At 70.8% G+C, this 113,003-nt stretch carries 105 protein-coding genes and 1 tRNA gene (1 of these 106 running past the window's edge); 64 read left to right on the forward strand and 42 right to left on the reverse strand.

The annotated features are described in order from the left end of the window. Positions 1-177: 177 nt before the first annotated feature. The 11 genes from AB6V29_RS04025 (at position 178) to AB6V29_RS04075 (ending at position 11,480) form a co-directional block, all read left to right on the forward strand. Positions 178-876 (forward strand): hypothetical protein, encoded by a 699-nt coding sequence (locus AB6V29_RS04025; protein WP_369357183.1) that lies wholly within the window; start codon positions 178-180, stop codon positions 874-876. After that, positions 873-1,670 carry a hypothetical protein gene (locus AB6V29_RS04030; RefSeq protein WP_258027990.1) on the forward strand — a complete coding sequence of 266 codons (798 nt, stop codon included), beginning with the start codon at positions 873-875 and terminating at the stop codon, positions 1,668-1,670. Before AB6V29_RS04025 ends, AB6V29_RS04030 begins: the two co-directional genes overlap by 4 nt. Then, positions 1,667-2,704: an HAD-IIA family hydrolase gene (locus tag AB6V29_RS04035; RefSeq protein ID WP_369357185.1), complete on the forward strand. Its 1,038-nt coding sequence runs from the start codon at positions 1,667-1,669 to the stop codon at positions 2,702-2,704. The genes AB6V29_RS04030 and AB6V29_RS04035 overlap by 4 nt, the downstream gene beginning before the upstream one ends. Before the next feature lie 18 nt (positions 2,705-2,722). After that, positions 2,723-2,884: a hypothetical protein gene (locus tag AB6V29_RS04040; protein WP_180993495.1), complete on the forward strand. Its 162-nt coding sequence runs from the start codon at positions 2,723-2,725 to the stop codon at positions 2,882-2,884. Continuing rightward, a complete protein-coding gene (locus AB6V29_RS04045; RefSeq protein WP_307313316.1) occupies positions 2,881-3,681 on the forward strand; it encodes a TlyA family RNA methyltransferase in 801 nt (266 codons plus the stop codon). Before AB6V29_RS04040 ends, AB6V29_RS04045 begins: the two co-directional genes overlap by 4 nt. Continuing rightward, the gene (locus AB6V29_RS04050; protein WP_103211006.1) at positions 3,678-4,598 is read left to right on the forward strand and encodes an NAD kinase; all 921 of its coding nucleotides are present in this window, start codon (positions 3,678-3,680) and stop codon (positions 4,596-4,598) included. Before AB6V29_RS04045 ends, AB6V29_RS04050 begins: the two co-directional genes overlap by 4 nt. After that, on the forward strand, positions 4,595-6,289 hold the full coding sequence (gene recN / locus AB6V29_RS04055) for a DNA repair protein RecN (RefSeq protein WP_210072792.1): 1,695 nt from the start codon (positions 4,595-4,597) through the stop codon (positions 6,287-6,289). The genes AB6V29_RS04050 and recN overlap by 4 nt, the downstream gene beginning before the upstream one ends. A gap of 257 nt (positions 6,290-6,546) precedes the next feature. Then, positions 6,547-8,244 carry a CTP synthase gene (locus AB6V29_RS04060; protein ID WP_210074117.1) on the forward strand — a complete coding sequence of 566 codons (1,698 nt, stop codon included), beginning with the start codon at positions 6,547-6,549 and terminating at the stop codon, positions 8,242-8,244. Between the two features lies 1 nt (position 8,245). Then, positions 8,246-8,824 carry an NUDIX domain-containing protein gene (locus AB6V29_RS04065; RefSeq protein ID WP_369357187.1) on the forward strand — a complete coding sequence of 193 codons (579 nt, stop codon included), beginning with the start codon at positions 8,246-8,248 and terminating at the stop codon, positions 8,822-8,824. A gap of 1 nt (position 8,825) precedes the next feature. Then, positions 8,826-9,755, forward strand: a complete 930-nt coding sequence (gene xerD / locus AB6V29_RS04070) for a site-specific tyrosine recombinase XerD (protein ID WP_369357189.1) — start codon at positions 8,826-8,828, stop codon at positions 9,753-9,755. Positions 9,756-9,839: 84 nt separating this feature from the next. Beyond that, positions 9,840-11,480 carry an ABC-F family ATP-binding cassette domain-containing protein gene (locus tag AB6V29_RS04075; protein WP_307313305.1) on the forward strand — a complete coding sequence of 547 codons (1,641 nt, stop codon included), beginning with the start codon at positions 9,840-9,842 and terminating at the stop codon, positions 11,478-11,480. 250 nt (positions 11,481-11,730) lie between these two features. On the opposite strand, the gene AB6V29_RS04080 is transcribed toward AB6V29_RS04075, so the two are convergent. The 7 genes from AB6V29_RS04080 to AB6V29_RS04110 all read right to left on the reverse strand — a co-directional run bounded on the left by AB6V29_RS04080 (position 11,731) and on the right by AB6V29_RS04110 (position 19,484). After that, positions 11,731-12,075 carry a LysR family transcriptional regulator gene (locus AB6V29_RS04080; RefSeq protein ID WP_210072800.1) on the reverse strand — a complete coding sequence of 115 codons (345 nt, stop codon included), beginning with the start codon at positions 12,073-12,075 and terminating at the stop codon, positions 11,731-11,733. Positions 12,076-12,193: 118 nt separating this feature from the next. Then, positions 12,194-13,747, reverse strand: coding sequence for a GMC family oxidoreductase (locus AB6V29_RS04085; protein ID WP_369357192.1), 1,554 nt, complete (start codon positions 13,745-13,747; stop codon positions 12,194-12,196). After that, positions 13,744-15,138 (reverse strand): alpha/beta fold hydrolase, encoded by a 1,395-nt coding sequence (locus AB6V29_RS04090; protein WP_369357194.1) that lies wholly within the window; start codon positions 15,136-15,138, stop codon positions 13,744-13,746. Before AB6V29_RS04090 ends, AB6V29_RS04085 begins: the two co-directional genes overlap by 4 nt. Before the next feature lie 251 nt (positions 15,139-15,389). Next, positions 15,390-16,292 carry an SDR family oxidoreductase gene (locus AB6V29_RS04095; RefSeq protein ID WP_307313293.1) on the reverse strand — a complete coding sequence of 301 codons (903 nt, stop codon included), beginning with the start codon at positions 16,290-16,292 and terminating at the stop codon, positions 15,390-15,392. Positions 16,293-16,360: 68 nt separating this feature from the next. After that, on the reverse strand, positions 16,361-17,356 hold the full coding sequence (locus AB6V29_RS04100; RefSeq protein ID WP_267788184.1) for a LacI family DNA-binding transcriptional regulator: 996 nt from the start codon (positions 17,354-17,356) through the stop codon (positions 16,361-16,363). 122 nt (positions 17,357-17,478) lie between these two features. Continuing rightward, positions 17,479-18,633: a Gfo/Idh/MocA family protein gene (locus AB6V29_RS04105; RefSeq protein ID WP_267788182.1), complete on the reverse strand. Its 1,155-nt coding sequence runs from the start codon at positions 18,631-18,633 to the stop codon at positions 17,479-17,481. Then, complete coding sequence (locus AB6V29_RS04110; RefSeq protein WP_369357197.1) at positions 18,630-19,484, reverse strand: class I fructose-bisphosphate aldolase; 855 nt, start codon at positions 19,482-19,484, stop codon at positions 18,630-18,632. The genes AB6V29_RS04105 and AB6V29_RS04110 overlap by 4 nt, the downstream gene beginning before the upstream one ends. 94 nt (positions 19,485-19,578) lie before the next feature. Between AB6V29_RS04110 and AB6V29_RS04115 the strand changes: the two genes are divergently transcribed. From AB6V29_RS04115 to AB6V29_RS04160, 10 genes are all read left to right on the forward strand, one after another. After that, positions 19,579-20,604 carry an aldose 1-epimerase family protein gene (locus AB6V29_RS04115; RefSeq protein ID WP_369357199.1) on the forward strand — a complete coding sequence of 342 codons (1,026 nt, stop codon included), beginning with the start codon at positions 19,579-19,581 and terminating at the stop codon, positions 20,602-20,604. A gap of 90 nt (positions 20,605-20,694) precedes the next feature. Then, positions 20,695-21,915, forward strand: a complete 1,221-nt coding sequence (locus AB6V29_RS04120) for a LacI family DNA-binding transcriptional regulator (RefSeq protein ID WP_369357201.1) — start codon at positions 20,695-20,697, stop codon at positions 21,913-21,915. Continuing rightward, positions 21,912-22,949 (forward strand): hypothetical protein, encoded by a 1,038-nt coding sequence (locus AB6V29_RS04125; protein WP_369357203.1) that lies wholly within the window; start codon positions 21,912-21,914, stop codon positions 22,947-22,949. The genes AB6V29_RS04120 and AB6V29_RS04125 overlap by 4 nt, the downstream gene beginning before the upstream one ends. Then, entirely contained in the window at positions 22,946-24,340 is a 1,395-nt protein-coding gene (locus AB6V29_RS04130) for an L-fuculokinase (protein WP_369357205.1), read from the forward strand. Before AB6V29_RS04125 ends, AB6V29_RS04130 begins: the two co-directional genes overlap by 4 nt. Before the next feature lie 2 nt (positions 24,341-24,342). Then, the gene (locus tag AB6V29_RS04135; protein ID WP_210072821.1) at positions 24,343-25,122 is read left to right on the forward strand and encodes an ATP-binding cassette domain-containing protein; all 780 of its coding nucleotides are present in this window, start codon (positions 24,343-24,345) and stop codon (positions 25,120-25,122) included. Then, the gene (locus AB6V29_RS04140) at positions 25,119-26,201 is read left to right on the forward strand and encodes an ABC transporter permease (protein WP_267788172.1); all 1,083 of its coding nucleotides are present in this window, start codon (positions 25,119-25,121) and stop codon (positions 26,199-26,201) included. Before AB6V29_RS04135 ends, AB6V29_RS04140 begins: the two co-directional genes overlap by 4 nt. A gap of 42 nt (positions 26,202-26,243) precedes the next feature. After that, positions 26,244-27,230, forward strand: a complete 987-nt coding sequence (locus tag AB6V29_RS04145; RefSeq protein ID WP_369357208.1) for an ABC transporter substrate-binding protein — start codon at positions 26,244-26,246, stop codon at positions 27,228-27,230. Between the two features lie 214 nt (positions 27,231-27,444). Continuing rightward, the gene (locus tag AB6V29_RS04150; RefSeq protein WP_369357210.1) at positions 27,445-28,317 is read left to right on the forward strand and encodes a class II fructose-bisphosphate aldolase; all 873 of its coding nucleotides are present in this window, start codon (positions 27,445-27,447) and stop codon (positions 28,315-28,317) included. Further along, the gene (locus AB6V29_RS04155; protein ID WP_267788166.1) at positions 28,314-29,312 is read left to right on the forward strand and encodes a 1-phosphofructokinase family hexose kinase; all 999 of its coding nucleotides are present in this window, start codon (positions 28,314-28,316) and stop codon (positions 29,310-29,312) included. The genes AB6V29_RS04150 and AB6V29_RS04155 overlap by 4 nt, the downstream gene beginning before the upstream one ends. Before the next feature lie 31 nt (positions 29,313-29,343). Then, on the forward strand, positions 29,344-32,154 hold the full coding sequence (locus AB6V29_RS04160) for an FAD-binding and (Fe-S)-binding domain-containing protein (RefSeq protein ID WP_369357212.1): 2,811 nt from the start codon (positions 29,344-29,346) through the stop codon (positions 32,152-32,154). 37 nt (positions 32,155-32,191) lie between these two features. Here AB6V29_RS04160 and AB6V29_RS04165 read toward each other — a convergent pair whose 3' ends face one another. The 3 genes from AB6V29_RS04165 to AB6V29_RS04175 all read right to left on the reverse strand — a co-directional run bounded on the left by AB6V29_RS04165 (position 32,192) and on the right by AB6V29_RS04175 (position 34,561). Beyond that, positions 32,192-33,292 (reverse strand): NAD(P)-dependent alcohol dehydrogenase, encoded by a 1,101-nt coding sequence (locus tag AB6V29_RS04165; protein ID WP_210072832.1) that lies wholly within the window; start codon positions 33,290-33,292, stop codon positions 32,192-32,194. Positions 33,293-33,446: 154 nt separating this feature from the next. Further along, positions 33,447-34,028 (reverse strand): hypothetical protein, encoded by a 582-nt coding sequence (locus AB6V29_RS04170; protein ID WP_210072834.1) that lies wholly within the window; start codon positions 34,026-34,028, stop codon positions 33,447-33,449. After that, positions 34,025-34,561, reverse strand: coding sequence for an RNA polymerase sigma factor (locus AB6V29_RS04175; RefSeq protein WP_267788163.1), 537 nt, complete (start codon positions 34,559-34,561; stop codon positions 34,025-34,027). Before AB6V29_RS04175 ends, AB6V29_RS04170 begins: the two co-directional genes overlap by 4 nt. Before the next feature lie 220 nt (positions 34,562-34,781). Here AB6V29_RS04175 and AB6V29_RS04180 point away from each other — a divergent pair, with 220 nt between their 5' ends. Further along, on the forward strand, positions 34,782-35,309 hold the full coding sequence (locus AB6V29_RS04180; protein WP_369357215.1) for a hypothetical protein: 528 nt from the start codon (positions 34,782-34,784) through the stop codon (positions 35,307-35,309). A 77-nt stretch (positions 35,310-35,386) separates the two neighbouring features. Here AB6V29_RS04180 and AB6V29_RS04185 read toward each other — a convergent pair whose 3' ends face one another. Beyond that, positions 35,387-36,601, reverse strand: a complete 1,215-nt coding sequence (locus AB6V29_RS04185) for an HAD-IA family hydrolase (RefSeq protein ID WP_369357216.1) — start codon at positions 36,599-36,601, stop codon at positions 35,387-35,389. 101 nt (positions 36,602-36,702) lie between these two features. Here AB6V29_RS04185 and AB6V29_RS04190 point away from each other — a divergent pair, with 101 nt between their 5' ends. From AB6V29_RS04190 to AB6V29_RS04220, 7 genes are all read left to right on the forward strand, one after another. Beyond that, positions 36,703-38,055: an FGGY family carbohydrate kinase gene (locus AB6V29_RS04190; protein WP_369357218.1), complete on the forward strand. Its 1,353-nt coding sequence runs from the start codon at positions 36,703-36,705 to the stop codon at positions 38,053-38,055. 49 nt (positions 38,056-38,104) lie between these two features. After that, on the forward strand, positions 38,105-38,992 hold the full coding sequence (locus tag AB6V29_RS04195; protein ID WP_210072843.1) for a hypothetical protein: 888 nt from the start codon (positions 38,105-38,107) through the stop codon (positions 38,990-38,992). A gap of 162 nt (positions 38,993-39,154) precedes the next feature. Beyond that, positions 39,155-40,126: a LacI family DNA-binding transcriptional regulator gene (locus AB6V29_RS04200; RefSeq protein ID WP_307317839.1), complete on the forward strand. Its 972-nt coding sequence runs from the start codon at positions 39,155-39,157 to the stop codon at positions 40,124-40,126. Positions 40,127-40,570: 444 nt separating this feature from the next. Beyond that, entirely contained in the window at positions 40,571-41,098 is a 528-nt protein-coding gene (locus tag AB6V29_RS04205; RefSeq protein ID WP_309668522.1) for a hypothetical protein, read from the forward strand. 22 nt (positions 41,099-41,120) lie between these two features. After that, positions 41,121-41,582 (forward strand): hypothetical protein, encoded by a 462-nt coding sequence (locus tag AB6V29_RS04210; protein ID WP_210072850.1) that lies wholly within the window; start codon positions 41,121-41,123, stop codon positions 41,580-41,582. Next, positions 41,576-42,502: a hypothetical protein gene (locus AB6V29_RS04215; protein ID WP_369357221.1), complete on the forward strand. Its 927-nt coding sequence runs from the start codon at positions 41,576-41,578 to the stop codon at positions 42,500-42,502. The genes AB6V29_RS04210 and AB6V29_RS04215 overlap by 7 nt, the downstream gene beginning before the upstream one ends. After that, on the forward strand, positions 42,499-43,635 hold the full coding sequence (locus AB6V29_RS04220; RefSeq protein WP_369357222.1) for an alpha/beta hydrolase family protein: 1,137 nt from the start codon (positions 42,499-42,501) through the stop codon (positions 43,633-43,635). The genes AB6V29_RS04215 and AB6V29_RS04220 overlap by 4 nt, the downstream gene beginning before the upstream one ends. Positions 43,636-43,666: 31 nt before the next feature. Here AB6V29_RS04220 and AB6V29_RS04225 read toward each other — a convergent pair whose 3' ends face one another. The 5 genes from AB6V29_RS04225 to AB6V29_RS04245 all read right to left on the reverse strand — a co-directional run bounded on the left by AB6V29_RS04225 (position 43,667) and on the right by AB6V29_RS04245 (position 48,848). Continuing rightward, entirely contained in the window at positions 43,667-45,127 is a 1,461-nt protein-coding gene (locus tag AB6V29_RS04225; protein ID WP_307313236.1) for a mannitol dehydrogenase family protein, read from the reverse strand. A 127-nt stretch (positions 45,128-45,254) separates the two neighbouring features. Next, positions 45,255-46,241, reverse strand: a complete 987-nt coding sequence (locus AB6V29_RS04230) for an ABC transporter substrate-binding protein (protein WP_267788154.1) — start codon at positions 46,239-46,241, stop codon at positions 45,255-45,257. Positions 46,242-46,303: 62 nt separating this feature from the next. Further along, positions 46,304-47,389, reverse strand: coding sequence for an ABC transporter permease (locus AB6V29_RS04235; protein ID WP_210072861.1), 1,086 nt, complete (start codon positions 47,387-47,389; stop codon positions 46,304-46,306). Then, positions 47,386-48,162 (reverse strand): ATP-binding cassette domain-containing protein, encoded by a 777-nt coding sequence (locus AB6V29_RS04240; RefSeq protein ID WP_103205786.1) that lies wholly within the window; start codon positions 48,160-48,162, stop codon positions 47,386-47,388. Before AB6V29_RS04240 ends, AB6V29_RS04235 begins: the two co-directional genes overlap by 4 nt. After that, positions 48,159-48,848 carry a nucleoside/nucleotide kinase family protein gene (locus AB6V29_RS04245; protein WP_369357225.1) on the reverse strand — a complete coding sequence of 230 codons (690 nt, stop codon included), beginning with the start codon at positions 48,846-48,848 and terminating at the stop codon, positions 48,159-48,161. The genes AB6V29_RS04240 and AB6V29_RS04245 overlap by 4 nt, the downstream gene beginning before the upstream one ends. Before the next feature lie 234 nt (positions 48,849-49,082). On the opposite strand from AB6V29_RS04245, the gene AB6V29_RS04250 reads away from it, so the two are divergent. Then, entirely contained in the window at positions 49,083-49,811 is a 729-nt protein-coding gene (locus tag AB6V29_RS04250; protein ID WP_307313228.1) for an SDR family oxidoreductase, read from the forward strand. Positions 49,812-50,409: 598 nt separating this feature from the next. Here AB6V29_RS04250 and AB6V29_RS04255 read toward each other — a convergent pair. Together AB6V29_RS04255 and AB6V29_RS04260 are read right to left on the reverse strand one after the other, a co-directional pair. Next, on the reverse strand, positions 50,410-51,657 hold the full coding sequence (locus AB6V29_RS04255; RefSeq protein ID WP_369357227.1) for a D-arabinono-1,4-lactone oxidase: 1,248 nt from the start codon (positions 51,655-51,657) through the stop codon (positions 50,410-50,412). Between the two features lie 63 nt (positions 51,658-51,720). Continuing rightward, positions 51,721-52,881 (reverse strand): ROK family protein, encoded by a 1,161-nt coding sequence (locus AB6V29_RS04260; protein ID WP_369357229.1) that lies wholly within the window; start codon positions 52,879-52,881, stop codon positions 51,721-51,723. Positions 52,882-53,134: 253 nt separating this feature from the next. Here AB6V29_RS04260 and AB6V29_RS04265 point away from each other — a divergent pair, with 253 nt between their 5' ends. The 9 genes from AB6V29_RS04265 to AB6V29_RS04305 all read left to right on the forward strand — a co-directional run bounded on the left by AB6V29_RS04265 (position 53,135) and on the right by AB6V29_RS04305 (position 64,287). After that, a complete protein-coding gene (locus AB6V29_RS04265; RefSeq protein WP_210072869.1) occupies positions 53,135-53,620 on the forward strand; it encodes a glutathione peroxidase in 486 nt (161 codons plus the stop codon). 28 nt (positions 53,621-53,648) lie between these two features. Beyond that, positions 53,649-54,545 carry an esterase/lipase family protein gene (locus tag AB6V29_RS04270; protein WP_369357232.1) on the forward strand — a complete coding sequence of 299 codons (897 nt, stop codon included), beginning with the start codon at positions 53,649-53,651 and terminating at the stop codon, positions 54,543-54,545. Between the two features lie 101 nt (positions 54,546-54,646). Next, a complete protein-coding gene (gene xylA, locus AB6V29_RS04275) occupies positions 54,647-55,834 on the forward strand; it encodes a xylose isomerase (protein ID WP_307313216.1) in 1,188 nt (395 codons plus the stop codon). Positions 55,835-56,104: 270 nt separating this feature from the next. Next, positions 56,105-57,496 carry a xylulokinase gene (xylB, locus tag AB6V29_RS04280; RefSeq protein ID WP_369357233.1) on the forward strand — a complete coding sequence of 464 codons (1,392 nt, stop codon included), beginning with the start codon at positions 56,105-56,107 and terminating at the stop codon, positions 57,494-57,496. 256 nt (positions 57,497-57,752) lie between these two features. After that, positions 57,753-58,763: a LacI family DNA-binding transcriptional regulator gene (locus AB6V29_RS04285; RefSeq protein WP_307458086.1), complete on the forward strand. Its 1,011-nt coding sequence runs from the start codon at positions 57,753-57,755 to the stop codon at positions 58,761-58,763. A 174-nt stretch (positions 58,764-58,937) separates the two neighbouring features. Then, complete coding sequence (locus AB6V29_RS04290; RefSeq protein WP_210072879.1) at positions 58,938-59,654, forward strand: L-ribulose-5-phosphate 4-epimerase; 717 nt, start codon at positions 58,938-58,940, stop codon at positions 59,652-59,654. Further along, a complete protein-coding gene (locus AB6V29_RS04295) occupies positions 59,651-61,222 on the forward strand; it encodes a xylulokinase (protein WP_369357236.1) in 1,572 nt (523 codons plus the stop codon). Before AB6V29_RS04290 ends, AB6V29_RS04295 begins: the two co-directional genes overlap by 4 nt. Positions 61,223-61,245: 23 nt before the next feature. After that, positions 61,246-62,757: an L-arabinose isomerase gene (araA, locus tag AB6V29_RS04300; protein WP_369357239.1), complete on the forward strand. Its 1,512-nt coding sequence runs from the start codon at positions 61,246-61,248 to the stop codon at positions 62,755-62,757. Positions 62,758-63,204: 447 nt separating this feature from the next. Continuing rightward, positions 63,205-64,287, forward strand: coding sequence for an SDR family oxidoreductase (locus AB6V29_RS04305; protein ID WP_267788132.1), 1,083 nt, complete (start codon positions 63,205-63,207; stop codon positions 64,285-64,287). A gap of 36 nt (positions 64,288-64,323) precedes the next feature. On the opposite strand, the gene AB6V29_RS04310 is transcribed toward AB6V29_RS04305, so the two are convergent. Further along, entirely contained in the window at positions 64,324-65,880 is a 1,557-nt protein-coding gene (locus tag AB6V29_RS04310) for a deoxyguanosinetriphosphate triphosphohydrolase family protein (RefSeq protein WP_369357241.1), read from the reverse strand. A 235-nt stretch (positions 65,881-66,115) separates the two neighbouring features. Next, positions 66,116-67,057: a LysR family transcriptional regulator gene (locus AB6V29_RS04315; protein WP_369357243.1), complete on the reverse strand. Its 942-nt coding sequence runs from the start codon at positions 67,055-67,057 to the stop codon at positions 66,116-66,118. Positions 67,058-67,203: 146 nt separating this feature from the next. On the opposite strand from AB6V29_RS04315, the gene AB6V29_RS04320 reads away from it, so the two are divergent. Both AB6V29_RS04320 and AB6V29_RS04325 read left to right on the forward strand, forming a co-directional pair. Next, entirely contained in the window at positions 67,204-68,436 is a 1,233-nt protein-coding gene (locus AB6V29_RS04320) for a cysteine desulfurase-like protein (protein WP_369357245.1), read from the forward strand. 152 nt (positions 68,437-68,588) lie between these two features. Beyond that, the gene (locus AB6V29_RS04325) at positions 68,589-69,371 is read left to right on the forward strand and encodes an alpha/beta fold hydrolase (RefSeq protein ID WP_369357247.1); all 783 of its coding nucleotides are present in this window, start codon (positions 68,589-68,591) and stop codon (positions 69,369-69,371) included. A 114-nt stretch (positions 69,372-69,485) separates the two neighbouring features. Here the strand turns inward: AB6V29_RS04325 and AB6V29_RS04330 are convergent, their stop codons facing one another. The 4 genes from AB6V29_RS04330 to AB6V29_RS04345 are packed head-to-tail and all read right to left on the reverse strand — an operon-like array spanning position 69,486 to position 75,067. Beyond that, on the reverse strand, positions 69,486-71,870 hold the full coding sequence (locus AB6V29_RS04330) for a glycoside hydrolase family 3 N-terminal domain-containing protein (RefSeq protein ID WP_369357249.1): 2,385 nt from the start codon (positions 71,868-71,870) through the stop codon (positions 69,486-69,488). Between the two features lie 7 nt (positions 71,871-71,877). Then, entirely contained in the window at positions 71,878-72,762 is an 885-nt protein-coding gene (locus AB6V29_RS04335; RefSeq protein ID WP_210072896.1) for a carbohydrate ABC transporter permease, read from the reverse strand. Beyond that, positions 72,759-73,772 carry a carbohydrate ABC transporter permease gene (locus AB6V29_RS04340; protein ID WP_307313187.1) on the reverse strand — a complete coding sequence of 338 codons (1,014 nt, stop codon included), beginning with the start codon at positions 73,770-73,772 and terminating at the stop codon, positions 72,759-72,761. The genes AB6V29_RS04335 and AB6V29_RS04340 overlap by 4 nt, the downstream gene beginning before the upstream one ends. Positions 73,773-73,783: 11 nt before the next feature. Then, complete coding sequence (locus AB6V29_RS04345) at positions 73,784-75,067, reverse strand: extracellular solute-binding protein (protein ID WP_307313183.1); 1,284 nt, start codon at positions 75,065-75,067, stop codon at positions 73,784-73,786. 175 nt (positions 75,068-75,242) lie between these two features. Between AB6V29_RS04345 and AB6V29_RS04350 the strand changes: the two genes are divergently transcribed. The 3 genes from AB6V29_RS04350 to mmuM all read left to right on the forward strand — a co-directional run bounded on the left by AB6V29_RS04350 (position 75,243) and on the right by mmuM (position 77,780). Further along, entirely contained in the window at positions 75,243-76,244 is a 1,002-nt protein-coding gene (locus AB6V29_RS04350) for a LacI family DNA-binding transcriptional regulator (protein WP_267788122.1), read from the forward strand. A 178-nt stretch (positions 76,245-76,422) separates the two neighbouring features. Beyond that, entirely contained in the window at positions 76,423-76,929 is a 507-nt protein-coding gene (locus tag AB6V29_RS04355) for a MarR family winged helix-turn-helix transcriptional regulator (protein WP_210072902.1), read from the forward strand. Beyond that, positions 76,926-77,780, forward strand: a complete 855-nt coding sequence (gene mmuM / locus AB6V29_RS04360; protein WP_369357253.1) for a homocysteine S-methyltransferase — start codon at positions 76,926-76,928, stop codon at positions 77,778-77,780. Before AB6V29_RS04355 ends, mmuM begins: the two co-directional genes overlap by 4 nt. Positions 77,781-77,907: 127 nt before the next feature. Here mmuM and AB6V29_RS04365 read toward each other — a convergent pair whose 3' ends face one another. Together AB6V29_RS04365 and AB6V29_RS04370 are read right to left on the reverse strand one after the other, a co-directional pair. After that, positions 77,908-78,816 (reverse strand): hypothetical protein, encoded by a 909-nt coding sequence (locus AB6V29_RS04365; protein WP_369357255.1) that lies wholly within the window; start codon positions 78,814-78,816, stop codon positions 77,908-77,910. 91 nt (positions 78,817-78,907) lie between these two features. Further along, positions 78,908-79,381, reverse strand: coding sequence for an Lrp/AsnC family transcriptional regulator (locus tag AB6V29_RS04370; protein ID WP_267788116.1), 474 nt, complete (start codon positions 79,379-79,381; stop codon positions 78,908-78,910). Between the two features lie 155 nt (positions 79,382-79,536). Here AB6V29_RS04370 and ald point away from each other — a divergent pair, with 155 nt between their 5' ends. Next, the gene (gene ald, locus AB6V29_RS04375) at positions 79,537-80,622 is read left to right on the forward strand and encodes an alanine dehydrogenase (RefSeq protein ID WP_369357257.1); all 1,086 of its coding nucleotides are present in this window, start codon (positions 79,537-79,539) and stop codon (positions 80,620-80,622) included. Between the two features lie 42 nt (positions 80,623-80,664). Here ald and AB6V29_RS04380 read toward each other — a convergent pair whose 3' ends face one another. Both AB6V29_RS04380 and AB6V29_RS04385 read right to left on the reverse strand, forming a co-directional pair. Further along, a complete protein-coding gene (locus tag AB6V29_RS04380) occupies positions 80,665-81,348 on the reverse strand; it encodes a response regulator (protein WP_210072912.1) in 684 nt (227 codons plus the stop codon). Beyond that, positions 81,345-82,949, reverse strand: coding sequence for an ATP-binding protein (locus tag AB6V29_RS04385; protein WP_369357814.1), 1,605 nt, complete (start codon positions 82,947-82,949; stop codon positions 81,345-81,347). The genes AB6V29_RS04380 and AB6V29_RS04385 overlap by 4 nt, the downstream gene beginning before the upstream one ends. A gap of 135 nt (positions 82,950-83,084) precedes the next feature. On the opposite strand from AB6V29_RS04385, the gene AB6V29_RS04390 reads away from it, so the two are divergent. Both AB6V29_RS04390 and AB6V29_RS04395 read left to right on the forward strand, forming a co-directional pair. Continuing rightward, positions 83,085-84,539 carry a cation:dicarboxylase symporter family transporter gene (locus AB6V29_RS04390; RefSeq protein ID WP_369357259.1) on the forward strand — a complete coding sequence of 485 codons (1,455 nt, stop codon included), beginning with the start codon at positions 83,085-83,087 and terminating at the stop codon, positions 84,537-84,539. Beyond that, positions 84,536-85,369 carry an aldolase/citrate lyase family protein gene (locus tag AB6V29_RS04395; RefSeq protein ID WP_267788110.1) on the forward strand — a complete coding sequence of 278 codons (834 nt, stop codon included), beginning with the start codon at positions 84,536-84,538 and terminating at the stop codon, positions 85,367-85,369. The genes AB6V29_RS04390 and AB6V29_RS04395 overlap by 4 nt, the downstream gene beginning before the upstream one ends. Before the next feature lie 138 nt (positions 85,370-85,507). On the opposite strand, the gene AB6V29_RS04400 is transcribed toward AB6V29_RS04395, so the two are convergent. The 4 genes from AB6V29_RS04400 to AB6V29_RS04415 are packed head-to-tail and all read right to left on the reverse strand — an operon-like array spanning position 85,508 to position 87,984. Next, complete coding sequence (locus AB6V29_RS04400) at positions 85,508-86,065, reverse strand: DUF1992 domain-containing protein (protein ID WP_369357262.1); 558 nt, start codon at positions 86,063-86,065, stop codon at positions 85,508-85,510. After that, the gene (locus tag AB6V29_RS04405; protein ID WP_369357263.1) at positions 86,062-86,994 is read right to left on the reverse strand and encodes an oxygenase MpaB family protein; all 933 of its coding nucleotides are present in this window, start codon (positions 86,992-86,994) and stop codon (positions 86,062-86,064) included. Before AB6V29_RS04405 ends, AB6V29_RS04400 begins: the two co-directional genes overlap by 4 nt. A 46-nt stretch (positions 86,995-87,040) precedes the next feature. Then, positions 87,041-87,571 (reverse strand): hypothetical protein, encoded by a 531-nt coding sequence (locus AB6V29_RS04410; RefSeq protein ID WP_267788104.1) that lies wholly within the window; start codon positions 87,569-87,571, stop codon positions 87,041-87,043. Positions 87,572-87,573: 2 nt separating this feature from the next. After that, entirely contained in the window at positions 87,574-87,984 is a 411-nt protein-coding gene (locus tag AB6V29_RS04415; RefSeq protein WP_103205818.1) for a DUF4383 domain-containing protein, read from the reverse strand. A 288-nt stretch (positions 87,985-88,272) separates the two neighbouring features. Between AB6V29_RS04415 and AB6V29_RS04420 the strand changes: the two genes are divergently transcribed. Next, positions 88,273-88,911 carry an asparagine synthase gene (locus AB6V29_RS04420; RefSeq protein WP_210072924.1) on the forward strand — a complete coding sequence of 213 codons (639 nt, stop codon included), beginning with the start codon at positions 88,273-88,275 and terminating at the stop codon, positions 88,909-88,911. 54 nt (positions 88,912-88,965) lie between these two features. After that, positions 88,966-89,175, forward strand: a complete 210-nt coding sequence (locus AB6V29_RS04425) for a hypothetical protein (RefSeq protein ID WP_307313154.1) — start codon at positions 88,966-88,968, stop codon at positions 89,173-89,175. Between the two features lie 98 nt (positions 89,176-89,273). On the opposite strand, the gene AB6V29_RS04430 is transcribed toward AB6V29_RS04425, so the two are convergent. Continuing rightward, positions 89,274-89,346: transfer RNA gene (locus tag AB6V29_RS04430), tRNA-Arg, on the reverse strand. 150 nt (positions 89,347-89,496) lie between these two features. Between AB6V29_RS04430 and AB6V29_RS04435 the strand changes: the two genes are divergently transcribed. Next, complete coding sequence (locus AB6V29_RS04435) at positions 89,497-90,993, forward strand: L-serine ammonia-lyase, iron-sulfur-dependent, subunit alpha (RefSeq protein WP_369357266.1); 1,497 nt, start codon at positions 89,497-89,499, stop codon at positions 90,991-90,993. Positions 90,994-91,008: 15 nt separating this feature from the next. Here AB6V29_RS04435 and AB6V29_RS04440 read toward each other — a convergent pair whose 3' ends face one another. Together AB6V29_RS04440 and AB6V29_RS04445 are read right to left on the reverse strand one after the other, a co-directional pair. Beyond that, the gene (locus AB6V29_RS04440; RefSeq protein WP_210073036.1) at positions 91,009-91,440 is read right to left on the reverse strand and encodes a MarR family winged helix-turn-helix transcriptional regulator; all 432 of its coding nucleotides are present in this window, start codon (positions 91,438-91,440) and stop codon (positions 91,009-91,011) included. Between the two features lie 233 nt (positions 91,441-91,673). Beyond that, positions 91,674-92,294: a histidine phosphatase family protein gene (locus tag AB6V29_RS04445; protein ID WP_267788099.1), complete on the reverse strand. Its 621-nt coding sequence runs from the start codon at positions 92,292-92,294 to the stop codon at positions 91,674-91,676. Between the two features lie 327 nt (positions 92,295-92,621). Between AB6V29_RS04445 and AB6V29_RS04450 the strand changes: the two genes are divergently transcribed. Next, positions 92,622-94,046 (forward strand): DUF222 domain-containing protein, encoded by a 1,425-nt coding sequence (locus tag AB6V29_RS04450; protein WP_369357268.1) that lies wholly within the window; start codon positions 92,622-92,624, stop codon positions 94,044-94,046. On the opposite strand, the gene AB6V29_RS04455 is transcribed toward AB6V29_RS04450, so the two are convergent. Further along, complete coding sequence (locus tag AB6V29_RS04455) at positions 93,956-94,519, reverse strand: GNAT family N-acetyltransferase (protein ID WP_369357270.1); 564 nt, start codon at positions 94,517-94,519, stop codon at positions 93,956-93,958. The two genes, AB6V29_RS04450 and AB6V29_RS04455, sit on opposite strands and share 91 nt — an antisense overlap. A 66-nt stretch (positions 94,520-94,585) precedes the next feature. Here AB6V29_RS04455 and AB6V29_RS04460 point away from each other — a divergent pair, with 66 nt between their 5' ends. Continuing rightward, on the forward strand, positions 94,586-95,395 hold the full coding sequence (locus AB6V29_RS04460; RefSeq protein WP_369357272.1) for a Cof-type HAD-IIB family hydrolase: 810 nt from the start codon (positions 94,586-94,588) through the stop codon (positions 95,393-95,395). Between the two features lie 142 nt (positions 95,396-95,537). Continuing rightward, complete coding sequence (locus tag AB6V29_RS04465; RefSeq protein ID WP_369357274.1) at positions 95,538-96,206, forward strand: excalibur calcium-binding domain-containing protein; 669 nt, start codon at positions 95,538-95,540, stop codon at positions 96,204-96,206. A gap of 21 nt (positions 96,207-96,227) precedes the next feature. Here the strand turns inward: AB6V29_RS04465 and AB6V29_RS04470 are convergent, their stop codons facing one another. Further along, positions 96,228-97,430, reverse strand: coding sequence for a PLP-dependent aspartate aminotransferase family protein (locus AB6V29_RS04470; RefSeq protein ID WP_369357276.1), 1,203 nt, complete (start codon positions 97,428-97,430; stop codon positions 96,228-96,230). Between the two features lie 129 nt (positions 97,431-97,559). Here AB6V29_RS04470 and AB6V29_RS04475 point away from each other — a divergent pair, with 129 nt between their 5' ends. Next, on the forward strand, positions 97,560-99,011 hold the full coding sequence (locus tag AB6V29_RS04475) for an amino acid permease (protein ID WP_369357277.1): 1,452 nt from the start codon (positions 97,560-97,562) through the stop codon (positions 99,009-99,011). Positions 99,012-99,129: 118 nt separating this feature from the next. Continuing rightward, entirely contained in the window at positions 99,130-100,557 is a 1,428-nt protein-coding gene (locus AB6V29_RS04480; protein WP_369357278.1) for a flavin monoamine oxidase family protein, read from the forward strand. On the opposite strand, the gene AB6V29_RS04485 is transcribed toward AB6V29_RS04480, so the two are convergent. Together AB6V29_RS04485 and AB6V29_RS04490 are read right to left on the reverse strand one after the other, a co-directional pair. After that, a complete protein-coding gene (locus AB6V29_RS04485) occupies positions 100,457-101,320 on the reverse strand; it encodes a sulfurtransferase (RefSeq protein ID WP_210073049.1) in 864 nt (287 codons plus the stop codon). The two genes, AB6V29_RS04480 and AB6V29_RS04485, sit on opposite strands and share 101 nt — an antisense overlap. A gap of 4 nt (positions 101,321-101,324) precedes the next feature. Continuing rightward, the gene (locus tag AB6V29_RS04490) at positions 101,325-101,813 is read right to left on the reverse strand and encodes a DUF4188 domain-containing protein (protein ID WP_369357279.1); all 489 of its coding nucleotides are present in this window, start codon (positions 101,811-101,813) and stop codon (positions 101,325-101,327) included. A gap of 95 nt (positions 101,814-101,908) precedes the next feature. Here AB6V29_RS04490 and AB6V29_RS04495 point away from each other — a divergent pair, with 95 nt between their 5' ends. Together AB6V29_RS04495 and AB6V29_RS04500 are read left to right on the forward strand one after the other, a co-directional pair. Next, complete coding sequence (locus tag AB6V29_RS04495) at positions 101,909-102,523, forward strand: MerR family transcriptional regulator (protein WP_369357280.1); 615 nt, start codon at positions 101,909-101,911, stop codon at positions 102,521-102,523. A gap of 46 nt (positions 102,524-102,569) precedes the next feature. Beyond that, on the forward strand, positions 102,570-103,538 hold the full coding sequence (locus AB6V29_RS04500; RefSeq protein WP_210073055.1) for a GNAT family N-acetyltransferase: 969 nt from the start codon (positions 102,570-102,572) through the stop codon (positions 103,536-103,538). Positions 103,539-103,663: 125 nt separating this feature from the next. Here the strand turns inward: AB6V29_RS04500 and AB6V29_RS04505 are convergent, their stop codons facing one another. The 3 genes from AB6V29_RS04505 to AB6V29_RS04515 all read right to left on the reverse strand — a co-directional run bounded on the left by AB6V29_RS04505 (position 103,664) and on the right by AB6V29_RS04515 (position 105,760). Then, positions 103,664-103,885: a hypothetical protein gene (locus tag AB6V29_RS04505; RefSeq protein WP_267788090.1), complete on the reverse strand. Its 222-nt coding sequence runs from the start codon at positions 103,883-103,885 to the stop codon at positions 103,664-103,666. A gap of 104 nt (positions 103,886-103,989) precedes the next feature. Next, positions 103,990-104,979 (reverse strand): DNA-3-methyladenine glycosylase, encoded by a 990-nt coding sequence (locus AB6V29_RS04510; protein WP_267788089.1) that lies wholly within the window; start codon positions 104,977-104,979, stop codon positions 103,990-103,992. A gap of 61 nt (positions 104,980-105,040) precedes the next feature. Continuing rightward, on the reverse strand, positions 105,041-105,760 hold the full coding sequence (locus tag AB6V29_RS04515) for a winged helix-turn-helix domain-containing protein (protein WP_267788087.1): 720 nt from the start codon (positions 105,758-105,760) through the stop codon (positions 105,041-105,043). 436 nt (positions 105,761-106,196) lie between these two features. Here AB6V29_RS04515 and AB6V29_RS04520 point away from each other — a divergent pair, with 436 nt between their 5' ends. From AB6V29_RS04520 to AB6V29_RS04550, 7 genes are all read left to right on the forward strand, one after another. Then, positions 106,197-106,496, forward strand: a complete 300-nt coding sequence (locus tag AB6V29_RS04520) for a GNAT family N-acetyltransferase (protein WP_116239305.1) — start codon at positions 106,197-106,199, stop codon at positions 106,494-106,496. 91 nt (positions 106,497-106,587) lie between these two features. After that, positions 106,588-106,797, forward strand: a complete 210-nt coding sequence (locus AB6V29_RS04525; protein WP_103205833.1) for a hypothetical protein — start codon at positions 106,588-106,590, stop codon at positions 106,795-106,797. Between the two features lies 1 nt (position 106,798). After that, on the forward strand, positions 106,799-107,116 hold the full coding sequence (locus AB6V29_RS04530) for a hypothetical protein (protein ID WP_210073061.1): 318 nt from the start codon (positions 106,799-106,801) through the stop codon (positions 107,114-107,116). 118 nt (positions 107,117-107,234) lie between these two features. Then, on the forward strand, positions 107,235-108,389 hold the full coding sequence (locus AB6V29_RS04535) for an exonuclease SbcCD subunit D (protein WP_267788082.1): 1,155 nt from the start codon (positions 107,235-107,237) through the stop codon (positions 108,387-108,389). Next, positions 108,386-111,478, forward strand: coding sequence for an AAA family ATPase (locus AB6V29_RS04540; RefSeq protein WP_369357283.1), 3,093 nt, complete (start codon positions 108,386-108,388; stop codon positions 111,476-111,478). Before AB6V29_RS04535 ends, AB6V29_RS04540 begins: the two co-directional genes overlap by 4 nt. 104 nt (positions 111,479-111,582) lie before the next feature. Further along, positions 111,583-111,765 carry a hypothetical protein gene (locus AB6V29_RS04545; RefSeq protein WP_210073067.1) on the forward strand — a complete coding sequence of 61 codons (183 nt, stop codon included), beginning with the start codon at positions 111,583-111,585 and terminating at the stop codon, positions 111,763-111,765. Positions 111,766-111,846: 81 nt separating this feature from the next. Next, positions 111,847-113,003, forward strand: partial view of an MFS transporter gene (locus AB6V29_RS04550; RefSeq protein WP_369357285.1) — the 5' portion only. It continues 346 nt past the right edge of the window; only the first 1,157 of its 1,503 coding nucleotides appear in the window; its start codon is at positions 111,847-111,849; its stop codon lies off the right edge, out of view.

Here is a 113,003-nt window from a genome sequence, read left to right on the forward strand (position 1 = left end):
TAGGACACCGCCGGACTTCTTTTCAGTCGAAATGGCCACCCAACGTTGGGTGGCCATTTCGCATTTACGGGCACTTTTTCCCGGGAAGGACAGTCATGTCTACGGACGACGCGAACGATCGCAGGAGCAACGAAGGGCGCTCGGGCGACCGCGCGTCCGGGCGTGGACAGTCCTCCCGTGGCAACGATTCTTCGTCGCGGAGCGACCGCCCGTTCCGTCGCGACGGCGAAGGTTCGGGTCGTGCACGTCGTGAGGGTGACTCGCGTCCGTTCCGCCGTGAACACGATGGTGGCGCGCGCCCTTCCGGTCGCGACGGTGGCGGCACGGGTCGCCCCGCGCGTGACGGTGATCGTCCGGTTCGTCGCGATGGAGATCGGCCTGTTCGTCGGGATGGGGGTCGTCCGTTCCGTGGTGACGGGGATCGTCCGGTTCGTCGGGAGGGTGACCGTCCGGTTCGTCGGGAGGGTGACCGTCCGGTTCGTCGGGACGGGGATCGTCCGTTCCGTCGGGAGGGTGACCGTCCGGTTCGTCGTGATGGCGACCGGCCCGTGCGTCGGGATGGGGATCGGCCGTTCCGACGCGATGGCGAGCGGCCCGTTCGTCGTGACGGTGACCGTCCGGTGTGTCGCGACGGCGATCGCCCCGTGCGTCGGGACGGGGATCGTCCCGTCCGTCGTGACGGGGATTCCCGCGGCTTCTCCGGCACGGACCGTCGTCCGACGGGCGACCGTCGTCCGGGTGCCGGGGCGCCCCGCAGGTTCGACCGCGAGGACTCGCGGGCCACGCGGCCGCCTCAGGACCGTCGCGAGCGCGGCCCCGAGATCCCCGAGGAGATCACCGCCTACGATCTGCCGGGCGCGGCGCGCAACGAGTTGAAGACCCTCAGTAAGGACAACGCCGACAACGTCGCCCGCCACCTCGCGATGGCGGCTCGCGTGATCGACGAGGACCCGGAGCTCGCCCACCAGCACGCGCTGGCGGCATCCCGAAGCGCGGGACGCGTTGGCGTGGTCCGGGAGACGGTCGCCATCACTGCTTATGCGGTGGGGGACTTCGCCCTGGCGCTTCGCGAGCTGCGCACGCACCGCCGCATCACGGGCTCCGACGACCAGCTCCCGCTCATCGTCGATAGCGAGCGCGGTGTCGGTCGCCCGGATCGTGCGCTCGAGGAGGGTCGCGCGGTCGACCGGTCGACGTTGTCGGTCCCGGTGCGCGTGCAGCTGGCGATCGCCATGTCCGGCGCGCGACTCGACCTCGGCCAGGCCGATCGCGCTTTGCAAGAGCTCGAGATCCCCGAGGCCGACCCTGACCGCGCGTTCGAATGGAGCCCCGCGCTCTTCTCCGCTCGCGCTGCGGTGCTCGAAGAGCTCGGACGCGCGGACGAGGCCGAAGAGTGGGAGCGTCGCGCGTCGATCGCGGCCGACGCGCTCGACGCGGCCGCCGGTGTCGCCGACCGCGAGGTGATCGTCGTCGAGGAGATCGAGCTCATCGATGACGAAGGCGGTGTGGATGTGGCATCCGGAGTCATTCCCCTCGAGGAGGACCGAGAGGACTCGGTCGAGTCCGGAGGCGACGAGCACGTCGTCGACGTCGACGGAGAGAGTGCCCCCGTCGATGTGAACGCCGACGGAGTCGACGACGTGTCGAGTGACGAGGAAGACGCGCGATGATCTTCGGGCGCAGCACCCCTCCCCCGACGCCCCTCGACGGCATCGACGTCGTGCTGGCCGACCTGGACGGTGTCGTGTACGCCGGGCCGGGTGCTCTCCCGCACGCGGTCGACAGCCTGAACCGCGCCCAGCAGGAGGGGCGCCGGCTCGGGTACATCACCAACAATGCTTCGCGTACCGATGCGTCGGTGGCGGAGCACCTCACCTCGCTCGGGTTGCGTGTCGCGCCGGATGACGTCACGACCAGCCCGCAGGCGGCGATGCGTCTCATGCGCGATCTGGTTCCCGCGGGTTCGACCCTGCTGGTCGTCGGCGGAGAGGGCCTCGTCGTCGAGGTCGAGAAGGCGGGATTCGTCGTGACGCGCAGTGCGGACGACGATCCGGCCGCCGTCGTCCAGGGGTTCGCGCCGGACGTCGGGTGGGTCCATCTGGCGGAGGCGGCCTACGCTCTGGCCACACCGGTCGAACAGGGGGGCATCCCCTGGGTGGCGACCAACTCGGACTGGACCATTCCGCAGGCTCGTGGCATCGCACCGGGCAATGGCACGCTCGTGTCCGCCGTGCACACGGCCGTCGGCCGACTGGCGACGATCGCAGGCAAGCCCGAGCGGCCCATCTTCGACGTCGCCGTCGCCCGTACGGGCGCGCAGACGCCGCTGTTCATCGGCGACCGTCTCGACACCGACATCCAGGGCGCGCGCACCGCGGAGATGCGGTGCTTGCTGGTGCTGACGGGGATCGATCGTCCCAAGCAGATCCTCGCGGCACCGCCCTCGCAGCGCCCGGACTACATCGTTGAAGACCTCCGGCAGTTGTTCGAGCCGTACCCCGCCACGGTCGTCAAGGGCGAACGTACCCGCGTGGGCGATGCGATCGTCGAGATCGACGGCGTCGATCTGCGGATCGTGAACGACGGAGGCCGCCAGATCGACCTCCTGCGCGCGGGGGCCGCAGCCATCTGGAACAGCGGACGGGCGATCTTCGGCTTCCGGGTTCCCGAACAGCTCTACGCGGACCCGTTCCGCGTGCGCTGACGTCGTAGCATGGCATCCATGTCCGACAGCTCCGCCCCGGATGCCGCCGGGCTCATCGATCGGCTGCGCCTCATCGAGGAGCAGCCCCTCGACACCCGCGCGGCCGCCTACGCCGCCGTGCACGAGGAACTGGCTCGACGCCTCGAGTCCGCACCCGCCGATCCGTCCTCGCCGTCGTGACCTCGCGCCTCGACGCCGAACTCGCCGCGCGGGGACTCGCGCGCTCGCGCTCGCACGCGGCGCAGCTGATCTCGGGCGGCCTCGTGACCGTGAACGGACGCCCGGTGGTCAAAGCGGCGGCCCAGATCGAGGCCGAGAGCGTCATCGAGGTCGCCGGCGCGGACCACTACGTCAGCCGCGGCGCTCACAAGCTGCTCGCGGCTCTCGACGCCTTCGGCCTGGAGGTGCGGGATCGCGTCGCCCTCGACATGGGGGCATCGACGGGCGGCTTCACGCAGGTCCTCCGCGAACGTGGGGCGCGACCGGTGATGGCCGTGGATGTCGGGCACGGACAGTTATCCACCGTCATCGAGGCGGACCCCGACGTGGTGTCGGTCGAGGGGTATAACGTGCGGTTCATGACCGCCGACTCTCTCGCCCACGCCACCGGCGTCGCCGAGCGTGCCACCGTGGTGACGGGGGATCTCTCTTTCATCTCGCTGGAGCACGTGCTGCCCGCCGTGGTCGCCACGGCAGCACCCGATGCCGACATCGTGCTGCTTGTGAAGCCGCAATTCGAAGTGGGGCGTACGTCGGTGAAGGGCGGGCTCGTGACGGACCCGGCGCTGCGGTCGGATGCCGTGCACGGCGTCCTCTGGGCGGCATGGGATGCGGGGCTGAAGACCGCGGGTCTGATCGCGTCCCCCGTCGTCGGCACGCATGGCAACCAGGAGTACGTCGCGTGGTTCTCGGCCACTCGGGGCAGCGACCCCTCAGAATGGGAGAGCACCGTGACCCGACTGACCGGAAGCCGATGACCCCCAGCGATCGCCGAATCCTCCTCGTCGTCCACGCGCGCCGTGACGACACCGTCCATGCCGCCGAGCGCATCCTGACCGCCGTGCGGTCTGCCGGTGCCACACCGGTGGTGTCCGCGGAGGACCGGCCCGAACTGGCGGAGCGGCTTTCGCTCGACGGCGTGCAGACCCTCGGCGTCGACGTGGGTATCGATGAGGTCGAGCTGGCGATCGTCCTGGGCGGCGACGGCACGATTCTGCGGGCGGCCGAGGTCGTCCGCGGCGGAACGGTCCCCATCCTCGGGATCAACATGGGCCACGTCGGCTTCCTCGCCGAGATCGAACGCGACGACATGGACGACGCCGTGCGCCGGGTGATCGACCGCGACTATGTCGTGGAAGAACGTCTCGCTCTCGCCGTGCGTGTCCTCGACGCCGACGACGAGGTCATCTTCGAGACCTGGGCCCTGAACGAGGCCACCGTCGAGAAGGCCAGCCGGGAGCGGATGCTCGAGGTCGTCATGGAGGTCGACGGACGACCGCTGTCGTCGTTCGGGTGCGACGGCATCGTCGTGGCGTCCCCGACCGGGTCGACCGCCTACAACTTCTCGGCCGGGGGGCCCGTCATCTGGCCGACGGTCGAGGCCATCGCCGTCGTCCCCCTCTCGGCACATGCTCTGTTCGCCCGCCCGCTGGTGGTCAGCCCCGACGCCATGGTGGCCGTCGAGGTGCTCGAGCGCACCAGCGGCAGCGGCATCCTGTGGTGCGACGGTCGTCGCTCGCACGAGCTGCCCCCGGGCGCCCGCGTGATGGTGCGCCGTTCGTCGCGCCCCGTCCGCCTCGCACGCCTTCACCCCGCGGCCTTCACCGACCGCCTCGTCCGCAAGTTCCGACTCCCGGTCACGGGGTGGCGTGGGATGCCGGGGGGTGCGGCGTGATCGAGGAGATGCGGCTGCGCGACCTCGGGGTCATCGCCGACGCGACGCTTCCGATCGGGCGGGGCTTCACCGCGATCACCGGTGAGACCGGCGCGGGAAAGACGATGGTGGTGACCGGCCTGGGACTGCTGCTCGGCCAGCGCGCGGATTCCGGCGCGGTGCGCAAGGGGGCGGCTCAGGCTGCCGTCGAAGGCGTGTGGCTCGTCCCCGAAGAAGGGGTGGTCGCCGCGCGCGTGCGCGAGGCCGGCGGTGACGTCGAGCCCGTCGGCGGCGGGTCCGCCGAGCTCTATCTCGGACGCACCGTCTCGAGCGAGGGGCGTGGCCGAGCCACCGTCGGCGGCCGTACGGCCCCCGCGGGGGTTCTCGCCGACCTGGCCGACGACCTCGTGGTCGTGCACGGGCAGTCCGACCAACTGCGTCTGAAGTCCTCGTCGGCCCAGCGCGACGCCCTCGACCGCTTCGGCGGTGAGCCCGTCGGCGCCGCTCGGACGGCGTACCGCGCCGCCTGGGACGTCTGGCGCAGGCTGGATGCCGAACTGACCACCCTCACCGCGGACCGCGATGAGCGGGCGCGCGAGGCGGAGCGACTGCGCGCGGCCATCGCCGAGATCGAGGCCGTGGCTCCCGTCGCCGGCGAGGAGGAGGAGCTGGCTCGCCGAGCCGAGCGCCTCGCCAACGCCGAGGACCTGCGCGTCGCCGCCGTGACGGCGCACGCCGCTCTGTCGAGCGAGGACGGCTCACCCGATGTCGTCACGCTTCTGGCGGAGGCCCGCCGAGCCCTCGAGCGGATCTCGGGTAGCGATGAGGCGCTCGCGGAGATCGGCGCGCTCGTCACCGATCTCGGGTACCGCGCGACCGATGCCTCCGTCGCCCTGTCGGGCTACCTCGCCGATCTCGATGAGTCCGGCCCGCACGAGCTGGCCGCGGTGGACGAGCGACGTGGCGTGATCGCGGGGCTCGTCCGCGCGCACGGTTCCGTGGACGCGGCGATCTCGTTGCTCGAGACGGGTTCGGCCCGCCTGGTCGAGCTCGACGACGACGGCGACCGTCTACAGAGGCTCGAGACGCAGCGCGACGCGGCCGCCGCCGAACTCGACGCCGCAGCGGAGGCGTTGACCGCCGCGCGACGCGAGGCCGCCGAACGGCTGAGCGCTGCCGTCACCGAGGAGCTGCACGCGCTCGCTCTTCCCGACGCCCGTCTGAGCGTCGACGTGGCGCCCGCGACCCCGGCCGGTCATGGCCGCGACGAGGTCGCGATCCTGCTCGCTCCGCACCCGGGCGCCGACCCTCGGCCCGTCTCTCGGGGGGCGTCGGGTGGAGAGTTGAGCCGTGTCATGCTCGCGATCGAGGTCGTCATCGCGGGTGTCGACCCCGTTCCGACCTTCGTCTTCGACGAGGTCGACGCCGGTATCGGCGGCGCAGCGGCGATCGAGGTCGGCCGTCGTCTCGCCCGGCTCGCCGAGTCTTCGCAGGTGATCGCGGTCACGCACCTCGCCCAGGTTGCGGCCTTCGCCGGGAACCACCTGACGGTCGTCAAGGGGAACGACGGAGCGGTCACGGCATCCAGTGTCCGACGCTTGGACGGTGCGGAACGCGAAGCCGAGATGGCCCGCCTGTTGTCGGGGCTCAGCGATTCGGATGCCGCTCTGACCCACGCCCGCGAGCTGCTGGAGACCGGGCGATCCCGATGAGGCGACCGACGAGGACGAGCCGGGCAGCCGGTGGCCCTCGTCGTCGACGGACGGGTCTGATCTGACATTCGCCGCCGGTCCGTTCTCTTCGGCGGCGACGTCGAGCTGATCCTTTCACCCACTGTGCGCTCGTCTCCACCGCTGTGGTCGGCACACGCCGACGCGGCATCGTCACGCGAACGTGACGTGGATGTCGGAGGGGGGTGCGACACTCGGAGTCGAACCCCCACACGCGACTGATAGGATCGAAGCCCGTGATGCAGACTTCGGACGCGGGACAATCAGACGGCACGACTTTCACGACGAAGCACATCTTCGTCACCGGAGGTGTCGTCTCCTCCCTGGGAAAGGGCCTGACGGCGGCAAGCCTCGGCAACCTCCTCACGGCTCGCGGTCTCCGCGTGGTCATGCAGAAGCTCGACCCGTATCTGAACGTCGATCCCGGAACGATGAACCCGTTCCAGCACGGAGAGGTCTTCGTCACCGATGACGGCGCCGAGACCGATCTCGACATCGGCCACTACGAGCGCTTCCTCGACATCGAGCTGAGCCAGGCGGCCAACGTCACCACCGGCCAGATCTACTCGCAGGTCATCGCGCGCGAGCGTCGGGGCGAGTACCTGGGCGACACCGTGCAGGTCATCCCGCACATCACCGACGAGATCAAACGTCGCATGCGCCTTCAGGCGAGCGAGCAGCCGCAGCCCGACGTCATCATCACCGAGATCGGCGGCACCGTCGGCGACATCGAGTCGCAGCCCTTCATCGAGTCGGCTCGTCAGATCCGCCACGAGCTCGGACGAAAGAACGTCTTCTTCGTGCACGTCTCGCTGGTCCCCTTCATGGGAGCCTCGGGAGAGCAGAAGACCAAGCCCACCCAGCACTCCGTCGCCACCCTGCGTTCGATCGGTATCCAGCCCGACGCGCTCGTGCTGCGCAGCGACCGGCCGGTCACCGAGTCGAACAAGCGCAAGATCGCGCTCATGTGCGACGTCGACGAAGATGCCGTGGTCAACGCGATCGACGTCCCGAGCATCTACGACATCCCCTCGATGCTGAACGACCAGGGCCTCGACGGGCACATCGTCGACGCCCTCGACCTCGACAAGGCGAGCGACGTCGATTGGTCGCGCTGGCAGCGCGTCCTGCAGGCGGTGCACAATCCCAAGCACGAGGTCACGATCGGTCTCGTCGGCAAGTACATCGACCTGCCCGACGCCTACCTCTCGGTCACCGAGGCCATCAAGGCCGGTGGTTTCGGCCAGGAGACCCACGTGAAGATCACGTGGATCCCCTCCGACCAGTGCGAGACGCCCGAGGGCGCCGCCAAGGCGCTGGGCGCGGTCGACGGCATCATCGTTCCGGGCGGCTTCGGCATCCGCGGCATCGAGGGCAAGCTCGGAGCCTTGCGCTTCGCGCGAGAGCAGGGCATCCCAACGCTCGGCATCTGCCTGGGCCTGCAGTGCATGGTCATCGAGTACGCGCGCACGGTCGCCGGTCTCGACGGGGCGTCGTCGAGCGAGTTCGATCCCGACACCGCGCACCCGGTCGTGGCGACGATGGCCGAGCAGGTCGACATCCTGCAGAGCGGCGACCTGGGCGGCACGATGCGCCTCGGGCTCTACCCGGCGGCCCTCTCGGAGGGATCCCTCGCCGCGGAGGTCTACGGATCGAGCACCATCTCGGAGCGCCACCGCCACCGCTACGAGGTCAACAACGCCTACCGCCAGCAGCTGAGCGACGCGGGCCTGGTGTTCTCGGGCGTGAACCCCGATCTCGACCTCGTCGAGTTTGTCGAGCTGCCGCGTGACGTGCACCCGTACTACATCGCCACCCAGGCCCACCCTGAATTGCGCTCGCGGCCGACCGAGCCGCACCCGCTCTTCCGCGGTCTCGTCGCGGCGGCGTTGGATCGTCACCGCTCGAGCGAGCTGTTCGACGTCGAAGAGGACTGACGTGGAGGAGCTGCGCGACGAGAAGGTCGACCTCGAGCTGGTCTCGACGGACCTTGTCTACGAAGGCGCCGTCTGGGACGTGCGCTCCGACACCGTGCGGTACGGCGACGGCGAGATGACCCGCCAGTACGTCGAGCACCCGGGTGCGGCCGCGGTCGTCGCGCTCGACGACGACGAGAACGTCGTGCTCATCCAGCAGTACCGCCACCCCATCAAGGAACGCGACTGGGAGATCCCGGCCGGTCTCCTCGACGTGGCCGGCGAGCCTCCTCTCGAGACGGCGAAGCGCGAGCTGACCGAGGAGGTCGACCTCGAGGCCGACCGCTGGCAGCATCTCGTGTCGATCCACACCACGCCCGGGGGAAACGACGAGGTCGTGCACCTCTTCCTCGCCCGCGGTCTGCGCAGCGTCGAGACCGACTACGAGCGGGAGCACGAGGAGTCCGACATGCGCGTCGAACGCGTGCCTCTCGCGGACGTGATCGACGGAGTGCTCGCGGGACGCCTGCGCAACGGCATCCTGGCCACGGGCGCTTTGGCTGCCGCAGAAGTGCTGCGCCGCGAGGCGTCCACCCGCTGACGTGGAACTCGAGCGGGCGGTCGAGGCCTACCTCCGGCACGTCGCCCTCGAGCGCGGTCTTTCCGACCACACGGTGTCGGCCTACCGCCGCGACCTCGCGGTGTACGTCGGGTGGCTCCGCGCGCGCGGCCTCGGCGCCGTCGAAGAGGTGACTCCCGCCCTCGTCGCGGACTTCGCGGGGGAGCGGGCCTCGACGGAACCGCCGCCCGCGTCGTCGTCGCTCGCTCGTCTGCAATCGTCGGTGCGCGGATTGCACCGGTTCCTCGTGCGGGAAGGTCGGGTCGACGCGGACCCGAGCGGCAGACTTCGACCCCCGAAAACCCCGCGGCGGCTCCCGAAGGCGCTGACCATCACGCAGATCGACGAGCTCCTGGATGCCGCGGGTCCCGCGCCGGGATCAGCGGACGCGTCCGCGGCGGAGCCGTCGGCGGTCCGCGACCGGGCCCTGCTCGAGCTGTTGTACGCGACCGGGGCGCGCGTCTCGGAGATCGTCCAGCTCGACGTCGACGACACCGCCCACGGAGACCTTCTGCGCGTGCGCGGAAAAGGCGACAAGGAGCGCGTGGTGCCGGTGGGGTCGTACGCGCAAGCCGCGATCGAGGCCTACCTCACCCGGGTACGCCCGGCCTGGGCGGCGAAGGCGCGTGCGACGCCTCGGCTGTTCCTGGGCGTGCGCGGTGCCCCGCTGTCGCGCCAGAGCGCCTGGCTCATCATCCAGGCCGCGGCGGAGCGCGCGGGACTGACGGCCCACGTGTCGCCGCACACGCTGCGCCACTCCTTCGCCACCCACCTGTTGCAGGGCGGTGCCGACGTGCGGGTCGTGCAAGAACTACTCGGTCATGCCTCGGTGTCGACGACGCAGATCTACACGCACGTGTCGGTCGACGCGCTCCGCGACGTGTACGCGACGTCTCACCCTCGGGCGAGGTAGGGACGGCATCCGGCGCCTTCGGCGGGTGAGGGGACCGGGGCGGTGCGGGTACGGGGCCCGACAGCGCCCTGAGACACTAGAGGGATGACCGCCACCCTCGTCGCACAGGGCCTCGCCGGGGGCCACGGACACCGCACGCTCTTCGACGGCGTCGACCTGACGGTCGCACCGGGAGACGTCGTCGGTGTGGTCGGGGCGAACGGGGCCGGTAAGTCGACTCTGCTGCGCCTGCTCGCCGGCGTCGACGAGCCGCAGGCGGGAACGGTCAGCCTCGCTCCCGCCGACGCGTTCGTCGGCTGGCTGCCGCAGGAACACGAGCGCGTGGCCGGAGAGACGGTCGCGCAGTACATCGCCCGACGGACGGGCGCCGCCGAGGCGACCCGCGAGATGGATGCCACGGCGGCAGCGCTCGGCGACCCTGCGGCTGTCGGAGCCGACGACGCCTACGCGACAGCCCTCGAACGATGGCTCGCAAGCGGCGCCGCCGACCTCGACGAGCGGATGCCGGTGGTGCTCGCCGACCTGGGGCTGGAGGTCGGTGCGGATGCCGAGATGACGGGTCTGTCCGGAGGCCAGGCCGCGCGCGTGGGTCTGGCAGCTCTGCTGCTGTCGCGTTTCGACATCGCCCTGCTCGATGAGCCGACCAACGACCTGGACCTCGACGGGCTGGAGCGTCTCGAGACGTTCGTGCGCGGGCTCCGCGGCGGCGTCGTGCTCGTGAGCCACGATCGCGAGTTCCTCGCCCGTTCGGTGACGCGCGTGCTGGAGCTCGACCTCGCGCAGAACTCCCACCGGGTCTACGGCGGCGGGTACGACGCGTACCTCGAGGAGCGCGCCACGCTGCGGCGTCAGGCGCGCGAGAAGTACGAGGAGTACGCCGACACCAAGGCCGACCTGGTCTCGCGCGCCCGCACGCAGCGGGAGTGGTCCAGTCAGGGCGTCCGTAACGCGATGAAGAAGTCGCCCGACAACGACAAGATCCGCCGCAAGGCCGCCACGGAATCGAGCGAGAAGCAGGCGCAGAAGGTGCGCCAGATGGAGAGCCGGATCGCCCGTCTCGACGAGGTCGAGGAACCGCGCAAGGAGTGGCAGCTCGAGTTCACGATCGGTTCGGCACCGCGGTCCAGCTCGGTCGTCTCGACCCTGTCGGGCGCGGTCTTCCGCCAGGGCGACTTCGCCCTCGGTCCTGTCTCGCTGCAGGTGAATGCGGGGGAGCGCATCGGTATCACGGGGCCGAACGGTGCCGGAAAGTCGACGCTGCTGCGTGGCATCCTGGGCCGTCAGACGCCGGACGAGGGGTCGGCGAGCCTGGGCGCGAGCGTCGAGATCGGCGAGATCGACCAGGCCCGGTCGCTGTTCGTGGGAGAGCGAGCGCTCGCGGAGACGTTCGAGGGGTTCGTGCCCGAGATGAACGCCGGCGAGGTGCGAACGCTGTTGGCCAAGTTCGGTCTCAAGGCCGACCACGTCACGCGTCCGGTCGACGGGCTGTCGCCGGGAGAGCGCACGCGCGCGGGGCTCGCTCTGCTGCAGGCGCGCGGGGTGAACGTGCTCGTGCTCGACGAGCCGACGAACCACCTCGACCTGCCGGCGATCGAGCAGCTCGAGCAGGCGTTGGAGTCGTACACGGGGACGCTGCTGCTGGTCACGCACGACCGACGCATGCTTGCGGCGGTGCAGACCGACCGTCGCTGGCGCGTCGAGGCGGGGCAGGTCACGGAGCTGTAGAGCGGTCAGGGCACCCGGCCCCGGTGCGCTGTCCGGCCTCGTCGAGCGTGCGCCGGCCGCCGGCCCCGGTGCGCTTGGCCGGCGGGGCCGACCGTGCCTCCGGGCAGCGGCCCCGGCCTAAGATCCGAGGCGCGGGGCGGACGCCGCCGAGCCCGCCGATACTTACGCAGAAACGCTTTCCACGCCTAGAAACGCGTGCAGCACGTGTTTCCGGGCGCAGATCGCGTTTATGCGTGGTGAGGGGGCCGAGTCAGCGGCCTTGGCGCTTCTTGTAGGGCTTGGGCTCGCCCTTCACGATCGGGGCGCGGCCCTTGCCCTTGTTCGCCTTCGCTTTGCCGCCGCCGGGAGCCTTCTGCCGGGGCGCCGCGGGAGGAGCATCGGCGATGCGACGGTGGGCCTCCTCGAGCAGCAGCTCACCGGCCGGCAGCAGCCGCGTGGGCGCCGTGCGCTGCACGAGGGGCTGGCCGACCTCCTCCTCGAGCTTGTCGACGGTGGTGTACAGCGAGGCAAGGGGGATACGCAGCTTGTCGGCCGCGCGCGGGAAGTGCAGCTCCTCTGCGAGGGCGGCGAACCGGACGAGGTGCTCGAGCTTCATGGCATCCATTCTCCCGTGTTGCGAGGTGCGGCGTTGAGCGTCCAGGACACGCCACCTCGCGCGGGGCGGAGGCGGCGTGTCCTGGACACTCGACGGGAGGGGACGACGGAGCCGCGGGTCAGGCGGCGGCCGCGGCGAGGAAGCGGTCGGCGGTGCGCAGCGACAGGGCCATGATCGTCAGCGCGGGGTTGGCCGCGATGGCGGAGGGGAAAACCGAGTTGTCGCAGATCCAGAGGTTCGGGATCTCGTGCGAGCGCCCGTCGGCGTCCACCACGCCGTCGGACGGGTCGTTCGACATGCGGCACGTGCCGATGGTGTGCGCGGTGCGGGCGAGGACCATGGTCTCGCGAGCCCCGGCGGCCTCCATCACCCGCAGCATGAACGCGGTGGCGTGCTTGTCGATCGCCTTCTCGTTCTCACCGGCGGTGAAGCTCACCCGAGCGCGGGGGATGCCGAACTCGTCGGTCTCGTCGACCAGCTCGAGCCTGTTGTCGTCCGACGGCAGGCAATCGGCGTTGACGCCGATACCGGCCATGAACCGTGACTGATCGAGCCGCTGCATGAGCTCGGGACCCCAGAGGCCGCCGCCGCGCACGAGCGTGGTCGAGAAGGTCAGGGGCATGACGCCGAGGCTCTGCACGAGGTAGCCGCCGGCGAAATCCGCATCGGCGGGACGCATCATGTCCTCGCTGATGAGCGACGAGGGGTATCCGCGGTGCCCGCGCACCGGCTCGTCGAACCGCCCCCACACCTGGGTGGCGCCGTGGGCGAGGAAGTTGCGGCCGACCTGGCCGTTGTCGTTCGCCAGGCCCGTGTGCAGCAGCAGGCGCGGCGTCTCGACGCCCCCACCGGCCAGGACGAGTGCGCGGCAGCGCTGGCGACGATCGACGCCGCCCTTGCGGTACAGGACCGCCTCGACACGGCCGCGGGCGTCGAGCTCGATCCCGTGCACCATCGACTCGCTGCGGATCTCGGCGCCAGCCGCGACCGCCGCGGGCAGGTACGTGTTCGCGGTGGAGGCCTTGGCATCCACCCGGCATCCCTGGTGGCATTCTCCGCAGTTCACGCAGGCGCTGCGCTCGCCGTGGTGGTCTTGCAGTCGTGCCCGCGTGAGCACCGCCGCGGGCGCGTCGGCCCAGCGGACGCCGAGGGCCTCGCAGCCCTTCGCGACGAGATTCGCCGGGGCGTTGCGCTTCGCCGGGGCGTAGGCGTATCGGCGCGATGGATCCCAGGGGTACGGGGTCGGTCCGGACACACCGATGTCGCCCTCGACGCGCTCGACGTAGGAGAGCAGTTCGTCGGGGTCGACCGGCCAGTCGCGGCCCACACCCGACTCGGTGCGCAGCGCGAGGTCGCGGCGATCCGGGCGCGGGGTGAACGCGCCCCAGTGCAGCATCGAGCCGCCGACGCCGCGTCCGCTGTTGTTCGGGCCGAAGGCCGTGGGGTCGTCGCCGCCGCTGAGTCGCTCCGACATCCAGTTGATCTCGACGGCCTCGGTCTCGTCGGGGGTGAGGTCGTCGAGCGAGAAGTGCCGCCCCGCCTCCAGCGCCACGACGGTGAGTCCCTTGCGCGCCAGCTCGGCGGTGAGAGGGGCGCCGCCGGCACCGGTTCCGACCACCACGACATCGACGATCTCCTCGTCGGTGTAGGTGCGCATCGCTTCGAGGTTCATGCCGCGTCTCCCGTCGCGATCGTGCCGCCGACATTCGCCGGCTCCCAGTCTTCGCGGCGTCCGAGACGCAGCTCCACGTATCCGCGGATGGGTCTGCCGCCGGTGGCGAAGCCGTCGTACCCGACGCGCGCCATGCTCGCCGGGTGCGCGAGCCACTGCCGGACCAGGTCGTTCCGTACGTCTTCGAGCCACGTCTCGAGCTGAGCGGAGTCGAAGGGACCCTCGGCATCCGACTCGCCCTCGACGGCGGCGCGGAAGGTCTCGGCCCGCTCGGCGGGATCGGTGGGCCAGGTGGTCGCCAGTTGGTCGAGCCCGGTGCGGTACGCCTCGACGTCGACGGGCAGGTCGGCGTTGCGCCAGCCGTCCCCTTCGCCGCGGGCGAGCTGCGCGTCGACGCGTCCGGCGATGTCGATGGCCGGCCCGTCCTGCGGAACGACGAGGTCGGCGATCTCGCGCAGCAGGGTCAGCTGCGCCAGGTTCAGCGCCGCGGGAGCGTAACCGCGGTCGTCGGGCATGCCACGGCGGGCCAGGATGCCGCGGACCCGGCCGTCGACGCGATCGCCCGCGATCAGACGGGCCCAGTCCTCCGGCACCACGGGTCCGACCCGCACCTCGTCCGCGATGAAGCGGGAGATCGCCTCGGCCGCCTCGGCCGGGCGCTCCAGCGGGATCATGTGCCCCGTGTCGGGGAGGGCCCTGAACCGCGCGCGGGGGTAGACGGAGGCGAGCAGCTCGGGCTGGGCGGACGCGCCGAGATCGGCGTCGTCGGTGCCGGCGAGCACGAGCACGGGCAGGTCGAGCGTTTGCACCTCGACGGTCGCGTCGACGCGGCTCCCCGTCTCGAGCCACGCGCGCCACGCGGTGGGCGAGGTGCGGCGGAGGTCTGCGAGGGCGAGCGAGTGCGCCCCGGCATCGAGGGGTTCGGCCGTGTTCTGGTCGATGAAGGTCTCGGCGTCGTGCTCGGAGATGGCTCCTTCGTCGACCCACGAGAGCATCCGCTCACGACGCTCCTCGTCCATGGGTTCGGGGCGTGGCGGAGAGGGCGCCATCAGCACCATGCCGCGCAGCCCGAAGAGAGGGGCCTCGCCGCGGAGCACGCGCGCTGCGACCAGAGCGGCGATCTTGCCGCCCATGCTGTGGCCGCCGAGCATCCACGGACCGTTCGCGTGCTCGGAGAGGTGCCGGACGACGTGGTCGACGGTCTCGTCGAGCGTGGCGTCAGGGGCGCTCGCGGCGGAGCCGAAACCGGGCAGGTCGATGCCCTGCACGCGCACGTCGCCCGCGAGCTCGTCGGCGAGACGGTCGAAGGATCCAGAGCTGGCCCCCAGCGCGTGCAGCAGGTACAGGGTGAGGGGTGCCCCGTCTGTGGCGGGAGCGGATTCGGTGGGCATGCACTCACGCTCGCTTACGAGAGGGGCCGCGGAGGGTCGCTTGCGCAACGGCACGATTTGCGCAAGCACCGCGGCGGGACGATCGGCGGTGCGGGGACCGCGTACCGAACTCCTGAGAAGCGGCGGCCCTCGCCGCGTGGTGCGGGGCCGCCACCCGGTATGCGAGGTCGGGCCGCGCGGACCTCAGGAGATTCGCACACGACGATCGCCCCGTCCGCACGCGGCGGGCCGGGGCGATCGGGGCGCACGGGTTACGGCGTGACCATGCCGCCGTTGACGTTCAGGGTCTCGCCCGAGACGTAGCTCGACTCCGCAGAGGCGAGGAAGACGAACGCCGGTGCGATCTCTGCGGGCTGACCGGCGCGCTGGTACGTGCTCTCGTCGTCGAAGTGCTCCATCTGGTCGTCGGAGACGCCCTGGCTCACCTGCAGCGCCGACCAGGTGGGCCCCGGGGCGACGACGTTGACCCGGATGCCGCGCGAGGCGAGCTGCTGCGCGAGGCCCTTCGACAGGTTGTTGATCGCGGCCTTGGTCGCGGCGTAGTCGAGGCGATCGGGCGCGGGAACATACGCCTCGAGCGAGGCGGTGTTGATGATGGTGCCCCCCTCGGGAAGGTGGGCCAGCGCCGCCTTCGTGATCCAGAACGGGGCGAACACGTTCGTGCGGAAGGTCTGCTCGAACTGCTCGTCGGCGAGGTCGTCGACCTTGTCCACCATCACCTGCTTGCCGGCGTTGTTCACGACGATGTCGAGACCGCCGAGTGCCTCGGCGGTGCGGGCGACGAGCTCACGGCAGGCCGCGGGATCGGTGATGTCGGTCGCGATCGAGACGCCGGTGCGGCCGGCATCCCGGATCTGCTCGAGGATGTGGTCGGCGTCGCGCTGCTCGTCGGGCAGGTGCACGATCGCCACGTCGGCGCCTTCGCGGGCGAACGCGATCGCCACGGCCCCACCGATGCCGGAGTCTCCGCCCGTGATGAGGGCCTTTCGCCCGACCAGGCGGCCGAGCCCGCGGTAGGTCTTCTCTCCCAGGTCGGGCACCGGAGTCATGTCTGCCTGGACGCCGGGCTCGGGCTGGTGCTGCACGGGCGGCTCGACGCGCGCGTAGCGAGTGACGGGGTTGTCGAAGGTGAACTGATCGCGATCGGAGGTCATGTTCCGACGTTAGGCAGAGCCGGCGCCGCGGTGCGCGGCCTTGACGGGGGAGCGGATGCCACGCAGGCTCAGGACACCCCGCCCCGGTCGACGAGACGCGTCGACACGAGGTGCGTGTGGGATCCCGTCGCGGGGTCGGCTCCCCGCGCCAGCAGTGTCTCGGCGGCGCGCGTGCCGAGCTCCGTCACGTCGTAGTCGACGATGCGGATGCGGCGGGGGAGCAGGCGGGAGAGCTCGAAGTCGTCGAACCCGGCGATGGCGACCTCGGCGCCGCGAGGCAGGATTGCCTCGAGAGCCCCGATCGTGACGCGGTTGTTCGCGCAGAAGACCGCCGTGGGCGGGTCGGCGGAGTCGAGGAGCCGGTGCACCGCGTCACGGGTGACGGCGGGGGTGTGCAACCCGTCGACGACCAGGGCGGGGTCGAGCGTGAGACCCGCGGCGGCGAAGGCCTCGCGTGCTCCGGCGAGGCGCTCGACCATCGTGTAGATCTCGGCGGAGTCGAGCAGGACGGCGATACGGCGGTGCCCGCTCTCGAGCAGCTCGGCGACGGCTGAGCGAGACCCGCCGCGGTTGTCGAGCAGGATCGCGTCGGCGGGGACGCCGCTGCCGGGACGGTCGAGGAAGACCACCGGCGTTCCCAGCTCGACCTCGCGGGAGAGGTAGGAGTGGTCGGCCGCGGTGGGCACGACGATAAGGCCGCCGATCTGACGCTGGCACAGGTCGAGGGCGAGGGTGCGTTCCAGATCGGCATCCTCTTCGCTGGATGCCATGACCAGGTGCATGCGCTCGCGCGTGGCGATCGCCGAGACGGCGGCCGCGACCGCCATGTAGAACGTGTTCGAGAGGTCGGCGGCGACGAATCCGATCGTGTCGCGGTTGCCCGATCGCAGGCTGGCTGCGAGGGAGTTGCGGTGGTAGCCGAGCCGGCCGACCGATGCGAGCACTCGCTCGATCATGGCGGGGTCGACGTTCGGCTCCCCGTTGACCACGCGCGAGACGGTCTTCAGGCTCACCCCGGCGTCGGCGGCGACGTCGATCATGGTGGGCCGGCCGGTCTTGCGCATGCGTCTCCTCGGGTGGTGCCGCGCGGGGTCGGCACCCTTCGAGCATACGGATACCGCCGGTGGCGCCGGAGAACGAGGAAGAGGGGGTGCCCGCACGCGGCGGGCACCCCCTCTTCCCGTCGTCACGCCTCGGGCGTGACCTGCGCACCCGTCTCGTGCGAGGCGATCGCCGCGGCGAAGAGGCGGTGGGTCAACGCGGCCTCTTCGGGGCGGACGCAGCCGAACCCGTCGCCGAGCTCACCGACGAACTCGGCGAGGAAGGCCGCCCACATCTGCAGGATGGCATCCGAGAACCCCGACTCGAAGTTCGGGCCCGTCACCGTCGGCCACACCGACTGGCTGCCCGCGTCGATGCTCTGCCAACTCTGCTCGCGGCCGATCCCGGGAACGTCGACGAAGGCGAACACCTCGACGCGCTTGGGGTTCTTGGTGCTGAAGCGCACGCCGCCCGACATGCCGATGGCTTCGAACTCCCACGTGTTCTTCTGCCCGGGCGCGATGCGCTTGGTCTCGGTGGTGAGGGGGAACGGGGCGCCGTCGTGGCGCGCCCACGAGTGGATGACCGCGTTGTCCCAGGTGTCGCAGGGCTGGAGCGTGCCGTCGGGGCCGGGACGCTCGGTGACGATGTCCTGCAGGATGCCGACGACCTTCTCGGGCGTCCATCCCAGGCGCAGCGGCACGTGCCACGTGTGCATGCCGAGGTCGTTGAGCACACCGGCGTCGCCGCAGAACTGCTTCTGCCGCTTCCAGTTGAGGGGCTTGTTCACATCGATGTCGCTCGAGTGCAGGAACGTGCATTTCGCCTCGACGATGCGGCCCAGCGCGCCGGAGCGGACGTAGTCGACCGCCCACTGCGCGCCGGGGAAGAACGGCATCTCGCTCGAGACGCGGACGAACGACCCGGGCGTTTCGTCGATCGCGGCGACCACCGCGTCGGCGGCTGCGCGGTCGATACCGAAGGGCTTCTCGGCGAGGAGCGCCTTGCCGGCGCGGACGGTGTCGACGTAGAGGCGCTCGTGCAGGTCGTGTCGCACGGCGATGTACACGACGTCGACGCGGGGGTCGGCGAGGAGCTCGTGGTGGTCGGTCGTGGTGAGCTGCACCGTGTCGATGCGCTCGAAGAACGACAGCGCCGCCGGGTTGATGTCGCAGACCGCGACGAGCTCGGGCTCGGCGGGGTGGTCGATGAGAGCGGGCCAGCGCCGAAGCGCCGCGGCGATCTCGCGCCCCATGAGGCCGCCGCCGATGATGCCGACGCCGATCTTCCTGCCGGTCATGCGCGGTCTCCTTCGTCGGTGCCGCCGATGAGGGCGAGGGCCTCGTCGACCGAGGCGTCGTCGTGCACCACGGCCATGAGGGCCGCGGTGATGCCGGCCGGGTCGCGGTGCTGGATGACGTTGCGACCGTAGACGATGCCGCGAGCACCCTGCTCGAGCACCGCCTTCGTGCGCTCGAGAAGCGTGCGGTCGTCGACCCGCCCCCCGCCGCGCACCAGCAGGGGGGTGTCGCCGGCGGCCTGGATGACCCGGTGGTACTCGGTGATGTCGTCGGTGGGGTCGGCCTTGATGAGGTCGGCACCGAGCTCGCGTGCCTGGCGGACGAGGGTGACGACCTTGGCGGTGTCGCCGTCGACGCCGTAGCCGCCGGTTCCGGGCTTGGTCTGCATGACGAGCGGTTCGATCATCAGCGGCATCCCGTAGCGCTCCGCGTCGCTGCGCAGCGCCAGGATCGAGCGGATGCACTGCTCGCGCACCTGCGGTTCGCCGGGCAGGTCGAGGAGGTTGACGCACACGGCGACGGCGTCGAGGCGGACGGCGACCTCGATGGCATCCGGGACGTGGATGCTGTGCAGCGGCGTCTCGAGCGGGTCGCCGTAGACGTTGGCGATGTCGGTGCGCAGCACGAGTCCGGGCTTCTGCTTGCCGGGGACCGACTGCAGCAGCGGCGCCTGGCCGAGCGTGAGCTGCACGGCGTCGGGACCGGCGTCGACGAGGGTCGCGACGGTCTTCGCCATGTCTTCGATGCCGGTGAGGAACGAGTGTTCGTGGAAGGCGCCGTGGTCGACGGCGACGTCGAGGGCGCGGCCGGAGCGCGCGTTGAAGAGGCGGTTGAGGCGGGGTTTCGACATGGGGTGTGGGTCTCCGAAGCGTCGTGTCGGGGCGCTGCTCTGCGCTCGACGGTCAGTATGCGGGCGCAAGACAACGTTGTCAATCACTGCTAGCGTGAGCCGCGTCACGGCGAGGAAGGCGGGGCTCATGGGTGAGCTGTACGGGCGGTCGATCGAAGGCGCGCGACGGCGCGTGGGTTCTGCCACGGCCCTGGCGGCCGTGGAGGCGTCGGTGCGCACGGATGGACCGGATGCCGGAACCCGGCGCCTGCGGCTCATCGCCGGCGACCTGGACGTCGAGCTGCTTCCCGACCGCGGGCTCGATCTCGGCCAGGTGCGACACCGCGGCGTGCCCCTGGCGTGGGTCTCGCCCACCGGTTGGCCGCGCCCGGGGGCGAGCGGTTTCGGCGCGGCGTTCGGCGGCGGTCTCGTAACCACCTGCGGGCTGCTCTCGTTCGGCCCGCCGTCGGTCGACGTCGAGGGGGAGCATCCGCAGCACGGTCGTTACAGCGGACTCTCGGCATCCGTCGTCCGGGCCGAGGCGGGGCATGACGCCGTGGTTGTCGAGGCCGTGGTGGTCGAGGCGACCGTTCTCGGCGCGCACCTCGAGCTGCGGCGGAGCGTGCGGGTGCCGCTCGGCGAGGGGCGCATCGAACTGCGCGACGAGATCGTGAACCGCGGCTCGCGCGAGGTCGAACCCATGGTGCTGTACCACGTGAACCTCGGCTGGCCGCTGGTGGACGCGGGCACGGTCCTGCGCTCGCCGGCGGAGAGCGTGCGCGCGCGCGACGTCGCCGCGGAGGCGGGGTTGTCGTCGTGGGCGGAGTTCCCCGAGCCGTCGGCGCGCTATCCCGAGCAGGTGTTCGCGCACGAACTGCCGACCGATCGCCGCGTGAGCGCCGAGGTGGTCGCGGCGTCGGGGCTCGGCATCCGGATCTCGTTCGACACCGCCCGGTTGCCGGGGATGTTCCAGTGGCGGGTCGCTCAGAATGACGGGGTGGTGCTCGGGGTGGAGCCGGCCACGGCGCCGACGATCTTGGGTCGAGGTGATGCGCGAGCGCGCGGGCTGCTGCGTCCGCTCGCGCCGGGCGCATCGTGGGAGCTCGGTCTCGACATCGATGTCATCGAGATCCATCCGTGACTTGACAACGTTGTCCCGTCGGGCTCATGCTGTCTCCATCGAGGCCCGCCCCAGGGTTCTCTCCCGAATGACAACGATGTCGGAGATGCGATGACGCACGATGAGCGACGGACCGTGACCGCGGTCGCCGAGGCCGCGACGGCCCGCCCGCGCGCTCGGCTCCTCGACGTCGCGACGGCAGCGGGCGTGAGCCCCAAGACCGTGTCGCGCGTCATCAACGACGAAGCCGGAGTCCTGCCCGGAACCCGCGACCGCGTGCTGCAGATGGTGCGCGATCTGGGGTTCGTCCCCGACCGCAGCGCCCGCGAGCTCAAGCGTCGCGAGGCCGACACGATCGGCATCCTGATCGATGCGATCAGCGACCCGTTCTTCGCCGCCTTCGTGAGCGTGGTCGAAGAGCTCGCGATCGCCGAGGGCCTGAGCGTGATCTTCGCCAGCACCGGCTACGACGCGGCGCGTGAGACGGCCCAGCTCGACCGCTTGACCGGCCACCGTCTCGCCGGTCTCATCGTGGCGCCGGTCGCGGTCCCCGCCGCGGTCCTCGCGGGACTGCGCCACCGCTGCCCGGTGGTGACCGTCGACCGCGTGCGCTCCGGGATCGACTCCATCGTCATCGACGACTTCGGGGCCGCGGCCGAGGCCACCGCCGCCCTGCTCTCGCACGGCCACCGTCGCGTCGCCTTCATGGGCGAGGACGTGCCGTACCCCACGGTCAGCGACCGCCTCGCCGGGTACCGTTCGGCGCTCGAGGCGGCGGGCGTGGCGTTCGATCCCTCGCTCGTCGTCACGCACGAGCGATTCCGTGCGGGAGAGGCCGCCGAAGCCTCGCTGCTGCTCGGGCGCCCCGACGCTCCCACCGCCCTGCTGTGCGCGACGAGCCTCGCCGCGATCGCGACCGTTCGGGCGATCCGTGCGCGCGGACTCCGGATGCCGGCGCTCATCTCGTTCGGCGACTTCACCCTCGCCGAGGTGCTCGAACCCGGCATCACCTACGTCGACCACGACCCCCGTCTGCTCGGCGCGGCGGCCTTCCGGCGCCTGCGCCACCTGGCCCTGCATGCCGACGACGCCCCGACCCGCACGGTCGTGCCCACGCGCCTCGTGCCCCGCGGTTCGGGTGAGGTGCCCTTCGCCGGATCGGTCGAGCGCAGCGGAACCGGATCCGTCTCGGCATCCGCTCCGATGGCGTTGCATCCGTCCAATTCCGTGACCGCGGCGCGCACGTCGCCCGCGGTGGTCGCCCTCGTCCACCCCGAGCCGCCCGGCGCTGTCGCCGTCCCGGCCGCAGCCTCCCTGGGAGCCCCGTCATGAAGCCCGTCCTGCTGCCTCCCCATCCCGTGCAGCACTTCTACCTCGGCGGCGACCGCATCGCGGCGCTGCGGGGCATCGTCCCCGAGACCGACCGGCAGCCCGAGGAGTGGCTCGGATCGACCGTGTCGCGCTTCGGCTCCGACACCGTGGGCCTCGCCGTCACCGACAGCGGCGACTTCCTGCGCGACCTTGTCACCGCCGATCGCGGGGCCTGGGTGGGAGCCCGCGGCGGACGCGATGCCGCCGATCTCGGCATCCTGGTCAAGCTGCTCGACGCGCGTCAGCGCCTGCCCGTCCACGTGCACCCGGATCGGGGTTTCTCGACCGCGCACCTCGACTGCCCGTACGGCAAGACCGAGGCCTGGTACGTGCTCGAGACCGAGGACGACTGCGCCGTGCACGTCGGCTGGAACCAGGCCGTCGACCGCGACGAACTGGACCGTCGCCGCGACGCGCAGGACAGCGAGTGGATGCTCTCGCGCATGAACCGCGTGCTCGTGCGCCCCGGCATGGGCGTGCTCGTTCCCGCCGGCACCGTGCACGCGATCGACGGCGGCATCTTCGTCGCCGAGGTGCAGGAGCCCACCGACTTCTCGATCCTGCTGGAGTGGTCGGTCACGACCTCGACGCGCGAGGAGTCGCACCTCGACCTCGGATTCGACGCGGTGATGCCCGCGGTCTCGACCCAGAAGCTGGATGCCGAGGCCCTCGGTGCCCTGATCAGCACGACGGGCACGACGCCGGCGGGGGCGGACTTCCGCTCTCTCCTGCCCGCGGTCGCCGACCGCTACTTCCGCCTCTTCGACGCGGCGGGGGAGACCGCGGCGCGCGAAGCCGGGTTCGCGGTGGTGCTGGTGCGCGAGGGATCCGGCGCGCTGGTGTCGGACGCCGGATCGATAGACATCGAGCGCGGTCAGGTCTACGCCGTGCCGTACGCCTTCGGTACCTGGCGCCTGTCCGGCGAGGCCGAGGTCCTCATCGCCGCTCCCGGCGCCGGCTGGCCCGGCACCCTCCGCGGAGGTGAGGTGCGATGAGCGACTACGTCGTCGGCGTCGACATGGGCAGCACCAGCACGAAGCTGCTCGTCGCCACCCCCGAGGGGCGTCAGGTGCTCGTGGTGAGCCGCCCCTCGCCCTGGACCAACCTCGACCACGGTCGGGCCGAGATGCCCGCCCACCGCCCGATCGCCCTCGTTCGCGAGCTCGCCGCCGAGGCCGACGCCCGTCTCGGCGAGGCCTACCGCGTCCTCGCGCTCGGCGTCTCGGGCATGGCCGAGGCGGGGGTGCTGCTCGATGCCGCAGGCACCGCGCTCGCGCCAATCATGGCCTGGTTCGACCCGCGGGGGGCCGCCCAGATCGTCGCGACGCCCGAGGAGTTCCGCGCCGAGTTCCCCGGTCGTACCGGCTTGCCGGTGGGGCCGCTGGCCTCCATCGCCAAACTCCTGCACCTGCGCGACAGCGGGATCGAGCTCGCGGGGACGACGTTCCTCAACGTCCCCGAGTTCGTCGTGCACGCCCTCGGCGGCCCGCGGGTGGCCGAGTACTCGCTCGTCTCGCGCACCGGTCTCATCGATCAGGACGACAGCACCCCGTGGCAGGCCGCCCTCGACGTGCTGGGCGTCGACGAGTCGATCCTCGGTGCGCGCGTGAGCGCCGGAGAGGCCGTCGGCGTGCTGACCGACGACACGATGCCCGCGGGCTTCCGAGGCGCGGTCCTCACCATCGCCGGCCACGACCACCTGGTGTCCGCCGTCGCCGTCGGAGCCACGCACACCGGCCAGCTCTACGACTCCATGGGTACGGCCGAGGCCCTCGTGCGCGTGCTCGACGACACCCTCCCCTTCGCCGCGCGCGAGCGCCTCGCCCACGCCGGCATCAACTGCGTGCGCCACGTCATCCCGGGCAAGTACGTGCTGCTCGCGGGCACGAAGTCGGGTCTGCTCATGCGTCGCGTGCTCCAGCTGCTCGGGATCACGGATGCCACGGGCCGCGCGGTCGTCGACGAGGCCGCCCTCGCCCTTCCCGTCGACGGAACGCTCGCCGATGGGGGCCTCGAGGTCTCGGGCGCTCGCAACGACGACGGTGTTCTCAAGATCGTCGCCCAGAGCGACGGGCTCAGCCCCGCCGAACTGTTCGCGGCGAGCCTGCGCCACGGCAACGACATGCTCGCCGAGTGCATGGCGGCGATGGACCGCGAGGTGGCCCCGCCGACCTCGACGGTGCTGACCGGGGGCTGGTCGACCATGGCATCCGTCGTCCGCTCGCGTTCGGCGCTGCTGCCCGAGGTCACCGTCTCGACCCACGACGAGGGCACGGCCTACGGGGCGGCGCTGTTCGCCGCCTTCGCCGCCTCGACGGAACCGTTCGACACGGTCGCCTCGACCTTCCTGTCTTCGTCCCTCATCCTCACCAACGAAAGGAGCTGACGATGTCGTCAGTCACAACGGCCGTCCCGGTGCTGCAAGCACGCGGTCTCTCGCGCCAGTTCGGTCACGTCCGAGCCCTCAACAACGTGGACTTCGAGGTCTACCCCGGTGAGGTCACGGCGTTGATCGGCGACAACGGCGCCGGCAAATCCACCCTCGTGAAGGCCCTCTCGGGCAACCTCGCGGTCGACGAGGGCGAGATCCTCTTCGACGGCAAGCCGATCGAGATGAGCAACCCGCAGATCGCATCGTCACTGGGAATCGAGACGGTCTATCAGGACCTCGCTCTCGCTCCCCACCTCGACCCCGTGCAGAACATGTACCTCGGCCGCGAGATCCGCCGCCCCGGCCTCGCCGGAGCCCTCGGGTTCATGAAGACGAAGGACATGGCCGTGGCCTCGCGGGCCGCGTTCGACGAGCTCGGTGCCACCGTCCGCTCGCTCTCTTCGCCGGTGGGGGAGATGTCGGGCGGTCAGCGTCAGGCGATCGCGATCGCCCGCGCCGTCCACTGGGCCGGACGCCTCGTCTTCCTCGACGAACCGACCGCCGCCCTCGGTGTGCGCCAGACCAAGAACGTCCTCGAGACCATCCGGCGCGTGCGCGACAAGGGCATCGCGGTGGTCCTGATCTCGCACTCCATGCCGCACGTGATGGAGGTCTGCGATCGCATCCAGGTGCTGCGCTTGGGCACCCGCGTCGCGAACGTCGACGCCAAGAACACCTCCATGGAAGAACTCGTCGGGCTCATGACCGGCGCCGTCACGAAGGACGACTCCAAATGAGTACTCGGACACCCCCTACCGAGACCGTGGCCATCGGCACGTTCGAGGAGAACAAGCCCCGCTTCTTCACGGGGCTGCTCAAGGCGCAGGCCTTCCAGATCCTGATCATCCTCATCGTCATCGTGCTGATCTTCAGCGCCCTGGCGCCGGACTCGTTCGCGCAGTGGTCGAACTTCCGCCTCATCATCCAGAACGCCTCGATCCTCGCGGTCCTGGGCGTCGGGATGACGTACATCATCATCACCTCGGGCATCGATCTCTCGATCGGCTCGGTGCTGGTGTTCTCGGGCGTCGTCTCGGCCCTGACGATGCGCGCACTCGGCGGTGAGGGCTGGGGCGTGGCGACCATCGGCATCCTGGTCTCGATCCTCAGCGGCGTGTGCTGGGGCCTGTTGAACGGCTTCCTCATCGCCAAGGCCAAGATCCCGCCGCTCATCGTCACGCTGGGTTCGCTCGGTATGGCGCTCGGTCTCGCGCAGATCCTCACCGGCGGCGTCGACATCCGTGACGTGCCGACCGTGCTGACGGTCTCGATCGGCTACGGCAATGTCTTCGGGTCGCTTCCGATCATCAGCGTCATCGCGCTCGTGGTCGTGGTGATCGGCGCCGTCGTGCTGCACTTCACGAAGTTCGGGCTCTACACCTACGCCGTCGGCTCGAGCGAGCTGGCCGCCCGCCGCGTAGGCGTGAAGGTCGACCGCCACCTGATCTCGGTCTACACGCTGTCGGGCGCTCTCGCGGGTCTCGCCGGCATCCTGGCGCTGTCGCAGTTCTCGACGACCGCCATCGCCGGTCAGTCGCAGACCAACCTCAACGTGATCGCGGCCGTCGTGATCGGTGGCACCTCGCTGTTCGGCGGCGTCGGCACGATCTTCGGCACCGTGGTCGGCCTCTTCATCCCCGCCGTCCTGCAGAACGGCTTCGTCATCACCGGTGTGCAGCCCTTCTGGCAGCAGGTCGCGGTGGGCGCGGTGCTCATCACCGCCGTCTACGTCGACCAGGTGCGTCGCACCGCCGCGACCCGCGGCAACACCCAGAGCCTCTGGCGCAAGTTCGTCAGCGGAGGACGCCGCGGCTGAGGCCCGGCATCCGAATCCCACCAAGAGAGAACGGTCATCACAATGCAGTGGAACAACAAGGTTCTCGCGTTCGCCACCCTCGGCGCCGCAGCCACCCTCGTACTCGCCGGGTGTTCCGGCGGCTCCTCGTCGGGCTCCGCCTCGGGCGGAGACGGCGGGTACAAGATCGCGTTCGTGCAGGGCGTCGCCGGAGATGAGTTCTACATCTCCATGCAGTGCGGCATCCAGTCCGAAGCCGCCAAGGAAGGCGCCACCGTCACCACCCAGGGCCCCGAGAAGTTCGACCCCACCCTGCAGAAGCCCATCGTCGACGCCGTCGTCGCCTCCAAGCCCGATGCGCTGCTGATCGCCCCCACGGATGTGTCGGCCATGCAGGCGCCGATCGCGGCGGCCGAGGCTGCCGGGATCAAGGTCGTCCTCGTCGACACGACGCTGGAAGACCCCTCGGGTGCCGTGTCGCAGATCTCGAGCGACAACGAGGGCGGCGGGGCTGCCGCGTTCAAGGCGATCCAGGATGCCAACCCCAACGGCGGCAAGGTGCTCGTCGTGTCGGTCGACCCCGGCATCTCGACCACGGACGCCCGAGCGAAGGGCTTCGAAGACGCCGTCAAGAAGGACTCGAAGTTCGAATCCGTCGGCGTGCAGTACTCGCACAACGAGCCGTCGACGGCCGCCGAGATCGTGACGGCGGCGCTGCAGAAGGACCCCGACATCGTCGGTATCTTCGCCGCGAACCTGTTCGCCGCCGAGGGAAGCGCCACCGGCGTGCAGCAGGCCGGCAAGCAGGGTGCGGTCACCATCGTCGGCTTCGACGCCGGTCCCGCCCAGGTCAAGGCCCTCGAAGCCGGCACCGTCCAGGCCCTCGTCGCGCAGGAGCCCGCCACCATCGGCGAAGACGGCGTCAAGCAGGCCATCGCCGCGCTGAAGGGTGAGGCGACGGAGGAGAAGATCCAGACCGGCTTCACCATCCTCACGAAGGACAACATCACCACCGACGGCAAGGACGCGGTCTACAAGTCCAGCTGCTGATCCACCCGGATGCCGGGCCCCTCACGCCGACGCGGGGGTCCCGGCATCCACCCCCCCGTCAGACGCCTCAGGGGGTCAGGACTCCTCGCTGTCCAGACACTCACGTTCGCGCCCCTCGTCCTGTCGTGAGGGGCCGAGAACTGTCGCCACGGGATGTCCCAGGCGACAGAGAACGACCCCTCACGCGGAGGGGCGACCCGAGAGAGAGACCGCCGTGCCGCTGGCCGACATGCCCGAACTGCTCGCCGCGCACCGCGCGGTCGGAGCCTTCAACTTCATCACCCTCGAGGTCGCCGAGGCCATCGTCGCCGGGGCCGAGGCCGCCGGGTCGGGCGTGATCCTCCAGCTCTCGCAGAACGCCGTCGCGTTCCACGGCGGCATCGGCCCCGCGGGAGCCGCCGCTCTGCGACTGGCCGACGCCGCGTCCGTGCCGGTCGTCGTGCACCTCGACCACGCCACCGACGAGCCGCTCGTCGCCGAGGCGTTGGCGGTCGGGATCCGGTCGGTGATGTTCGACGCCGCCCATCTGACGGATGCCGAGAACCTCGAGCGCACCGCCGCCGTCGCCGCCCGTGCGCACGCCGCGGGAGCCTGGGTCGAGGCCGAGCTCGGCGAGATCGGCGGCAAGGGCGCCCACGCCCCGGGCGTACGGACCGACGTCGCCGAGGCCGCGCGATTCGTCGAGGCCACCGGGGTCGACGCCCTGGCCGTGGCCGTGGGCAGCGAGCACGCGATGCGCGAACGCAGCGCCCTGCTCGATGAGACCCTCATCGCGGAACTCGCCGCGGCCCTGCCCGTGCCTCTCGTCCTGCACGGCTCCAGCGGGGTCGCCGACGCCGGAATCGACGGTGCCGTGCGCGCGGGCATGCGCAAGATCAACATCGGCACGCACCTGAACACCGTGCTGACCGCGGCCGTGCGCGACGAGCTCGAGCGGGATCCGGATGCCATCGACCCCCGCCGCTGGCTCGCCCCGGGGCGCGCGGCGGTCGCCGCGGAGGTGCGGCGCCTGCTCGACGTCATCACCGGGCGCGTCGCGACCGGCGTCGACCGCACAGGTTTCGGCGCGGCGGGGATCCGCGCGTGAGCGGCATCGTCACGCTGACCGCCGCGGGGGCGATCGATGCCACGTACCGCGTCGGCACCCTGCGCCGCGGCGCTTTCGCCCGCGCCGACAGCTACACCCGCGAGGTGAGCGGCAAGGGCGTCAACGTTTCGGCCGCCCTCGCCGCGGGAGGAGCCCGCACCGCCGCCGTGGTCGTGCTCGGTGCCGACGACGTGCGCTTCGCCCGGTGCGGACTCACCGCCCCGCTGCTGCGCATCGTCGAAGTGCCCGGCGCCACCCGCGTGAACACCTCGATCATCGACGCCGAGGGGGCGACCACCAAGGTCAACGCGCCCACCCCGCCGCTGTCGTCGGGGGCCTGGGCGGCCACGCTCGCGGCGCTGCGCGAAGAGCTGGCGCTCCAGACCGCCACGTGGCTCGTGATCTCGGGGAGCCTGCCGAAGCTCTCCGGATCCGAAGAGCTGGTCGAGCTGGCAGCCGTCCGCGCGGCCGCTGGGGAACACGGTGCGCGGGTCGCGGTCGACACGAGCGGGCCGGCGCTCGACGCGCTCCTGGCCGAGCCCGCGGGCATCGACCTGCTCACCCCGAACGCCGAAGAGCTGTCCGCCGCGGTGGGGCGCCCCCTCGCCACACTCGGCGAGGTCATCGCCGCCGCCCGGGAGATCGTCGAGCGCGGTGTCACCACGGTGCTCGCGAGCCTCGGCGCCGACGGGCTGGTCGCCGTGACCGCCGACCGCGCCGTGTTCGCGCGGGCCGATGCCCCCTTCGTCGCCAACACCGCGGGAGCGGGCGATGCCGCCCTCGCCGGCTTCCTCCTCGGGCTGACGCGCGAAGCCACCGCCACCGCCGCGGGAGACGACCCCCTCGCCGTCGCCGCCGCATCGGCGGCGGAGTGGGGAGCGCACGCCGTCGCGCACGCCTCGACCCTGGTCGCGGGACCGCCGCACGGCATCCGGGCTCTCGTCGAAACCGATCCGGACCTGACGCGGGTCCTCACCCCGGAGGGCGAGGAGTGATGTCCCTGCCGCACCGTTCGAAGGACGACGCATGACCCTCGCCACCCCGGAGATCGCTCCCGAGGTCGCCGCGGCCGTCGCCGACGTCTCGCGCATCCGCACGCGCGCGATCGACCGCGTCGCCTACGCCAACGACGCCTCGCACTATCTGCTGACCCCGGATGCCGTCGTCGTCGCCGCCGATGCGGCGGAGGTCGCCGGGGTGCTGCGCGCAGCCACGGAGTCGGGAACCCCCGTGACCTTCCGCTCCGGCGGCACGAGCCTGTCGGGGCAGTCGTCGGGTACCGGGCTTCTCGTCGACGTGCGCCAGGGCTTCGGGCGCATCGACGTGCTCGACGGCGGCCGGCGCGTGCGCTCGCAGCCCGGGGCGACCGTGCGTCAGGTCAACGCGCGGCTGCTGCGGCACGGCCACCGTCTCGGTCCCGACCCGGCGAGCGAGGCCGCGTGCACCATCGGCGGAGTCGTCGCGAACAACTCCAGCGGCATGGCGTGCGGAACCGTCGAGAACTCGTACCGCACGCTCGAGGGGCTCGTGCTCGTGCTGGCCTCGGGGACCGTCGTCGACACCGCGGAGCCTGACGCCGACGCCCTGCTGCGCGAGCGTGAGCCGGCTCTCGTCGAGGGCTTGATGCGTCTGCGGGAGCGGGTCGTGAGCAACCCGGCGAGCGTCGCCCTCATCGAGCGGCAGTTCGCGATGAAGAACACCATGGGCTACGCCCTCAACGCCTTCCTCGACTTCGATACGCCCGCGGCGCTGCTCGCGCATCTGGTCGTGGGGTCGGAGGGGACGCTCGCGTTCGTCGCCGAGGCGACCTTCCGCACCGTGCCGATCCGTCTCGCGATCGCCACCACCCTCGCGGTGTTCCCGACTCTCGACGCGGCGACCCGGTCCCTGCCGGCGCTGGTGGCGACGGGCGCGGCGACATTGGAGCTGATGGATGCCACTTCGCTCCGCGTCGGACAGCGTCTGGCCGGGACGCCCGCCGCCATCCACGGATTCGAGGCGACCACGCAGGCGGCGCTGCTGGTGGAGTACCACGCCGACGATGCTCTCGCGCTGAGGGAGCTCGCCGGCGCGGGCGCGCGCGTGCTCGCCGAGGAGCCCCTGCTCGACGCGGCCGTGTTCTCGAGCGACCCCGTGCAACGCGCCGCGGCCTGGACCTTCCGCAAGGGCCTGTACGCCTCGGTCGCCGGTGCCCGGCCGAGCGGCACGACGGCTCTGCTCGAAGACGTGGTCGTGCCGGTCGAACGTCTCGCCGACACCTGCGAGGGGCTGCAGGAGCTGTTCGCGCGTTTCGGCTATGCCGACAGCGTCATCTTCGGCCACGCCAAGGACGGCAACATCCACTTCATGCTCACCGACCGGTTCGAGGGCGCCAAGGCTCTCGGCCGTTTCGAGGGCTTCACCGACGCGATGGTCGACCTCGTGCTGGAGGCGGGGGGCAACCTCAAGGCCGAGCACGGCACGGGTCGGGCGATGGCTCCGTACGTGCGCCGGCAGTACGGCGACGAGCTGTACGAGGTGATCGTGGGGCTGAAGCGTCTGCTCGATCCGCGCGGCATCTTGAATCCGGGCGTGATCGTCGACGACGACCCCGGCGCGCACATGCGCCACCTGAAGGCGCCGGTGTCGATCGAGCCCGAGGCCGACCGGTGCGTGGAGTGCGGGTACTGCGAGCCGGTGTGTCCGAGCCGCTCGCTCACCCTCACACCGCGCCAGCGCATCGCGGTGCGCCGCGCCTCGACCGCGGCCCGCGAGCGCGGCGACGGCGCCCTCGTCGCGGAGCTGGAGAAGGACTACGACTACGACGGCGTGCAGACCTGCGCCGTCGACGGGATGTGCCAGACGGCGTGCCCGGTGCTCATCAACACCGGGACGCTTATGAAGCGCTTCCGGCGGGAGGATGCCAATCCCGTGCTCGCCGCCGGATGGTCGGCCGCGGCGGCGGGGTGGGGTGCGGTGACCCGGGCCGGGTCGGTGGCGCTCTCGGTCGCCGACAGGGTCCCGCTCCCGCTCGTGAGAACGGCCACGGACGCCGCCCGCGCGGTGCTCGGCACCGACACGGTGCCGCGGTACTCGGCGGAGCTGCCGGGGGGCGGCTCCGCCCGGCGCGCGCTCGGGCGCGTCGTGGGGGCCTCAGGGGTCGAGCCCTCGGCGGTGTTCCTCCCCGCGTGCGTGGGCAGCATGTTCGGCGCGGCGGACGGTATCGGGGCGACCGAAGCCTTCGTCTTGCTGCTCGAGCGTTCCGGCCGCGCCGCTGTCGTCCCGGAGGGTATCGAGTCGCTGTGCTGCGGTACGCCGTGGTCGTCCAAGGGCTATGCGAAGGGCCACGCCACGATGTCGGCCCGCGTGCGTGCCGCCGTCCGCGAGGCCACCCGCGACGGTGCACTGCCGGTGGTGTGCGATGCCTCCAGCTGCACCGAGGGGTTCGCCGCGACGCTGCGCGAGGACGGCATCCGAGTGGTGGATGCCGTGGCCTTCGCCGCCGCCGAGCTGCTGCCCGTGCTGTCGCCGACCCCGGTGGCGGAGCTCCTGGCGCTGCACCCGACGTGCTCCTCGAAGCAACTCGGCATCGACCCCGCCCTCCGCGCGATCGGCGAGGTGGTGGCATCCGAGGTGCGTGTTCCCGATGCGTGGGGCTGCTGTGCCTACGCGGGGGACCGCGGCATGCTGCACCCCGAGTTGACGGAGGCCGCGACCGCCCCCGAGGCGTCGGAGGTCGCCGCGTGGGGCGCGGACGCCTTCGCGTCGTGCAACCGCACCTGCGAGCTGGGCATGACCAAGGCGACAGGGGAGTCGTACGTGCACGTGCTGGAGCTGCTGGAGAAGGCGACGCGGTGAGGGGACGCGCTCGAACGGGCGCGTCCCCTCTCGTCGCTCACTGCGAGGCGGGCAACTCCGCGGCGCTGTCGCGGTCGGCATCCAGGGTGCTGCTGTCGATCACGAAGCGGAAGCGGATGTCGTTGGCGACCATCTCGTCGAAGGCCTCGTTCACCTGCTGCACGGGGATGACCTTCACCTCGGCGGCGATGCCGTGCTCGGCGGCGAAGTCGAGCACTTCCTGCGTCTCGGCGATGCTGCCGATCAGCGAGCCGGCGATCGTGATGCGGTTCATCGAGACGAAGCCGAAGTCGATGCCCTCCTCGTGGATGGGCTCGAGCATGCCGACCGTCACCAGCGCACCGTCGTGGCGGATGAGCGACAGGTAGGGCTTCATGTCGAACGGCGTCGGGATGGTCGACAGGACGAAGTCGATGCTCGAGGCGTGGGCCTCGACGGCATCCTCGTCGGTCATGTCGATCACGTCGTCGGCGCCGAGGGCCCGCACGGCGTCGGCCTTGTCGGGGCTGGTGGTCAGCGCGATCACGCGGTCGGCGCCGCGCGCCTTCGCCAACTGCACGGCGAGGTGGCCGAGCCCGCCGAGGCCGGCGACGGCGACGACGCTGCCGGGACCGATGTTCCAGTGCGCCAGCGGCGACCACGTCGTGACCCCCGCGCACAGCAGCGGAGCCGCCTGCTCGAGCGGGATGGCATCGGGGATGCGCAGCACGAAGTGCTCGTTGACGACGATCTCGTCGGAGTAGCCGCCGAGGGTGACGTTCCCGGTGTCGGGATCCTGGCCGTTGTACGTGAAGATCGCGGGCGGGTTCTGGTACTGCTCCTCGTCCACGCCGCGCTGGGACTCGTCGCCCCAATAGACGAGGCAGCCGACGCCCACGCGGTCGCCGACGGCGTAACGGGTCACCGCGGAGCCCACCTCGGCGACGGTTCCGGCGATCTCGTGCCCCGGGAGGCAGGGCCAGAGCGTAGCGAGGGCGCCGCCGAACTCGTCGCGCGCCTGGTGCACGTCGGAGTGGCAGACGCCGCAGTAGGCGATGTCGATGCGCACGTCTTCGGGGCCCACCTCGCGGCGGTCGAAGGTGAAGGGCGCCAGGGGGGTGTTCTTGTCAGGGGTGGCGTAGCCGATGTTGCGGGACATGATTTTCCTCAGGTCGGGGCGAGTGCGTCCCCAAACGGTAGGAAAAGCCCCCGACGAGAAACGGCCCCTGGTGTCTACGACGGATACCGGTAGCATTTGCGGCCGGCCGGGCCCCCCGACGGACGTGAGAGGGCATGCCGCGACGCGACACGGGTCACCTCGTCGTCGGCGAGGGGAATGCCCGGGCGTAGATCTGGCGGAGCGCGTCTGTCGCCGGGCCGCTGTCGCAGTCGGAGATGTACTCATCGGCGGAGGCGATGAGGTATGACTCTCCGGCCACGAACAGACCTGCGCCGTCGGGATTGGCGGGATCGTGCTGCTGGGGAACGGTCAGCGTGCGTCCGGGGGATCCGGCGAACACCCGGGTCACCTCGAGGGTGACGTCGTCGCCGACGACGGTGATCGCGGTGGCCTCGTAGGCGGTGTCGGAGTCGCGCAGGCTCTCGACGCTCGTGGGCGCGCAGGACGCAGAGGTCTCGGAGGGTCCGGGGGCTTGCACGGCGGGCGTGGCGACGAGGCCGGCGATGAGCAGGCCGGCGGCAGCGGTCGCGGCGGCTCCGATGGAGGCTCCGGCGAACAGGCGACGCCGACGCCGGGGGGCCGGTTCGCCGGTGCCGCCGAGACCGTCGCGCTCCGCGGCAGCGACGATGCGCCGGATACGTGCATCATCGAGGGGCTGCTGCCCGCGGCCGGGGTCTGCGTCGCGGAGCAGTGCTCTCAGGTCGTCGTCGTTCATCGGTCTCCTCCTTTCGTGGTGGTGGGTCGGTGGGATCGGTCCATTTCCTGTCTGAGCTTCTTCTTGGCTCGATGCAGGCGGATGGTGGCGGCGTTGACGGAGATGTCGAGGACCGTCGCGATCTCGGGGGGTGCGAGCTCTTCCCATGCCCACAGGCGCAGCACTTCCGCGTCGGTCGTGGAGAGTCGGGCCAGGGCGTTTCGCAGGCAGTCCGCTCGGGGATCTTCTTCGGGCCCGGCGTCGACGGCGTCGGCGGGTGGGTCGATGGTCGTGATCTTCTCGACGACGCGCCACTGGCGCCGTGTCGACCGTTCGGCGGTGCGCAGACAATTGCGCGCGGTGACATACAGCCAGGGCAGGGGCTCATCGGGCACATCGTCGAAGCGCCGCCAGAGGACGAGCATGGTCTCGGAGAAGACGTCTTCGGCGGTCTGCGGCTCGGTGCGTCGTCGCAAAAATCGCAGAACGGCGTCACCGTGCATGCGTACGAGCGACTCGTACGCACGAGAGCGGTCCGGAGAGAAAGGCTGCACACCTTCATCATGTCCGGCCGCGGCGGTTTCTTTCACGGCGGACGAAGCGCACCCGCAGGCGCTCTCGGCTCTCGCCGACCGTTCCCAGGAAACCTCCAGGAAGTTTTCTCGCGGATCGTGAAAGACGGATCGCGGTCACGGCCATTCCCTCGGTACAGGCCGCGATCATCACTCGTCCACCAGGGGCTGGGCGCGGCATACCGACCGAAAGGTGCAGCTCATGCGCATTCGAACCCTCACCGCCGTGACCGCGTCGATCCTCGCCGTGGGCCTGATCAGCACCGGTGCCGCCGCCTACGCCGCCGCCCAGGCAACCCCCGCCTCCGATCAGAGCACCTTCATCGACGGCGTCCCCGCCCCGCAGGACGACACCTTCATCGACGGTGTCCCCACCCCGAGCCAGGATGAAGACGTGACCCCCGACAACGAACAGGGCATCGTGCTCGACGGTCAGCCCGCCCCGCTGTTCCTCACCCCCGCCGACCTCGCCAAGGGCCCCGTGACGCTGGCGCCGGGTCAGTCGCTGATCGTCGTGCTCGACACCGAGAACGGGGGGAGGTTCACCGGCACCGGCGGCACCGAAGACAACGCCGTGGCCACGTTCGACGCGGCCACCACCGGCGCCACCGACGACGACGCCTCGTTCAACGCCGCATTCTCCGGCGAGAAGGTCGGCACCACCAAGGGGTGGATCGCCGGCGCCGACGGACAGCGCACCACGTTCGACATCATCGTCGCCGCCTCCTGACAGCGGCTCATCCGAGGGTCGGCGGAGTCATCCGCCGGCCCTCGTCGCTGTCGTAACGGCGGCCTCTTCGCACCGGCTCAGGCCGGCATCAGTCGCAGCGCCCCGGATGCCGCGACCTCGAGGCGCACGGCATCCAGTCCGTCCACCACGAGGTCGGCACTCAGCTCCTCCTCGGTCGTCGTGCCGGTCAGGGCGAGGACGGCGCACCCTGCCGCGCGGGCGGCGACGATGCCGGCGGGCGCGTCCTCGACGACGAGGCAGCGCCCCGGGGCGACACCGAGGCGCATCGCGGCCGTGAGGAACGGCTCGGGGTGAGGCTTGCCGTTCTCGACGTCGTCGACCGTGACGAACACCGCGGGCCGCTCGTAACCGGCGGCTTCCAGTCGGGCGGTGGCGATCGGCACCGACCCCGACGTCACGATCGCCCGGCGCTCGGCGGGCACCGACGCGAAGAACACGGCGGCGCCGCGGACGGGCGCCAGGCCCACGGCATCCGTCACCTCTAGCTCGGTGACGTGGGCGAGCGCCTCGGTGTGGCGCTCGGCGGGCAGCAACAGGCCGACGAGCGTGCGCGCGGGCTGGCCGTGATTGGCGTGCAGGGCCTTCATGGACACACCGAAGTGTTCGGCGAAACGGCGCCATGACCGCACCACGGATGCCGTGGAGTCCACCAGCGTGCCGTCGAGGTCGAAGAGCACGGCGTCGAACTCGCGCGTGAAGATCTCGGCGCCCGCATCGATCTGCCGCCGGATACCCAGCGACGGCAGGACGCGGGCCAGCTGCTGCGCCGTCGACAGCTCGGCATCGACGGTGGTGACCGGGATCGAGGGGGCCACGGGGGCGGTGTCGGGGCGGTGCGCGTCGCGAGAGGCCCCGCGCGAGGAGCGACGGGATGCCAGCACGGCGGGGTCTCCGTCGACGTGCACGACGTGGGGCTCGGCGGGGGCGAGGGCGGCGACCAGCGCGTCCCACTCGGTGCCGCCCGAAAGCTCCGCGGTGAAGGGGGCGACGACCACCACGCGGCCGGCCGTGGCCAGGGCGTCGGCGGCGGTGGCCCGGAGGGCGGCGTAGCGCCCGGCGCGGATCGCGGGGGCGTGCGGCGAGGTGAGCCAGTGCGCGCCCAGCACCTCTTCGGGCAGCGCGTCGAGCAGCGGCGTGGTCACGCTGTCGAGGTCGACGAGCGGCGCGCGCAGGGTCTCGGCGATCGCCCGCCCGAGCGTGCTCTTGCCGCTGCCGGCGGTTCCGGCGACGACGACGGCGAGCAGATCGGGTATTTGACACGGCGACGGCATACCCCCACCATAGACGTAGCAAGTCACCGGTGTCATGCTTGAAATTCCGGGACTCGGAGAAGTTCCGGAAAGGACGGCCGCTCATGCGAGACACCGGTGACATGGTTTCGAGGTCGGCGCGCCTGCACGGCGGACTCGACCTCGGCAGCACCGCGATCAAGATGCTCGTCATCGCCGACGACGGCAGCGAGATCGCCGGCGTCCAGGTGCCCACGCCGTGGCGCGTCGGCGAGGGCGGGACCACCGACATCGTCGCCGACGACCTGCTCGGCGCGATCCGGACGCTGATCGCTCTGATCGATGCGCAACTCGCTCCGCTCGCCTCCGCCCCGCTCGCCTCGCTCGCCGTCGCGGGCATGGGCGAGACCGGCATCCTCATCGACGCCGAAGGCCGGGCCGTCGCACCCGGCTTCGCGTGGTTCGACCCGCGCGGGCTCGCGCAGATCGCCGCATTCCCCGCCGTGGTGCGCGAGGAGTTCGCGGGGCGGACGGGTCTGCCGCTCGGTGCCCAGGTGAGCGTCGCCAAGCTCGCGTGGCTGCGCGATCAGGGCACCGACCTCACGGGCCTGCGGTGGCTCGACCTTCCGGAGTTCGTCGTCGCGGCACTCGGGGGCGACACCGCCCTCGAGCTCTCGCTCGCCTCGCGCACCGGCCTCATCGACCAGGACTCCGGCGCCGCCTGGCCCGCGATGCTCGACGCGCTGGGCGTCACCGCCGACCTCCTGCCGCCGCTGCGCGGGGGCGGACTGCCCTGGGGCACGGCATCTGGGGCCTTCGGCTCCCGTGTCGCCGGGGCCGCCCTCACGGTCGCCGGCCACGACCACCTCGTCGCCGCGCAAGCCAATGGGACCCTGGATGCCGACGGCTACCACGTCTCGCTCGGCACCGCCGAGGTGTTGCTGCGGGTGCTCGACGCGCCCCTGGGCTTCGCGGCGCGTCAGCGCCTGGCGGACGCGCTCATCAACGAGGTGCGCCACGTCGTGCCCGGTCAGCACGTGCTCGTCGCGGGCGTGAAGACCGGACTGCTGCTGCGCCGGGTCCTGCACGCCGCCGGCATCAGCGACCGCGCCGGTCGGGATGCCCTCGACGCCGCGGCCATGGCGTTGCCCCTCGAGGGGGAGCTGCCCGCGGGGGCCGTCGAGGTCACCGGCGCCCGAAACGACGACGGCGTGCTGCGCCTGACCCTCCACGCCGAGGCATCACCCGCCGAGATCTTCCTGGCGGCGCTGCGTCACAGCAACGACGAGGTCGCCCAGCTCATCGCCGCGATGGACCGCGAAGTCACTCCTGCCACCCACTCCACCCTGACCGGCGGTTGGGCGGGGATGGCTTCGGTCCGCCGCGCCCGCGCCGAGGTGCTGCCGAAACCGTCCCTGTCCACCCGCGAGCAGGACGTCGCGTGGGGAGCCGCCGACATGGCGCGGCGCCTCGTCTCGGCATCCGTCCCCTCCTGACCAGACCTCCGCGCGGACCCGCGCGCGAAGACCCCAGAGAAGAGAGATCATGAACGAACTCACCACGCTCGAGCGCCGTGCGCTCCAGTCGATCAGCACCGCCGACGGCCACATGCTCATCGTCGCCGCCGACCAGCGCAACGGCATGAAGGCCGCCATCAAGGACGCCCCGAACGGCTCCGAAGCGATCACGCGCGAGGAGCTCGCCGAGGTGAAGGCCGACCTCGTGCGCCACCTCGCCAACCACGCCCCCGCGATCCTGCTCGACCCCGAGGTCGCCCTGCCCCAGATCGTCGACGACGGCGTTCTCGACCGCGAGACCGGCCTCGTCGTCGGCCTCGACGCCTCGGGATTCGAGACCGTGGACGCGCTGAAGTACACGCGCTTCGTGCCGGGTGTGACGCCCCGCACCGTCCGCGACATGGGCGGCACCGTGGCGAAGATGCTCTACTACACGCGCCCCGACAAGCAGGATGCCGACTCCCGCGTCGCGCAGGAGATCCGCGACCTGGTCGCCGCGTGCGAGGCCGAGGGGCTGCTGCTCATCGTCGAGCTGCTGACCTACCAGCTCGAGGGCGAGAGCGACGAGGAGTACCGCGCGAAGTTCGCCGACCTCGTCGTCGACGGCGCCGCGCTCGCCGTCGCCTGCGGCGCGAAGATCCTCAAGCTGCAGTACCCCGGCTCGGCCGAGGCCAGTGCCCGCGTGACCGAGGTCGCCCAGGGCGTGCCGTGGGCGGTGCTGTCGGCCGGCGTCGATCACGAGACCTTCATCGAACAGGTGCGCACCGCCGTCGCGAACGGCGCCTCGGGTGCGATGGCCGGCCGGTCGCTGTGGAAGGACAGCCTCTCGATCGACGCCGACCGTCGCGAGGAGCTGCTCACCGGTCGTGCCCTGCCGCGCCTGCGCGAGCTCGCCGACGCGGTCGACGGCCGCTGACGTGACCACGCCCGCCCGGGACGCGGCGAGCTGCCCGCGGGTGCACGCGGGGGAGCGTCGTCGCGGGCCCGGGCGGGCGGGTTCCACCCGCCGCCGGATAGGGTGGCCTGTCGGAGCAGCCCCCCGTCCGAACCCCTATCCCGGAGGTGCCTCGTGACCACCATGCGCGATGTCGCCCTGCGCGCCGGGGTGAGCACCAAGACCGTGTCGCGCGTCTTCAACGACGACCCCCACGTGCTGCCCGACACCCGCGCCCTCGTCGAGGCCGCGATGCGCGAGCTCAACTATGTGCCCAACGCTCTCGCGACGACCTTCCGCGCGGGGCGCGCCTCGGTCATCGGGGTGGCCGTTCCCGATGTCGTCGACCCGTTCTTCGCCGCGATCGCGCGCTCCGTCGAGGACACCGCGCGACGCCGGGGGCTTTCGACCCTCGTGACCAGCCTCGGCGAAGACCCGGCCGACGAGCGGCCCGCCCTCGAGTCCCTCCTCGGCCGTCAGCTCACGGGCCTCGTCATCGCGCCGGTCGGCACCGACCACTCCTGGCTCGAGCGCTGGCGCGGGCACACCCCGATCGTGTTCGTCGACCGCGCCCCGGTGGGCCTTCACACCGACACCTTCACCGAGAACGACGAAGCCGGCGCGCACGCGGCCACGGCCCATCTGCTCTCGCACGGTCACCGCCGCATCGCCTACGTCGGCGACATGGTGCACCTCTCGACCGAGACCAAGCGCGTCGAGGGCTGGCGGCGAGCGCTGCGCGAAGCCGGGGTCGACGTCGATGAGCAGCTCATCGCCTCGCAGGTGTCGGACCGTGAGTCCGCGGCATCCGCCCTCGAACGCCTGCGCGCGCTCTCGGACCCGCCCACCGCCGTGTTCTCCGCGAACGCCCGCTCGTCGATGGCCCTCGTGCACGTGCTGCGCGGGCAGGCGATGCCGTTCGTCGGCTTCGGCGATTTCCCGATGGCCGACACCCTGACCCCGTCGGTCACGGTGGTGGACCAGGATCCGCGCCGTATCGGTGCGCTGGCGGCCGAGCGCGTCTTCGCGCGCCTCCAGCCCGACGCCGGTCTCGGCCTCGATGAGCTGACGGTGATCGACGTGTCGCTCATCGAACGAGAGTCCTGCGCGCTGTGAGGCGCTCCCGCGACTAAGGGGTGCGGTGACCGCCACCCGGACGGTCTCGGAGACGACACCTCTCGGCGACTCTCGCGGGGTCTCGCCCGGCTGGGCGACGCTCTGCCCCGAACCGGAGAGCGAACGGGCGCGGCACCCCCCAATGGTGCCGCGCCCATCGCCGACGGACCGGAAAGCCTCTTCCGACCTCTCGCACGCGAGGGTTCCCCCACGGACGCCTCGCGTGCGGTCTTCATCCATACAAGCACAGGGCTTCGTAAATAGCACCCGGCCTCGGGTCGTAAATACGATCATCCGGTGGCGGTCGAGGGCGTCTACGATCGAAACGTGGGTCGCGGCGCCGTCGGACCACCCTCGCGGTACTCCCGTCGAGTGGTGGCGAATGTGGACCGCCTGCGTCGGGCGAAAGGCCTGACGGTGGGTGAGTTGATCAGTCGCGCCGGAATGACGAAGAGCTATTACCAGTCGCGTGCCGGCTTCTCGCTGCCCTACAACACCAACGACATCGAAGCGCTCGCCGCCGCCCTCGGGGTGTCCCCCGAAGAGGTCGCGAACCCCGAGTCGGCTCCGCGGGTCGAGATGCGGGTTCCCGCGGGCCCGCTCGCCGCGCGAGTCCGCCGGCTCGTCGCCAGCCAGGCGGCTCGCGAGAGCGATCTCGTCGATCACCTCGACGAGATCGATCCCGCGTCGGCCGAGAGCGCCCGGGCCCTGCTGGCCGCGGCCACCAACACGGTCGTGCTCGACGAGGAGGTGCTTCGCCTCATCACGCAGTGGGCCGACGTCCCCACCGAGTACCTCACCGACTACACCGACGACGCCGTCACCGACCGCACCGATGCCGAGCTCGAGTTGCGCGACGCCATGCGCGAAGCCGGAGCCAGCAGCATCCAGTTCCGCGCCCTGGGGGAGATGTCGCCCGACGCCCTCCGCGCGATCGCCCACTCCCTGCGCGGGAGGCCGCCCGCGACATGATCGGCCGTAAGGGGGGACGGGGATGACGGAGACGGACGAGACGCTCGATCGCGTGCACGCGCGCGTGGAACACGCGCTTCAGCGTGCCGGCCTGACCCCCGGAATGACCTTCGACGAGGTCGTCCACGCGGTGGAGCGGGCACTGGAGATCCGCCTGCGCGTCGTGCGAGAGGTCGACACCACGGGGTGGGGGACGCTGACCGGCTTCCTCACCTATTTCGCCGACCGGCGCGAGGGCAGCATCCACGTTCGAGCCTCGGATGCCGTGATCTACAGCCAGTTCGCCGCCTCCCACGAACTGGGGCATCTGCTCGACGACGCGCACTGCTCGGGAGCCCTGCACGAGCGCTCGTCGGTCTCGCCTCACGACAACCCGCGACTGACCACGCCCGAGTACGAGGCGGAGCTGGTCGCCGAGCACGTCGCGCACCGCATCGCCCGTCTGCTGTACGCCTCGCCGAGGGTGGCCGAGTCGTCGTGGTGACCGTGATGCTCATCGACGCGGCGCTCGCGGGCCTGCTGCTCGTGGTCGTGCTGCGGGCGCGGGTCGCCTGGCGTCAGCCCCGAGCGCGCATCGCCTGGCTTGCCGCACTCGTCGGCTCGATCGCCCTGCTCACCCAGGGCACGATCATCCCGCTCGGCCTTCTCGACGGCCTGCTCGGCGGCACGAACGTCCTCAAGCTCGTGCAGAACGTGCTCACGATGGTGGCGCTGTGGCTCGGCATCCAGGCCGGAACCGCTCCGGTGACGGCGCGCATCCGCACGCTGCGGTGGGGGTTCCCCGGGTTGCTCGCCGCCCTCTTCGCCGTCGTCTTCTTCGTCGCGATGCCCGAGCGCGGGACGTCCTCGTTCCGCTTCCTCGAGGACTTGGCGGTGACCTCCACCGGGGCCTGGGCGTACGGGGTGCTGCACATGGCGGGCATCGCCCTCGTCGGCCTGCTGCTGTTGCGCTCGGCCCGCGGGTCGCTGCCGAGAACGCGCGTGTTCTTCCGCGTCGGGGCCGTCGGGATCGTGCTCGGGTGCCTGAGCGAGATCCTCGATCTCACGCTGACGCGTTTCTTCGAGCCCGACGCCGTGGTCAGCGCACTGTTCGACCCCCTGTTCTACCTCGGCGTCGTGTCGTTCGTGGTGGGCATCTTCGTGGCATCCCGCACGACGACGAAGATCCGTCGACGGGGCGAGGACCTGCTCGCGCGGCTCGAGCCGATCGCGCGCGAACGCGGTGTGCACTCGTTCCCGGGGCTCCCCGCGGACGCCGTCACCGACACGCGCCTGCACGCCCTGCGTGTCGCCGTCGAGGACGACGCGATCGCCACCTCGACGCCGCTCGCCCCCGCGCAGCGCGCCCTGCTCGACGACATCGACGCCCACCTGACCCGCCGAACCACCGGAGCCCGTTCATGATCCGTTCCCTCGCCGTCGGAACCGGCGTCGCCGCCGCGACCGTCGCCGTCGCCCACACGGCCCTCGCCGGCTACGTCGCCCGCCGCCTCATCGCGCCCAAGGCGCCGAAGGTCTACGCCCCGATCACGCTCGCGGGCGACACCGTCACCGTGCCCGCCACGCCGGAGAGCCGCGAGCCGGGAACCTACGGTCTGTGGCTCGACGACGGCCGGCACGTCGTCGTGGGCGAGCCGCTCCGCATCGAGAGGGACCGTGTCATGCGTGCGCTCGCGTCGCGGCCGGACGGGCTCGAAGACGGGGATGCCGTCGCCACCTGGACCTCGCAGAGCATCGGCGCCCCCGAAGAGGTCGGCCCCACCCGCCATGTCTCCGTGCCCCTGCGCCGCGGCGGTGTCGCGGAGGCCTGGGAGATCGGCGACCGCGAGAGCACGGACGGCCGATGGACGATCCATGTGCACGGCCTGCGCTCGAGCCGCAACGGCGCTCTGCGCTCCGCCCCGGCGGCCGTGGAGGCGGGCTGGATGTCGCTCGTCGTGTCGTACGCCGGCGACGAGGAGTGCGCCCCCGCGGACTCCCTCCCCTCGACGCTCGGCACGCGCGAGTGGCGCGATGTCGACGATGCGATCTCTTATGCGATCGAGCAGGGAGCGCGGGAGATCGTGCTGGTCGCGTGGTCGATGGGCGGGACGATCGCGATGCTCGCGCTCGAGCAGTCGGCGCACCGCGACCGGGTCACGGCCCTCGTGCTCGTCGCCCCCGCCCTCGACTGGACGCGCGTCGTCGAGAACGCCGTCGCGGGTGCTCGCCTCCCGCGCTCGGTCGCCGGCGCGTCGATGCGCATCCTCGGCAGCAGCCTCGGCGCGAAGGCGCTGGGACTGATCGAAGCGGTGGACGCTCCGGCGCTCAACTGGGTCGACGGGCCGCGTCCGGCACCCCGGGTGCCCACGCTGATCGTGCACAGCCTCCGCGACCCGGTGGTGCCGGTGAGCGGGTCGCTCGCCTACGTGAAACGGCATCCGGGTGCCGAGCTCGTCGCGTTCGACGCGACCGGTCACTGCAACGAGGCGAACCAGGACCCCGCGCGCTTCCACGACGCGATCGCCGAATTCCTGCGGGGCCTCACCCGCGACTGAGGGGCGGGACCCGGCGACTCGTGCGCGGTGATCAGGCCGTCAGCGCGGCGATCGCGCCGCGGGCGCCGCGCTCGGCGAGCGACGCGCGGGCCGACAGGTAGGCCTCGCGCAGACGGGCGTCGCGACCGAGGTCACCGAACACCGGAGCGTAGTCGAGGAGCGCCGCGGGATCATCGGTGACGATCGCGCGGAGCTCGTTGAGGCGGCTGTCGACGGCGGGAGTCTCCTCGCCCGTCTCGGTGCGGCCCTCGAGGAACACGCTCCACCCCGCGAGCACGAGGGCGCAGTGATCGATGCTCCCGCCCGAGGCGAGCTGTTCGCGGACGACGGGCAGCAGGAACTTGGGCAGGCGGTCGGAGCCGTCCACGACCTGACGCGCGAGGGTGTCGCGGATCGCCTCGCTGCCGAAGCGGGCGAGGAGCTGGTCGCAGTACGCGTCGAGGTCGATGCCCGGCACGGGTCGGAGCGTCGGGATCGCTTCCTCGTGCATGTACCCCCGCAGGAAGTCGACGAACAGCGGGTCGGTGCACACCTCGTGCACGTAGTGCGCCCCCGACAGGATCCCGAGATAGCTCATCGCCTGGTGCGAGGCGTTGAGCAGCCGCAGCTTCATCAGCTCGTAGGGCTCGACGTCGTCGACGAGTTGCACACCGACCTCGTCGAACGGCGGTCGGCCGGCGGGAAAGGCGTCTTCGAGCACCCACTGCTCGAACGACTCGCTTCTCACGGGCCAGCGGTCCCGGATGCCGAACTCCTCGGCGACCGCGGCGCGCGTCTCGTCGGTGGTGACCGGGGTGATGCGATCGACCATCGAGTTCGGGAACGACACGTTCTTGGAGATCCAGCGACCCAGCTCGGGGTCGAGACGCTCGGCGAAGCCGCGGAGGGCGGCGCGGGCCACGCGTCCGTTGCCCTGGATGTTGTCGCACGACATCACGGTGAAGGCCGGGATGCCGGCATCCCGCCGCCGACGAAGACCCTCGGTGAGCAGGCCCATGACGCTGCGGGGAGGGACGGCGCCGTCGAGATCGGCGAGGGTCGCCTCGTCGCGCGGCGCGTACTCGCCCGTCGCATCGTCGACGCCGTACCCGCCCTCGGTGATGGTGAGCGAGACGATCGCGGTGTCGGGATCGGCGAGCTTGGCGGCGACGGCCTCGGGGTCGTCGGGCACGAAGAGATACTCGACGATCGATCCGACGACGCGCGCAGCAGAGGTGCTGTCGGGCGCGGTGGTGACGAGCGTGTAGAGGTCGTCTTGCGCAGCGAGCGCGTCGCGCATGGCCGCATCGACCGACAGGACCCCGACTCCGCACAGACCCCATTCGGTGTGGCCGGCTTCGAGCAGTCGGTCGAGGTACATGGCCTCGTGCGCCCGGTGGAAGCCGCCCACACCGAAGTGCACGATGCGCGGGCGCACGGCCGACCTGTCGTACGTCGGAACGGAGACGTTTGCCGCGAGGGAGGGGAGGGCGGCGGCGGTGAGGTCGGTCATGCGGGGCTCCGTGTGTCGGGAAAGGGGGCGAGCGGGTCTGGTGCGGAACCCGCCCCAGACCGAGATCAGAAGTGTGGATGCCGGGACCCGGGCAGTCGCTCCGGGTCCCGGCATCCGGGATCAGACGTCAGCAGCTGGACTTGTAGACCGCGTCCTTGCCGTCGGTGGTGATGTTGTCTTTGGTGAGGATGGTGAAGCCGGTCTGAATCTTGGCTTCGGTGGTTTCGCCCTTGAGGGCGGCGATGGCCTGCTTGACGCCGTCTTCGCCGATGGTGGCGGGCTCCTGGGCGACGAGGGCCTGGACGGTGCCGGCTTCGAGGGCCTTGACCTGGGCGGGGCCGGCGTCGAAGCCGACGATGGTGACGGAGCCCTGCTTGCCGGCCTGCTGCACGCCGGTGGCGCTTCCCTCGGCGGCGAACAGGTTCGCGGCGAAGATGCCGACGATGTCGGGGTCCTTCTGGAGGGCGGCGGTGACGATCTCGGCGGCGGTGGAGGGCTCGTTGTGCGAGTACTGCACGCCGACGGATTCGAACTTCGAGTCCTTCTTGACGGCGTCTTCGAAGCCCTGGGCGCGGGCGTCGGTGGTGGAGACGCCGGGGTCGGTGGAGACGACGAGGACCTTGCCGCCGTTGGGGTTCGCCTTCTGGATCGCCTCGAAGGCTGCGGCGCCGCCGCCCTGGTTGTCGGAGGAGATCTGCGACACGGCTCCGGAGGGGTCTTCGAGGGTGGTATCGACGAGGACGACCTTGATGCCCGCGGCCTCGGCTGCGGCGATCGGCGCCTGCATGGCCGAGACGTCGGTCGGGGCGATGAGAAGGGCGTCGGGCTTGGAGGCGACGACGGCGTCGACGATGGGCTTCTGCAGGGTGGGGTCGAACTTCTCGGGGCCCTGGGTGGTGACGGTGGCGCCTTCCTTGGCGGCTTCGGACTGGATGCCGCACTGCATGGAGATGTAGAACTCATCTCCGGCGACGCCCTGCACGAACGCGATCTTGTAGCCGTCGGCACCGCCGGACGCACCGCCCGAGGCGGAGCCGCCCGAGCAGCCCGCGAGGGTCAGGGTCGCCGCCACACCGAAGACCGTCAGGGCGGTCGCCTTGTTGTTCCACTTCATTGTGTTCACCGTTCTTTGTTCGGGTTGGTAAGGGGTTGAGAGGGAAGGGATGCTGCAGCGGTTCAGCCGCGCCGGCCTCCGCTGAGGAACTTGCGCCAGAGGCCCTGCGAATTACCGCGGGTCGCGGCCGTCCGGCGGACCTGGTCGACGTAGACCGCCGCGATCAGCACGGCGCCCACCGCGACCTGCTGCCAGAAGGGCTGCACGCCGGTGATGACGAAGCCGTTCTGCAGTACCGCGGGGATGAACAGGCCGACGACCGTGCCCATGATCGTGCCGACGCCGCCGAAGAGCGACGTTCCGCCGATCACGACGGCGGCGATTACATTCAGGTTCGTCTGCGACTGACCCGCGATCGCGGTGGTCGAGAACTGCGAGAGCGACAGGATGCCGCCGAGCCCCGCCAGGGCGCCCGAGATCGTGTAGATCTTGATGAGCTGGGCGTCGACCTTCACGCCGACCCGTCGGGCGGCGATCTCGCTCGAGCCCACCGCCAGCGTGTAGAGACCGAAGCGCGTGAAGTGCAGCACGACCGCGCCGATCAGGACGACGACCAGCGCGATGACGCTGATGATCGGGACGGAGCCGAAGACGTTGCCGTAGCCGATCGAGACGGTGAGGACGGTGGGGACGTCGCGGATGTCGACGCCGCCGGTGAGGATCTGCGCGAGACCGAGGGCCATGCCGAGCGAACCCAGGGTCACGATGAGCGGCGGGATCTTCGCCTTCGCGATGAGGAAGCCGTTGAACAGGCCCCAGCACACGCCGCTGAGGACGGCGACGATGATTCCGACGGTCGCGACGCCCCAGCCCTCACCGCCCATCGCCCTCATGGCGAGCGCCGAGACGACGCCGGAGAACACCAGTACCGAGCCGACGGAGAGATCGATGCCGGCCGTGATGATCACGTAGGTCATGCCCACCGCGAGCACGGCGAGGATCGAGGCGTTCTGGATGATGAGGCGGAAGTTCGACCACTGCGCGAACGAATCGGGAGCGATGATGCTGAAGACGATGATGATCGCCAGCAGCACCAGGAGGATCTGGAACGCCTGGGTCCGCAGGGCTGCGACGACGGGGTTCGTCTTCTTGTTGTCGTCGAACGTGCCGATCGCGACGGTCTCGGTGGGGGGAGTCTTGAGGCTCACTTCTGGTCGTCCTTCGTGACGGCGCCGGTCATGAGCCCGACGAGTTCTTCCATGGAGGTGTTCTTGGCGTCGACGTTCGCGACCCGGGTGCCCAGGCGCAGCACCTGGATGCGGTCCGACACGTCGATGACGTGCGGCATCGAGTGCGAGATGAAGACGACGGCGATGCCCTTGTCGCGGACGCGTCGGATGGTCTCGAGGACGTTCTTGGTCTGGCGCACACCGAGTGCCGCGGTCGGTTCGTCGAGGAACACCACCCGCGAGGCCCAGTGGACGGCGCGGGCGATCGCGATCGCCTGACGCTGACCGCCCGACATCTCGCCGACGGGCGAGGTGAGGGAACGCACCGTGGCGCCGAGCTCGTCGAACGCCGCGCGGGAGGCCTTCGCCATGTCCTTGGTCTTCATGAAGCCCAGGGCCCCCGCCACACCGGGGCGGCGGATCTCGCGGCCGAGGTACATGTTCTGCACGGGGTCGAGGTGGGGAGCGAGAGCGAGGTCCTGATACACCGTCTCGATGCCGAGGCTCGAGGCGATCTGCGGGTTCGACATGTCGATCGGCTTGCCGTCGAAGAGGATCTCGCCCTCATCGACCGCGAGGTTGCCCGACAGGGCCTTCACGAGGGTCGATTTGCCGGCGCCGTTGTCGCCGATGAGAGCGGTGACCTCACCGGGGTAGACCTCGAAGTCCACGTTGTTGAGGGCGCGGACGGATCCGAACTGACGCGACAGGCCGCGCGCCTGCAGCACGGGCACGGTCGTGGTGGTGCTCATGAGGAAGCTCCTTCGTGGAGACCGACGGGGGCATCGGAGACGGTCACGATCAGGTCGGCGCGGTGGCGTCCGCGTTCGACGACGAGCGCGTTGCGCTCATCGACCTCGCGGACCCAGGCGACGGCCTCGTCGTGGGGGTGGTCGTGGGAGAGACGGCGGGCGATGAGTCGCTCGCGGCGGGCGTGCGCCTCGATGTCGAGGAACCACACCTCGTCGAGGCGGGGAGCCACGGCATCCCACCCGAACTCGTCGTGCAGGAGGTAGTTGCCCTCGGTGATGATGAGCGGCACGTCGGCGGGCACGAAGACCGCCGAGCCGATGGACTCCTCGAGTCCGCGGTCGAAGCGCGGGGCGTACACGGCGTGACCGGCGCGGATGCGATCGAGCAGGGCGACGTAGCCATCGACGTCGAAGGTGTCGGGCGCACCCTTGCGGTCGCGTCGGCCGAGCCGGAGGAGTTCCTCGTTGGCGAGGTGAAAGCCGTCCATGCCGACCAGGACCGCGTCGTCGCCGAGAGCGGCGAGAAGGGCGTCGCTCACGGTGGACTTGCCCGCGCCGGGCGTTCCGCACAGACCCAGCACGCGACGCTCGCCGGTGGCCACCAGCTGCCGTGCACGCTCGACAAGGTCGTCGAGGTGCACGGCTGCGGCCGTGGTCGGCGCGGCGTTCTCCGAGGTGGGGGTCACGGCGGTGTGGTCCTTCCGGGGACGCCGCACGTCGAGTGTGCTGCGTCGATGAAGCGGTTCCGGCGAGCGATCGCCGGTCGAACTCCGGTTACGCTAAGCCCACCGTGACACCGGTGTCAACACCCGTGATCAATTCGTCATGACACCGAAGTCATCCGCGTGATTCTGTGGTTATCATGGGCCGCGACGACATCGCCGTCGTCCTCGCCTCCAGGACCTTCGAAAGAGCCCTCCATGACCGAATTCACCGATCGCACCATCCTCGTCACCGGAGCCGGCGGCGGCATCGGCGGAGCGACCGTCCGCCATCTCGTCGCCGCCGGAGCGACGGTGCTCGCCGCCGGTCGCGACGCCGACAGCGTCACTGCGATCTCCGCCGAGACCGGAGCCGAGCCCGTCGTCTTCGACCTCGAGTCGGAGGAGCAGATCCGCACCGCGATCGAGGGACGAGACCTGTACGGCGTCGTCAACTGCGGCGGCTGGGGCGGCGAGATCGCCACGCCGATGGAGACCGACATCGACGTGTTCGACAAGGTCATGCGCATCAACGCGCGCGGCTCACTGCTGGTCACCAAGTACGCCTCGCGCGAGATGATCCGCGTCGGCAAGGGCGGCGCGATCGTCAACGTCTCGAGCCAGGCCAGCCTCGTCGCCCTCACCGGCCACATCTCGTACGGCTCGTCGAAGGCCGCCCTCGACAACATCACGCGCGTCTCGGCCCTCGAGCTCGGCGGCTACGGCATCCGCGTCAACAGCGTGAACCCGACGGTCGTCATGACCCCCATGTCGGCCTGGTACTGGGGGCGCCCCGACATCGAGGGTCCCTTCCTCGAAGCGATGCCGCTGCACAAGTGGGCCACCGAGGACGACATCGCCGCCCCCATCGTGTTCTTGCTCGGCGACGGTGCCGGCATGATCTCGGGCGTCTCGCTCCCCATCGACGGCGGCTACTCCAGCCGCTGATCCCGGATGCCACGCAGGCGGCGCCGCGGTGGGCGGCGTCGCTTTCGCGGTTCGGGGCGGGCGCGTCGCGTATCCTCCGGGATTTGCGCAAACTCAGTCGGGTTTCCGGCCTTGGGGGCTGATTTTGTGTGGGTTGCTGAGTGTGTGCGGATTGCTGAGTGTGTGCGGGCGCCGAGTGTGGGTGTTGCGCATCCTCTGGGATTTGCGTGAGCTCAGTCGGGTTTCGGGCCTTGCGGCTGATTTTGTGTGGGTTGCTGATTTTGTGCGGATTGCTGAGTGTGTGCGGGCGCCGAGTGTGGGTGTTGCGCATCCTCTGGGATTTGCACGAGCTCAGTCGGGTTTCAGGCCTCGGGGCTGACTTTGTGCGGATTGCTGAGTGTGTGCGGACACCGAGTGCGGGTGTTGCGCATCCTCTGGGATTTGCGTGAGCTCAGTCGGGTTTCGGGCCTTGCGGCTGACTTTGTGTGGGTTGATGAGTGGGTGCGGACACCGAGTGCGGGTGTTGCGCATCCTCGGGGATTTGCGCGAACTCAGTCGGGTTTCAGGCCTCGGGGCTGACTTTGTACGGATCGCTGAGCTTGCGCGGGCCCGTTCCGGGCTACAAGCCCAGAGCCCGCCGCAGGTAGTCGTTACGGAAGACACCGCGCGGGTCGATCTCTCGCGCCACCGCGAGGAAGTCGTCCGAGCGGGGGAGGGTCGACAGGATCCGCTCGCCGGGCATCGTAAACGCCTTGCCCCAGTGCGGGCGGGCGTCGAAGGGTGCGAGCGCCTGCTCGATCGCGGGGAGCACCGCCAGGACGCCGTCGGTGTCGTTGCGCCACGTGAAGTGGATGACCATGACATCGCGCTGGTACGCCGGGCTCAGCCACAGCTCGTCGGCCGCGACCGTGCGCAGCTCGGTCACGAGCAGCTGATCGTCGAACGTCGAGGCGAGGGCTCGCACGGCCGCCAGGGCCTCGCGCGCGGAGGCAAGGGGCACGAAGTACTCGCTCTGGATCTCGTCGCCGTCGCTCGGCAGGGCGTCGGCACGGAAGTGCGGAAGGCGCGTGTGCCACGGGCCGGGCGTGCCACGCGGGGTGGTGTTGTCGACCGTGCGGATGCGGCCGAGGTGGATGTCGTCGCCGACGGCTCGGCCGCCGATCTCCTCGACCCACGACGGCGCGCCATCGTCGCTCTTCGCCCACACGAGGTCGTGCTCGGGATCGCCCCAGGTCGTGAAGACGCTCACGCTGCGCGAGCCGCCGAACACCCCCTCGATGTCTCCGACGATGTCTTCCCAGGCGACGCCGGTGTAGGCCTGCTGCGTGACCTCGTACGTGGGTTCGGTCTGCAGCTCGACGGCGGTGACGACGCCGAGGGCGCCGAGGCTGAGGGCGGCGGCGCCGAACCACTCGTGCGTGTGATCGATACGGTGCGTGCGGCCGTCGGCATCCATGATCTCGACGGCGCGGAGGGCGCTGGAGAGGTTTCCGTTGCGCACGCCCGAGCCGTGGGTGCCGGTGGCGGTGGCCCCCACGATCGAGATGTGGGGGAGCGAACCGAGGTTGTGCAGCGCCCGCCCCTCGGCCTCGATGACGGGCGCGAGTTGCGCGAAGGTGACGAGTCCCTCGACGCGCACGCGGTCGCCCACCATCTCGACCCGCGTCGGGAGGCGTTCGAGCGACACCAGGGACGCATCGGAGTCGGCCACGTCGTTGAAGGTGTGCCGCGTGGCCTGTACGCGCAGAGTGGGGGCGGATGCCACCACCTCGGCGAGCTCGTCGACGTCGCCGGGCAGCAGCACTTCGGTCGCGCGGTAGCGGTGGTTGCCCGACCAGGTGGAGCCGGCGTCACGTCGTTGGGTCACGCCTCCATCTTGCACCGCGCCGCCGACATCGGGGCCGGTACGCCGACGTGTTCGCCGCAGCGCTCAGCGTCCCGGGAAGAGCTGCGCCTCGAACACCGCCTCGGCCGCGCCCACGAGCAGGCGGTCCTCGCCCAGCTCGGCGACGGCGAGGCGCAGACCCTCGGCGCAGGCCGGGACGGTCTGGGCGCGCACGGCAGCGTCGAGGGCGTCGAGGTCGCGAGCGGCCAGGACCGCAAGGAACCCGCCCAGCACGATCACCGCCGGGTTCAACACGTTGGCGGCGTTCGCGAGCGCCGTCGCGAGGATGCGCCGCTGCCGGGCGACTTCAGCATGAGCGGCGGGGTCGGTGGTGGATGCCAGGGCGGCAGCCAGGGCTGCATCGTCACCGCCCTCGAGGCCCACGGCCGCGAGCAGGAAGGCGCGGCTGACCTCGTCCTCGAGCACGCCGTCGGGTGCGCGCCGATCGGCCGTGTCGGCGATGCCGGGCCGGTTCTGGCCGAACTCCCCGGCGTACCCGCCCTCGCCGCCGAGCGGGACGCCGCCGACGATCACCGCGCCGCCGATGCCGCTCGCTCCGCCGTTGAGGTAGACGACGTCGTGCGCGCCGCGCGCGGCCCCGAAGAGGTACTCGGCGAGGGCGCCGAGGGCCGCGTCGTTGCCAACGTGGGCGCGGAAGCCGGTGGCGTCGGCGAGCATGACGCCGATCCGCGCCTCGATCCAGCCGAGGTGGGGCGCCTCGCGGACGACGCCGTCCGACGCGCGGACCGGCCCGGGGACGGCGGCGCCCACCCCGACGATCCGGGTGTCCGCGAGCGGTCCGCGGTGCCACGCCGACAGACGATCTGCGACGAGTTCGGCGACGCGCCTCGGGGTCAGCAGGGCAGTCTGCTCGATGCGTTCCCGCACGACGATGGTGCCGTCCAGGCTGATCGCGCCGACGTCGAGCGCGTCGACCTCGGGGTTGACCGCGAGGGCGACGACACGGGGGTCCGGCGTCACGATGGGCGACGGTCGGCCGACCCGGCCCTGGGCGTCGGACGCGCGCTCGACGACGAGTCCCGCGCGCTGCAATTCGCCCACGAGGTCGGCGATGGTCGAGCGGTTGAGTCCCGTCGCCTCGGTGAGGGCGGCGCGGGAGCGGGGGCCCTCGCGATGCACCGTGCGCAGCACGAGCGCGAGGTTGGCGCGGCGCATGCCGTCGCCCCGGCTGCCCGCGATGACCATGGGACCACTGTGCCATGGGCGAACGCCGCGGTGCGGCTGCGCGCCACTCCGGCCGAGCCTCGGCTCCGCGCCGATTCGGCAGAAACGCGATCCGCTCGCAGAAACGCGGTGTCCACGTGTTTCCGCGCGCGGATCGCGTTTATGCGCGGGGCGAGGCCTGGTGCGGGGCGCCGCCCGGGGCGCTGCTCCGGATCGGCGCGCCGGGCGCCGGGATTCCCACCCCGGGCAAAGCGGACGGTGCCAGGATCGGAGCATGGACCTCTCCGGCATCCCGATCACGACCATCCGTGGCGAGCAGACGACCTTCGGCGCGTTGACCGACGGCAAGGCCGCCCTGGTGGTGAACGTCGCTTCGCGCTGTGGTCTCGCGGGTCAGTACGAAACCCTCGAGGCGCTGCACAAGCAGTACGGCGACCGCGGCTTCACGGTCATCGGCTTCCCCAGCAACCAGTTCCTGCAGGAGCTCAGCGACGACGACAAGATCGCCGAGTACTGCTCCGCGACGTGGGGCGTGACGTTCCCGATGTCGGAGAAGGTGAAGATCAACGGGCGCAACGCCCATCCGCTCTACAAGGAGCTGACCTCGACCCCGGATGCCGAGGGCAAGACCGGCCGCATATCGTGGAACTTCGAGAAGTTCGTCGTCGCCCCCGACGGGCGCGTGACCCGCTTCAGCCCGCGTACGCAGCCCGACGCCCCCGAGGTCGTCGCCGCGATCGAAGACGCGCTCCCGCGCTGAGCGGGATCCGAACCGCGAAGGAGTCTCCGTGGCAGATGCCGTCGTCCTCGTCTCCGGTGGCGCCGCCGTCACTCCGTACACCGACCCGGAACGCGCCGCGGCGACGGGCCTGGCCGCGGGCAACACGCTCACCGCTCTGCGCGATCACTTCGTCTCCGCCGGCGTCGCGGTCTTCACCGCTCCCGCCCGGATGGGCGTGGGGACGGTCGAGCGGGATGCCGGGTGGCAGGGCTTCGACGACGTGCCCCTCGTTCTGCCGGCCGAGGTGACGGTCAACGCGGTCGGGGCCGTCGACGACGCGGGTGTCGCGCTCGCCGCGTTCGTCCGCTGGCTCCGCGACGAGCACGGGCTCGGGAGCGTCGATCTCGTCGGCCACTCGATGGGCGGACTGTTCTCTCGGGCGGCGATCCGCGAGCTCCGAACCGACGGACCGCGCATCGATCGGCTCGTGACGCTGGGAACGCCGTGGGACGGTGCCGTCCTTGGCGACGCCGTGGCGGGAGACCTCACCCCGGCCGATGCCCACGGCGACCCCGCGACGACGGCGATCCTCGAGCAGGCGCTCGCGTACGCGGCGGCCAACTCGCAAGGGGCGGCCGAGCAGGTGTCGCGCCGTTTTCTGCGGGGGTGGAATCAGGCGCAGGCGGGTGTGCTCGACGGCATCCCCGTCACCGCGATCGGCGCGGGTCACTTCGCGGCCGCGACCGAGCCCGCGCAGCTCTGGCCGCACGACGGGCTGGTCTCGCTGCGAAGCGGCCGGGCCGACGACGTCCCCCTCGAGGTGGTGTCCGTCATCGACCGGCACTCGTTCCCCGACCACGTTCACAGCATCTTCTTCGCCGACGGGTTCGGACTGCCCTGGGAGCGCGCCCTCACCTGGGATCCCGCGGTGTTCGCCGTCGTGGATTCGGCCCTGGGAATCTGAGCCGAGCGCTGGACGCCACGGCATCCGGGGTATATGTTGTGAGAACCAACAAACCCGAGGTGCGTCACCGCGTGCCCGTGCGTCCATGCGAAGGAGCAGGAATGCCCACCCCCACCCGCGATGACAAGTTCTCGTTCGGACTCTGGACCGTCGGCTACAACGGCACCGACCCCTTCGGCGGCCCCACGCGTGAGCCCCTCGACGTCGTGCACGTCGTCGAGAAGCTCGCCGAGCTCGGCGCCTACGGCCTGACCTTCCACGACGACGACCTCTTCGCCTTCGGCTCCACCGACGCCGAGCGCCAGAAGCAGATCGACCGCCTCAAGGGCGCGATGAAGGACACCGGCATCATCACGCCGATGGTCACCACCAACCTCTTCTCCGCCCCCGTCTTCAAGGACGGCGGCTTCACCTCCAACGACCGCCAGGTGCGCCGGTTCGCTCTGCGCAAGGTGCTGCGCAACCTCGACCTCGCCGCCGAGCTGGGCGCCAAGACCTTCGTCATGTGGGGTGGCCGCGAGGGCGCCGAGTACGACTCCGCGAAGGACATCCGCCAGGCGCTCGAGCGCTACCGCGAGGCCGTCAACCTGCTCGGCGACTACGTCACCGACAAGGGCTACGACATCCGCTTCGCGATCGAGCCCAAGCCCAACGAGCCCCGCGGCGACATCCTGCTGCCCACGCTCGGTCACGCGATCGCCTTCATCGACTCGCTCGAGCGCCCCGAGCTGGTGGGCCTGAACCCCGAGGTCGGTCACGAGCAGATGGCGGGCCTGAACTTCGCCGCCGGCATCGCCCAGGCGCTGTATCACGGCAAGCTCTTCCACATCGACCTCAACGGCCAGCGCGGCATCAAGTACGACCAGGACCTCGTGTTCGGCCACGGCGACCTGCACAACGCCTTCGCCCTGGTCGACCTGCTCGAGAACGGCGGCCCCGGTGGCGTGCCCGCGTACGACGGCCCCCGTCACTTCGACTACAAGCCCTCGCGCACCGAGGATGAGACGGGTGTCTGGGACTCCGTCTCGGCCAACATGAACACCTACCTGCTGCTCAAGGAGCGTGCCGCGGCCTTCCGCGCCGACCCCGAGGTGCAGGAGGCGCTCGAAGCCGCCAAGGTCGCCGAACTCGCCCAGCCGACGCTCAACGAGGGCGAGACCTACGACGACTTCCTCGCCGACCGCTCGGCCTACGAGGACTTCGACACCGACGCCTACCTCGGCGGCAAGGGCTTCGGCTTCGTCCGCCTGCAGCAGCTCGCCACCGAGCACCTGCTCGGCGCGCGCTGAGCCTCTCGGGCCTGGATGCCGCAGCATCCAGGCCCGTCCCGGCTCGCCGTCGGCGCGGGCATCACGCCCGTTCCGGCGCCGCGCACCCGCCTTGAGTGTCCAGAACACCCGGACTATTTCGAAATCACTCCGGGTGTTTTGGACACTCAACGGAGGGGTTGGGGCTCGGGCAGGGGCCCCGGCCCCGCCCCGGCCCGTTACGGGCTGCGGGCCAGAGACAAAACCACACGAGCCGCGCCGACGAAGGCGTGGCGGACAGAAGGGCAGAGCATGGCGCTCGTCATGGGAGTCGACTCGTCGACGCAGTCGTGCAAGGTCGTCGTCGTCGACGCCGAGACCGGGAAGCTCGTGCGCGAGGGGCGCGCCTCACACCCCGCCGGGACCTCGGTCGACCCCGAGGCCTGGTGGAAGGCGCTCCAGGATGCCATCGCCCAGGCGGGTGGTCTCGACGACGTCGCGGCGGTGTCGATCGCGGGTCAGCAGCACGGCATGGTCGTCCTGGATGCGGAGGGCGCGGTGATCCGCGACGCCCTGCTGTGGAACGACACCCGGTCTGCGCAGGCCGCTCGTGACCTCATCGACGAGGTGGGCGCGGAGGCATTTGCCGAGCGCACGGGCGCCGTGCCGGTCGCCTCGTTCACCGGCACCAAACTGCGTTGGTTGCGCGACGCCGAGCCCGAGAACGCCGCGCGAGTCGCCGCCGTCGCGCTCCCGCATGACTGGTTGACCTGGCGTCTGCGCGGCTTCGGCCCGGGAAACGCCGTTCTCGAGGAGCTGGTCACCGACCGCTCCGATGCGTCGGGCACCGCCTACTGGGGCGTCGACGGCTACGACCTCGACCTCTTCCGTCGCGCTCTCGGCCACGATGCGCTGCTGCCGCGCGTGTTGGGGCCCTGGGAGAGCGCCGGCACGTTGACGGGTGGCGCGCTGGTCGGCCCCGGTGCGGGCGACAACGCCGGCGCCGCTCTGGGATTGGGGGCGGGTCCGGGTGATGTCGTGGTGTCGCTGGGGACGTCGGGCACGGTGTTCGCCGTCGCCGAGGCCCCCACGCGTGACACGACGGGCGCCGTCGCCGGTTTCGCAGATGCGACCGGCCGTTTCCTGCCGCTCGTCGCGACGCTGAACGCGGCGCGCGTGCTCGACGCGATCGCGGGTCTCCTCGGCGTGACCCACGAGGAGCTCGGCGCCCTCGCCCTGCAGGCCGAGCCGGGCGCCGGCGGTGTCGTGCTCGTTCCCTGGTTCGAAGGGGAGCGCACGCCCAACCTCCCGAACGCCAAAGCCTCCCTGAACGGGCTGACCCTGGCATCCACGAACCGACCGAACCTGGCTCGCGCCGCGATCGAGGGCATGCTCAGCGGGCTGGCGGCCGGACTCGAGGCGATCCAGGCGCAGGGCGTCGAGGTGCGGAGGATCCTGCTCGTCGGCGGGGCGGCAGCCAATGCGGGTGTCGCGCGGATCGCCGCCGAGGTGTTCGACGCCGACATCGTCGTGCCGGCCGCGGGGGAGTACGTCGCTCTCGGTGCGGCGAGACAGGCCGCGGGCGTTCTCGCGGGTGGTCCGATCGACTGGACGGTCGCGACGACACGCGCGGTCGAATCAAACCACCGCGAGCTGATCCGCCGCAACTACGAGTCAATCGCCGCCCTTCGTGCGCGAGAGTAGACGCGGGCCCGTCGGCGTCTTGTAAGGGGGGCGTCGGCGGGTTCGCCCCGTCTACGGGAGCGGTCTCATCGGGGATGGCGCGGACGCTTTCCCCCGCCTGTCGAAGTCGTCGTCCCGCTTCTACCGTCGCGCCGTGACCCGCCTTCGTCTGCATGCGCCCGCGATGGGGGATCCCGGTGCGCGGTGGCATCGCGCCATCGCACAGCGAGCGGCGTCGGTGAACCGAGGGGGGTGCGCGCCGCTACTGTGAGGGACCATGAGCGGCGAGGTCGGGGGCAAGCGCATCGGCGTGCGCGAGGTCGCGGCCGCCGCGGGGGTCTCGACGCAGACCGTCTCGCGTGTGCTCAACGGCTACGCCGGCATCCGTGACAGCACGCGCGAGCGCGTTCTCGCCGCGGTGGCCGACCTCGATTACCGCGTGAACAATGCCGCGCGAGCGCTCGGCACGAGTTTGACGCGCACGGTGGGGGTCGTGGCATCCGATGCCGTCCTGCACGGGCCCTCGGCGGGCATCGCCGCTCTCGAACGGGCGGCGCGGGCGCGCGGGCGGTGGATCTCGACCGCGTACACCGACTCCGACGACCCCGCCGACATCGACGCCGCGGTGCGGCACCTGCTCGCCCAGGGAGTCGACGGGGTCGTGCTGGTCGCAGCGCACGGGGTCACTCCTCTCGAGGGGTACGACGTACCGATCGTGCCGCTGTACGGCGCCTCGGGCACCCGCCAACGCGATGCGGCTGCCCTCGTCGTGGATCATCTCGCCGACCTCGGACATCGCTCGATCGTCGAGCTCGCCGGACCCTCCGACTGGCGCGAAGCCCTCGCCCGCACCGCGGGGGTCGCCGACGCCGTGACCCGTCGGGGGCTGTCGCTCGTCGGCCGTGTCGAGGGGGATTGGAGCGCGGCCTCGGGCTCGGCGCTTGCGGCTGAGGTCGCCGCGCGGGTCGCCGCGGGGGCCACGGCTGTGGCGGTCGCCAACGACCAGATGGCGTTGGGGCTCGTCGCCGGTCTCGCTGCGCGAGGGGTGCGCGTTCCCATGGACGTCTCGATGACCGGGTTCGACGACAACCCGGATGCCGCTTTCTACACGCCCGCGCTCACCACGGTGCGCCTCGACGTCGAGGGCGAGGCCGAGTACGCGGTGGCCGCTGTGCTCGGGCATGCGGCGGAGCTCCCGGCGGAGCCGGAGTTGGTGGTGCGGGACTCCACGGCCCCTGCGGGTGGTCTCCGCTCGCGACACGGGTCGGTGACCGAGCGAAACTCCTGAGTTTCGGGTTCAAGGCTGCGGGGAAGCCTCGAAATCGTCGGGTGGGGCGGGCGGGCTCCTTGATCGCTCAGGAGTTCGGCTCATGAAGCTCTCGCGCCGCGGCGATGTTACCGGTAACATTGCGATGCGAGGGCGCCGCGCCCCGCCACCCGAACCACCGTCGAAGGAGACCGCGTGTCCGACGCCGCCCCGTTCACGCCCGAGGTGCAGCAGGCGATCGACGCCGTGCGCGCCGACGTCGCCAAGCTGCACGCCGAGCTCGTGCGCTACAACCTCATCGTCTGGACCGGCGGCAACGTCTCGGGTCGCGTGCCCGGTGCCGACCTCTTCGTGATCAAGCCGTCCGGCGTCTCGTACGACGACCTCGCTCCCGAGAACATGATTCTCTGCGACCTCGACGGCAACGCCATCCCCGGCACCCCCGGTTCCGAGCGCAGCCCCTCGAGCGACACCGCGGCCCACGCCTACGTATACCGCCACATGCCCGAGGTCGGCGGCGTCGTGCACACGCACTCGACCTACGGCGTCGCGTGGGCGGCCCGCGGCGAAGAGATCCCCTGCGTCATCACGGCGATGGCCGACGAGTTCGGCGGTCCCATCCCGGTCGGCCCCTTCGCGATCATCGGCGACGACTCGATCGGTCGCGGCATCGTCGAGACCCTGCGCGGCCACCGCTCGCGCGGCGTCATCATGCAGAACCACGGCCCCTTCACGATCGGCACGAACGCGAAGGATGCCGTGAAGGCCGCCGTCATGCTCGAAGACGTCGCCCGTACCGTGCACATCGCGCGCGAGGCGGGCCCGCTCATCCCGATCCCGCAGGACAAGATCGACGCCCTCTACAACCGCTACCAGAACGTCTACGGACAGAGCACGGACGACCGCCGATGAACGCGCACATCACTGACGGCCGGGCCAGCCTCGGCATCGAGCTTGGCTCCACCCGCATCAAGGCGTGCCTGATCGGCCCCGATGCCGAGGTGCTGGCGACCGGATCCCACGAGTGGGAGAACGTCTACGCCGATAAGCTCTGGACCTACTCGCTGGATGCCGTGTGGTCGGGTCTGCAGGCCGCGTACGCCGCGCTGGTCGCCGACGTGCAGCAGCGCTTCGGCGTCACTCCCGAGCGCTACGCCGCGATGGGTGTGTCGGCGATGATGCACGGCTACCTCGCGTTCGACGCCGAGGGCGAGCTGCTCGCCCCCTTCCGCACGTGGCGCAACACCAACACCGGCGTCGCCGCCGCGGAGCTCACCGAGCTGCTGGGCGTGAACATCCCGCTGCGGTGGTCGATCGCGCACCTGCACCAGGCCGTCGTCGATGCCGAGCCGCACGTGCCCGAGATCCGCTTCCTCACCACCCTCGCCGGCTACGTGCACGGGAAGCTCACCGGCGAGAAGGTGCTGGGCGTGGGGGATGCCTCGGGCATGTTCCCCATCGACTCCGCGACCCGCGACTACGACGCCGAGCTCGTCGCCCGCTACGACGCGCTCGCCGCGGGGCGGATCCCCGCCCTCGAAGCCTTGCTGCCGAAGGTGCTCGTCGCGGGTACGGCCGCGGGTGCCCTCACCCCGGAGGGAGCCCAGCTCCTCGACCCGACCGGAACCCTGCGTCCCGGCATCCCGTTCGCTCCTCCCGAGGGCGACGCGGGCACCGGCATGGTCGCAACCTGCGCCGTCGCTCCCCGCACGGGCAACGTCAGTGCCGGCACGAGCATCTTCGCGATGGTCGTGCTCGAACGCCCGTTGAGCCGGGTGCACCACGAGCTCGACCTCGTCACGACGCCGTCGGGCGATGCGGTCGCCATGGTCCACTGCAACAACGGCGCGAGCGAGCTCGCCGCGTGGGCGGACATGTTCACCGCGTTCGCCGCCGCGGCCGGCACCCCGGTGACGCCGGATGCCACGTACACGGCGCTCTTCGAGGCGGCGCTGAACGGCGAGGCCGACGCCGGCGGGCTCCTCGCCTACAACCACCTCGCCGGAGAGCCCATCGCGGGCCTCGACGAGGGGCGTCCGCTCGTGGTGCGCACGCCCGACAGCCGCCTGACCTTGCCGAACTTCATGCGCGCGCAGCTGTACGGCGTCTTCGGCACGCTCGCGCTCGGCATGGACGTACTCCACGGCGAAGGCGTGCAGCTCGACAAGATGTACGCGCACGGCGGCATGTTCCGCACTGCGGGAGTGGCCCAGCGCTTCCTCGCGGCGGCTCTCGACGCACCTGTCGCCGTCGCCGAGACGGCCTCCGAGGGCGGCGCGTGGGGCATGGCCGTGCTCGCGGCCTATGTCGCCGACGAGTCGGGTCGCGACCTCGACACGTGGCTGCGCGAGACGGTGTTCGCCACCGCCCCGATCGTCACCGCCGAGCCCGAGCCCGCCGATGTCGACGGCTTCTCGTCCTACCTCGACCGCTATCGCGCCGGACTCGCCGTCGAGGCCGCCGCCGTGGCATCCCTTTGAAGACCCCTCACGAAGGAAAAGACATGACCCGCACTCCCCTCAAGAACGACCTCGGCGGCTACGAGGTCTGGTTCGTCACCGGCAGCCAGAACCTCTACGGCGAAGAGACGCTGAAGCAGGTCGCCGAGCAGTCGCAGGCCGTGGTCGAGGGCCTTTCCGGCCTGCCGGTGAAGGTCGTCTGGAAGCCCGTGCTGAAGGACTCCGACAGCATCCGACGCATGGCGCTGGAGATCAACGGCCGCGACGACGTCATCGGCGTGATCGCCTGGATGCACACCTTCAGCCCCGCGAAGATGTGGATCTCGGGGCTCGACGCCCTGCAGAAGCCGCTGCTGCACCTGCACACGCAGGCCAACGTCGAGCTGCCGTGGAACGACATCGACTTCGACTTCATGAACCTCAACCAGGCCGCCCACGGCGACCGCGAGTTCGGGTACATCCAGACGCGTCTGGGAGTCGCGCGCAAGACCGTCGTCGGTCACGTCTCGAACCCCGCCGTGCGCCAGCAGATCGAGGACTGGGAGCGCGCCGCCGCCGGCTGGACCGCCGCTCGTACCCTCAAGCTCGCCCGCTTCGGCGACAACATGCGCTTCGTCGCCGTCACCGAGGGTGACAAGACCGAGGCCGAGCTGCGCTTCGGCGTCCAGGTGAACACCTGGGGCGTCAACGAGCTCGTCGAGGCCGTCGAAGCGGCGTCGGATGCCGACATCGACGCCCTCGTGCAGGAGTACGTCGACAGCTACGACGTCGTCGACGAACTGCTCCCGGGCGGCGCGCGTCATCAGTCGCTGCGCGACGGCGCGGCGATCGAGCTGGGCCTGCGCTCGTTCCTCGAGCAGGGCGGCTTCGGCGCCTTCACCACCTCTTTCGAAGACCTCGGCGCGCTCAAGCAGCTGCCGGGTCTCGCGGTGCAGCGCCTCATGGCCGAGGGGTACGGCTTCGGCGCCGAGGGCGACTGGAAGACGGCGATCCTCGTGCGCGTCGCGAACGTGATGGGCGCGGGCCTTCCCGGAGGTGCCTCGCTCATGGAGGACTACACCTACGACCTCGTCCCCGGGCAGGAGCGCATCCTCGGCGCGCACATGCTCGAGGTCTCGCCCTCGCTGACGTCGAAGAAGCCTCGCCTCGAGATCCACGAGCTCGGCATCGGCGGCAAGGACGACCCGGTGCGCCTGGTCTTCACCGCCGACGCGGGTCCCGCGCTCGTCGTCGCGATGAGCGACATGCGCGACCGCTTCCGCCTGGTGGCCAACGTCGTCGAGAACGTCGACGCGCCCGACCTGCCGAAGCTGCCCGTGGGCCGCGCGGTCTGGAAGCCCGCCCCCGACTTCGCGACCTCTGCCGGCTGCTGGCTCGCCGCCGGTGCCGCTCACCACACCGTCATGACGACGGCCGTGGGCATCGAGGTGTTCCGCGACTTCGCCGAGATCGCGAAGACCGAGCTCGTCGTCATCGACGAGGACACCACGGTCCGCGGCTTCCAGAGCGAGCTGCGCTGGAACCAGGCGTACTACCGCCTGGCCCAGGGCCTCTGATCCCCGCCGCCCCGGGAGCGCGAGCCCCGGGGCGGTGCGGCACGTGCCCGTTCCGTTCGCTCGGAACGCGCCCCGCTCGCCGAGGTGCCCCTTACCGCCTCGGCGAGCGGACCGTGCCCCGGATCCCTGGTGGCGGTGGGCTGCCCGGGATCCGGGGCACATCTCGTTCGCGGGGTGCGCGCTCCGCGCGTGAGCGCCCCGTCCCGGTCTCGGTGGGTTCGTGTCCCGGATCGTGCGGCCTTCAGGGTGCTCGGGCCGCCTTTTTCGGGACATGGATGCCGTGGCATCCGGGGTCGCGGCGTAAGCCGACCGATCAGGGCGACGCCGTCGGGGCGTAGGACGCCGGCGCCGCGCGGGGGCGGCCGAAGCGGCACGGACCTGGGGAGCGACGAGCAGGCGAGGAATACCCGCCGAGCAACCACGGTTGCCCCTCGTTCACCTCGACCGATGGGAACCCTCGTTTTGACTGACTCCTCACATGCCCTCGTGGTGGGCGCGACCGGTATCGCCGGCGGCGCCCTGCTGGATCGACTGATCGACGACGGCTGGGAGGTGACGGCGCTGTCGCGACGGGCCGGGGCGGCGCGACCGGGAGTGACCTGGCGGTCGGCGGATCTGCGCTCGCTCGAGGCGCTGACGTCGGCGCTGCGGGGTGTCCCGGTCACGCACGTCTTCTTCACCGCGTGGTCGCGGCAGGACACCGAGGCCGAGAACATCGCCGTCAACGGCGGAATGGTGCGCGATCTGCTCGCGGCGCTCGCCGACGCGCCGGTGCGGCACGTCGCTCTGATGACGGGGTTGAAGCACTATCTCGGCCCGTTCGAGGCCTACGGCCAGGGCGAGATGCCCGACACCCCCTTCCACGAGGACGAGCCGCGCCTCGACGTCGACAACTTCTACTACGCGCAAGAGGATGAGCTCTTCGCCGCGGCCCAGCGTCAGGGATTCACCTGGTCGGTGCACCGCTCGCACACCGTGCTCGGGCACGCGGTCGGCAACGCGATGAACATGGGCCTCACGATCGCCGTGGCCGCGGCGATCAGCCGTCACACGGGTCGCCCGCTCGTCTTCCCCGGCAGCGAGACGCAGTGGAACGGCCTCACCGATGTGACCGATGCCGATCTGTTGGCGAATCAGATGGTGTGGGCGGCGACTCATCCCGAGGGCGCCGACGAGGCCTTCAACACGGCCAACGGCGACGTGTTCCGCTGGCGCTGGATGTGGCCGCGCATCGCCGCAGACCTCGGAGTGGAGGCCGAGGGCTTCGACACCTCCCCCCGACCGTTCGCGCAGCAGATGGCCGACGCGGCACCGGTGTGGGCCGAGATCGTCGCGCAGCACGGTCTCGTCGAGCCCGACCTGGAGCGCGTCGCGTCGTGGTGGCACACGGATGCCGATCTCGGACGCGACATCGAGGTGATGACCGACATGTCGAAGAGCCGCCTGGCGGGCTTCACCGAGCATCACCGCACGCGCGACTCGTTCACGCGCTTGTTCGAGCGGTATCGTGCGGCGCGCCTGATCCCCTGAGGTCGCGGACGCCCTGGCATCCGCCGGCGCTCGGCCCTACAGCCGCTGCCCCAGCGCCCACAGGCGGTCGGCACGCCCCGAGATCGCCTCCGACAGCGCGAAGGCCTGAGAGTCGGTGAGCGATGCCACGTAGTCGACGATCCCGCGGGAGCGCGCGAGGCGTTCGGCGTCGGCATCCGAAGGGCGACGTTCCGCGGGCAGGGTCGCGTACTGCTCGCGGGCCAGGGCGATGAGTTCGCGCAGACGCCGCGGGGTGCGCGCGCGATCGAGGTCGTCGTCGAGCCACTCGCCCAGCGCCCGCACCGACCGCGCGAGGATGCGACTCATGCCGCGCTGCTGGATCGCCAGATCGGGGCGGCTGAGCACGAAACGCTTGTGCACGAACTTCAGCACCTCGACGTGGTGCCAGGCCCAGGGTGACAGCACGACCGGCCCCGCTCGGGGGGTGTCGAGGGGGCGCAGACGCGCCGACTCCTGGAACCGGCGGATCCACCGATCGGTGAAGGCGGCGAGCCGGCGCTCGGCCGTCAGCGAGCCGTCGAAGGGGCGGGCGAGCAGGTCGGTGACCATCTCGGCATCCACGTCGCCGACGGCGGCGAGGAAGGCCTCGTCGTCGGCGATCCACGGGTCGTCGCGGCGCATCTTCCGACGCAGGCGCTCGAGACCGGCCCCGGGCATGAGCTCGGCGCGCACCTCGGCGTCGTCGCGGTCGCGCCACTCGAGCACGTCGTCGAGCCAGCCGCGGAACTCCGCCGCGATGGGCGCGTGGTCGAGGATCCCCGCTCGGTAGAAGTCATCGACGTCGTGCACCGAGTACGCGATGTCGTCGGCGAGATCCATCACGGCGCCCTCGATGCTCTGGCGCAGGGGTTCGGCATCGACCCCGTGCCGGGCCTCGACGAGGTCCTCGAGGTCGAGGTCGTACGCCGAGTACTTGTGCACCCGGTACGCGCCGTCGGGAGAGCGACGGATGCCGCGGGGCGGGCCGATCCGCTCGACGTCGGCCGCGTCGACCGACGGCGCCCACGGGTACTTCGCCGAGGCGGCGCGGACGGCCGCGGTGAGGTTGAGTCCGCGGGGGGCGTTCTCGACGACGTCGAGAGCGGTGAGGATGCGGTAGGTCTGCGCGTTGCCCTCGAAGCCGTCGGGCAGGCCCAGTTCCTCGCGCGCGAGGCGGTCGAGGGTGGTCTCGCCGAGGTGGCCGAAGGGCGGGTGCCCGAGGTCGTGGGCGTAGGCGGCGGCCTCGACGACCGTGGCGTTGCAGACGTCGCCCTCACCGGCCTGCCGCGAGCGCGTGTTGAGCTGCAGGGCGACGACGCGCGCGATCGCGCTGACCTTGAGCGTGTGGGTCAGTCGATTGTGCACGGGTGCCCCGCCGATCGACGGCGACACGACCTGCGTCACCGCCGACAGGCGCGAGAAGTACGGCGAGAACTGAATGCGCTCCAGGTCGATCGACCACGGGTCGGCGCGAGCGTCGTCGTGGTCGGGATGCACGCGGGATGCCGGGTTGCCGACGACGGCGCCTTGGTCGACGTTCACGTGCTCCGGGCGCGCGGCGAATGCCGGGGGAGTGGTCTCGTTGTGGAGCAAAGCGGTCCTCTCGCGGCGTCGACGACGTGGATCCACGCTAACGCGCCGTCTCGGCCGTGTCGTTCCCCGTTGACGGCGGTGGTTCTGGCGGCGAGGGCTCTCCTGCGTGGGGCAAGAGACGGTCGCCGCTCCCGCGGCACCCCGTCGGTCGCTTGCGGGGTGGCCTTCAGTTCGGCAGGGGGCTGCGGTCGGGTTGTGGAAGGCGGAGTCCCGCGGCGGGTCGAATCGCAGAGAGTCACCCCTGGCGGGAGGTCTCGATCGTCTTCTCTGCGGCATCCAGGCCGGCCCGCAGGCCCTCGATGAACCTCGGAAGGAAGGGGGGCTGGAACGACGGGCGCGTGACCACCAGGATCTCCCGATGCCAGGGCTCGATCCCGGCAGGAGGGGGCACGATCTGTACGCGAAGGCCCCGCTCGAGTCCCGCGGCGACGACGGTGGCGGGCACCACGCTGACCGCGAGGCCCTCGCTCGCAAGAGTCAGCAGGCAATTCGGGTCCGAGCTCTCGAAGGCCACGTGGAAACGAAAGCGCAAGCGCTCCGACCAGGAGCCCAGAAGACGTCGATCTCCCAGAGAGCGATGCCCGAGGGCCCAATCCTTGTCGACCAGTTCCTCGAATGTCAGACCCGCCTCCGGCGCGGCCACCAGCAGCATGGGCTCCCTGCGCACCAGCGTCACCGTCAGCGGATCGTCGGCCAGCGGCGAGTCTGCGGGCAGGTACCGGTAGCCGACGAGCAGATCGAGCGCCCCGGATCGCACAAGGGGGATGGCATCCGGCGTCTCCATTTCGCGAACGTTCACACGCGGCCAGGAAGGGTCCTTCTGCAGGGACGAGAAGACGCGCGGAAGCAGGTACTGCAGTGCCGTTCCGTGCGTTCCCAGCGTGAGATCGGGGGCCTCGGAGCGGCTTATCGAACGCAGGCTGTCGGAGAATTCGGAGTTGGCGATCAGCAGCGGACCGGTGGCCGCCAAGAGGGCGCGGCCGGCGGCCGTGATGGCGATCCGACTCCCGGGTCGGCGGACGAGCAGTTCCACCCCCAACGCCCGTTCGAGTCCGGCGATGTGCTGGGTGATCGCCGACGGCACGTATCCCAGTTCCGCGGCTGCGGCCGCCATGGAACCGTGTTCCACGACCGCCGTGAAGCTGCGCAACCAGCGGAGGTTCATCGGGTCATTCATAAAGTGTGAACTCTCCCTTTAGAAAGCATCAGTTTACGCGAACGGGGCGAGCGGCCACGATGGACGACGGCGTCGCTCGTTGCCCCGGCCGGGGGACAGAGCACGCACCCCGATGCACCGGTCATGCACCCCGCGAAAGAAGAGTCATGAAGCCCTCCACGGTCCCCTCGACGCTGGATGTCGACGACATCCGTTCGCACTTCCCCGCGCTTCGTGGCGGCACCGCGTTCTTCGACAGCCCCGGCGGGACGCAGACTCCGACCAGCGTCGCTGCCGCCATCGGCGAGGCGCTTCTCGCTCCGCTCGCCAACCGGGGTCTCGTCACTCAAGCCGAACGCAACGCCACGAGCATCGTCGAGGCGTGCCGGTCCGCACTCGGAGATTTCTTGAACGTCCCGAGCCAGACGGTCGTCTTCGGTCGAAGCGCGACGGCGCTCACCTTCGATCTTTCTCGGGCCATCTCGCGGACGTGGAAGGCCGGTGACGAGGTGGTTGTCACCCGGCTGGACCACAACTCCAATGTGCAGCCCTGGCTGATCGCGGCCGAACGCACCGGAGTGAACGTTCGATGGGTGGACTTCGACCCGGCGACCGGAGAGCTGTCGACGGATGCCGTTCGCGAGCAGCTCTCGGAGAGCACCAGGCTGGTGGCGGTCACCGCCGCATCCAACGTCCTCGGCACCATGCCGGACATCCCCCGGATCGCCGAGGCGGTCCATGGCGTCGGAGCGCTGTTGTATGTCGACGGCGTGCATTACGCGGCACACGCGTTGGTGGATGTCCCCGCGCTCGGTGCGGACTTCTTCGTCTGCTCGCCGTACAAGTTCCTCGGCCCGCACTGTGCGGCCGTCACGATGCGATCGGATCTTCTCGGCCAGCTGCAGCCCGACAAGCTGGCAACCTCGCCGAACACCGATCCCGAACGATACGAGCTCGGCACCCTGCCCTATGAGCTGATGGCCGGCACGACGGCCGCGGTCGATTTCATCGCCGCGATCGGCGGCCCCGAGGGAACCCGCCGCGAACGCCTCGTCCGAGCGGTCGAGGCGATCGACGAGCACGAGACCGACCTGCGAGAAGTCATCGAGACCGGCTTCGCCGCCTTCGGCGACCTCACCGTGCACTCGCGTGCCGCGCGTCGGTCTCCGACCCTGTTCGTCTCGGTCGCGGGCGGTCGCGATCAGGAACTCGCCCGTTTTCTCGCGAGCCGCGACATCAACGCCCCGGCCAGTCACTTCTACGCCATCGAGGCCTCACGACGACTCGGACTCGGCGATGGTGGTGCTCTCCGTGTCGGGCTTGCGCCATACAACACGCGGGACGACGCCGACCGGCTCCTGAACGCGACGGCTGACTTCCTGGCATCCCGCCGGCCGTGAAAACCCGAACCCGGCGCCCACGCCGGGCGGCACCGTAGTGACCGTGGCGCTCGCTGGGAAAACGCAGCTCCCTCTTATACGCCTCGATGCTGACCGACGCAATCGTCCGAGTCGCCGAGCGCTCGAAAAGTACCCGGGTTAGCGTTGCGAACATGACGCTGAATCATGTTCGACGCGGGAGTGGCAGCCCACTGCTGCTGGTGCACGGCCTGGGCGCAGGCTGGCGATCCTGGACTCCGATCCTCGATGAGCTGGCCCGGCACCGTGAGGTCATCGCCATCGACCTGCCGGGATTCGGTGAGACACCGCCGCTGTCCGGTGACGTCTCGATTGCCACGCTGGCCGACTCCGTCGCGGACTTCATCCGCGAGCAGGGACTGGAGGGGGTCTCAACCGTCGGGCAGTCGATGGGCGGCCGAATCGTGCTCGAGCTTGCGCGGCGCGGAGTGGGCGGGGACAGCGTCGCTTTGGACCCTGGCGGGTTCTGGAGTCCCCGCGAGCGCGCTGTCTTCGCCGCCACGCTGCGGCCGTCGATCGTGCTGGTTCGCGCATTGCGCGGCGTTCTGCCCGCCTTGCTCAGTAACCCCGTCGGACGGACGGTGCTTCTGGCGCAATTGTCAGCGCGACCGTGGGTCCTTTCGCGGGAAACGGTGCTGCCGGACGTGCGCGGACTGGCCGATTCCCCCTCGGTCGGAGCCGCCATGAACGCCCTCACCAAGGGCCCCCTGCAACAGGGCGCCCCCGCGGGCACGGTACCCGGCCGGGTCACGATCGGGTGGGGTCGGTGCGACCTGGTGACCGTGCCCAAACAGGCCGATCGCGCCATCCACCTGTTCCCCGACGCTTCGCTGCACTGGTTCGAACGATGCGGCCACTTTCCGCAGTGGGACGTTCCCCACGAAGCGACACGACTCATCCTCGACAGCACCAGCTGAAGCGCGGGGCTGCGTGCGCCACCGGTCGCCACTGCTCGCCGCGCCGTTCCGAGCAGGTGCAAAAACCGGTGCGAGAGCCGATGCGGTGGTCTGTCTCGCACCCCGCCCGCGCCGTCAGCCCCGCCGCACCTCGACCTCGACGATCCGCGCGTCCTGGACGCCCAGCTCGTACGTCGGCCCGACGATCCGCAGCGCCACCGCCTCGTCGGTGTCGGCGCACGAGGACCCGAGCCGCAGCTCCACCTCGCCCGCCTCGACGACGCGCCGCATCGAACGGTCGCTGTAGGCCAGCCGCGAGGCGGGCACGGTGAAGCGCACCTCGGCGCTTTCGCCGGGCGCGAGCTCGACCCGCGCGTACGCCACGAGCTGCGCCACCGGGCGTGTGACGCTGGCCACCGCGCGGTGCGCGTACACCTGCACGACGTCCGCCCCGTGCCGGTCTCCGGTGTTCGTCACACGCGCCGACACGGTGAACGCGTCACCGGCGCGCACCTCGGCAGAAGCTCCGGATGCCGGCACACCGGCGCCCCGCTCGACTCTTAGGCCGACGCCCTCGGCAGGTGCCGCTCCGGCGGACGCGACCCCGTCCGCCCGCAGCTCCCCGCGCGCGAACGACGTGTACGACAGCCCGAAGCCGAACGGACGCACGGGCGTCGAGTCGGTGCTCGTGACCCCCGACGGCCCGCCGAGCAGCGGATGCAGGTACGAGTACGGCTGCGCGCCTGCCGAACGGGGGAGCGAGACGGGCAGACGGCCCGAGGGAGTGGCATCGCCCGCCAACAGCGCTGCCAGCGCCGGCGCGCCCTCCTCACCGGGGAAGAACGCCTGCAGCACCGCGGCGGGACCGCCCGCGGTGTCGAGCGCCCAGTCCAGGGCGTACGGACGGCCCGTCAGCAGGACGAGTACGACAGGGGTTCCCGTCGCCACGACCGCCTCGACGAGCTGGCGTTGCACGCCCGGCAGGTCGAGGGAGTCGGCGTCGTTGCCCTCGCCGACGGTTCCGCGCCCGAAGAGCCCGGCGCGGTCGCCGACGACGACGATCGCCACCTCGGCGTCGCGGGCGAGGGCGGCCGCCGTATCCAGACCCGAGAGATCGGTCCCCTCGACCGTGCATCCCTCGGCGTACGCGATCTCGCCGAAACGCTCGACGAGGGCTTCGCGCACGGTCGGCAGCGAGAAGCCGAGCGGGAAGCTCGGGTGGTGAGCGAGCACGTGGTTCGCGAACGAGTAGCAGCCCATCAGCGCGTCGGTACTGTCGGCGTTCGGGCCGATCAGCGCGATCCGTCCGGGTGAGGCGAGCGGCAGCACGCCCTCGTTGCGCAAGAGTACGACGGACTCCTCGGCCAGACGGCGCGCGAGCGCGCGGTGCTCGGCGTCGTCGAGGTCGACCGCGGTCGGGGCCGCGGAGAAGTCGGCATCCAGCAGCCCGAGATCCTCCTTCTCGGCCAGCACGCGCAGGACGGCACGGTCGACCACGGCTTCGGGGAGGGCTCCGGATGCCACCCGCTCGGCCAGGTGCGGATACGCGTCGGGCCCCGGGAGTTCGACGTCGATCCCCGCCTCGAGGGCGAGTTGCGCGGCCTCGCCGCGGTCGGCCGCGATCCCGTGCATCGATCGGAGGAACTCCACGGCGAAGTAGTCGGAGACGACCGTGCCGTCGAAGCCCCAGCGTCGGCGCAGCAGATCCGTCAACAGCTCGGGGTTCGAGGCCACCGGTACGCCGTCGATCTCGGTGTACGAGTTCATGACGCTGCGCACCCCGCCGTCGCGCACGGCCATCTCGAACGGGGGGAGGAAGACATCCTGCAGCTCGCGCCGACCGGCCGACACGGGTGCGTGGTTGCGGCCGGCGCGTGAGGCGGAGTAGCCCACGAAGTGCTTGAGTGTCGCGTGCACGCCCGCCGCCTGCAGCCCGCGCACGTAGGCCGTTCCGATGGTCCCGACGACGTAGGGGTCCTCGGCGATGCACTCGTCGACCCGGCCCCATCGGGCGTCGCGTACGACGTCGAGCACCGGCGCCAGGCCCTGGTGAACCCCCACCTCGCGCATCGATCGACCGATCGCGGATGCCATGAGTTCCACGGCATCCGGATCGAAAGAGGCTCCCCAGGCGAGGGGGGTGGGGAAGGTCGCCGCCTTCCACGCCGCGAACCCGGTCAGGCACTCCTCATGGACGAGCGCCGGGATGCCCAGACGCGTCTCGTCCTGCAGGCGGCGCTGTTCGCCCCACAGCCAGGCGGCGCGCTCGACGGGGTCGACGGGCCGCGTGCCGTAGACGCGCGTGAGGTGGCCGAGCCCGTGAGCGGTGGCATCCACGTAGGCGGTGGAGGTGACCTTCTCGCCCGAGAGCGGGGCGACGACCTCGTCGCCCTGGTCGACCCAGTACCCGACGAGCTGGGCGAGCTTCTCTTCGAGGGTCATGTCGGCCACGAGGGCCTTCACCCGAGGGGTGATCCCCCGTGTGCGGGCAGCGCCGACGTCGGTGTTCTGAATGGTCATCGTGGGATCAGCCCTTCACGGCACCGGTGAGTCCGCCCACGATCCGTCGCTCGAACACGCTGAAGAACAGCAGAGCGGGGATCATCGACAGAGAGGTGAAAGCGAGTACTCGGGCGGTGTCGACCGAGTACTGCGAGGCGAACGCCTGGGTGCCCAGCGGCAGCGTGTAGGCGGCCTCGTTGTTGAGGATGAACAGCGGCAGCATGTACGAGTTCCAGCTGTTGACGAAGGCCAGGATGCCGACCGTCACCACTGCGGGCACCGCGAGAGGCAGCACCATGCGCCAGAAGAAGCCGAGGCGGCCGAGCCCGTCGATCGAGGCGGCCTCCTGCAGCTCGCTCGGAATGGCGGCGAGGAACGGCGACAGGATGATGATCGTCAGGGGCAGGGCGAAGGCGATCTGCGGCACGATGACGCCCGCGAGCGAGTTCGTCAGACCGAGATTGCGCACCAGGATGTACAGGGGCGTGATCGCGACGGTCATCGGGAACATCAGGCCCGCGGTGAACAGGGCGTACACGGCTCCGCGCCCGCGGAAGCGGTACCGGGCCAGGCCGTAGGCCGCCATCATGCCCAGCGCGACGACGAACGCCGTCGTCGCGATCGCGGCGATCGCGGAGTTGCCGACCTGGCCCCAGAACGCGGGGCTCGCGAGCACGTCGGCGTAGTTCTGCCAGTTCCAGGTGGTGGGAAAGCCCGAGGGATCCACGGTGATCTCGGCGTTCGAGCGGAAGCCGCCGAGGATGATGTAGACCACCGGGGCGAGCATCATCCCGATCAGCAGCAGGGCGACGAAGCCGACGAGCACCGAGCTGCCGCGGTTCGCTCCGGCGGGGCGTCGGCGCGGGGTCCTCCCGCCGCGAGGGGTGACGAGGGTGGCGGTGGCGGTCATTTCGAACCTCCCGTGAGAGCGCCGGCCGTGTCGCGCCGCAGCACGAAGCGCTGATAGACGAGGGCGACGGCGAGCGAGATGAGGAACATCACCACGGCCACGGCGCTGCCGTACCCGAAGCTGCCGGCATTGCGGCCGTTGGCGACCATGTAGGTGGCCATCGTGGAGGTCCCCGCCGTGGAGGCGACGTACTGACCCCAGACGATCCAGACGAGGTCGAACAGCTGGAGGGAGCCGATGATCGACAGGAACGCCCAGATGCGGATCGTCGGTCCCATGAGGGGCAGGACGATGTGGCGCTGGATCTGCCAGTACGAGGCACCGTCGATCGCGGCGGCCTCGCTCAGCTCCTCGGGAATGCCCTGGAGACCGGCGAGGAAGAGGATCACGGCGAAGCCGATGTACTTCCACGTGATGATGATGAGCAGCGTCCAGATCGCCAGCGCCGGATCGGAGATCCAGTCCGCGCGGAGCGAGCCGAGCCCGATCTTCTCCAGAGCCCCGTTGAGCGCGCCGCCCGACTGCAGCATGAGGCCCCAACCGAGACCCACGACGACCTCGGAGATGACGTAGGGCACGAAGATCAGCACGCGGATGAGCGACTGCGCGCGCATCTTGCGATTCAGCAGCAGCGCGAGGCCCAGCGCGAGAGGTCCCTGCAGCACGAGGGATCCGACGACGATGAACGCGTTGTGGCCGAGGGCTTCGTGGAAGGCCGGGTCGGTGAGGATGGTGATGTAGTTTCGCAGCCCCACGAAGTCGACGGGAGCGCCGAAGCCCGACCACTTGTAGAAGCCGTAGTAGGCGGCGAGGGCGACGGGCAGGATGACGAACGACACGAACACCACCAGGGCGGGGCCCAGGAGGATCGCGAGTTCGCCGCGGATGCGCCAGTTCTCGAGCCGTCGCCGCGCGGTCGGCCGCCCGGCCGAGGGGGCGCGTGTGGCGCCCTCCCCGGCCGGGCGGCCTGACCCGGCGTCGGTCGCCGAGGTGGCGAGCTGGGTGGTCATGGTCGGCGTCCTCAGCGGGAAGCGGCGGCGTTGACGGCGTCGACGATGCCCTGCGGGCTGCCCTTGCCGGCGAACAGGTCGACGACGGCGACGTTCAGGGCGTTGCCGACGTTCTGTCCGTACAGTGTGTCGAGCCAGACCGAGACGTAGGGGGCGTCGGTGTACGCCTTCAGCGCGGACTGCAGGGCGGGGGTGGTGACGGCATCCGTCGCCTCGCTCGAGGCGGGGATGGTCTGGAAGGCCGCGGCGTACTTCTCCTGGTTCTCCTTGTTGACGAGGAAGTTCAGGAAGTCGGTGCACTGCGCCGGGGCGTTGACCCAGCACGAGTAGCCGTCGACGCCGCCCATGATCGCGCCCTCTTCGCCCTTGCCGCCGGGAACCTCGGGGAAGGGGAACCAACCGAGGTCGGCGAGGGGCTTCTCATCGGGCGTGAGCGAGGCGATCACGCCGGGGTTCCAGGCACCCATGAGTTCCATGGCGGCCTGGTGGTTGGCGAGCAGGCCCGCCGACGAACCGGCACCCTGCTGGGCCGCCGTGGTGAGGAAGCCGTCGTTGAAGGGCTGGGTCTTCAGGAACGACTCGAGGTTCTCACCCGCCTGCAGCCAGCACGGGTCGTCGAAGCTGCGGCTCTGCGCCGCGGTGTCCAGGACGTCCTTCGAGCAGGCGCGCAGCGCGAAGTTGTAGTACCAGTGGGCCGCGGGCCAGGCGTCCTTCGCGCCCACGGCGATCGGGGCGACGCCCGTGGCGCGGATCTTCGCGTCGGCGGCCTGCAACTCGTCGATCGTCTCGGGGGCGGCGGAGACGCCGGCCGCGGACAGGAGATCCTGCGAGGTGAAGATGCCCGAGGGGAGCACGGCGACGGGCATGCCGTAGTTCTTGCCGTCGACCTCGAAGGCGCCGAGCGAGTTGCCGAGAGCGGTCTTGACCTCGGGCGAGATCTTGTCGGTGAGGTCCATCGCCTGGCCGGCCGCGACGATGTCGGCGAGCTTGCCGCCGCCGCGAGCCATGAACAGGTCGGGGGCGTCGCCCGAGTTGAGGGCGGTCTGGAGCTTGCCGTCCATCTCTTCGTTCTGCAGGGCCTGGATCTCGATCGTGACGCCGGGATTCGCCGCCTCGAACGCCGCGGCCGTGTCCTCCCAGTACTTCTTGCCGTCACCCGTGGTGGAGTTGTGCCACAGCGTCAGCGTGACCGAACCGTCGGCGTTCTGGCCGCCGCCGCCCGCGGCGCAGCCACCGAGGGCGAGTGTTCCGGCGACGGCGAGGGCCGCTCCGGCGAGGATTTTGCGCGTGTTCATGTGATTCCCGTTTCTCTTCGTCGAGGTGCGCCGTGGGACGCGTCGGTGTTCGGCTGCTTCGCCGTTCGTGCGCTTCTCGGGGTCTGCTGCCCGCCGAGGTGTCAGCAGTGTCGCCCGGGTCTCGCGCGAACGTCAAACGTTTTCGAAAATGTTTTCCACGCTATGGTCGGATGCCATGACGAGGCGCGCGACCATCCACGACGTCGCCGCGGCGGCCGGGGTCTCGGTGGCCACGGTGTCGAAGGCGGTGAACGGGCGCTACGGGGTGTCGCCCGAGACCGTGGGGCGGGTCCTGGACGCCGTGAAGACCCTCGGGTACGAGTCGAGCCTCGTCGCCAGCAGCATGCGCTCGCGCCGGACGGGCGTGATCGGCGTGCTCGTGGCCGACATCGAGCCGTTCTCCGCCGAGATCCTCAAGGGAGTCGGGGGAGCCCTGTCCGACACCGGGTACGACCTCTTGGCCTACACGGGCGCGCGTCGCGACGGCGAGGGCTGGGAGCGCCGCTCGCTGAGCCGGCTGAGCGGCACGCTCATCGATGCGGCGATCATCGTCACGCCCACGGTCGTCAACGTCTCGGGAGAGGTGCCCATCGTGGCCATCGACCCGCACACGGGCCGGGGAGACCTGCCGACCGTCGAGTCCGACAGCTACACCGGCGCGCAGCAGGCCGTGCACTATCTCGTGCAGCTCGGTCACCGGCGCATCGGCTTCATCGCGGGGCGGCCCGATCTGCGCTCCGCGGTCGCCCGCGCCTCGGGGTACCGCGCGGGGCTCGCCGCCGCGGGGATCCCGTTCGACTCCGCGCTGGTCGGCGTCGGACGCTACGAGCAGGACGTCGCGCGCGAAGCCGCCGAGGCCATGCTCTCGCTCGACGACCCGCCCACGGCGGTGTTCGCCGCGAACGATCTCTCGGCGCTGTCGATCATCGAGGTCGCCGCCGCGCGGGGGTTGAGCGTGCCCGGCGATCTGTCGGTGGTCGGTTTCGACGACGTGCCCGAGGCCGCCCGCGCGCAACCCGCCCTGACCACGGTCCGCCAGCCGATGAAGCGCCTCGGCGCCGAGGCCGTGCGGATGGTGCTCGCGCTGCTGGCCGGGGAGACCCTGCCCGAGACGCACATCGAACTCCCGACGCGCCTCGTCGCGCGGGCGACGACCGCGCCGCCGCGCTCGCGCTGAACCGCGTGGGGCCCCGGCATCCGGTGCCCGCCCGCGTCGAGTGTCCATGACACGCCGCGCGGGACCGTGCCGACGCGGCGTGTTCTGGACACCCGACGAGTTCCTTCCCGGGGCGCGCGAAACGCCCGCTCCGCCCGTCGCGCGCCGCACCACCCCGCGGCTCGGGTACCGTCGAGGTGTGCCCACTGCCAGCAGTAAAGACGACGAGGTCGACCTCCTCATCGACGCCTGGTCGCAGTTGCTGCCCGACGTCGACCTGACGCCCCTCGACGTGATGTCGCGCCTGCGCCGCGCGGCCTTCCACCTGTCGAAGCTCCGCGCCAAAGCCTTCGCCAGCGCCGACATCGCCGTCTGGGAGTTCGACGTTCTCGCCGTGCTCCGCCGCGCCGGCACCGAGCTCAGCGCAACGCGCCTGATCACAGCGACCATGATCGGCAGCGCCGCCATGACGAACCGCCTCGACAAGCTCGCCGAGCGCGGACTCGTCAATCGCCGCCCCAACCCCTCCGACGGCCGCGCGATCCTCGTCGCGATCACCGCCGAGGGCATCGAGCGCGTGGACGCGGCGATGACCGAGCTCGTCCGCCTCGAAGCCGACGCGCTCCGCGATGTCAGCCGACACGACCAGGCCCTTCTCGCGAGCGCTCTGCGCGTGCTCGCGGCGGGCGAGACGCACGAGGCGTGATCGACCTCGTCACCACCGTGACCCGACGCCCCGTCGTCCTCGACGGCGGCCTGGGCACCCTGCTCGAGGCGCGCGGCAACGACGTCACCTCCGCGCTGTGGTCGGCCCGCGTGCTGCGAGACGAGCCCGACGAGGTGCGCGCGGCCCACGCCGAGTTCGTCGCCGCGGGAGCCGAGGTCGTCATCACCGCCTCGTACCAGCTGGGTTTCGGGGGAGAGATCCCGGATGCCGAGGTCGAGGCGCTCCTGCGCCGCTCGGTGTCTCTCGCGCGAGAGGCCGGCGATGTGGCGGTCGCGGCCTCCGTCGGCCCGGTGGGTGCCCTGCGCGCCGACGGCAGTGAGTACACCGGCTCCTACGGGCTGAGTCTCGACGAGCTGCGCAGCGCCCATCGACGCCGCTTGCACGTTCTCGCCGAATCGGGTGCCGACCTCCTCGCCGTCGAGACCATCCCCTCCGTTCTCGAAGTGGAGGCGCTCGCCCTCGAACTCGATGATCTCGGTGTCCCCGCCTTCGTCAGCGTCTCCGCCGACAGCACCGGTTACGCGCACCGAGGCGCCCGCGCCGAGGCCCTGCGCACCGCGGCATCGGTCTCGAGCGTGCTCGCCGTGGGCGTCAACTGCTGCGCGCCCGAGACGGTGCTTCCCGCGCTCGCCGAGGCTCCCGGCATCCCGCTCCTGGCGTACCCGAACACCGGTGAGAGGTGGGACGCCGCCACACGCACCTGGCATGGCGGTACGGCGCCCCTGGCCGACGCGGCACCTTCGTGGGTCGCCGCCGGCGCGCGTCTGGTGGGCGGGTGCTGCCGCTCGACGCCCGCCGACATCGCGGCGATCGCGGCCGCGGTGCGCTGAGGCCGCGATCGGGTGCGCAGCCCGACGGTTCGGGGCTCTCGGTTGCTCTCGGACCTGTTGCGGAGCAGCCGTGCGACGGCACCGGTCGATGACGCGGCCGAGGCAACGCGCGTGCGGGTGCGAGCGCTCAGACGGTGATCCGCGGCCGCCGCCGGGGTGTCGCGTCGGTGAGCAACTCGACCTCCTCGGGGCGCCAGCCGTAGTCGGCGGCCAAGCGCTCCCGCAGCGCGGATATCGCCGACGGCACAGAGATCTCCACGCCGTGCAGCGAGTCGACGGTCGAGGGGTCGAGATCTCGCGCGGCCCGGCGCAGATCGAGCAGCAGAACGCGGACGCGTTCGCGGCCGAAGGCGGCGGTGGCGAGATTCCAGTCGCCGATCGAGATCGAGGCCCCCCGGCGGCGGCCCCCGGCGGTGGCACCCGCGGAGGGCAGGCCGATGATGACGATCGAGACGCCGGTCAACAGCATCGCCGAGATGCCGGCCACGATGACACCGGTGGGGGAGAACACGGGGTCGAACGAGTCGCTCTCGAGCGAGAGGACGCCACGAGCCGTGGAGTACAGCGCGTATGCGCCCATCGCGGTGGTGAGCACGAAGCGGGATCGGCGGGGCAGCGCGCTCGCCCGGAACGCCAGGACGGCGCAGAGGCCGCAGGCGAGGGCGAGGGTGAACGCCTTGATCGTCGTGACCGCGGCGGGCGCGAGGGTGAAGCCCAGGGCGGCCACGGCGGCGACGGCCACCGCGATCGGCAGGGATCGGGTGAGGGGGCGATCGGGCGTCACGACGAGGGCGGCGCACAGCAGTGCGGGGGCGAGGATCATCGTGGTGTCGGCGGCGATCCGGGTCAGGTCTCCGGCTCCGTTCGACGCCATGATGTCCAGCACTGCCGCACCGACCGAGACCGCTCCCGAGAGGGCTCCGACCCTCAGGAACACACCGAGAGCGCCCGCGCTGCCGATGCGCGGGAGGATCACGCAGATCACTCCGATCGCCAACACCACGCACATGACGGCTACGCCGATCGACAGCACCATGAAACCCCCCGGGGTCTCATCATGGCGGCGCCGTCTGGTACGCCGGCCGTCTTGACGGCGGCCGTGCCGGGGACTATCGACCCGGGCGGGGTCAGTCGAAATCAGCCGCCAGGGCGTTGCGGTGGTACTCGAAGATGATGCTCGTGCGGGTGGAGGCCACGCTGTGCCGGGCCGAGAGGTGGTCGACGACGAAGCGGCGCACGGCCGAGGAATCGTCGACCGCGATGTGCACGAGGAAGTCGTCCGCCCCGCCCAGGAAGAACAGCTGGATCACGTCCGGATGGCGGCGGATCTCGTGCGCGAACGCGCGAATGCTCTCCTGACGCTGCCCCGGTCGTAGCGTCACGCCCACGATCGCCTGCAGGCCCCGGCCGAGACGGCTCTGGTCGACGGCGGCGTGGAAGCCGGTGAGCAGACCGCGGTCGATGAGCCCCCGCAGACGGGTATGAGCGGTGGATGCCGCGACCCCGAGCGCCTCGGCGAGCGCGGCGTTCGTCATGCGGGCGTCGGCGGACAGCAGCTCTATCATCCGGGCGTCGAGCGGGTGCAGATCGTCCCCGGCCATCGCAGATCCTTCGTTTCAGAGGACCGAAGAAGCCCTCGGTATCCGATGATATCGCCGTCCTCGCCGTAGATACCGACCTTTCTTCGGGGAAACACCACGGAAACACGCTTTTCTGCGATTCTCTCCGCAACGCTCATCCGCTCGAGGAGGAACCCATGCGCGTCTGCGTGCCCACCGAGATCAAGAACAACGAGAACCGCGTCGCGATGACACCCGCGGGAGTCGATGCGCTCGTCCACCGCGGCCACGAGGTGCTCGTCCAGGCGGGCGCGGGCGAGGGCAGCGGCTTCGCCGACGAGCAGTACCGCGCCGCGGGCGCCGAGATCGTCGCCACCGCCGACGAGACCTGGGCACGCGCCGAACTCCTGGTCAAGGTCAAGGAGCCCATCGCCCCCGAATACCGGTTCCTGCGCGCCGATCTCACCCTCTTCACCTACCTGCACCTCGCCGCCGATCGGCCGCTGACCGATGCGCTCATGGCCGCGGGGACCACGGCTGTCGCCTACGAGACCGTGCAGACCGCCGATCGCGCCCTGCCGTTGCTGGCGCCGATGAGCGAGGTCGCCGGACGCCTGTCGATCATCGAGGGCGCCCACCACCTGCTGCGCGCCTCGGGTGGCCGGGGTCTGCTCCCCGGCGGTGTGCCCGGCACCCCGCGGGCCAAGGTGGTCGTCATCGGCGGCGGCGTCGCCGGCGAGCACGCCGCGGCGAACGCTCTCGGTCTCGGTGCCCGTGTGACGGTCGTCGACATCTCGCTGCCCAAGCTGCGTCAGCTCGAGGAGCGCTTCGGCGGCGCGATCGAGACCCGCGCCTCGACCCGCCTCGAGATCGCCGAGCAGCTGGCCGACGCCGACCTCATCATCGGCTCGGTGCTCATTCCCGGGGCCGCCGCGCCCAAGCTCGTCACCGACGACATGGTCGCGGCGATGAAGCCGGGCTCCGTGCTCGTCGACATCGCGATCGACCAGGGCGGCTGTTTCGAGGGCTCGCGTCCCACGACGCACGACGAGCCGACCTTCCGTGTCCACGATTCGCTGTACTACTGCGTCGCGAACATGCCCGGCGCGGTGCCGCACACCTCGACCCGGGCCCTGTCGAACGCCACCCTGCCCTACATCACGCGCATCGCCGACCGGGGGTGGGAGGCCGCGGCATCCGCCGATCCCGCCCTGGCCAAGGGCCTGAACGTGCGCGCCGGCGTCGTGGTGAACGAGGGCGTACGCGCGGCGTTCGACCTCTGATCCGCGTCCCCGCGGTGGACACTCGACGAGGGTGGGCCGCCGCTAGCCGCGGAGCCAGGCGTAGGTGATCTCGGGGCGGCCCTGGCCGCCGTAGCGGGGTTCGCGGCGGACGCGACCGACGTCGGCGAGGTGCTCGAGGTAGCGCCGGGCGGTGACGCGCGACATGCCCTCGCTCTCGCCGACCTCGGTCGAGGACACGGCCCCGGAGGCCGTGCGCACGCGCTCCGCCACGGCCTGCAGCGTCTCGTCGCTCAGGCCCTTCGGCAGGGTCGGGGCAGCGATGGTCCGAAGTGTGCCCAGCAGCGCGTCGACCTCGGACTGCGTCGCCTCTCCCGCCGCGCGATCCAGGCCCTCGACGTAGGACCGGTACGCCTCGAGACGCTCGCGGAAAGCGGCGAACGCGAAGGGCTTGATGAGGTACTGTACGACGCCGATCGAGACCGCCGCGCGCACGGTCGCGGCATCTCGAACCGCGGTGACGGCGATGATGTCAACGCGAGACCCCATCGCGCGCACGCGTCGGGCGACGTCGAGACCGGTGCCGTCGGGCATCGTCATGTCGAGAAGGACGAGGTCGATACGGCGCTCGGGATCGCTCAGGGCGGTGAGCGCCGCGCGGGCTCCCGCGGCATGACCGGCGACCTCGAAACCGGGCACTCGAGCGACGTAGGCGGAATGCAGCTCCAACGCCAGCGCGTCGTCGTCGACGACCAGCACCCTGATCACGGCGCCACCTCCTCGGCGACGGCGGGAAGGAAAACGCGCACGGTCGTGGGGTCCTCCACCACCTGCAGCGTGCCGCCGTGCGCCGCGACGATGTCGCGCACGAGGGCGAGACCGACACCGCGGCCTCCGGCGGAGTGCGCCGGCTTGGTCGACGCGCCGAACGCGAAGGGATCGGCGAGCGCGGGGTCGAACCCGGTGCCGCTGTCGGACACCTCGAGCACCACGTCGCCTCCGCCTGCGCGAAGCGCCGCGTGCACCCAGCGGGGTTCGGCGCCGGCCGCCGCGGCATCCAGAGCGTTGTCGACGAGGTTTCCCACCACCGTCACCGCCTCGGCCGCGGGGAGCGGAAGCGCCGGCGCCGGCTCGGCGACGTCGAGGTCGAGGTGCACGCCGCGCTCGGCGGCCTCGTCGAGTTTGCCCAGCAGCAGGGCGACCACCACGGCGTCCTCGTCGTCCGAGACCAGGCGGTCGGCGAGCTCCTGACGTTCGCCGGTCGAGGCCACGATCAGACGGCGGGCTTCGTCGATGCGCCCGAGCTCGAGCAGGGCCAGCAGCGCGTGCAGGCGGTTGCCGTGTTCGTGGGTCTGCGAACGCAGGGTGTCGCTGAGCGTGCGGACGCCCTCGAGCTCGCCGAGCAGCGCCTGCAGCTCCGACCGGTCGCGCAAGGTCATGACCCGACCGCGTTCCGGAGCGCGCCGGCCCGCCAGATCGCGCGCCTCCTCCTGGTTGACCAGCAGCACCCGCTCCCCGTTGACGACGGTTTCTTCGACCATGCGTCGACCGCTCGCGATGGCCTCGGCGAGACCGGCGTCCATCTCGATCTCGCGGGGGTCGAGCGATACCTGCCCCGAGCGGGCCGGGGGCAGGCCCAGCAGGTCGGCGGCCTCGTCGTTGTAGAGCACGATGCGCCCGGCGCGGTCGGTGACCACGAGCCCCTCGCGCAGTGAGTGCAGCACCGTCTCGTAGCTCTCGACGAGACGCGACAACTCGGCGGGCGTGTACGAGCCGGTCACGCGTCGTGCGCTCTGTCGGACGTAGAGGGCTCCCAGTATCCCCATGCCGACGATGGCGGCGGATGCCAGGACGATCAGCGGTGCGCGAGCGGCGAGGTCCTGCTGCACGGCGCCGAGCGTGACGCCGACGGCGACCAGGCCCACGATGTCGCCGCTCTCGTCGCCCCCGTCGCGGATCGGGACGATGGTGCGCACCGAGGGCCCGAGGGTTCCGTCGTAGACCTCGGTGTGCGTCTGGCCGGCAAGCGCCTCCGATCGCGAACCGAGGTACTGCTCGCCGATCTCGGACCTGTTGCGGTGGGTGAGACGGATGCCGTCGGGCGTCATGATCGTGACGAACGACAGGTCGGCGTCGGGGAGGATCTGCTCGACCATCGGCTGCAGGGCGCCGGAGTCGCGCCGCACGACCAGAGCGGCGACGTCGGGCTCGTGCGCGAGGGTCTCGGCGACGGAGCGGGTGACCTTCTCGGCCTCGCGCTGACCGGAGTCGCTCAACTGCACCGACAGCAGCGCCGCCAGCACGCCGGCGACGAGCACGACGACGCCCAGGGACACCAACGCCAGGCGTCCACCCACGCTCAGTCTCATCACCACGCCCTTCTCGCGCTTGCCGTGAACAATACGACCACAAATCGCCGACGCGTCCGGCGTCGATCAAAGTCGTCACATCGACCGGCGCCCCCGCCGGACTCAACAAAGGCGTTAGAAAAGGGGAAGTCGCTCATGGCACTCTCACTCCGCACCACACGCGACGGCAGGCCGCGTAAGAAGATCGACCGCAACCACTGGCTCTACATCTCCGTCATCGTCGCGGTCGTGGCCGGTGTCATCGTGGGCCTGGTCGCCCCGCAGTTCGCCACGGCCCTCGAGCCCATCGGCAAGGGCTTCGTCAGCCTCATCAAGATGATGATCGCCCCGGTCATCTTCTGCACGATCGTCGTGGGAATCGGCTCGATCGCCAAGGCCTCCACGGTCGGCAAGATCGGCGGCCTGGCGATGGTCTACTTCCTCGTCATGTCGTCGTTCGCCCTGATCATCGGCCTCGTCGTCGGCAACATCATCCACCCGGGCGAGGGACTGAACATCGCGGGCGCCCAGTACGACGCCCCCGCGGCCGAGGCGACCTCCACCCAGGAGTTCATCCTGGGCATCATCCCCACCACGTTCTTCTCCGCCTTCACCGGGGGCAGCATCCTCCAGGTGCTGTTCATCGCCCTTCTCGTCGGCTTCGCCCTGCAGGGCATGGGCGAGCGCGGCGCGCGCATGGTCGAGGGCATCCGTAACTTCCAGGTGCTCGTCTTCCGCATCCTCGGCATGATCCTGTGGCTCGCCCCCATCGGCGCCTTCGGTGCCATCGCCGCCGTCGTCGGCAAGACCGGGTTCCAGGCCGTGATCAGCCTCGGCATCCTGATGGGCGCCTTCTACATCACGTGCTTCCTCTTCATCGCCGTGGTGCTCGGCACGCTGCTGTACGTCGTGACCCGCGTCAACATCTTCACGCTGATGAAGTACCTGGGCCGCGAGTACCTGCTCATCGTCGGTACCTCGTCGTCCGAGGCCGCTCTTCCCCGCCTCATCGCCAAGATGGAGCACCTCGGTGTCTCGAAGCCCGTCGTGGGCATCACCGTCCCGACCGGGTACTCCTTCAACCTCGACGGCACGGCGATCTACCTCACGATGGCCTCGCTGTTCATCGCCACCGCGATGGGCTCGCCCATGTCGATCGGTGAGCAGATCGGTCTCATGATCTTCATGATCATCGCCTCGAAGGGCGCGGCCGGCGTCACCGGCGCCGGTCTCGCCACCCTCGCCGGTGGTCTGTCGGCCTACCGCCCCGACCTGGTCGACGGCGTCGGCGTCATCGTCGGCATCGACCGCTTCATGTCCGAGGCCCGCGCCGTCACCAACTTCACGGGCAACGCGGTGGCCACGATGCTCATCGGCGTGTGGACCAAGCAGTACGACGGCCAGCGCGTCCGCGAGGTGCTCGCCGGCAACATCCCCTTCGACGAGAGTCTGATGACCGGCCACGACCACTCGGCGACCCCCGCGGCGGATGCCAAGGAGCAGGCGTCGGCGGAGGCCGGCACGGGTCCCGCGGCCACCGTCGACACGCAGTCGCTCGACGCCTTCCGCGCTCAGGCGGAGGCGGAGACGGCGGCACGGGGTCGCTCGTGACCCTGACGCACGACACCTCGGCGGGGGCGGCTTCGGCCGCCCCCGCCCCGGCGCGTGTCGATCTCGCGCGCACGTGGATGCTCCGCTCGCCGCTGGCGGGCGGTCTCGAGACCGCGGCCGACGTGCTCGTGATCGACCTCGAAGACGGCCTCCCCGCGGGGCGCAAGGCCGAGGGCCGGGACCGCGCTCGGCGGGCCGCTGTCGATGCCCCGGTGTGGTTGCGCATCAGCGCCGCCGGAACGCGCGACGGAGAAGCCGATCTCGCGCTGGGCCGTGACCTCGACGATCGCCTGGCCGGGGTCGTCCTGGCCATGTGCGCCGGTCCCGACGACGTGGCTCACGTCGCGGCATCCCTTCCGGCCGGCACCCCGATCGTCGCGATGGTCGAGTCGGCCGCGGCGCTGCTGGCGGCACCGGCCATCGCCGCCCACCCCGCGACCCGTCGCCTCGCTTTCGGCACGGGCGACTTCCGTCGCGACACCGGGATGACCGCCGACCGCATCGCGTTGTCGTGGCCGCGCGCCCAGCTCGTCGTCGCCTCGGCCGCGGCGGGTATCGCGGGACCCATCGACGGCCCGTGCGGCCCGGTCGAGCAGGCTCGGGATGCCGCGCTCCACGCCGTCGCGATGGGCTTCACCGGCACGCTCGCGCTGAGGGATGCCGCCATTCCCGGCGCCCACGCCGGCTTCACACCCGCACCCGCCGACGTGGAAGCCGCCCGGTCGCTGCTGTCGACGACCCCCGATGGTCCCGTCGACGGCTCGTACGCGCCGGCACTCGCTCGGGCCCGGGCGCTGCTCGAGCGCGCGGAGGCGCTGGCAGCTCTCTGACGGCGCGGCGGGTCCGCGCCCCCCCACCGCCCCGCGACATCGCACGGTCCTCCGAGACGACGCGGCGTTTACATGCCGAAGCGGGTGCGCAGGCGCAGATCGTGTAATCCAGACGTCAGCCGGGGAAAGCGACGCCGGTCAGGAGCGCCGGAACCAGCGCCGCCGTCGTTCCGGCGCCGCCCGTGCCGCCGCCTCCACGCGTGCGCGACGTCGTTCGATCCAGGCCGCCACCTCGGCCTCGACGTCCACCGTCGGCGTCACCACGGGCGGGCCGCCCTGGAGCTGCCGCCGAGCCTCGACCACGCGGCGGTTGAAGTCTTCGACCGCCTCGCGCACCTCGGGTTCGCGGGCGATGGCATCCAGTCGCTCCGCCAACTCGGCGTGCTCGACGCGCAGGGTCAACGCCGGAGGGCCGAGACCGGTGAGCTGTTCGGTCTCGATCTTGCGACGGATCCACCAGTCGGGGTCGTGCGAGCTGCCGAGGTCGGGGAGGGGCTTGCCGGCGCCGGGGAGGTTGTCGAACTCGCCGCGGCGGATCGCCTGTTGGATCGAGGTCTCGACGAAGGCGGCGCGCTCGGCAGCGGTCGAGCCCCGCGAGGGTCCCTCGGGTTCGGCGGATTCGGGCGCGAGACCGGCCTCGCGCAGCTGCCGGTCGAGCCGGTAGCGTTCCGCGGCCTGGCGGGCGTCGTCGCTCACGCGGCCTCCCGTCCGTCACGCTCCAGCCGGGCCAGTCGCAGCCGCGCCATGTCCTGGGCGCGGGGGCCCGAGCCCAGCGCGCGCTCCGTGACACGCAGGATCACGCGAGTCAGCGTCAACACGGGAAGAGGCCAACGCCGCACCCCGAGCATCTTCCGGTAACGACGGGGGATGGTTGCCACCGCTGCGGCGAACAGCACGCGGTAGGACAGACCCATGAGCCCGGGGAACGGCGGCTTGCGCAGGAACTTCACCACGTCGGCCACGCGTTCGTCGCCGCGCAGCTCGCCACGGTCGGCGAAGCCGTCGATCTCGGCGCGGAGATCTCGTCTGGTGAGGGGCGGGTCGACGACCCGCATGAGTCGACCGGCGGTGGCCCAATCGGAGACGTACGCGTCGGGTCCGCCGGGAATGGGCGTGCGCGACACCTCGTGTCCGGCGAGGAACGCGTCGGTGAAGGCGAGGTGCACCCATCGGACGAGGTCCGCCGCCTCGGCGGTGTACGCGCGTTCGCTTCCGTCGCCGCCGACGTACTCGCCCTTCACGCGGCGGTGAAACCTCCCTACGCGTGCGGTCTCGGCATCCGCCTGCGTCCTCGACCCGTACGTCAGCGTGATGACCCAGCGCACGGTGCCGGTGAGGCGACCGATCGGATCCTCGCGATAGCGCGACCAGTCGTGCACGCCGGCGAGCGCTCCCGGGTGCAGGGCCTGGAGAAGAAGGGCCCGGATGCCGGCCACGAGCGTGCCCATCCCGGCGTGCACGGTCCACGCGGGGCCGTTCTCGACGAAGTAGCCGGTGTCGTCTCCATCGGCGATCGCGCGGACGTAGGGGGCCATGCCGGTGGGATCTCCCGCGAGAGCGACGAGGATCTTGCCGCGCAGCGACTGGATCCAGCCGGGAGCGGAAGAGGAGGCGTCTATCGTCACCCTTCCAGCGTGCCACCGTCTGAGCGGGTGGGCTCCGTGAGAGGGATCAGTGTCCCTCGTGCGAGATGACGGGAACGGTGCCGTCGTCGCGCAGGAGGACGGCGTTCTGCGTGGCCCCGAGAGCGGGGGTGACGACCACGGCGATGACCGCAGCGGCGACGAGCAGTCCGACGACGCTCATCGGCTGGGCGGTGCGCGTCGGATTCGGACCGCGGCTCACTCGGCGAAGATGAACGGCCGCGGTGGCACCCACGACGACGAGCAGGGCGCACGCAGCCGTGACGCCGAGGATGCTCGTGTGAGCGGGAGCTGCGAACATCAGGCCCGCCGTGAGGGCGAGGGCGACGAGCGCTCCCGCCAACGTGATGCGGGGGACGACGAGACGGCCCGTCGACAGTGTGGCCGCTCCCCACGCGAGGCAGGCCAGACCGAGGACCACCATCCCGATCCCGAGGCCGCTTGCGACGGCCCCGGAATCGGGACGGATGATGGCACCCGCGCCGAGGGCGGCGGTGATGAGACCGGCCCCCCACGCGGATACGGAGGGCCACGACCTCACGAAGGTCGCAGCAGTCATGCTCAGACCGCCGCGGTACGCGGGACGTTGCGCTCGGTGCCGAGGCCGACACCCAGCAGCACGACGGCGCTGGCGAGGTGGAGGAAGTGGTCGGGCACGTTCAGCGCGAGGATGTTCGCGGCGGTGCCCACGAGGAAGAAGCCCACGATGCCGAGGAGCAGGTAGACGGCGCCGACGGTCGTGTTGACGCCCTTCGCTGCGCGAGCGTTGGCGAGACCGGCGACCAGCAGTGCGGCACCGATCAGGAGGTGGGCGATGTTGTGGAGCGGGTTGACCTCGAAGATGCCGAGGAGTAGTCCGCCCTGTGTGGCGATGAAACCGACCCCGCCGGTGACGGCGAAGCCGAGCAGACCGACGAGCAGGTAGACAGCGCCGAAGACGGTGGCCACGAGACGGTTGGGTGATGAGCTCATGATGAACCTCCCAGAGTGTTGGCAGCGACCGTCCGGCCGCCTCATCACATCTTCGGAGACAACGCTCGATTCGGATTGGGCTTTGCGCACACCTGGGTGTTTCCTGTATGCATCCGGAAATGACAGAAGGCCCCCGAGTACTCTCCGAGGCCCTCCGCAACGAAACCGACCATAGGCAGTCCCGCCGCGCGGATGGAGGGGATTGCATTCGGGTCGTTGTTCACTTAGAGGCGAAGCTCACCTGAGCGATCGACGCGCCCCGGACGATAGCCTGGACGGGGAGGTCACGTGGGGCGCACGAAGGAGGCCATCGCCGAGGGGCTGTCGATCGCGACAGCCGCGGCGCGGCTCGCCGTGCGCAACCGGATCCTCGTCGACACCATCGCCCGCGGGGGCCACTTCGACGGCGAGGTCTTCGCCGAGCTGGCCCGCGAGACGCTGCGCTCCCTCGCCGACGAGCAGGACCAGGCGGCGGAGCGGGTCACCCATCAGCGCAAGCGCGCGTGGGGCCGGTTCTCGGATTCGTCGGGCACCCACGATTACCGCGACCGTGACACGCGCAACCTGCGTCGTCGTGCCAAGCAGTCCCGCGGTGTCGCCAAGGAGCTGCGCGCCCTCGCCGACGATCCCGAGCGGGTCAAGGTCCTGGTCGCCGACGCCCGTATCGCGGCGTGGGGCGACGTCGAGGCGAACCTCAGCCAGCGTCTCGACGTCGAGGGCATGACCGCGGACGCCGATCCGGATTACGCCCGAATGCGCAAGGCGCGCATGGACGCGCTCCGCATGGTCGACCTCGCGCGTCTCGCCTCGCAGGCGAAACGTCGAGCGAAGGACCGGGCTGCTGCCGACGAGGCGGGGGCGACGAAAGATTCACCCGAGCCCGAGACGCACAAGGGCGGCAAGAAGAAGAAGTCCGCCGCGCGCTGACCCCGGTTCCGCGCGCGCCCGGGGTAGCCTCGGTGCCAACGGAAGGCGGATGCCATGGCACGACGACGATCGGGACGCGCGAAGCGCGTCGCTCGGCCGGGGTACGCCCTGGTCGCGGTGAGTGCACGCGACGCGAACGGCTTCGTGCACCACTACGACGAGATCGAGACGCCGCTCGGTTCCCTCCACGAGGCCGTCGCGATCCTTCAGCTGCACTCGACCGCGATGGATGCGGCTCATGCGGAGGAGGCGGCCTCGGCCTGAGGTCCTGCGGACCGGCCGGGTCACCGGCATCCGGACAGAGAAAAAGCCCCGGCGGAATTTCTTCATGCCGGGGCTTCTCTTACTGTCTCAACACAGTGTGCGCCCGAAGGGACTCGAACCCCTAACCTTCTGATCCGTAGTCAGATGCTCTATCCATTGAGCTACGGGCGCAGGGCCTCCGCGCGAAACGGCGCGCAGGCCGTGGTCCAGCATAGCCGGACCCATCGGAGACGTCTAATCGGCCCGGAACGGCGTGCATCCCGGGCGTGGCGCAGTGGTGACGAGCAGGTGTCGCGACGGGGCGCGACGTACGCTGGCCGCATGAGCGCATACACCTCCGCGTTCGAGCTGTTCTCCATCGGGATCGGACCCTCGAGCTCCCACACCGTCGGCCCCATGAAGGCCGCCCTCCATTTCGTCGCGAGACTCGAGGATGCCGGCGTCCTCGAGCGGGTGGCATCCGTCTCGTGCGCGCTGTACGGCTCGCTCGGAGCGACCGGCATCGGCCACGGCGCCCCCGACGCGGTCGTCGCGGGCCTGCAGGGGCTGGACCCCGAGACCGTCGATCCGGATGCCGTCCGGCGGGCGTGGTCGGACTGGCCCGAGGGGCAGAGTCTGGCGCTCTCGGGCCGGCACGAGATCCCGTTCGGCAAGACCGACATCGCCCTCGAGCCGCGCACCCGACTGCCCGGCCACCCGAACGCGATGACGCTCGTCGCGCGCGACGGGGACGGCGCCGTCGTTTCGGAGGACACGTTCTACTCGATCGGCGGCGGCTTCATCCGTCGCGAGGGCGAGCCCGCGCGCGTGGCCGCGACACCGGTGCCGCTCGACTTCGACGACGCGGCGACCCTCATCGAACTGTGCGACGAGCGCGGCATCACGATCGCCGAGGCGGCACGCCTGAACGAAGCCGCGCTCCGCTCCGACGAGGAGATCGCGGCCGGGTTGGATCGCATCTGGGATGCCATGGCGGCGTGCGTGAACGCCGGGCTCGAGAACGATGGTGTGCTGCCCGGCATCCTGAAGGTGAAAAGGCGAGCCGCGGTCATCCGGGGCCAGCTTGATGCCATCGAGGCCGAGGGGCACCGAGAGCTTCCGGGGGAGTGGCTGGGCGCTTTCGCGCTCGCGGTCAACGAGGAGAACGCGGCCGGTGGGCGCGTCGTCACGGCCCCCACCAACGGTGCCGCGGGGATTCTGCCCGCGGTGGCGATGTACTGGTGGCGGTTCTTGGCCGACTCGGGTCTCGGTGCCGGCAACGCGGTCACGCCCTACGGCGAGCTCGTGGGTAGTGCGCTGCTCGGCTACGACGGGCACGCGGTGACGCGCGGGGAGGTGGCGGAGTGGGACGACGGCGACGTGGAGGAGGCCAATCGTCGGCGCGGCATCCGTCGGTTCCTGCTCACCGCGACGGCGCTGGGTTCGCTTTTCAAGGCGAACGCCTCGATCTCGGGCGCCGAAGGCGGGTGTCAGGCCGAGGTCGGCTCAGCCTGCGCGATGGCCGCGGGGGGCCTCACCGCGGTGATGGGCGGGACGAACCGGCAGATCGAGAACGCCGCCGAGATCGCGATGGAGCATCACCTCGGGCTCACCTGCGACCCGGTGGGCGGTCTCGTGCAGATCCCCTGCATCGAGCGCAACGCGATCGCGGCGTCCACGGCTGTGACGGCGGCGCGGCTCGCCCTGCGCGGCGACGGGTCGCATTACGTGTCGTTGGACGCCGTCGTGGAGACGATGCGTCAGACCGGCATCGACATGTCGACGAAGTACAAGGAGACCAGCGAGGGCGGCCTGGCGGTGAACGTCATCGAGTGCTGAGGCGCCGGCTCGGGGTCAGTCTCGCCCGCGCAGCTTGGCGGTGAGGGTGTGCAGCTGAGCGAGCTCGTCGTTGTCGAGGCGGGCCATGCGCTCGGCGATCGAGCGACCGTGCGCCGCGGCGAGGCGGCGGAAGGCGACGGCCCCGTCCTCGGTGGCGGTGACCAGGGATCCGCGGCCGTCCTCGGGGTCGGCGCACTTGGTCAGCAGGCCCCGTGACACCATGCGCTCGACCAGGCGCGAGACGCTGGGCTGGCTGATGAGCATGTTGCCGGTCACGTCGCGCAAACGCGCCGTCATGCGGGGCGCCCGCGTGACGGTGAGGAGCACGTCGTACTCGGCCTGGGTCAGTTCGGTGCTGTCGAAGTCCGACCGGATGTCTTCGAAGACTTCGTGCTGAGCGCGAAAGAGGCTCTCCCAGGCCTGCACGGCGAGACGGCGATCGGTCATACGTTCAGCGTAGGGCCGTCGGCGACCCGTTCGCCGCGCGTGCCGAGCAAGAGTAAGGGCCGGTCGGAGAGGCTTCCGACCGGCCCTTGTCCCTGCACCAAGAGTGTCCTGCAATCACATGTCGGTAGCTGCCACAGCAAAACAACTACCGTGCATGCACTCTATAACGGTGAGGTAACGGAGGGGAAGAGGCTGTCGTTATATTTTCGTGATCACTTTCGAGCGGTCCGACCTCAGCGGCCGCGCACGTGATTCCACTGCGTGATGACCTCGGAGCCGTGCTCGAAACCGAGCTCACTGACGGCGGAGGTTCCCAGCACGAAATACCGGCCGCCCGCGGCCGTCAGGCCCAGCCATGTGCCGGCGAGGGCGCGGAGGAAGTGCGCGTGCGAGAACACCAGCACCTGTTCTCCCGCGCGCACGCGCGGGCGCAGGTCGTCGAGAAGGGATTCGGCGCGAGCCGTGACCTGTTCCACCGTCTCGCCCGGGGTGGCGCCGGCGGGGGCGCCCGCCTGCCAGATCGTCCACGGGCGGCCCAGCTGCTCGACGATCTCCGGCGTGGTCAGTCCCTCGTACGCGCCGTAATCCCACTCGACGAGGCGCGGCTCCGGCTGCGCGTCGGGGTAGCCCGCACGACGGGCGGTCTCGACGGCGCGCTGCAGGGGGCTCGTGAGCACGAGGTCGTAACGGCGGGTCGCCAGGAGGGTGCCCGCCAGCTCGGCCTTGTAGGCGCCCGTCTCGGTGAGGGGGATGTCGGTGAGGCCGGTGTGCTTGCCGGTGCGGCTCCACTCGGTCTCGCCGTGGCGGACGAGCACGAGGCGCCCGTCGGGTTCGGTCAGATCGTCGTCCTTCACGTCTTCATCCTGCCTCGTGAGCGCCCGCGCGGGGCATCCGCGGGCGCGGAACGGACGAAGGGCCGGTCGGGAGATTCCCGACCGGCCCTTTCCTGCACCAGAGTGTCCTGCAATCACATGTCGGTAGTCGCCACAGCAAAACAACTACCGTGCGAGCACTCTATAACGGTGAGGTAACGGGGTGGAAGGGGTTCGTCGGCGTTCATTTCTCTTTCATAGGTCGCGCTCGTGGCGGCCCCTTCTCCCCAGCTGCGGCGTCTCGCGATTCCTCCCCGCAAGGCCTCTTGTGGCCCCGAGGATGTCGGAGGTGCTCGCTAGCATGCACACATGCACTCGCCGACGCCCGATCCCGCCGAATCCGCGGGTTCGAGCGTGCGCGAGGCACTCGTGGCCGAGGCCCTCGCTGCCGATGCCGCCCTCGCCGCGGCCGAGGCTCGACGCACGCGGGCATATGCCGCTCTCGGTCAATACGGTCTGACGCGCGCCGCCGAGCAGAGGGCGTCGGTGCGGGCGTCCGACATGGCGATGAGAGAGATCGCGTCGGAGGTGGCCGCGATGAAGCACCTCTCCGACCGGACGGTGCAGACGCACATCGGTCGCGCGCTGCAGCTCGTCGACGACTACCCGACGGTCGTCGACGCCTGGGAGGCGGGTGCGCTCACCCGAGCCCATGTGCGTGTCGTGACGGATGCCGGAGCCGCCCTCCCCGAAGATCGTGTGCCGGAGTTCGACGCGCTCGCCGCGAGGCTGGCCGCCGAGCTCAGCCCCGGGCGGTTGCGCTCGCGGTTGGCCGCGCTCGCCGAGAAGCTCAACCCGACGACGCTGACCGAGCGGCACCAGCGGGGCCGCGAGACAAGGTGCGTCCGCGTGGTGCCGGGCGTGGACGGCATGTCCGACCTCATCGCGACCCTTCCTACCGTGCTCGCGGTGGGGATCTACGACCGGCTGACGCTGCAGAGTCGCGCTCTGATCGACGCGCGAGAAAGCGGCGGGCTGCCGGGTATGAGCGGCGCGGCGGCGGCCGGGCTGCCCGCCGGGTCGGCCGCAGATGCGACCGCCGTGCCGTCCTCCGGGCCCGCCGCCGCGGCATCCGCTCTCGACGAACGCACGACCGATCAGCTGCGCGCCGACATCCTGGCCGATCTGCTCCTCGCCGCCGCTCCGGTTGCCGACCCCACGCGCTCCGGGGACGGCCCCGGCGTACTCGGCGCGATCCGCGCCCGCGTGCAGGTCGTCGTGCCGGCTCTGTCGATGCTGCGGCCCGACGACGAAAACCTCGACCCCGCGGAACTCGTCGGTCACGGTCCCATCGATGCCGAGACCGCCCGCAGCCTCGCCGCATCCACGACCGTTCCGTGGGACCGTGTCATCACCCACCCGATCTCGGGATGCGTGCTCTTCACCGACACGTACCAGCGGTCTTCGGCAATCGACCGCCACCTCCGCGCCCGCGACCGGCGCTGCCCGTGGCCCGGTTGCGCCGTTCCCGCCGTGCGGTGCGAGGTCGATCACACCATCGATTGGGCGTCGGGGGGAACCACTCGCGTCGACAACCTCGCCCACCTCTGCCAACGGCATCACTCGCAGAAGCAATTCACCCGCTGGAAGGTGACGCAGAGAGCGGGCGGCATCCTGGAATGGACCTCTCCGTCCGGTCGTGTCTACGCGGACGAACCTCTGCCGTACGCGCCCGCCGTGCGATTTCTGCCCGACGATCCCTCGCCGCCCGACGACGAGCCAGCTCCGTTTTGAGAAGTGCCGTCGAACTCGCCCTGGGCCAGCGGGCGCGACCAGGCCATCTCGCGCTCGAGCTGGCCCGTGCTCCGGAACAAGCGCACCTGATGGGTGTCAGCCAGCACCGCGGCCAGGTCGTCGCGATCGGCGGGGTGAAATCCCACGCTCTGCCAGAAGGGCCCCGAACGACGGCTGAACAACCATGCGCGCGAAGCCCCCTCCTCGGCGGCCCGCGCGAGAGCGAAGCGTGCCAGGCCGGTGCCGCGGCCCCGAGAACGCCCTTCCGGGATGACCGCCACGCTGCGGATGAGGGCGTGACGGCCGTCGCCGCTCAGCTCGTACCCGGTGCTGCCGACCACGGCGCCGGCGGGGTCGCGCTCGACCCACAGGCGGACGCCCGCCGCATCGAGACCGCTCAGGGTGAGATCGACGCCCCCGAGGAAGTGCGTCAACGCTCCGACGTCATCCGGTCGGCACCGTTCGAGGCTCATTCTCCGAGTCAATCAGCCCTTCCGCCGAGCGCGAACCGCGCGCCGCCCGCCTGGGAGGATGGGACCGTGACCCACGACATCCGCCTCATCGCCGTCGACATGGACGGCACCCTGCTCGACGGCGAGGGGAACGTCCCCGCGCCCCTGTGGGAGCTCCTGCCGCGGCTGGCGGAGCGCGGCGTCGCCTTCGTTCCCGCCTCGGGGCGGCAGCTCGCCACACTGCAGCGCTCGTTCGGCGACGCGGCCGGCGAGATGACGTTCATCGCCGAGAACGGTGCCTACGTCGTGAGCAAGGGCGTCGAGGTGTCATCCGACACCATCGATCGCGAGATCGTCGAGCGCGTCATCCGGCACCTTCGCGACCTCGTTCTGCGGGGGTTCGACCTGGGCGTCGTGCTGTGCGGAAAGCGTTCGGCGTACATCGAGCGCAAAGACGATGACTTCCGTGCCGAGGCCGACACGTACTACGCGGCTCTCGAAGCCGTCGATGACGTGCTCGCGGTCGACGACGACGTTCTGAAGATCGCGATCTACGATTTCGCCGTCGCCGAGCACAGCGTCGCGCCCGCCCTCGAAGAGGTCGCCCGCACGCACCGGGTCGTGGTGTCGGGGCGCCACTGGGTCGACATCATGAACCTCGACGTCGACAAGGGTGCGGCCCTGCGCCGCCTGCAGCACGCGCTCGACGTGACGCCTGCACAGACGGCCGCGTTCGGCGACTACCTGAACGACCTCGAGATGCTGGATGCCGCGGACTGGTCGTACGCGATGCGCGAGGCCCACCCCGAGGTCGTCGCCCGCGCCCGCTACCGCGCTCCCTCGAACCTCGACCACGGCGTGCTCACCACGATCGACCAGCTGTTTCCTGACGCCTGAGCGCAGCGAAACGACGGGCGCGGGCCGCAATACGCAGGACGATGTCGACCGGGACGACGTCGACCGCCATGATGACCTCTGAGGTGCGCGGGGGCGCACCCGAACGGCGACATCGGCGTCGCCGCGACACAGGGGGAAGAACATGACGCAATCGAGCCTGCCCGCAGCCGGGTGGTATCCCGCCGCGCATGCGAACGGCGAGCAGAGGTACTGGGATGGCGCTGCGTGGCTCGAACCCACCGCTCCCGTGCCGACGCCCAGTCCAAAGCAGGGCTTCTTCATCCGGCCGGTGACGCGGCGCACGGGAGTCATCGTGGCCGGCTCCACGCTGGTGCTCGGACTGCTGATCGGCGCAGGCATGGGGTCGACTACCTCGCAGACGCAGGTGGCATCCCTGGCATCCGAGGTCTCCTCGCTCAAGACCGAGGTCACCGAGGCCACCGAGACCGTCACCGACGCGAGCGCCGACGTCGAGGCCGCTGCCGAGCAGGTCGCGGCGGCGAAGGCCGAGGTCGAGAAGGTGAAGGGGCAGTTGACCGCCTCGAGGTCCAAGATCACCGAGATGGAGACGGCCGCCACCGCGGCACAGGCCGAGCTCGACTCGCGCGCCTCGCAGATCGCAGACCTGCAGGGGAAGGTGTCGGCGCAATCGGCACCCGCACCCGCACCGGCTCAGCCGGTCGCCCCGCGCACGGTCCCCTTCAAGAACTGCAGCGAGGCACGCGCCGCCGGAGCGGCCCCCGTGCACCGGGGGGATCCGGGGTACGGCACGAACCTCGACCGGGACGGTGATGGGATCGGGTGCGAGTAGACACCTCCGACGCCTGAGCGCTCAGACTCCCGACGCCTCCAACGCGGCCGCGAGGTCGGCGAGGAGGTCGTCGGAATCTTCGAGCCCGACCGATAGGCGCAGGTGCCCGTACCGCCGGAACTCCTCCGGGTAGGTCGCCGTCCGCGGCCCGTCGGCGGCGGTGTGCACGATCAGACTGTCGTCGTGTCCGAGTGAGAAGCCCGAGGTGATCAGTCGCAGGTGCGCGACGAAACGGTTCTGCGCCTCGGGCCCGCCGTCGATGGCGAAAGCCAGCATTCCGCCGTACCCCCGTCCGCCGAACTGGCGTCGTGCGATCGCATGCCCCGGGTGGGACTCGAGCCCCGGGTAGGCGACGAACGCCACCCGCGGGTCGGCGTCGAGGAACGCGGCCACTCGCTCCGCCGACGAGAGGTGCTGGCGCAGGCGCAGGGGAAGCGTGACCGAGCCGCGCTCGATCATCCACGCGTTGAAGGGCGAAATCACCCCGCCGACGTCGACCATCGCGTCGGCCTTGATCGGCTCGATGAGCTCGGATCTTCCGATCACCGCCCCGCCCATCGCATCGCCGTGACCGTTGATGTACTTCGTCAGCGAATGCACGACCAGGTCGGCGCCGTCCGCCAGCGGCCGATAGAACGGCGGCGGAGTGAAGGTTGAATCCACCATGAGTAGGGCCCCGGCGGCATGGGCGATCTCGGCGACGGCCGCGACATCGGTCACCTTCGTCGTGGGGTTCGCGATCGCCTCGACGCACACGAGCCGCGTCTCGGGCCGCATTGCCGCGCGGACGGCATCCGGATCCGAGATGTCGACGAAGGTGGCCCGGATGCCGTAGCGCCGAGGAAGCAGTTCCGTCCAGAGCCGCCAGGTGGCTTCGTAGACGACATCGCTCACGACGACGTGATCACCCGCGCTCACGTGGGTGAAGAACACCGCGTGGAGCGCGGCGACGCCCGAGGCGAGAGCCACGGCCTCTTCGCCGCCCTCGAGGGCGGCGAGCTTGCGCTCGAGGGCGAGCTGGTTGACGCCCGTGTTGCGCGTGTAGAGCCCGGGGGCGGTCGCCGACCAGCTGATCTCGCTCGGATCCTCGGGCAGCTCGTACGAGTTCGACATGACCAGCGGAGTGCGCAGTGCCCTCGTGCTGTCGAGCTGCTTCCCGCCGTGGACGGCGAGGCTCGCCTCGGCGAGGGTGTCGCTGTCAGTGCGGTCGGGGCGATCCGCCATCTCCTGTCCTTCCTGCGACACCTGCGAACACGGTGCGCGCGCCTGGATCAGCGTAGCCAGCGGTCATGAACTACTCTGACCTGCGGTCGCCCGAAACACGCGGGCTCGACGACGAATGCGAGAAGCCCCATGAACCGACCCTCGGGTCCCTCCGTCGAGACCGCCGGATCGTCCGAGCCGCGGCAGCTCCGCCGGGCGATGAGCGCTCGGCACCTCGTCATGATCGCGCTCGGCGGTGTCATCGGGTCGGGGCTGTTCCTCAGCTCGGGATACACGATCGCGCAGGCGGGTCCGCTGGGCGCCGTGCTCGCGTACCTGCTCGGCGCGTTCGTCGTGTGGCTGGTCATGGTGTGCCTGGGTGAGCTCGCGGTGACCTATCCCGTCTCGGGCTCGATCCACATCTACGCGGCCCGCACCATGGGACCCGCGACCGGCTTCGCCACGGCATGGCTGTACTGGTTGTGCTGGGTGGTCGCTCTCGGCTCGGAGTTCACGGCATCCGGGATCCTCATGCAGCGATGGTTCCCGAACGTCGACGTGTGGGTGTGGTGCGTCGTCTTCGCCGCCATCCTGTTCACCCTCAACGCGATCTCGGCCCGCGTGTTCGGCGAGACGGAGTTCTGGTTCGCCCTCGTCAAGGTGCTCGCGATCGTGGCGCTCATCGTCCTCGGCGGCATGGCGATCTTCGGCTTCACCCCGCTGTCGTCCGAGCCGCACGAGGCGGTGCTGTTGAGCAACTTCGTCACGCCCGAGGGGCTGCTGCCCGCCGGTCTCGGCGGGGTGCTCATCACCTCGCTCGCGGTGTTCTACGCCTTCAGCGGCGCCGAGATCGTCGGAGTCGCGGCGGGGGAGACCAAGGATCCGGCCCGCAACATCCCCCGAGCCCTGCGTTCGACCGTGCTGCGCTTGCTCGTGCTGTTCGTCGGCTCGATCGTCGTCATCGCCGCGCTCCTTCCGTACGACAAGGCGGGAGTGAGCGAGAGCCCGTTCGTCGAGGTCTTCGACATCGTGGGCGTGCCCTACGCCGCCGACATCATGAACTTCGTCGTCATCACCGCCCTGCTCTCGGTCGGCAACAGCGGGCTGTACTCGTGCGCGCGCATGCTCTTCTCCCTCGCCGAAGAGGGGTACGCGCCGCGCGCCTTCACGAAGCTCACGCGCCGTGGCATCCCGATGGTGGCGCTGCTGGTCAGCCTCGCGATCGGACTGGTGTCGCTCGTGACGAGCGTCGTCGCCGCCGAGACGGTGTACATCGTGCTCGTCTCGATCGCCGGCTTCGCGGCGGTGGCGGTGTGGATGGCGATCGTCGCCGCGCAGTTCTTCCACCGGCGCCAGTTCCTGCGCGAGGGCGGCGACCTGTCGACCCTCGCCTACCGCACGCCGATGTACCCGCTGGTGCCGATCCTCGCGTTCGCGCTGCTCACCGCGTCGATCGTGGCGATCGCATTCGACCCGAACCAGGTCGCGGCGCTGTACTTCGGCATCCCGTTCGTGGGCCTGTGCTACCTGTTCTTCTGGCTGCGGTACGGACGCAAGGGCCTCGCCCCCACGCGCCGCGACGAAGAGGCGCCCCTCGCCTGAGTCGAGACGGGCTGTACGCGGCGTCTAGTCCGCCCGCTCCCGAGCGCCGGAATGGCGGATGCCGGGACCCCGCCGCCCGCAGTAGCGTCGCCGCAACACCGAGCACGCGGGAGGGCCCATGGAAACCGTCGATACCGTCGTGGTCGGGGCGGGGGTGTCGGGGCTCGCCGCCGCTCGCCTGATCGCGCGGGGTGGACGCCGGGTCGTCGTGCTCGAGGCCCGCGACCGCGTGGGCGGACGCGTCTTCACCGACCGCTCCGGCGGGCACGTCACCGACCGCGGCGCCTCGTGGATCCACGGCATCGTCGACAGCCCGGTCGCCGAGGCCGCCCGAGCCTTCGGCATGCCGATGGTCGAGTTCACCGTCGGCGGGTACCAGCCCGATTCCCGGCCCCTCGCCTACTTCGACGCCCGCGGAAAGCGACTCGGCTCCGAGGCGGTGCGGCAGTACGCCGCCGATATCCGCGCGCTCAACGCGACGCTGATCGAGGTCATCGGCCGGGCGGAGCCCGAGGCGACCTATGCCGAGGCGGTCGAGCGGGCTCTCGCCGCGCAGGACTGGACGGACGAACGCAAAGAACGCGTGCGCGAGTACAACGACCGCCGGGCCCAGGAGCAGTACGGCATCGGGATGAGCGAGCTCGGTGCGCACGGCCTCGACGACGACACCGTCAACGGCGACGAAGTGGTCTTTCCCCGCGGCTACGACGAACTCGCGACCCATCTCGCCGCGGGCCTCGACGTACGCCTGGAGCACGTCGTGTCGCGCGTCCAGCGTTCGAGCGCCGGCGTCGTGGTCGAGACGGATCGCGGAGCCTTCTCGGCGCGCGAGGTGGTCGTGACGGTCCCGGTCGGAGTCCTTCACGCGGGCGATCTGTCGATCGAGCCCCCTCTCCCCGGAGCGCATCGGCGAGCCCTCGGGCTGCTTCGCATGAACGCGTTCGAGAAGGTCGTGCTGCGCTTCGCCGAACGGTTCTGGGATGCCGGGGTGTACGGCATCCGTCAGCTCGGCGACGAGGGGGAGTGGTGGCACTCCTGGTACGACCTCGGCCGGCTCCACGACGAGCCCGCTCTGCTGACCTTCGCGGCCGGTCCCGCCGCGGTCGCTACGCGCACTTGGACCGATGACGAGATCGTCGCCTCGACGATGGTCCAGTTGCGCCGGCTCTACGGCGATGCCGTTCCCGAGCCCGAGAGCGCGGTCGTCACGCGCTGGCAGGACGACCCCTTCTCACGCGGGTCGTATGCGTTCATGCTCCCCGGTTCCGTCGGAGCCGACCACGACGATCTCGCCGAGCCCATCGACGGCGTCCTGCACCTCGCCGGGGAGGCGACCTGGGGGGACGACCCCGCGACGGTCCCCGGCGCGCTGCTCTCGGGGCACCGCGCGGCGCAGAACGTGCTCGGCGCCGAGATCCCCGTCAGCGACCTCTGGGCCGAGGCCGTCAGCGCGGGTCGGGTCCCGTCGCGACCGGGAGCTCGGGATGGTTCGACCACTGGCTCCACGAGCCCGGGAACAGTCGCGGTTCGAAGCCCGCGAGGCTGAGCGCGACGGCCTGGTGCGCGGCGGTCACTCCCGAGCCGCAGTAAACGCCGACGCTCGCGCCCTCCCGGGCACCGAGCATGCGGAATCGCGACCGCAGGTCGTCGGGCGAGCGGAACCGTCCGTCGTCGCTCACGTTCTCGGTGGTCGGCGCGCTCACCGCTCCCGGGACGTGTCCTGCTCGAGGATCGATCGGCTCGGTCTCCCCGCGGTACCGCTCGCCGGCTCGCGCGTCGAGAAGGAGTCCGTCGACCGCGAATCCGGCGACGTCCTCGAGTGCGAGCGACGGCAGAGCCCCGTAGGAGAGCTCGATGGATCCGGGCGCGGGGGCTTCGGCATCCCCTTCCTCCAACCGATGGCCCGCATCGGTCCACGCGCGCAGGGCGCCGTCGAGCAGACGCACGTCGGCGAACCCGGCGTAGCGCAGGAGCCACCAGGCCCGGGCGCTCGCCATGTTCTTCGCGTCGTCGTAGACCACGACGGTGTCGCCGGGATCGATTCCCCAGCGGCGGGCCGTCGCCTGCAGGTCGTCGATGGAGGGGAGCGGATGCCGCCCCTCGGTGACGGGAGCGTCATGGTCGGCGAGGTCGTGATTGAGGGCGACGTACAGCGCCCCGGGGATGTGGCCCGAGCGGTAGTCCGGGCGCCCGTCGGGGCGGTCGAGGCGCCACCGCACGTCGAGCAGGCGGACGGGTCCACCGTCGTCGTAGCGGCCGGTGGCCAGGGCGTCGTGCAACTCTTCGGCGGTGGTGAGGATCGCGGCCATGCGTTCAGTCTGCCGTCTCGCCGTCCGTGGCGCCGCTCCGGGTTCGTCCGTCGGCGACCCGGGCTCGCGCCCGGTCGTGACGCCAGGCCACGGGGACGATCGTCGTCGCCTTCGGAAGGCCCATGGGCGGGGTGGCGACGTAGATGGTCTCGGCGCGTTCGACGACGTGCGTCTCGTGCCAGATGCCGACGGCGCCGGGCGCCGAGCGGGCACGCTTGTTGAAGCGCGTCCACGCCGGCCGGTGCCCCTGCGACGGCGCCGACGCGTAGGCATAGAGCTTGTCGAGCGACGACCAATACTGCACGAGGTAGGGCCCGCGAGAGCCGAGCAGCATCGTGAACCCGAGCAGCCCCGACTCGGGGTCGGTGGCCAGCTCGGTCAGCATCTTGGGCATGTCGCTCATCAGCGGCATCCACTGGTCCGGTCTCCACCACTTGTTGATGGTCATGCCGATGTGGAAGACGACGAGCTCGTCGTCCCACTGATGGGTCATTCGGCCGGGATGAATAGCTGGCATGGCTCGTCCTCACTCGATAGTGTCACTATCCAGTGTTAGATAAAGTGACTATCCAGTCAAGAGGGGGGTGCATGCGGATCTCGGAACTGGCGGAACGCAGCGGAGTGCCCGTCGCCACGATCAAGTACTACCTCCGCGAGAAGGTCCTGCCCGAGGGGGAACGGTCGTCGCCGACGCAGGCGTCGTACGGCGAGGCACACCTCCGGCGTCTCGGGGTCATCCGCGCCCTGGTCGATGCAGGAGTCGGCATCGCGGGGGTGCGCAGGGTCGTCGCCGTACTCGAAGACCCGCCCGAGAACCCCTCCGACCTGCTCGGCGCCGCCAACGCCGCAGTCGCGCCGGCCTTTCCGGAGGGCATGGACCTCCGCGAGGCGAACGCGCTGCTGACGCGGATGGGGGGATCGCCCCAAGCGTGTTTCCCCGACCAGGTCGCGGCCGTCGCTCACGCGCTCTCCGCTCTCGAGCGAGCGGGCTTCACGGTGCCGCCGTCCGTCATGGATGCCTACCTCGAGCACCTGTCTGCCCTCGCCGAGGCCGAATTGGCCGCAACTCCCGACACCTCGCTCGAGGATGCCGTGCGTTATGTCGTGCTGGGAACGGCGCTCGTCGAGCCACTCATCCTCGCCCTGCGGCGCGCGGCCGAGCAGATCGCGGCCTCGCGACGCTTCGGGGCGCCAGGGGACTAGGCGCGGGCCGGGATCGAGCGCCGCGCCGGCGTTGTACGGTCGAGGGATGCCCGTCACCGTGCACCGTTCGCCCGTCGCCGACATGGCCCCGCTGACGCTCTACCGCATCCTGTGGATGCGTGTGGCTGTCTTCGTCGTCGAGCAGGAGGCCGCGTACCCCGAGATCGACGGGCGCGACATCGAGCCCGGTGCGGAGCTGTTCTGGGCGGCGGACGGCGACGACGTCCTCGCCACGCTCCGCGTGCTCCGCGAGCCCGCCAATACACGCATCGGACGCGTCGCCACCGCTCCCGAAGCTCGAGGCCGCGGCATCGCCGCCGACCTCATGCGCGCGGCGATCGAACTCCTGGATGCCGAGGCCCCCGGCATCCCGATCCTGCTCGATGCCCAGGCCCACCTCGCATCCTGGTACGGGAGGTTCGGTTTCGTCGTCTCGGGAGCGCCCTTCGCCGAGGACGGGATCCCGCACGTGCCCATGCGGCGCACGCACCTCGCCACCGAGCGCCTGGTCCTGCGGGAGTGGACGCGCTCCGACGACGATCGAGCCTTCCTCTTCGACATGTACCGCCGGCCCGAGGTGCGGCAGTACCTCGGCAACGGTCGGGTCATGGCGGATCCGGTCGAAGTCGACGGCCTGCTCGACCGCTGGCAAGGGCTCGGCGAGGGGATCCTCGGCGTGCGGGCCGTCGAGACCGCCGGCGGTGAGCGGGTCGGCTCGGTGCTGCTGAAGCGCATTCCGTGGTCGAAGACCGTCGCGGGCGGTCGCGACGAGGAGATCGAGATCGGCTGGCACCTCCATCCCGATGCGTGGCGACACGGGTACGCGACCGAGTCGGCAGGCGCGGTGCTCTCCCTGGCTCATCGGCACGGGATCGATCGGGTCATCGCGGTGACCAACCCGGCGAACACCGCCTCCGGCGGTGTGGCCGAGCGCATCGGTATGGGCGCCGAGGGCGTGACGCGGGACTACTACGACGCGACGTGCAAGCTCTATGTCTCGGACGGGCGCGTGTAGGGTCGTCCTCCCGCCGGTCGAGAAGCAGGTCTCGAGCGGCCCGAGGACCTCGCCGACGCTCGACGACGTCTTCGGGACTCCCCAGCGAGGACCGTGTCCGCCGGCGGTGTCCGACCGGTGAGACCTCAGAGTTGGATGCCGTTGTCTTCGTCGTTCACGCCGACATTGCGGCCGCGACTCGATTCGTAGGCGATCAGCCACCCGACCGACACCGCGGCGGCGATGACCATGCCGAGCCAGATGTTCTGCCAGACCAGGCCGAACAGCACGCCCAGACCGAGCAGCAGCAGACTCCCGAGCACCCAATAGGTGCGTCCGCGCGGCCAGCCCGTTCCTGTCTGCATCATGCGCCCCAGCCTAGGGGAGGGCTTCGTCGCCCTCGCCGACGGTGCCCATGCAGACGCGATCCTGAGGCGATCGACCAGAGTCACCGGCGCGGTGGACGACGACCTCAACGGTCGCGGTGGTCTTCGGGATGAAGGCGCGGGCCGCGGCGCGGCTCGAGCGCCGATCCGGCGTAGATGAGACGGATGACGCGCTGACGGTGCCCCGCGAAGGGTTCGAGCAACTCGAGCATGCCGTCGTCGTCGGTGCGATGCCCCGTGAGGGCGAAACCCACCTGGTGCGCGAGATGGTAGTCGCCGACGCTCACGGCATCCGGATCGCCGAAAGCGCGGATGCGCGTCTCGGCACTCGTCCAGATGCCCACCCCGCGCAGGCTGATGAAGACGCGGTCGCGGGCCTCGCCGTCGGAGGCCGCGCTCGCCGCGCGCACGATCGAGGCGCCTCGACGCGACGTCTCGACGATGGTGCGGGACTGCGGCGGCTCGAGACCGGCGCGATGCCACGCCCACGAGGGGACGAGTCGCCAGCCGTCGATGTCGGGCGGGGCGAACATGGGGCGCGGGGTCGGCCCGGGGGCGCGCTCGCCGTACCAGGTGACGATGCTCCGCCAGGCGGAGAAGGCCTGCAGGCTCGTGACCTTCTGCTCCATGATCGCGCTGACGAGCGCGTCGAAGACGAGATCGGTCCGGCCGATGCGCAGATCGGGGTGCCGGCGATGCCACTCGGAGACGGACGGATGCCGCGACGCGTCGAACCCGTCGGGATCGTCGTCGCGGCCGCACAGGGCGGGCAGCTGGTCGAGGGCCCACTCGGATCCCGCTCCCCACGCGGCGGCGCGAACGGTGCCGTTCGCCGTCTGTCGCAGGGCGACGGTCGCGACTCCCATCGGGGTGCGGCTGGCCCTCCAGACGATGCCTCCTGCCGAGAGGGGAAGCGATGCGGCGAAAGTGGGGTCGTTTCGTCCGTGACGCTGTGCGAGGACCGCACGACCCACATCCGTGGGTACTGCCGGCCGGTACTCCGACTCGATCGGCTTCTCGACCGGGCCGCCGAGCTCGCGCGACGCGTGCCGCGTGCGCACCCCGGTCGATCTCATGCCGTCACCCTACGTCGCCCCACCGACATCGCGGCATCCGGGCGACCGGTCGGGCCGTCGCTCAGAAGCGGTCGGGCGAAGGCGTTCCGTGGCCGTAGCGGATCGACACGTCGGCGTGACGGTCGAAGCGGTACCCGACGCCGCGCACGGTGCGCACGATGTCCTCGTACACGCCGAGCTTGGCGCGCAGACGCCGCACGTGCACGTCGATGGTGCGCTCGCCCGGGGCGTCGTCGTCGGTCGAGCCCTCCCACAGCGAGGCCACGAGCTCGGTGCGCTCGATCGTGCGGCCCTCGCGGAGCACGAGGTACTGCAGCAGCTCGAACTCCTTGAACGTGAAGGCGGCAGACTCGCCGTCGATGAGCACGCGCTTGCGCGAGATGTCGACCACGACGCCGCCGGGCGCGCGATCCTCCTCGGCGGGCTCGTCCTTCGTGCGGGCGACAGCGGACGGCTCGTGCAGCGCGAGGCGCACGACGTCGACATCGCGGCCGCCCGAGCCGACGGGGGCGAGGGCGACCGTGGCGTAGGTCTCGGCGGCGGGGGCCAGCTCGCCGAGAGTGCGACGCAGGGCCTCGACGAGGGTTCCGAGGCTGACGCCCGCGGCGGCGGCCTTCGCCTCGTCGATGCCGACGTACAGAGCGAATCCGCGCGGGGCGGTCGTCGCGGGAGCGGCGGGGCGCGGGGCGGGTGCTGCCGGGCTGGCCGCGGCCGGGGTTGCGGCGCGGGCGGCGAGGGGGCGGATGGCGGCGGGGCGGTCGAGAACAGCGGAGATCGACATGAGGAGAAAGTCCTTGAGAGTGTGAACCCGGGCGTCAGACACAGCGGGGTTCGACGGGAGGTAGAGGCCGAGGGGCCGGAGCGCGGTGACCGGAGTGCGCGTGATCGACGCGGACGTCAGGAGACCGGGGGATGACGTCGGTGTTCAGAAACCGAGGTGATCCGGGCGAGGGTCGCTGTTAGCGGCACATTCGACAACACATCGCAACGCGGCCGGGCATCATCATGCCGGCAGTCCTGTTCGCCTCCCGGGCGGACAGAGAACGCGCGTTGAGAGTCATGGGGGGATTATGACGCAGGACGTCGGACTTCGTCAAATCGCACGAGGTGCTCGAGTATGGAGCATCCTGCTCAGATCGGATGGCTTCCAGAGGCCTCGGACCGTGCAATCTGCGCTAACGGAGCCAGGGGGTCGTCATCGGCGTAGCCTCTCGACCATGGCCGATCTGCTTTTCGCCGACGACAAGACCGCGTCCCGCTACACCCTGCACAACGGGGACGACCTCGTCTCCGTGCTCGACTACCGCGACGACGGACGCACTGTCGCTCTCACGCGCGCGTTCACCATCCCCACCTTCCGCGGCCACGGGTACGCGGCCGTGATCACGGAGCGGGCGGTCGATGCGATCGAGGCGGCGGGCGACCGTGAGATCCTGCCCGTCTGCTGGTACGTGGGGGAGTGGTTCGAGTCGCACCCCGAGCGCGCGGGCCTGCTGCACCAGCGCCCCGCGGGCTGAATCCGGCGCCTACGCAGCCCGTGCGCGGTCGTCAACCCCTGCCCGGTCGGATGCCGGTGAGACGAAGCTGTATCCGGAGAAAGGGGAAGTCATGACAGACGACCGCGACCTGCCCGAGGGCGTCATCGACGCCGACCCCGCCGGTGGCTGGGAGAGCGGCGCCGTCGCAGACGGCGAGACCGCAGAACAGAACGAGCACGCGAAGGGCTCGCCGCGACTGAACGACGCGGAGCCCTCGGACCCCATCGAGGGGGATGCCGCCAGCCAGGGCATCGACCCCGATCTGAGCACGGAGGACTGACATGTCGGATGACACCCGGGCGCCCCAGCCCAGCAGCGGCCCCGACGGCGGCGCCGACGCGGCGGACTCGGTGGGCGGCGCTGTCCACCAGGACCGCAAGCTCTCGCACCCCGATGAGCAGTCGGAACCGGCGATGGACATGCATGCGACCGACGACACCGCCCGTATCCAGGGCGTCGTCGTGCAGACGCGTGCCGACGTCGGAGACAAGAGCGAGGAGCGGATCGCCGACGTGCTGCGCCAGCGCTTCCTCGACATCGGTCTCGACCTGGGCGACGACCGTATCCGGGCCCTGGCCGCCGAGGTCGCCGGCTCCTGATCCAGCGGTAGCGCCTCACCCCGGGAACACCCGGCGGTGAGGCGTTTTCGCGTCTGCGGGGAGAGTGGTCGGGCGTTTGCTGCGAGCCGATGTCGGAGGGGCGACGTACCGTGTCTGCATGCGGATCCTGCACACCTCCGACTGGCACATCGGGCGCTCCTTCCACGGGCACTCGACGCTCGACGCACTGGGCAGCGTCCTCGAAGCCCTCGTCACGCAGGTCCGCGAGCACGCGGTCGACGTGGTGATCGTCGCGGGCGATGTCTTCGACTCCGCCGCCCCCTCCGCGGCCTGCTACCCGGTCCTCTCGTCCACCTTGGCGGCGCTCGCCGATGCCGGCGCACGGGTCGTCGTCACGAGCGGCAACCACGATTCCGCCGCCCGCCTCGGTTTCCAGTCCGCTCTCCTTCGGAAGGAGATCACGGTCGTCACCGATCCGCGTTCCGTCGGCACCCCGGTGACCGTCGACGACGAGCACGGTCCCGTTCACATCTACGGCATCCCGTACCTCGAGCCCGCCATCGTGCGCCATCTCTGGGACGGCGTCGAGCTGCGCAGCCAGGCGCAGACGATGCAGCACGCACTCGACCTCGTCCGCGCCGACCTCGGCGAACGCGGCGGGCGCTCGGTGGTCGCGGCGCACTGCTTCGCCGCGGGGGTCGATGCCACCCCGGGAGTCGAACGAGAGATCCGACAGGGCGGCCTCGACGTCGTCCCGCTCCCCGCGTTCGACGGGCCCGACTACGTCGCCCTCGGCCACATCCACGGTCGTCAGCAGTTGTCCGATCGCGTCCGTTATGCCGGCGCCCCGGTGCACTACAGCTTCGGCGAGGCAGGAAAACCCCGTGGTTCGTGGCTCGTCGACCTCGACGCCGAGGGGCTGGCCGACGTGACCTGGCTCGATCTGCCGGTGCCCCGTCCGCTCGTGACGCTTCGCGCCCGCCTCGACGAGCTGCTCACCGACGAGAGCTTCGCAGGCCACGACGAGCACTGGGTGCGCGCCGAGTACACCGATTCCACGCCTCAGCCCGATCCGATGCGGCGACTGCAGTCGCGCTTCCCCTGGTGCGCGACGGTGGTCCATCTGCCCGCCGAGACGCAAGCCGACGACGGCGCCGGGTACGCGCGACGTGTGCGCGCCGCACGCGACGACGCGGAGATCGTCGAGACGTTCCTCGCTCACGTCCGTGAAGGAGAGGGGGCGTCCGAAGCCGAACGTGCGCTCATCCGCGACGTGCTCGACGCGCGGTCCGTCGCGGAGGCGAACGCATGAAGCTCCACAGCCTCGTCCTCGAAGGGTTCGGTCCGTTCCTCGAGGCGCAGACGGTCGACTTCGACGCGTTCACGCCAGACGGCATCTTCCTCATCACGGGGCGCACGGGCGCCGGCAAATCGAGCGTGCTCGACGGTGTCTGCTACGCCCTCTACGGAGGCGTGCCGCGATACGACGGCGCCGACCGCCGGTTGCGCAGCGACCATTGCGAACCCGACGACCCCACGCGCGTCACGCTCGAGTTCAGTGCGGAGGGGGAGCGGTGGCGCATCACCCGCTCGCCCGAGTTCGAACGTCCGAAACGGCGCGGTGGGGGGACGACGAAAGAACCGCACCGCGCCCTCCTCGAGATCCTCGCCCCCGAGGGCTGGACCGGAGTGGCCGCACGGCCCGTCGACGTCGCCGCGCGCCTCGACGAGATCCTAGGCCTGACCCAGCAGCAGTTCCTGCAGGTCATCCTGCTGGCGCAGAACCGGTTCGCCCGATTCCTGCTCGCCAAGAACGACGAGCGCCTGAGCCTGCTGCGAACGCTCTTCGGTACGCGCTCCTTCGAGCAGTACGCGGCGGACCTCGAAGAGCGTCGCAAGAGCGCGGCGCAACGTCTCGCTGCCGAGGGCGTCGAGGTGGCGACGCTCCTCGACGAGGCGGAGCGTCTTGCCGGTGAACTCGAGCCCGAAGACGACCTCGTCGCCGACGAGATCGTCGAGACCCCGGCAGGTGCACCCGTCAGCGTGAGCGAACGGCTCGCCCGCGTCGTTCGAGCCGTGGAACGCGCCGACTATCGCGTCGAGACCGCCGCGCGAGAGCGCGACGACAGCGATGCGCGACTCGATCGGGCCCTGGCCGCTCAGCGGGAAGCGGCCACGCTCCACGAACGCCAGCAGGACCGATCGCGACTGCGGGACCGTCTGGCGGTTCTCGAGGCGGACGAGCCGCGCATCACCGCCGCGCGCGAGGAGTCGCGCTGCGCGGCCGAAGCCGAGACGATGCGGGCCGCGATCGATGCGGCCGAGATCGCACGGAAGGCGCTCGCCTCCGCCGTGGACGCCGCCGACACGGCGAAAGAGAAGGCGGGGCGGCTCGCGGAACCGCGTAGCGCGGACGCCGCCGTCGAACCCTCGACGGACACGACGGCAGGCCCCGTCCCTTCCGGCGGAGCCGCCCTCGATCGGGCCGTTCTCGTCGCCCGCGACGACGAGCTCACCGCGCTGCTCGCGCGGGGACAGTCCGCCCTGAACGCCGAAGCCGAGCTCGACGTCCTCGAGGTGGAGCTCGATCGACTCACGACCCTGGTCGCCCGGACCGCCACCGATCGCGATGCCCTCGTCGAGGGCCGAGCGGAGGTTCCCGAGGCCCTGCGTGCTCTCGACGAGCGCCTCGAGCAGCTCGCCGGCGCCGAGACCCGCATGGCCACCGCGACGAGCGCGCGTGACGACCTGGTTCGCCGCGTGCAGGCCGCGCGCCGTGCGGCGCAGCTGCAAGACGAACGCGATCAGGCCGATCTCGCATCCCTGGTGCGCGCCGACGAGGTACAGCGCGCCGTCGACTCGTGGACCAGCCTCCTGCGTCGCCGACTCCAAGGCGCGGCCGTCGAGCTGGCCCATGACCTCGTCGACGGAGAGCCATGCGCCGTGTGCGGTGCACGGGAACACCCCGCTCCCGCTCGCGGCGACGAAGAGCCCGTGACCGATGACGACATCACCGCCGCAGAAGACCGCAAGAACGCGGCGGTCGAGCAGGACCGCCTCGCCTCCGACGCGGCTCGCGTCGCGCGTGACGCTCACGCTCTCGCCGCAGCCCTCGCGGGCGGAGAAAGCGTCGAAGCCCTCGAGGAGAGGCTCGCTCAGACCGATGAGGCGCTCGCGGCGGCCTCGGCCGAGGTCGCCGAGCGCGAGAGCCTCCAGGCGGAACGGGCGCGCGTGGCCGACCTCGATGCGGCGGTCGCCTCGCGTATCGACGCTCTCGCGAGCAGGCTCGCGAGCACGCAACAGGATCTCGCTCTGGCCGAGCAGAGGGTGACGGGTCTTCGTAGCGAGGTGGCCGCCGCGCGGGGAGACTTCGACAGCGTGACCGCGCGCCAGCGCGATCTGCGTTCCCGGCGAGATGCGGTGCGCGACTTGGTCGCGGCAAGAGACGCGGTCGAGGCGGCGACCGCGCACGAGCTCGAGGCGGCGGATACCGTCGCGTCGCGCGTGAGAGAGAGCTCCTTCGCCGACGTCGACGCCGTGGTCCGGGCGCTCCGGCCGGCAGCCGATCGCCGTCGCCTCGATACCGCCATCGCCGAACACGATGCGGCGAGTGTCTCAATTCGCCAGCGGCTGCTCGAGCTCGAGCTCCTTCTGGTCGATGCCCCCGATGAGCCCGTCGACCCCGCTCCGTACGCCGAGGCCGTCGCCCGGGCCCGTGAGGTCGTCCAGCGCACCACCGCTGCGCACGCGTCCGCTCGAGCTCTTGCGGAGCGGCTGAGAGGGCTCGCCCAGCGCGCCGACGACGCGCACGCGGCTGTGGCGGCGCTTTCCGACGAGCACGCCGTAATCGCTCGACTTGCCGATACCGTCGCCGGGCGTGCGCCGAACACACGTCGCATGACCCTCGAGACCTTCGTGCTCGCCGCCGAGCTCGAAGAGATCGTCGCCGCTGCCAATCTCCGTCTCGATCACATGTCATCCGGTCGCTACCGTCTGCAGCACAGCGACGCGCTGGCGGCCCGCGGTGCGGCGAGCGGACTGGGACTCGAGGTGGTCGACGCATTCACGGGCCAGAGCCGACCCCCGCAATCGCTGTCGGGTGGCGAGACGTTCCTCACCTCCTTGGCCCTGGCCCTCGGCCTCGCCGAGGTCGTGACGGCGCGAGCGGGCGGCATCCGACTCGACACGCTCTTCATCGACGAAGGCTTCGGCTCGCTCGACGACGACACTCTCGATCTCGCCATGCGCACCCTCGACGAGTTGCGGCAGGGCGGCCGGACCGTCGGGGTGATCAGCCATGTTGCGGCGATGAAAGACCAGCTCCCCGCGCAGCTCCACGTCGCGGCCACGCCGCGTGGGCCGAGCGTGATCCGGCAGGACGCCCCGGCGCTGATCGGCTGACGCCGAGATCGGGACTCGAACCCGCGTCCGCTCGGATGGTGCGGGGTCGCGGGGCACGGCGCCCCGCCGGGCGGTTCAACAGGCTCCCGCTCTAGGCTGGGCTTATGCGCAAGAGCACCCTGTGGACCATCCTCGGCGTCGTCGTCGCCGTGATCATCGCGTGGGTGCTCGTGAACATCCTGTTCTCGCTCATCGCGTTCGTCTTCCGCTTGATCGCCGTCGCGGTCGTCGCATTCATCGTGTTCCTCGTGCTGCGGGCGGTCTTCGCCCGCAGAGACGTCGACTGACGCGTTCGGTCGCGGGAGCCGCGGCGCCCCGCGGCGCAAGCCCGGAGGCGGTGTCCGAGACCCGGAGTACCGTCGGCAGCGATGACTCCTCCTCCCTCCGCGTCCACGGACTCCGCCCATCCCCCCACACGTGACATCGTGCTGTCGCAGAAGCACCGGTGGCGTGCCTACTGGGTGGCGGTCGCTGTCGCCGCGCTCACGATCCTCGACCTCACGAAGGTCAACGTCGCGCTCCCGTCCATCGAAGCGGCGCTGAACGCCGGACCCACCGAGCTGCAGCTCGTGGTGTCGGGCTACATCCTCACCTTCGGTCTGGTGCTGGTCCCGGCCGGGCGTCTGGGAGACCTCCGGTCGCGGCGCATGCTCTTCCTCGTCGGCCTCTCGCTGTTCCTTGTCACGAGCCTCGCGTGCGCCCTCGCGCCGAACACGACCGTGCTCCTCGTCGCCCGCTTGCTGCAGGGCGTTGCGGCCGGCATCCAGATGCCTCAGGTTCTCGGTCTCGTGCAGCAGCTGTTCCAGGGCAAGGAGCGCGGCCGCGCCTTCGGTCTGTTCGGTGCGACGATCGGCATCGCGACGGCCTTCGGCCCCACGCTGGGCGGTCTGCTCATCGCCCTGGGCGGAGACACCGACGGCTGGCGGCTCATCTTCTGGATCAACGTCCCGCTCGTGGCGATCGTCATCGCGCTGGCGGCGTGGCTGCTGCCCGACACCCGAACCAGGTCCCACCGCAAGCTCGATCTCGATCCGGTCGGCGTCGTGCTCTTCGCGTTGACGATCCTGTCGTTGATGTGGCCGTTCCTGTTCACCACGGGGAGCCCGGACGACAACCCGCACCGCTGGTGGTTCCTGGTGGCGTCCGTGATCTTCGCCGCGGGGTTCGTGTTCTGGGAACGTCGATACGGGGAGCGGGGACGGATGCCGCTCATACCCTTCGCGATCTTCTCGCTCTCGTCGTACCGCAATGGTGTGCTCATCTCGACCGCCTACTTCTCCGCGATCCCCGCCATGTTCCTCCTGGGAACGCTCTTCCTCCAGGGAGGCCTGGGCCTGGAGCCCGTGTTCGCCGGTATGGTCACGATCGGTTTCGCCGTGGCATCCGCGTGGAGTTCGTGGATCGGCGGCAACCTCGTCACTCGCCTGGGGCGTCCGCTCGTGGTCTGGGGAATCGTGGGCATGGTGGCCACGGCGGGCGGGCTCGTGCTCGTCGCGCTCTTCACGCCGCCCGGATGGACACCCTG

Source organism: Microbacterium sp. 20-116 (assembly GCF_041079415.1).
In the GTDB taxonomy this organism is placed as follows: Bacteria; Actinomycetota; Actinomycetes; order Actinomycetales; family Microbacteriaceae; genus Microbacterium.

Excerpts from the sequence above, each read along its gene's own strand:
- AB6V29_RS04220 (WP_369357222.1), top strand. The coding sequence starts at position 42,499 with ATGATCCGTTCCCTCGCCGTCGGAACCGGCGTCGCCGCCGCGACCGTC.
- AB6V29_RS04330 (WP_369357249.1), bottom strand. The coding sequence starts at position 71,870 with ATGACCATTCAGAACACCGACGTCGGCGCTGCCCGCACACGGGGGATC.
- AB6V29_RS04205 (WP_309668522.1), top strand. The coding sequence starts at position 40,571 with ATGACGAAGAGCTATTACCAGTCGCGTGCCGGCTTCTCGCTGCCCTAC.
- AB6V29_RS04540 (WP_369357283.1), top strand. The coding sequence starts at position 108,386 with ATGAAGCTCCACAGCCTCGTCCTCGAAGGGTTCGGTCCGTTCCTCGAG.
- AB6V29_RS04035 (WP_369357185.1), top strand. The coding sequence starts at position 1,667 with ATGATCTTCGGGCGCAGCACCCCTCCCCCGACGCCCCTCGACGGCATC.
- AB6V29_RS04465 (WP_369357274.1), top strand. The coding sequence starts at position 95,538 with ATGACGCAATCGAGCCTGCCCGCAGCCGGGTGGTATCCCGCCGCGCAT.
- AB6V29_RS04285 (WP_307458086.1), top strand. The coding sequence starts at position 57,753 with ATGAGCGGCGAGGTCGGGGGCAAGCGCATCGGCGTGCGCGAGGTCGCG.
- AB6V29_RS04250 (WP_307313228.1), top strand. The coding sequence starts at position 49,083 with ATGACCGAATTCACCGATCGCACCATCCTCGTCACCGGAGCCGGCGGC.
- AB6V29_RS04165 (WP_210072832.1), bottom strand. The coding sequence starts at position 33,292 with ATGTCCCGCAACATCGGCTACGCCACCCCTGACAAGAACACCCCCCTG.
- AB6V29_RS04535 (WP_267788082.1), top strand. The coding sequence starts at position 107,235 with ATGCGGATCCTGCACACCTCCGACTGGCACATCGGGCGCTCCTTCCAC.
- AB6V29_RS04120 (WP_369357201.1), top strand. The coding sequence starts at position 20,695 with ATGACGCACGATGAGCGACGGACCGTGACCGCGGTCGCCGAGGCCGCG.
- AB6V29_RS04335 (WP_210072896.1), bottom strand. The coding sequence starts at position 72,762 with ATGACCGCCACCGCCACCCTCGTCACCCCTCGCGGCGGGAGGACCCCG.
- AB6V29_RS04470 (WP_369357276.1), bottom strand. The coding sequence starts at position 97,430 with ATGGCGGATCGCCCCGACCGCACTGACAGCGACACCCTCGCCGAGGCG.
- xylB (WP_369357233.1), top strand. The coding sequence starts at position 56,105 with ATGGCGCTCGTCATGGGAGTCGACTCGTCGACGCAGTCGTGCAAGGTC.
- AB6V29_RS04345 (WP_307313183.1), bottom strand. The coding sequence starts at position 75,067 with ATGAACACGCGCAAAATCCTCGCCGGAGCGGCCCTCGCCGTCGCCGGA.
- AB6V29_RS04230 (WP_267788154.1), bottom strand. The coding sequence starts at position 46,241 with ATGAAGTGGAACAACAAGGCGACCGCCCTGACGGTCTTCGGTGTGGCG.
- AB6V29_RS04415 (WP_103205818.1), bottom strand. The coding sequence starts at position 87,984 with ATGAGCTCATCACCCAACCGTCTCGTGGCCACCGTCTTCGGCGCTGTC.
- AB6V29_RS04370 (WP_267788116.1), bottom strand. The coding sequence starts at position 79,381 with ATGGCCGGGGACGATCTGCACCCGCTCGACGCCCGGATGATAGAGCTG.
- AB6V29_RS04455 (WP_369357270.1), bottom strand. The coding sequence starts at position 94,519 with ATGAGCCTCGAACGGTGCCGACCGGATGACGTCGGAGCGTTGACGCAC.
- AB6V29_RS04315 (WP_369357243.1), bottom strand. The coding sequence starts at position 67,057 with ATGAATGACCCGATGAACCTCCGCTGGTTGCGCAGCTTCACGGCGGTC.
- AB6V29_RS04085 (WP_369357192.1), bottom strand. The coding sequence starts at position 13,747 with ATGAACCTCGAAGCGATGCGCACCTACACCGACGAGGAGATCGTCGAT.
- AB6V29_RS04340 (WP_307313187.1), bottom strand. The coding sequence starts at position 73,772 with ATGACCACCCAGCTCGCCACCTCGGCGACCGACGCCGGGTCAGGCCGC.
- AB6V29_RS04075 (WP_307313305.1), top strand. The coding sequence starts at position 9,840 with ATGACCGCCACCCTCGTCGCACAGGGCCTCGCCGGGGGCCACGGACAC.
- AB6V29_RS04510 (WP_267788089.1), bottom strand. The coding sequence starts at position 104,979 with ATGAGATCGACCGGGGTGCGCACGCGGCACGCGTCGCGCGAGCTCGGC.
- AB6V29_RS04095 (WP_307313293.1), bottom strand. The coding sequence starts at position 16,292 with ATGACCTCCGATCGCGATCAGTTCACCTTCGACAACCCCGTCACTCGC.
- AB6V29_RS04320 (WP_369357245.1), top strand. The coding sequence starts at position 67,204 with ATGAAGCCCTCCACGGTCCCCTCGACGCTGGATGTCGACGACATCCGT.
- AB6V29_RS04225 (WP_307313236.1), bottom strand. The coding sequence starts at position 45,127 with ATGACCGACCTCACCGCCGCCGCCCTCCCCTCCCTCGCGGCAAACGTC.
- AB6V29_RS04210 (WP_210072850.1), top strand. The coding sequence starts at position 41,121 with ATGACGGAGACGGACGAGACGCTCGATCGCGTGCACGCGCGCGTGGAA.
- AB6V29_RS04520 (WP_116239305.1), top strand. The coding sequence starts at position 106,197 with ATGGCCGATCTGCTTTTCGCCGACGACAAGACCGCGTCCCGCTACACC.
- AB6V29_RS04160 (WP_369357212.1), top strand. The coding sequence starts at position 29,344 with ATGACCCTCGCCACCCCGGAGATCGCTCCCGAGGTCGCCGCGGCCGTC.
- araA (WP_369357239.1), top strand. The coding sequence starts at position 61,246 with ATGACCCGCACTCCCCTCAAGAACGACCTCGGCGGCTACGAGGTCTGG.
- AB6V29_RS04485 (WP_210073049.1), bottom strand. The coding sequence starts at position 101,320 with ATGGCCGCGATCCTCACCACCGCCGAAGAGTTGCACGACGCCCTGGCC.
- AB6V29_RS04495 (WP_369357280.1), top strand. The coding sequence starts at position 101,909 with ATGCGGATCTCGGAACTGGCGGAACGCAGCGGAGTGCCCGTCGCCACG.
- AB6V29_RS04060 (WP_210074117.1), top strand. The coding sequence starts at position 6,547 with ATGCAGACTTCGGACGCGGGACAATCAGACGGCACGACTTTCACGACG.
- AB6V29_RS04325 (WP_369357247.1), top strand. The coding sequence starts at position 68,589 with ATGACGCTGAATCATGTTCGACGCGGGAGTGGCAGCCCACTGCTGCTG.
- AB6V29_RS04125 (WP_369357203.1), top strand. The coding sequence starts at position 21,912 with ATGAAGCCCGTCCTGCTGCCTCCCCATCCCGTGCAGCACTTCTACCTC.
- AB6V29_RS04480 (WP_369357278.1), top strand. The coding sequence starts at position 99,130 with ATGGAAACCGTCGATACCGTCGTGGTCGGGGCGGGGGTGTCGGGGCTC.
- AB6V29_RS04090 (WP_369357194.1), bottom strand. The coding sequence starts at position 15,138 with ATGCCCACCGAATCCGCTCCCGCCACAGACGGGGCACCCCTCACCCTG.
- AB6V29_RS04100 (WP_267788184.1), bottom strand. The coding sequence starts at position 17,356 with ATGCGCAAGACCGGCCGGCCCACCATGATCGACGTCGCCGCCGACGCC.
- AB6V29_RS04350 (WP_267788122.1), top strand. The coding sequence starts at position 75,243 with ATGACGAGGCGCGCGACCATCCACGACGTCGCCGCGGCGGCCGGGGTC.
- ald (WP_369357257.1), top strand. The coding sequence starts at position 79,537 with ATGCGCGTCTGCGTGCCCACCGAGATCAAGAACAACGAGAACCGCGTC.
- AB6V29_RS04185 (WP_369357216.1), bottom strand. The coding sequence starts at position 36,601 with ATGCCGTCGCCGTGTCAAATACCCGATCTGCTCGCCGTCGTCGTCGCC.
- AB6V29_RS04545 (WP_210073067.1), top strand. The coding sequence starts at position 111,583 with ATGCGCAAGAGCACCCTGTGGACCATCCTCGGCGTCGTCGTCGCCGTG.
- AB6V29_RS04260 (WP_369357229.1), bottom strand. The coding sequence starts at position 52,881 with ATGGTCATCGCGGGCAGCCGGGGCGACGGCATGCGCCGCGCCAACCTC.
- AB6V29_RS04410 (WP_267788104.1), bottom strand. The coding sequence starts at position 87,571 with ATGACTGCTGCGACCTTCGTGAGGTCGTGGCCCTCCGTATCCGCGTGG.
- AB6V29_RS04500 (WP_210073055.1), top strand. The coding sequence starts at position 102,570 with ATGCCCGTCACCGTGCACCGTTCGCCCGTCGCCGACATGGCCCCGCTG.
- AB6V29_RS04265 (WP_210072869.1), top strand. The coding sequence starts at position 53,135 with ATGGACCTCTCCGGCATCCCGATCACGACCATCCGTGGCGAGCAGACG.
- AB6V29_RS04110 (WP_369357197.1), bottom strand. The coding sequence starts at position 19,484 with ATGTCGAAACCCCGCCTCAACCGCCTCTTCAACGCGCGCTCCGGCCGC.
- AB6V29_RS04135 (WP_210072821.1), top strand. The coding sequence starts at position 24,343 with ATGTCGTCAGTCACAACGGCCGTCCCGGTGCTGCAAGCACGCGGTCTC.
- AB6V29_RS04040 (WP_180993495.1), top strand. The coding sequence starts at position 2,723 with ATGTCCGACAGCTCCGCCCCGGATGCCGCCGGGCTCATCGATCGGCTG.
- AB6V29_RS04385 (WP_369357814.1), bottom strand. The coding sequence starts at position 82,949 with ATGAGACTGAGCGTGGGTGGACGCCTGGCGTTGGTGTCCCTGGGCGTC.
- AB6V29_RS04515 (WP_267788087.1), bottom strand. The coding sequence starts at position 105,760 with ATGTCGATCTCCGCTGTTCTCGACCGCCCCGCCGCCATCCGCCCCCTC.
- AB6V29_RS04425 (WP_307313154.1), top strand. The coding sequence starts at position 88,966 with ATGGCACGACGACGATCGGGACGCGCGAAGCGCGTCGCTCGGCCGGGG.
- AB6V29_RS04105 (WP_267788182.1), bottom strand. The coding sequence starts at position 18,633 with ATGACCGGCAGGAAGATCGGCGTCGGCATCATCGGCGGCGGCCTCATG.
- xylA (WP_307313216.1), top strand. The coding sequence starts at position 54,647 with ATGCCCACCCCCACCCGCGATGACAAGTTCTCGTTCGGACTCTGGACC.
- AB6V29_RS04200 (WP_307317839.1), top strand. The coding sequence starts at position 39,155 with ATGCGCGATGTCGCCCTGCGCGCCGGGGTGAGCACCAAGACCGTGTCG.
- AB6V29_RS04525 (WP_103205833.1), top strand. The coding sequence starts at position 106,588 with ATGACAGACGACCGCGACCTGCCCGAGGGCGTCATCGACGCCGACCCC.
- AB6V29_RS04435 (WP_369357266.1), top strand. The coding sequence starts at position 89,497 with ATGAGCGCATACACCTCCGCGTTCGAGCTGTTCTCCATCGGGATCGGA.
- AB6V29_RS04180 (WP_369357215.1), top strand. The coding sequence starts at position 34,782 with ATGCGCATTCGAACCCTCACCGCCGTGACCGCGTCGATCCTCGCCGTG.
- AB6V29_RS04305 (WP_267788132.1), top strand. The coding sequence starts at position 63,205 with ATGGGAACCCTCGTTTTGACTGACTCCTCACATGCCCTCGTGGTGGGC.
- AB6V29_RS04365 (WP_369357255.1), bottom strand. The coding sequence starts at position 78,816 with ATGGTGCTGTCGATCGGCGTAGCCGTCATGTGCGTGGTGTTGGCGATC.
- AB6V29_RS04530 (WP_210073061.1), top strand. The coding sequence starts at position 106,799 with ATGTCGGATGACACCCGGGCGCCCCAGCCCAGCAGCGGCCCCGACGGC.
- AB6V29_RS04440 (WP_210073036.1), bottom strand. The coding sequence starts at position 91,440 with ATGACCGATCGCCGTCTCGCCGTGCAGGCCTGGGAGAGCCTCTTTCGC.
- AB6V29_RS04140 (WP_267788172.1), top strand. The coding sequence starts at position 25,119 with ATGAGTACTCGGACACCCCCTACCGAGACCGTGGCCATCGGCACGTTC.
- AB6V29_RS04475 (WP_369357277.1), top strand. The coding sequence starts at position 97,560 with ATGAACCGACCCTCGGGTCCCTCCGTCGAGACCGCCGGATCGTCCGAG.
- AB6V29_RS04050 (WP_103211006.1), top strand. The coding sequence starts at position 3,678 with ATGACCCCCAGCGATCGCCGAATCCTCCTCGTCGTCCACGCGCGCCGT.
- AB6V29_RS04390 (WP_369357259.1), top strand. The coding sequence starts at position 83,085 with ATGGCACTCTCACTCCGCACCACACGCGACGGCAGGCCGCGTAAGAAG.
- AB6V29_RS04450 (WP_369357268.1), top strand. The coding sequence starts at position 92,622 with ATGCACTCGCCGACGCCCGATCCCGCCGAATCCGCGGGTTCGAGCGTG.
- AB6V29_RS04505 (WP_267788090.1), bottom strand. The coding sequence starts at position 103,885 with ATGATGCAGACAGGAACGGGCTGGCCGCGCGGACGCACCTATTGGGTG.
- AB6V29_RS04170 (WP_210072834.1), bottom strand. The coding sequence starts at position 34,028 with ATGAACGACGACGACCTGAGAGCACTGCTCCGCGACGCAGACCCCGGC.
- AB6V29_RS04190 (WP_369357218.1), top strand. The coding sequence starts at position 36,703 with ATGGTTTCGAGGTCGGCGCGCCTGCACGGCGGACTCGACCTCGGCAGC.
- AB6V29_RS04195 (WP_210072843.1), top strand. The coding sequence starts at position 38,105 with ATGAACGAACTCACCACGCTCGAGCGCCGTGCGCTCCAGTCGATCAGC.
- AB6V29_RS04130 (WP_369357205.1), top strand. The coding sequence starts at position 22,946 with ATGAGCGACTACGTCGTCGGCGTCGACATGGGCAGCACCAGCACGAAG.
- AB6V29_RS04240 (WP_103205786.1), bottom strand. The coding sequence starts at position 48,162 with ATGAGCACCACCACGACCGTGCCCGTGCTGCAGGCGCGCGGCCTGTCG.
- AB6V29_RS04145 (WP_369357208.1), top strand. The coding sequence starts at position 26,244 with ATGCAGTGGAACAACAAGGTTCTCGCGTTCGCCACCCTCGGCGCCGCA.
- AB6V29_RS04490 (WP_369357279.1), bottom strand. The coding sequence starts at position 101,813 with ATGACCCATCAGTGGGACGACGAGCTCGTCGTCTTCCACATCGGCATG.
- AB6V29_RS04080 (WP_210072800.1), bottom strand. The coding sequence starts at position 12,075 with ATGAAGCTCGAGCACCTCGTCCGGTTCGCCGCCCTCGCAGAGGAGCTG.
- AB6V29_RS04295 (WP_369357236.1), top strand. The coding sequence starts at position 59,651 with ATGAACGCGCACATCACTGACGGCCGGGCCAGCCTCGGCATCGAGCTT.